Here is a 115,343-nt window from a genome sequence, read left to right on the forward strand (position 1 = left end):
CCGTGAAAAGATTTCCCTTTATTTTAAAATTCTTCTGGAGAAAAAATGATATTTCCAGAAGAGGTCAGCGAAATTCAGAAACGGCCATCACAATGGTGCTGCGCTGACGCTGGCGTTCTGCCTTGCGCTGCCTGCGGCGATAGATCTGTTTTGCGCTGACGTAAGGGCAGTCCTCACGGGTATACCAGCAGCAGCCGCAAGGTTCGGGCCGGGGTTTTCCGGCAAGTCCAAATGGTTTCATCAAGTCACCTTTTTAATGTTTTTAATGGAAAGATACTTACCTAACCCATTGTTTTATAGGAAATAACGTTGTTGCATAAACAGATACAGATAACCCTCAGGAGAAAACATGCAAAGGTTATCAGTGATAACCGCGTCCAGATACCGAGTGTCAGTCTGTAAACGTTTTATCACCAGAAAATGTGCTGCCGCAGCCTTAATGCCAGAACTACCGTTTACAACATTATGTATACCCGCTTTGAATAACGAACGAGCATGAATTACCTTTTCCCGGGCCGCTTCGATCTCAGCATTAATAACGCATTGCCGCGCCTGGATGACTGCCTCTCCGGTTAAATCGCGGAAATTCATTAGAGATGTGATCATGATTGACTCTCCAGATTATGTGGAATCATTATAACAACTGGCACCACGCCACAAATAACCTGAGATAAATTCTTTGAAATATTCCTATATATAAGGAATTACAGTCGGAAAAGAAACAATGAAATAGCGCCGACCGCTTAAAATCGATAAATTAAAATGGACGGCACTGGAATGAAAAACTGAAAGTAGTAAGACCGTAATTATCCTTCACGGATGTAAGCTTTAAAAGAGGAGTACTGGCAAAGCTTTGCCAAGTACTTCGGCGGTTGTGTCTACGATTTTACGGATGTCATCGATCTGCGAAGGCTTATTCAACACCACCGTAAAAAGCTCTCCTTCGTTATCAGCCTGCTCGCAGTTTCCGTATCGGCTCCCGTCGTACAGCTGCACAATACGTGACATAGAAGACTTTGTTTGTTTCATGGCTTTGCACCTGCTTTTAGGCAGTTTGGTTACTGGTTATCAGAAGCTGGTTTCATGCGCTTCCGGCTGGGACACGAACTGGTATTTGACGCCGCCAGGCACACCTACTGCTTCGGCAATAGAGTCGCAAAGCCGCGATAAATCATTTAGTGTCATCGGATATTCAATATCTACTGAATATAAAGCACCTGCATTTTCAGCATCTTCGATGTTTTTATACTGGGCACTAAATATAGCAATGGTCTGAATTTCGTGGTTATGCATGAACCGGTCCTTATTAAATTATAAAAGCCACCCGAGAGTGGCCTGAGTGGAAACTTAAATCTGTGAAGTATATTTGAGAGATTTTTTGCGATCCAGATGCCGGGCAACAATGGTTCCGATAACAAGTAGCGTGATGACCGCACTGAAGAAGGTGCTGTCAGGGACGCCCTGGAAAAAATCACTGAAACTGTAAACAATAAAAATCAATGCGCAAAAATAGAAAACGATACGAACATAAGGGGTAAAAAACATTTTCATCGGTTGCCTTCCATTCAGGGAGAATTCTCAGTAATTACATCACACCTGAAGAGAAACTATTTTCGTATAAATGAGCATTTTCGACATATCAGAGGGGGGTTTTACTCATAAATGAGGTAGTAAGGGTCACACTTGAGATGAAAGTTACTTTCCTGGCTGCGAACGAACTATCTCAAATGTTAGAGGTGTGCGTTCGCCTTAAGAGCTTCATGCCCTGAGGAGCTCAACTTGAGCCGATAGTATAAACCTGGCTCCAGATGCCTTACTGGCTGGCATAACTCCACGAGGCCCAGCCGGAACAGGACCGGAGAGCTTCTGCACGTCACATCATCAGGATTCCCCATAAACGTACGCCGTTCTCTGGCCCGTCTGAAATTGCCAGAGATATCATAGATCGTGCCGGATGCCATCCGTCTTAACACGTAAATCTGCGCCCTTGTAAGCTTCTGGGCGGAACTGCTTAAACCTGACATACCTTCCCGGCCTTATATAAAACAATCCGCCAGCAGCTCGACTGGCGGACAATGTTTGACTGGATACAGCAAGGACATACTATTTGCTGACAAGTTTGATATTGGTTTCACTCATTCGAAGTCGAAACTCCTGAAAACCCTGCTCTACCGCTAACTCCAGCCACTCAACGGGAATGGTATAGCTACAATCAGACCCACCCAAAGCGGCATCACAAGCGTAATCCCAGTCCTCATCCAGTTTTGGATTCATCCCCTGGGCGTAAGCCACAGTATCGCGGGATGCGGGAGAGCCCTCAAGCTCAGCATTAGTGATCAGGTATACACCATGACTGTGCGCGAGAAGCACTTTTGGCACCAGATGTGTGCTGGCAATTTTTGAGGATGAGGGAAAGAAAACCCTACCAGCTTTACGCGCCTCTTCTTCAGTCTGTCCCTCAGCGTTAAGGAGGGCTCCCCCCGGATAGCATGCCGGGTCATAGATCTGATCTGGGGTGACCGAAAACGTTTTTGCGGTGCGAATTTCTTCGATCAGTTTATTGATATCTGCCATTTCAAATACGAGAGTGGTCACAGGCTTACTCTCCCTCTTCAGTGGACAACATCAGATACTTTGTTGCCAGCAGAAGCTCTCCCACATCCTTGAGGGACAATTCAGCTTTGCCTTCTACGGCAAGCTGCAAGCGCTGTCGAATTGCATGAACAGAATCTGAAGATAAAGATGCCATTTTGCGCAAAACGGCATTAGCCTTTTCTACAGCAGGATACAGAATTTCTGAGTTGGTATTATCTTCGTCATTATCAAAGATAATTTCAGAATCCATATTGATGTTATCTTCAAGCCAGCTTGAAAGCACTTCAAGTAATGACATCACCTTTTCAATTTGCATATCGCCTCCTCTGTTAACATGAAACAAATATAACAAAGTGGCTTACCCGGCTAATAACCTGAGCAGAAAGTTTTCGAACTTAGTTTGAAAACAAGTTTTCTGCTCAGGTTAATGTTAAAGTCGCTGGGTAAAAGATAAAAGGCACTGAAGATGATTTAAGCATCAAACAGACTAAATAGGATTCCGTCTTTTATAACGCTTTTAAAATAGAATGAATGAAATATAAATTTTGCGTTTAAGAATGAACGCTGTAGAGGATGATTTATCCAGTGATATGCAGTTTGTGGCCTTTAAAAAGGCTTTATTATGGACTTGAATTGCAAAGAGAGCACCGACATTTTTCTGGGGGCTCCCGCAGAGAAAAAGCTGTGAGGTTATGAAGACGTATAGGAGGTATTCGGCGAAATACTGTATGGCCACAGGAGAGCTTCAGCACCCATATCCTGCCGCCTCGCTCGCCTGTGGTGATTTCAATATGTTCTACGTCATACCACGTAGTTGTATTTCTCACTTTGTTTATGCTTCCTGACACCGCGTGAACGCAATCTTCGTCTGGATGCGTTCATAGATGGAAAACTGCCTTTCAATGGAATCGGCATTAGACAGTAATTCATGAAGCTCAGCAGAATCTGTATCAGGAACGATAGCGACAGAAACTCCATATTTACGCCCAGTTCTGATCAGGTGCGCAAGTTTTTCCTTCTCTGATTCTGTGAGCATTGCCAGATCCCTTCCGGATACCTGCTCGATAAATGGACCAAGGTTTTTCGGAAAAAAGGGTTCGGCATCAGAATTATGTACCGGGAGCGTTTGCGGCTTATCGAAGCTATTGGACATGAAAAGAACCTTTATAGTTAGAGAGGTGGAGACTGAATGCGTAGCCCATTAAAATTAGTAGTGCCACACTCGAATGCTAATCATACTTTATGATGGCTATGGTAGGAATGGCCGTCAACTTAAACCGCCAGAAGCGAGCCATTCACCGTTAAAGTAACTTTCCCGTATGATGTTCTTTTTATGGAATGAGTTGTTCACACTCCTCTTTAAGAGCCGCCCTGGAACGAGATCGACAGACTTTGCTTAATGAAGAGCGTAATTGATGTTCATCAACCCCATCAGCGACAAACTGACCAATTTTCTTTTCAAGACGCTGCATTGCCTCATAAAGCTTGGCATCAGTATTATTTTTAAGAAACCTCAGTATATAATCAGCAATAATTTGAACAGGAGTAAAGTTACACATCATGTATCCTTAATAAGTTGTGTAAAAATAAAACCATAAAAAACATAATCAGAAGTAGATTATTATACTTGAGTAAGCTTTTCAGCTAACAAGCTGGAGAAGCAGATTCCGGTAAATTACTACATATTTGATAAAAGTTACTGAATAAAAAAGCCCAGCGTACCGGGCTTTCATTCAATTTGATTCTAAGAATCTGACTCGCCGCCTGATTTTTATACCAAGAAGAGCGAACAAAACGCCAACGAATGCGACGGGACTACCTACTTTAAGACAATTAACCGACGCTTTTGAAAAGGTATGTGATTTAGACATACGTTTTTGCTCATAACGAATCGCAAGTGGTGAGACGGATTTATCTAAAGCTGTCTTTTCCAATGCATAACGAACTTTCACGGGAATATTTGACTGTAATACACCAGACATATACGCCCTAACAACATTCTGTGTTAACTTCACATCTGGCTTGCCGAGTTTTATATGTAGTTGCGCCTTTAAATAGTTTACAGATACCTCTTCGCCTGAGGGCCAATTACTATCATTTAAATATGCGACAAGTTTATCGTATTTTTCATGTTTTACATATTTCTTGATAACCTTTACAGTCGAAGCTGAAGTGGCATCAGTCTCTTCCGAACCTAAAGCAGATGTAAAAACTGACAAGCCGATAAGAAAAGCGCCAGCAATTAGAAGCATCGGGAATATCTCACCTATTTCCTCCCCCTTTAAAATTTTAAAGGCAGTTGAAGAAACTACTAATAGCCCCATAATCCCTAATAGCAACTTAGAATATGTAGTTAGGAAGCCTCCAAATGCATCGCCAAAATCCGAAACCACTAACTTATCTTCACCTTCAGATGAATTGAAGAATGACAAGGGCACATCAATATCAAAGTCCAGAACTGAAGGTGAGAGGTGTAATGACAGCAACCACAAGCAAAGACCAAAAATCATTATCAGCAGGCCCGCACCAAATATCGCGAAACCTGAATTTCTAATCTTTATAGACCGGTGAAAAAGAAATGACAGTTCACGGGAAAAATCGTCACTACTCTTAAGGTTACGCACCATGATCTACCCCTTTTTGTGTCAGTCGGGTGCGCAAATTCTCACGCATGGCAAGAACCTGTTTTTCTGTTTCCCTGAGCTTAATAGCCCCTTCTCTCTGGATTTTAACAACATCGCCAACCGTCTGGATAAGCGTATCCTGCACCTCTTTAAGGGTGCTTATATCAATAACCAGCCGTTGGTTTGCTTTCATAGTTTCTACTGCATTGCGATGCAGTAATTTTGCATTACTACGGAGTAACTCATTGTTGGCATTATCGATATCATTGGCAAGATTTACAGCGTTACGCTGTCCATTTAGAGAAATGGCTAACAGAAACTGACGCTTGAAATTAGGGACAGTAACCTCTTTGACGCTATGAAACTTGTCGATAAGACTTTGGTTATTTGCCTGTATAATCCGTACCATTGGCAATACTTGCATAGCAGACTGCTGAGAAACAACTAAATCGCCAATACGTTTTTCTAAATTAGCAATTAGCGTATCCAGATCAGATACTTCCTGGAACTTAGCAGGATTGTTACCAACATTAGCTCTGAGATTTTCTGCTTTTAATTGTAATTCTCCCAGCCTTAATTTACCGGCAGCAATATGTACACCTGTTAAGTGGTGTTCTTTAACGACTTCATCAAACATTTGCTGGAGCGAAATATTATTAGAACCGAGGCTATTCTGTGTAACTGAAACCTCTGAAACCAGAGCATCGATTTGTTCACGAGTTGATTCAAACTGTGCGGCGAAATTCTTCCCACGGGTGCGGATTTTATCCAACAAAGGGCCAATAACTGGCAGATTTGAACGACTTTCAGTTAAGTTCGAGATGTTTACATTTCTTGCAAGGTTGATAATTTCAGTTAATTTGCTCCCGGCTTCGTCTAAATCTTTATTGCGAATTTGCTCAAGCAGGCTATCCGCATAATTAGCAGTGTTTTCCCCCATTGCCCGGCCAAAACGATAAACTGTTCCTGGATCATCGGCATTAATGCATTCCGCGACGGCTTTAATCTCTTGTTCATCTTGCTCATTCAGCCCGAACTTTTCCAGTTCAGCGGAAGTCAAAGTAAAAGCAACAACCTCAGTTTTGGTGGTCAAATTATTAATCATTTTTGGAATCCCTCTAAATTTTGTCGCAGGCTTTTTAGAAGAGCCTCGTGGGCCTGATTAGCTTTTCTAACAATCGTAGGGTCAGTGTTATTTACTGATAACAGCGAAAGTGTGTGTTGCCGCCATACTGGAACCAGGACTTTTATAGTTTCGTTAAAGCGGTCAGCAATATCTATACAAGTCCCGCGAGTGATTTCCATCTGCATGGCGGCCATTTCATGAGACGCAAGCAGTGTTGCCAGGTTAGCTAAACGTCTGGCAAATCTTTCCCTCGGTTTATCGAAGACAAGGCTTAGATCGTCACTATTTTTTTCTTCGGTAGAATCCCTAAGGAACTCATGGCCTGCCTGGATAAAAATTTTAAGGCGTTTGATTTCTGACACATATGTTTCAAGCAGCTCTTCTAAAGCCAGTAGCGTCTCATTCACATGTGTCAGATATCCGTTCCCCTCATTAATAAGATTTTCCACCTTCTCACGTGCGTGTTGGTAACGAACGCGCTTTTCAAGGTGTTTGCCCGTAAAGCGGGAAAACCAGGATGGATTGCTACTGATAGAACGTGGATCTGCCTCCGCTAAGGCACTTACGATACGGTTCAAGGCTCCTGATAAAGCGGTAACTGCGTCTTTCTCCAGAAGATTTGAATACTTATCCATAGCCTTCGAAGATAAAGCCGAGTCGCCGTAATGGCTTATTGCCCCAGCATTAAGCAGAAGACCGGGTATAAATTCTTCTTTGAGTTCTGCTATCGATATGTTGCTGCTGTCAGTTGAAACGTTCATTTTTGCCTCAAAATGGTTATCCATGACAGCCTATCATTTACCGTTCTGCTGATTTTTCGGTTAAAGCGCCAAAACCTGGGTTTATCCGTTTTCGAGGCAAAAAAATAGAATCTGATCCTCACGTAACCCTTTGCCATTCTGATTAAAGGAGAAGTCCCCTACTGTCTGTGCACTGAATTCAGCACTGGATGAAGTTAGGACATGAAGTGCACATAGATCCCCTGCTTGACCTACCAATCACCGCCTTCAATGTTTAGATCTGGTGACCTTACAGCGACCATTTCTCTAACCGGATGGTCATTGTTGTCGTGGCTGCTCCCCAACAGCAGGCTTACCGTTCCGCTGGCAGAGTAATACATCGCGTCAGGAAAGTGCTCCCTGACCTCCTAAAGCAATTTGTTCATGCTGTTAGTTAAACGATAAAAGCGTCGGGCTGCGTTCGGCATAGCTTCTTCCAGGAGGTCAGAAGCATCAATCTCACGGCCGTTTATAACGCGGAGAATATCTTGCTCATCCATAGGTTACTCCCAGGCAATAAATCAAAGTGGCCAGGCAAAAGGAGACTCGCCTGGCATCAAAAAGAATAAAAGGTCGTTACGAACTGATAATGATGGCCTGGTCAGTTTGAGGAAGTCGGTTTCCTCTGATGAATGCTGGATGGCTTAAACGAGCAGATGACATGGTCATCGCCAGAAATGTCTCTTCACGCGAACGCAGCAATTCCCCCCATGAATAGGTTTCCCATACGTCGTGGGAAAGATCGGATTCCTTTATGTACCTTGACTGCATTGTTGGTTCAAAATCGACGGGAGCTAGACTGTCATAGGATGGATGTACACGGTACCCCAATTCTTCCTCCCTCTGATGGTATGCATGTGCCAAAAGGACATCATGGGAGACCAAGTCATAGTCTTTGTCCTGAACGAGCGTTTTTACGGTATGACTAATTTTTCCAAAGCCTTCAATTTCCCAGATTGTTATCATTGTGAACTCAGTTAAAGTCCGTGGGCTTTTTACCAGAAAGCCATTTAATGCACGTCGCCCCTTCAACATGACAACGTGGTAGGACTTGTTGGGATAAGGTTTCATTGCCACCAGCGAATCAGCTTTAAGCTCAAGTGACAATTCAGGTACAGAAACTGACACGAGAGTACACTTGTTTTTCATATGGTGAAGAATACGGGGCACAAGATGCAGATACATCATTTTCTCCTTTGAAGGATATACCAGGCAGCTCCTCAGCAGCATCAAAATATTTAAATCACTCTTTAATTAGTAAACCACTGCTGATTAACTTCTTTTATGTTTCACAGAAATTATTCGTTTTGTTTCTGTTCGTTATACTGCTCAAACCAGAAGACGACCGGTTTTTCTACAATATGAAGCAACCCAAAACGTTCTGCGGTACGGAAATTCACGCTATATGCGCGAGCCCGTTCAACCTGTTTGGTAATTTCTTTTCTCATTCCTTCAACACTAAAAGCTCCTTTAAAAAGGTTGCAGGGGGCGCATGATGGAAATAAGTTTTCTATAGCATGCAGTTCAGGGTGCATAACCTTACCCGTACTTCGGGCAACATGAGTTACGCCGCTGCCGACAGGGGCTCTCACCAGTTCAAAGTCGCGTCGAACAGGCTCAACATGATCGGCATGCCACCCTTTTTCAGGAAGCTTGCAACCACAATAGGCACAACGCCCCCCAAATTTCATTCGCAGCTCAGCTCGCTGTATTTTAGAGATCTTATTTTTAGGTTTTGAGAACCTACCATCAGGTGATTCAGCTTTGGATAACTTTGCTGAGGGCTCAGGTAATTCAACTAAATTCCCGTTGATATTTATCACCTTGACCATATCATTTTCCGCCTTTACTAAGCTCACGGGCACAGGAACTGGCTTAAGTAACCGCTAAAGATAACAGCCACTGACTGCATCTACCCAGACCTTCTGTTTATACTCAATAGGCCACCCCTCTTTATCTGCCCGGATGACGCAATCATTTACCGTGGTGCGTGACCGGATACGAACATCAAGCGGAAGCGAATCGTTATCCACACGAGCCTGTGCCTCATTTAAAATGCGTAAAAACATCTCTTTGGTCATTCAGATACCCCCTCAACTTTGCGAATTTTGATCAGATGAGGGCGACTCAGTTTACAAAGTTGTTCTGTCGCTTCATCAATCGAATTGAACCGATGAGCCTCTTCGATATTTAAAGTCCAGTATTTCGCTTTCCCTTCTCCCAGATCGGACTCAAAATAATTTCGCTTTACATCCATTTTTTTAGGCCTGCCATTTATCTTGACGACATTATGTCTGTCATCAAAAAGAAATTCGTCCCCCTCAAAAGTGATTAATACAAATGGCCCCTCAGGCTTGGAAGTCCGGGAACTTTCCATTTTCAAAGTCATACTTCAGCCTCTCGATAGAACTCATGAAACGTCAAATTAAAATGGACTCACACCACACTGATTCAGTATTCCTCCTGAACCCCATTAGGCTCTGTTGTGATTTCATATTTAATTCCGCCAGGTGCTCCCACAGCGTCCGCGACCGACTCACACAGCAGCGAGAGATCGTTGAGGGTCATTGGGTGTTCAATGTCCAGCGTGAAGAGTTTCCCGGCTTGCTTGGCGGCTGTCTTGTCAGCATGTTCGGCATTAAAAAGGTATACGGTGTGTTTTTCCTGAGCGGGTGTATTTTGATTTTGCATTGATGATCCTTTTGTTTAGTTCCCCGATTCCGGGGGTGAGTGAATTAATTTAAATTTATATTCGTCTGGTTTAATTAGAACGTTTCCACGCTATGCGTAAACAGGTAATGCAAGGGCTGTATCAACAGGATTAAAGTTACTTTTCTGGATGCAGCAACGCTTGGACATGATGTCCACATTACATCACGATCAAAGCTAAGTTTTTTTTGTATAACCCCTCCATTTTCGTGTGTTTCGCGTTTCAGACGCTTATACGACCTGCTTGACCATCCTCATCAGAAGGCGGTTTAACAGTCCTTTCGCTGTCGGGCGATTGCTATCGACATAGTAAAAACCTGTTTTGGTCGTACCGTGAGCACTGCTCAGCACCCTCAGTTCCCAGATAACGTCACGGATAACGCCGCCATTTTCTGGCTTAAGGCATTCAGATAAATGGCGCATGAAACGAGCTCTTACGGCACGGTAATAGCGGAACTCCTCTGGCTGGTTAGTATTTTCTTTCACCCGGAGTCGCTGGTTACACAGAGTTAGAACTGCATCCATCATTCCCGCCTTCAGCTTCGCCTGGATCGCACCTTGTTGCTGTTCCCTCTCACCTTCGAGTAACGTTAAAATTCTTTCTCCGAGTGCCGTCTTGTTGTGTACGTGCAACTGAACACAGGCAGCTACGCATGCCCAGAATCTGAACTTTTTTATCTGTCCACGCAATTTCCGGGCTACAACCTGACGGTATGCAGAATCACTGAGTATTTTAAAACGCCGACTGGCAACCAGCTCTGGAAGCGACACTCTGTCGCCTATCCCCAGGCGGGAAAAGGTTTGTCCCCGTTGTGCGAGACGATGATAGACAGCGCCCTTGCCTTTTGAAATTCGGACCGCGCCATAACGAAGAAGATACTGAGCAGCAGTCGTTGGAGTAAACTCACCGTCAGCGATGCGCTGGCGTAACCCGTCGTATTCATGCCAGATAATCCAGGACGCCGTATCTTCTTCAACAGTCAGCTCATCCTCTTCCTCGAATGCCACGACGACAGAACTGCTCTCTCCGGTCTTTAGGCTACGTGAAGCCCTGGGGTCAGCCTGCCCGTCAAAATAGGTCATCAGCGGCAACGTATCAGTCAGTCCATCATAAGCTGTACCGAACCGGCCTCCGGGCAGTTTCATCCAGAGTGGAGCTGGCATTGGTGTACGGGGCACAGGCTGCATGTCAGGCTCATCCTCAAGAAGGTCCAGATCGGCCTCTTCCCAGACCCTGCGATAGATCTCAATTGCCCGAAACGGGCGAGGGTTGAAACAGTGCAACGACCAGAGGAAATCAACGTGGATCACGTTTGCTTCCTGTACAAGCCGAAATTGTGGCTCAGCCATACGACGGTTATAAGCCGTATCGTCAACCTCGCCGGAAAGTAGCTTTCTGCGATGCTCTGCCGCACGTCTTGCTTCAACATAATCAAGGCTGCAACAGGCATGAAAAAGACGTTCAGTCAGGGACGAAGAAAAGATATTGGGTTGAAGACGCACATATCCGCCTTCGAACACTTTACGACCGATATAATCCCGCAGGCTCCAGTCGTACTGGATCTTAGAAAGAAATCGCTGAAGACGACTCAGGCCAGCCTGATAACCGTATTTCTCCGGGTCAGTTCGAAGGAGCGTTTCCATTGAATGGTCAACCCCTACTGCTGTGCAAAAGGAGCACCCTATAATTCTGATCATTTAGAAATTTTTTTGCGTTTAAAATCAATGAATTGAAAGATTTCATTTTTCTAAGTCTGATAAAACAGATGAAAACCCAACTGACTATACTCATAAAACTCAATCTTTGCGCTGCTGTACGATACCAGTAATTACAGGTGCCGAGTTTAACATCATGAAAAGTAGCCCAATAATGAATGACGCAACGCCAGCTGCGGTGCCTAACTTCTGACTGAACACCATTGAAACAAAGTACATATTTGGGATAAAAACGGACATAGCAATCACGAAAAGTAACTTATTCAGATAATTATTTATTCGGGTCTTAACCTCAACTCTATCATAAAAAGCCATCGAAACGTAAGCAGTTATCAGTGAATAAAAAGACCATGTCATATAGTTAACCGATTCATTAAATGCCTCTCGCAAAAGCAAAGCACTTTCTGTCATTCCCTACCTCATTAAATCAATAGAAAATAAATCTGAATAATTTATTTTTAAAAGAAAAGAACACAACATAACTTCAGTAGTTATGATTAATCCCTGAATGATTATTTCTTAGCAAGATATAACATGCTTAATGTATATCAGGCAATAAAAAAACTCCCAAAGACCACCGCTGTGGTCTTCAGGTATAGGATTTAAAGAACGAACTCAGTCCGGAAACGTATCACTATCTTCTGTAACGTCCGCTTTCTCTGGTAACATTCTGTTTTTAATATACTGTGAATTCCTGCAGATGAGAGGAAAAATCTCCGAGTTATTCATTATACAACTCGTTGCCGTACGGGCGTCCTCCGGAGACCATGATGAAAATGAAAACGTCTGACGGTCAAGCCATTGAGACAATAATACATTATCAACAGAAGCGCTAAACAGCGCCGCAATAGCCCTGCGTTCAACGGCCTTCTCAGGTTCAATAAACGACAACTCATTATGAAAACGGGTAATAATCGCAATACGGCTGTCAATACGAATATGTCTTTCAAGTAAGACATCGTGCAACTCATCAAGTACAGTCTCTCTCTGGGTATCGTCGAGGCAAGACCACAGAAAATGAATGTTCTCGGCATTTGTGACAACGTCTGGCTCTGCATCACGGAACCATGATGCAAAGATACCCACACTACCTTCCATCCGGATATGCTGCCCCTGAAGTTGCATTTGTTCAAGGATAAAGCGCATGTTCACAGGAAGAACCGTAAAACACTCAATAAGCCTTTCAGAAGAACTAAATACTCCACATGCCAGGGCGTTCAGCTTTTTCTTCAAAATATCAAACTGCTCACCTGACTGATATACGTCATGGAGAAATACTGGACCCATAGCATTCACATCAGACTCAATTATTTTCTCTGACAGTGCTTTTTGACGCTCTCGCACAAATATTAAAAGAGAGGTTGCATTTGTAGCTTCTTTGATGACGTCATACTGACCTTTAACAAAGCTCAGGACAGGTATATTCACCAGAAGACCTAAATCAACAATCCTGCCAACAGCATTTTTGATGTACGGCAGAACATTTTTATCCTTAAGTGCTATAAAGATACTCTCGGCAGTACGTAGATAACGAAGATATGCAGCCAAAGCCAGGTCAAACCGTTCCTCACCAATATGTTCACTGTACGACTCGATACCGGCATAGTTACCATGGAGCACCATGTGAGCAACAGCCTGTGCAGCAAATTCCGCAGGGAAGAGATTCCTCGTCGCCGTATTATTAAGATAATATTGATTTAAAACATTATTATTCCAGTCCGGGCTCAGAACAATTTTTCTGAAATGGATAACGTCCTCAACAACCTGACGATTTTTAAGCGTCATTATTGCAGAGCTAACCTGAGCCCCACCTGTACCATCATTCTTTCCAATTACGTTCTGTACCGCCTTCGATGCAATATTGATATGCCGGATAATTCCCGGATTAAAAAGGTCTATCTGAGGTTGCTCAGCTCCATAGCGTAACATCTCCTCCCGACCGTGATTTCCGATATCTAGTGTGCCAATTTTCAGGTTTGACAAGGTCTCTTCATTATTGACAAGGTATTCCACATAAAATACGCCATCTACAAAATTCTCCATTTTATTCAGTAGTGATTCACCGGCCAGAACAGAGTATGAATCAGCTTCCTGCAGCAACGTCTTCGTGGATTCAGCCTCCAATTTTTCTGAATCCTGAATTTCATCAAGTTTACTCACAATAAACGATATTTGCCTTTCGACGAAAGGCTCTAGGCTTATCCGCCCGTCAGCCATCAGTTTCTGCAGACTCAATACGAAACCTTCATCATTCTTTTCTCTGAGTGAAACAGCATAACTCTGATTCAGCATTTGCACTGCGACTTTGAGTTGCGGTTCGGCGAGAGCCTGACACTTCTCATCCATCCGGCTATAAGAAACCAGCCAGTCTCGCATCTGAATATGTGGTGCCACTCGCTGCCATGCTTCAGCGAAACCCCACAAGGCCGTCAGTTCTTCAAGCCGTGGGATATTTATAGCACCAATCGCGTCTTTAAGAGGCGTATCAAGCAACTCGCTCCTGGCAAGCTCCACCGTGGACTGATAGTGGATGCTCATCAGAAATTCGCTCCATCTTTCTGTATCGTTATTAAAAATTCGGGATATTTGTTGATAAGTTAGCGAGAGCATCTCGTCAAAATCATCCGGAGCAATACCGGGTTCGGTCTGACTAGCTTTGGGATCGCGAAGTAATACTTTAATATCTCGCTCCCCGTATCTGACCACCAGTAAGTAGAGAGCAATAAGAATATGGCGATGATCTTCTGTTGCAGGAACGGTAAGGTTCAGAATATGAATATCATTAACAAACTTCTTCATTAATCGCGGTGTGATACGAGGATACTCAGAGGGTTTCCAGCGCTCAAGCAACACCGTTGCTTCCCGGCACGCTATCCCTGCATCCTCATTTACTGTTTCTTTCCAGTACTGCCTTAACGCTTCCTGCCATCCTGCCGAAATAAGAGGAGGAACCTGAAAACTTACAGGAATCCGCTTTGCAATAAACTCACGCCCGCTGAAACCCGCCACAGAAAGTGAGGCTGAAACCTGTCTTGCCGAATAGGGCACCACTATCCTGAAGTGTTCATGAGTGGCTCCGGCAATAAGCTCCATATCACTCCAGAGCTCTTTCACTTTGTCTGCACTGATTCGGTCCAGATTATCAATGATAAGGATGAAGCGATCTCCATGGGAAATGACCTCTTTGGAGGTAAATCCCTGCAGAGCTTCAGCCAGCTCAATAGCTCCGACCTCCTTATTAACTAGCCAAGTCTCTTCAATCCTGTCAGTACTGTTGCGTTTGAACAAATCACCAATACTCGAATACCCTTTCTTTCTGTACCATTCCATGTTCTGCAGGCATGCCAGTCCTGCGACCATAATGGCAGGAGAAAGAAACGCGGCCACCTCAACATAAAAAAGCCACCCTAATAATGACTCCTTGTTAGTAAAATATTGATTAAGGTCTGTTAGCACATAACGAAGCATCTGCACGGAAAGCAATGACAGTAAAATAAAAACGACGGTCAACCAGCTTAGCCTGCTGCTGACCCTCTTGTCGTATTCAACGATGTTACCCAGAGCCAGATTTTTATACTTATCCAACACATCCCGGGAGCCCGGACATTGTAGGCTGACCCCGTGGTGGATGACATCGATAAGCGCTTTTTTAGTTGAGCCATGATGGTAACGTTCTGCATCAAAGTTAATGAACGTAAAATCATCTTTAAGCTTTTTCTGCAGGAACTTCAATATTGTTGACTTACCTGAACCCAGCTCACCTTCCAGACCAATAATATTGACATCAGGTGTCCTGATGATCTGAGCCACATTCTCTGCAACTTTTTCATGACTGCTGCCTCTAAACATATCCTGGTCAGCGGGTGATTCCGTCTGCAATCGTAGAGTCATTCAGCAATTTCCTTCGTTATAACGTAAGATTCTTTCACTATTAGACACAGTACAGAGCCCACAGCAACCAAATGACTGCAGCCGGGGCAGTTTAGTTTTAAGCATGCATAAGCCGATTTCGATGGAATCCCTTTCACACAATAATATTGAATTGAAGCAATGAAAACATTAATGTGTTTGTTGTGACTAGCTGCAGGGGCCTGGAAGAAATTCCAAAGCCTGACAAACCGGAACAGGGCTTGCTCTGCTCCGGTTTTATCCAGTTCATCTTGAAGCCCTTGTTTTTGTTACATATCCCTGCTCACTCTTTCAGCCATTGTTAAGCTTCTTGTGTGTAATCTGCGAATAATACGGATGCAAAATTGATGCAATGGATTATACATACCTACAGCGCACGTTACGCTGAGCTGAATCGAATTTCAGAGAACGTTCTTCGCTATTACCCTGCCCAGCCAGTTGAACACATTTTATCATCCGGCCCCGAGAGTGACATGTTCTCTGCCTGGTACAGCCTTCATCAGAGTCAAACTAGACGTTATTTACAGGCAAAAGAAGACAGCTACAGAGCTTAAGTCTGACATTATTCGTGGCTGTGTCTGCCTTCGGAGTTTTCAGCTTATCCCGATAACAGCGGTTTTGAAAAATTGACGTTTTTTACACCGGTACATTGCCCGAACGCAATCTCCCCCGTAGCGAAATACCGCCCCGCAGAAAATCGTCCATGCTCGGCATGCCCCTGGAACATCAGCATCTTTTCAATAAAGGTTTTACAGCCTATAGTCTGTATAACACAAAATACACCTTACCTGCTGTATTACAGGGCGGTACTCCCTACTCAGTCTGCGAGGCAGGTCACTTATGAATAATCAGTTCCCGATAAAAACGCTGAACCAGCTCAGACCTGTGCTAATCGGGTTTCGCAAAATCAAGGGCTTCACGCAAAAAGATGTGTCTGAGAGGCTTGGCGTAACGCAGCAAACCTATGCCCGCCTGGAAGCAAACCCTGCTAGCGCCAGTATTGATCGTCTGTACAAGGTATTCAGTATTCTGGGCGTAGAAATAACGCTGTCATCTATTTCCCCTTCACCCTTCATTTCCCACACAGAGATGAGGGGGGCATTTGACAGCACTCCCGCCAGACGGGAGAAATGGTGACTATTAGAAGTTTGCTAGTTTTGTCGAATGACGCCAACTACATGTCCGCATCCATCGAGTAGTGGCTTCAAGCCACGATTGTCACTGCCTCCGCTGCCTTTTTCCAGTAACTCTCTCCTTTTAATTCTAATATTTAGGGGTGTCAACGCAAAGCAGAAACGGCACCTTCTTTGCGAGACAGAAATGACCTGTGATTGCCTGGCCGATTTATGGCAGCTAAGTGCGAGAAGCGGATATAGCGAATTCGCCATTGTACGGGATTAGCAGGTTTACTGAAGCAACCTGCGATGGCGTTATGGCAATAGTCAGTCCCCTGTCCAGTCGGCATAGGTGGCCACCTCGTCACCGCCGGGGATAAACTGATTGAAGCCTCCGCGCAAAATCACTTATTCTTTTCCGTTAATAAAATGCAGGAGCAAAGTCATGACTGGCGAAATTCGTGGGCGAGGCAGGCCACGAAAAACAGAGAGTACCTATACAGGGTAAGGGTGCCAACTTACTGACGCCCTTCTAAGAGTCAAGCTGTTATCGGGATACTGTTGATCCGCCTGTTTTGATTGCGCAGTAACGTGTAAACTTCGCGGGAGATATATCGCTTTAGACAGCGTATCGCTTCCATTTTTGTATGTCCTTCGGCTACACGCCTGGCGACATATTCCTTTGTTTTTGCGTCAGTTCGTAAGCGTCCGATGGCGATGATGTGAAGTGCACTATTTGCAGCACGATCTCCACCACGATTAAGTCGGTAACGGTTCGTTTTTCCAGAAGAAACGGGGACCGGGCTGACACCACACAGTGCCGCAAATCCTGATTCTGATCTTAACCGTTGAGGATTGTCTCCGGCAGTGATCAGCAACTGTGAAGCGCTTTCGTATCCGATAGCATTACGTTTAATCAGCTCAGGTGCCAACTCGTCGACAATTGCCGCAATCATGACATCCAGATCAGCGATTTCGTCATGTAACTCGAGATAGCGTCGGGCAAGGGACTTTAATGAAATGCGATAAACGTTGGTTACATTGCGGTATTCACTGGCATCAGGTCTCCAGGAACCCAGGGTCCTGATGAGCTGCATGCGCGTCATATTTCTGAGCTGTTCACGTAATTCATCCGGGGCAGAGATAATATTTGAATGGATAATCTAGAGAGCGACTCTGCGGGCTGATATTGCTGTTTTTCGGCAAGTTTTTAATACCCGCAGGGACTCAATCATGCCATCACGCGTTTTGGGAGTAACTGTCCTGATGCCTGAGAATGCTGCATGAGCGGCACATTCAGCATCAATTGTGTCACTTTTACCCCGTTTGCGTCGCTCCATCCGGTCTGGAGCAGTCACCTCAAGAACTTCTAACCCGGCGTTCTGAAAATAACGAAGCAAACCGGAACCATAGGTACCTGTGCACTCAACACCAATTCGCTTTAATGTCCCAAACGAGGTCATCCATGCCAGCATCTGCCGGTAACCTTGTCGTGTTGTGGAGAAATACTGAGTCCCAAGGACTTTATTGTTCTGATCTACGACAGCGGCAACGTGCAAATCTTTATGTGTATCCACGCCACCCACAACGGCAGCTTCGGTAACTTTATCAACCATGACAGAGCTCCTGTGAGGAAACAGAGTTGAATCTCCAGACAGATAACCCGGACAGGACAGTAACGAGACAAGCCGTCAGGCCCTTCTTGAGTCACGCGCATCGGTGAGGAGATGCCTCGCATGAAGGCGCTTCCGGCAACCGACGGGTCCAGGGCAGGACACAAAAGGTCGATCGCTGTGTGAGTCAGGATGCGGGAAGGTCTTCACTGCATCAGTAATCACACCAATCTGGTTAAACGGCAAACTAAGTGGTGGTAAAGACTGACATCGGCATTATTACTATCGCTGTGGAACATCACCCCGACGGGCTTACCACGGGTTTCCCATGCCATTTCCAGTGCTTTCATGGTGAGCCTGCTGTCCGGCGAGAACGACATGGCCCAGCCCACTGGTTTTCTTGCGAACAGGTCGAGAACAACGGCGAGGTACGCCCAGCGCTTACCCGTCCAGATATAGGTCACATCACCGCACCACACCTGATTTGGTTCCGTTACGGCGAACTGTCGCTCAAGATGATTCGGGATAGCAACGTGCTCATGACCGCCACGCTTATACCGGTGAGTCGGCTGCTGGCAACTGACCAGCCCCAGCTCTTTCATGAGTCTGCCAGCAAGCCAGCGCCCCATCTGGTAACCTCTCTGGGTTGCCATTGTGGCGATGCTTCTTGCTCCGGCAGAGCCGTGGCTGATGCCATGCAGTTCAAGTACCTGACTGCGTAATACAGCCCGTCTGCCGTCTGGCTTTTCAGGACGGTTTTTCCAGTATTTGTAGCTGCTGCGATGAACCCCGAACACATGGCAGAGAGTGGCCACAGGATAACGCGCCCTGAGTTTCCCGATTATCGAGAACTGTTCAGGGAGTCTGACATCAAGAGCGCGGTAGCCTTTTTTAATATTTCATTTTCCATTTCAATACGTTGTAGCTTTTTCCTGAGCTCACGGATTTCAATTTGTTCCGGGGTAATGGGGGAGGCTTTTGGTGTTTTGCCCTGCCGTTCATCACGTAATTGTTTCACCCATCGCGTCATTGTGGAAAGGCCGACATCCATAGCGCTGGCTGCATCTGCCACGGTGTAGTTCTGGTCAACGACCAGTTGAGCGGATTCGCGTTTAAACTCTGCGCTGAAATTTCTTTTTTTCATTATGACACCTGTGTTGTTCTGAGGTGAGCATATCACCTCTGTTCAGGTGGCCAAATTCAGTAAACCACTTCATATCAGCCTGGAGCCTGTGTTGCCCGGTTGGCGCGGGATAATGGAATTAATGACAATCTGCTGTTTACCTGGCGCCAGCGTTACAGACATCTTCTGCCCGATGAAATACAACGGTCAATCAGAGAGCAAGACTCTGTTATCCCCGTTGTCCTGCCTGATATGGTCCTGTCACACCATGCTGAGCCGCACTATGAACCCGCCGCTCCAGCCTGCCGCGAGGCCATGACATGCGAGGTGACTGTCGGCGGTGCCAGCCTGCGTCTGTCCGGGGATTTATCACCTGCACTTCTGAAAACGCTGATCCGCGAGCTGAGCGGGAGGAGCCGATGATACCCTTACCGTCAGGCACTCGTATCTGGCTGGTTGCCGGGGTCACCGATATGCGTAAGTCCTTCAATGGTCTGGGCGAACTGGTCCAGCATGTTCTTGATGACAATCCGTTCTCCGGCCACCTGTTTATCTTCCGTGGTCGTAAAGGTGACACCGTGAGGATCCTCTGGGCTGATGCTGACGGTCTGTGTCTGTTTACCAAACGTCTGGAAGAGGGACAGTTCGTCTGGCCTGCTGTACGCGACGGCAAAATCGCCATCACCCGCTCACAACTCGCCATGCTCCTCGATAAGCTGGACTGGCGGAAACCTAAAACTGCACGCCTTAACTCACTGACGATGTTGTAAAAAGCGCATGACCGCATTATAAATGGGGTCATGAGTCAGGACTATCTCGCCCGTATCGCTGCGCTGGAAGACGCGCTTCGCCAGAAAGACAGCCAGCTCAGTCTCGTTGCTGAGACTGAGTCGTTCCTGCGTTCAGCGCTGGCCCGCGCAGAAGAGAAAATAGAGAACGAAGAGCGTGAAATAGAACATCTGCGGGCTCAGATAGAAAAACTGCGCCGAATGCTGTTCGGTACCCGTTCAGAAAAGCTACGCCGGCAGGTCGAAGAAGCCGAAGCCCTGCTGAAACAGCAGGAGCAGCAAAGCGATCGTTACAACGGCCGGGACAATGATCAGCAGGTTCCGCGTCAGTTGCGCCAGTCCCGTCATCGTCGCCCGTTACCGGAACATCTTCCCCGCGAAATAAACAGACTGGAGCCAGCTGAAACCAGCTGTCCTGGTTGCGGTAGTGATATGGCCTATCTCAGCGAAGTCAGCGCGGAGCAACTGGAGCTGGTCTCCAGCGCCCTGAAAGTGATCCGCACGGTCAGGGTGAAAAAGGCCTGTACCCGATGCGACTGCGTCGTTGAAGCGCCAGCGCCCTCACGTCCTATCGACCGGGGCATCGCCGGGCCGGGTCTGCTGGCCCGCGTGTTAACGGCCAAATACTGTGAACACCTGCCGCTGTATCGCCAGTGCGAAATCTTTGCCCGTCAGGGTGTGGATCTGAGTCGTGCGCTGCTCTCCAACTGGGTGGATGCGTGCTGCCGGTTAATGGCCCCGCTGGATGAAGCCCTCTACCACTACGTGATGGACTGCCGCAAACTGCATACGGATGACACTCCGGTGCCCGTGCTGGCGCCGGGCAGAAAGAAGACGAAAACCGGGCGTATCTGGACATATGTCCGTGATAACAGAAGCGCGGGTTCATCAGATCCGCCAGCGGCATGGTTCGCCTTCTCACCGGACCGACAGGGGAAACACCCTCAGCAACATCTTCGGCACTATCATGGCGTGCTGCAGGCAGATGCCTTCGCAGGGTACGACAGGTTGTTCAGCGCAGAGCGTGAAGGTGGCCCGTTGACAGAAGCGGCATGCTGGGCTCATGCGCGGCGCAAAATCCATGACGTCTATATCAGCACCCGGACGGCCACAGCAGAGGAGGCTCTGAAGCGCATCAGTGAGTTATACGCGATAGAAGAGGAAATACGCGGCCTTCCGGCATCTCAGCGGCTGGCCGCCAGACGGTCCCGAAGTTAACCGTTGCTGATATCCCTGCATGACTGGTTGGTGGAGAAAAGTGCCACTCTGTCGAAAAAATCCCGGTTAGGCGAGGCGTTCGCTTATGCACTGAACCAGTGGGATGCCCTGTGTTACTACTGCGATGATGGTCTGGCAGAGCCGGATAATAACGCTGCTGAGCGCGCGCTACGAGCGGTCTGTCTGGGCAAGAAAAACTACATCTTCTTCGGCAGTGATCATGGTGGTGAACGTGGTGCCCTGCTGTATGGTCTGATCGGAACGTGCAGGCTGAACGGTATCGATCCAGAGGGTTACCTTCGCCATATCCTGAGCGTATTGCCGGAGTGGCCCATCAACAAAGTGGTCGAACTGCTGCCATGGAACGTAGATCTCACCAATAAATAGCCGTCAATACGGCGCTCACTTAACGCTTACGTTCACCTGAGGTGTTTTTGTAGTTATCTGGCGTTACGTGACAGTGTTGGTCAGATACTTCCACCTCTTCAGAGTTAAAGTTTGATATATGGGAAAAAAACGCTCCCGGACGGGAGCGTAAGCCAGTGACTTCGGCGTCAAATGAGGGTCTGACAAGTGGAGCTGCGGGTTAATTCTGGGTGATCTGGCTGCGATGCTTTTCAGCCTGCTGCTGATGAATAACGGAAGATAGACCATTATTCGCCTTCTCATGCACAACAGCGGCTTTCTCATGCTCGTTCATTTCGGAAAATGGCTTAGCAGTTTCTTGGGTGTTCTCAGGTTTGGATTTCATCATTTTTTTATGCATTTCAGCCATGTCCTGATGGGCAGCAGAATTGCCGTTTTGCATCATTTCATGGGACATTGCGGCCTGATCGTGACCGCTCATATCCATCATTTTCATGCTCTCCCCCTGAACTGCACTTTTTTCAGCGGATGATTGCATCTGATGGGCAGGCGCCTGGGCATTATTTACCTGGTCATGCATGTTCATTGTCTCTGCAGCCCAGGCAGATGAAGCGACAGCCATCATGGCAATAAAGGATACAAGGATCTTTTTCATGGTTGGGTCTCCGGTGTTTTCATACCCGAACAATCAATGCTTATAACAGAGAAAGCATTTGATCTCAGGGCTGGTTGATCATCACGCCAGGAACCGGGCGATTGAATTATCACGCTGCCCTGATTTATGGCTGATTATAAAAAACCGCCTCTGTTTATCGCGTGACTGAACGATGACATTTTTGTCACCTTCCGGGTTTCTCCTGAATAACGGTATTAATCCATTAACAGACGCACACTGAACACAATTTCCCGCCCCTGCTGTTCTGCTGACAGCTCGCCGCCGTGAGCATGAATGATCGACCTTGTAATTGATAATCCCAGCCCCGCGCCTTCCGTGTTGTAGAACCTTGATGAGTCTGCGCGATAGAACCGGTCAAACAAACGTTCCAGATTAGCGGGAACCTGGCCGGACATCGTATTCGTAATCATCACGTTCACACAGTCACTGTCACGCTCAAGGTGTATCGCTGTACAGGTGTTATCGGGAGAATACTTGATTGCATTGGAAAGCAGGTTACTGAAAGCACGTCGGAGCATATCGCTGTCTCCGGCAACAACGCCCTCTCCTTCAACCGTGATTGTCTTTCCTGTTTCGTCTGCCAGGGGCTCGAACAACTCACGTAATTCATTCAGTTCGGCTGCCAGATCCACATCATGTTTATCCAGCCGCAGCAGACCATGCTCTGAACGTGCCAGAAAAAGCATGTCACTGGTCATTCGTGACAACCTTTTCAGTTCTTCCAGGTTAGCGTATAAAATTTCGCGGTAATGCGAAACATCCCTTTCCTTAGCCAGTGCAAACTGCGTCTGCATCATCAGATTACTGACTGGTGTGCGCAGCTCATGCGCGATGTCAGACGAGAAATCTGACAGTTTCCGGAATGCCCCCTCCAGGCGATCAAACATATTATTGAACTCCTGCATGGTCTCAGAGATTTCCGGCGGAGCCAGATCGGGATTTAGACGCTGATCCAGGCTGTGTACGGTCATGGAGGAAGCCAGACTGGTCATTTCCCGTAGCGGTTTCAGACCAATACGTGTGGTCAGCCAGCCCAGAAAAACAGAAATAAAGACCAGACCGATATTGAACCAGAACAGCCAGGTACTGAGTTTGTCCATAAACAGGGTGTGATACCCAGTATCCGTGGCAACCGTAATGATGACATGTTTGCTTTTACCCTGTTCCGGCGTCACGGCAACCCGCCGCGAGATACTGCGGTACACGGTGTTATTTTCTTCCGTCTGGATCATATAGTCGAGAATATCACCCGACTTATTAAGCAGGACCGCTGGAACAACAGAATTTTTGGCATAGAGTTCAACAATTTTTTCATTTTCCATGTTTTTTATAGAAATGAATAAGCCATTGTGCCCCACCATCGCATCGTTTATTTTTTCTGATAATGACTTAATATCCGTTTTGTTCCTGAACGTCTCTGTTTTAAGAAACTCTTCGGTGAGCTGAAGTTTACCTGTCAGAAAATCGCGGTCCTGATTATCGAAATAGCCATTCAGGGTGCTAATCAGGATAAAACTTGATAACCACCATACCGTAAGCATCACCGCAGAAAAAATCAGGCTCAGGCGTGTGGTCAGGGAAATTTTGAACCTCACTCTTCTCTGATCTCCAGGACATATCCGGCACCGCGAACGGTATGGATCAGTTTTGGCTCAAAGTCATCATCAATTTTACTTCTCAGACGTCTCACGGCGACATCAATCACATTCGTATCACTGTCAAAATTCATGTTCCAGACCAGGGACGAGATAAGACTCCTGGGTAACACTTCTCCGGTGCGTTGCAGCAGCAACTCAAGCAGAACGTATTCTTTACCGGTGAGATGGATCTTCTTCCCCGAACGGATCACGGTCCGGCGCACCATATCAACGGTCATATCGGCGATGGTGCAGACTGTTGCGGCCTGCGAGCGTGCCCGGCGCAGTAGGGTTCTTACACGTGCAACCAGCTCCGTAAAATCAAAGGGCTTAATCAGGTAGTCATCTGCGCCAAGCTCCAGTCCTTTCACTTTGTCCCGCACGTTGTCCTTTGCGGTTAAAAACAGGACCGGTTCTTCGTGCCCGGACTCCCTCAGTGCGCTGATGATTTGCCACCCGTCGAGGAAAGGCAGCATCACGTCCAGTATTATCAAATCATACTGTCCCTTCGACGCGGCCCCGAGACCATCGCGGCCATTATTAAAGAGATCGGCCTGATAGCCTTCCTCAACCAGTCCCTGCTGCAGGTAACGACCTGTTTTTTGTTCGTCTTCAACGATTAAAATACGCTGCATGGTCAACTCGCTGATATGAAAGTAAAAATCTCACGCATAAGCTTTGGCTGTCCCCTAGCTGATCTGAGACGGAGCAAGCATTCCAAGCCACGCTACGGCGCCCAGAATGATAATCGCAACAACGAATTCTGTCAGGATGCTGTTTCGCATCAGGGCAACGCTGCGATCATAATTCCCTTCCCTGACCATAACTTCAAGCCGGGGACCCAGGTGAAACCGGTTTGCTGCAGCCAGAAGAAGCATCAGAACAAACAGAGCCGTCTTGGCAAGCAATATCCTCCCCCAGGAACTGTTGAATAAGGGAGTTAAGTTACCCTCAGCAATATACAGATAGTTGACCAGCGCACTCAGGATCAGGGCTACAACAATCACCGTTCCTGCCGTGGCAAATTTTGCCAGGGAGTCAGATATCACAATGACGCTCTGTGCATTATGCTCGTTTCTGCGCATCAGCAGGATAGCAAATGCAACCAGAGCACCTGTCCAGGCACCTGCAGCGCCGAGATGGGTCAGATCGCTCAGTAAATGGAGATAGTAATGCAGACCGTCATGCATAACGGCGTGTCCTCCCCAGGCAAGTGTAGCCAGCGCCACGCCCCCACTCATCGTCATCAGCAGGCAGGACAATACTCTCTTATTAGTGTAAAGGAACAAAGCACCGAGTGTGGTAAACAGGGCACAGAGCCTGACAATCCAGCTAATACCCACATCAGTTTCTTCTATCACCATCTCGATAACATGGATGGATAATTCTCTGAGGTCAGTTACTCCACTCATGGCATTAGATACCAGGAGCATATTAATGCCAGTAAGAATGATGCCTGTAACAACAGCAAAGGTTATAAACGACCTGAAATTAGTCAGGTTATAGGTTTCATGTCTGACACCGCTTATTCCATATATCTGAAAAAATGGCAATCCAAATATTACCATCAAATCCAGATAAAGAAGAAAACGAATAACAATCATAATCAGGTCGTTCATAATATTACTTCACTGTAAAGGTGTAATTACCGGTAATAGGGTGCGTATCTGAAGAAACCGCGCGCCAGTCAACACGATAAGTGCCAGCGGGTAAAGGCTCTCGCGGAATAATGACCATCGATTTAGGGTCAGCGCCTGGCGCCACTTTTGCCGCGACCGGCATCGGAGAATGTGATGACATGCCTTTCATACCCGTCATCGTTAATTTTGCACCTGAGAATTTCACGGTCAGATTTTCCGAGAAATTAAGCTGAATCTTTTCCGGGGCCGCTACGGCTGAATCAGCCTGTGGCACAGAGCTTTTTAATTCCGGATGGGCCATAGCAGAGAAAGCAACGCCCATAACGAGGCCACCTGTAAGAATGGCTTTATTTAAAATCGACATTTTATTTACCTGTTTAGTTGAGTGTTTTATATCAGTGCGTTAAAACCAGATTCTGGCTCCCGCCAGGAATACTACCTGATGGTCTTTCTCACCTTCTCTTTTCGCCATATCGGATGTTTTCCCGTAAAGTTGATTCCAGGAAACGCCTATATAGGGTGCAAACTCACGGCGTATTTCATAGCGCAGCCGGAGCCCCAGCTCTGTGTCAGTCAGTCCCCTGCCGCGACCCCGCGATTCATCATCCTGACTGTAGAAATTCACCTCATAGGATGGCTGGAGTATGAGCCGGTTAGTCAGTAAAACGTCGTATTCTCCTCCCAGACGAAGGGCTGCTTTTCCGCCATTACTGACAAAACCCGTAATTTCAGACTCAAAATTATAGAGTGCCAGCCCCTGAAAACCGACAGCAGCCCAGGTCCGGGCAGAAGCAGGTCTGAAATCCTGCCTGACACCCGCAACCAAATCCCACCATGGGCCAACCGCATGTCCCCAGAGTAACTGCGCTTCAGCCGCCTCCGTTTCCCCATTGCTTCGTTCACCTTCACTCTTTAGCCAAATCCGATCTGTGTCGCCTCCAATCCAGCTGTTAACACTCCAGCTGAAATTGTTGGTGTTATCCGACCGTTGCCATTCCAGTTGATCCAGCAGAACCAGATAATTAATCGCACTGTCGTGAATCGCATGCCCCTGTAAATTGCCGAATGCAGCCTTCCGGTCGGCATCGGTAACAGGCGGAATTGGCGTTCTGCTCTCAGTTACAATGGGCTCCATTGACGTCATCTCAGTGAAATTCTCATCTGCTGGCATCTGCATGGCAGACATGTCGTGCCCGGCGTGGGGATCTGCAGAGACGGAGCCCGCCGCAATAGAAAGCTGTGAGGTAAACAAACCGGCGACCAGAACAGGTATGGCCTTCAAATTTCTCTTCATTCGCATCATTCCTCCACCCGGACTTCACGAAACATTCCCATTTCCATGTGATAGAGCAAATGGCAGTGATACGCCCAGCGGCCAAGCGCATCTGCTGTCACTCTGTAACTGCGTTTTGTACCAGGGGGAACATCTATTGTGTGTTTACGAACCATGAAATTACCGTTTTCATCTTCCAGATCGCTCCACATACCATGCAGGTGAATGGGGTGAGTCATCATGGTATCGTTGATCAGCGTGATCCTGAGCCGCTCACCGTATTTCAGCAGCACCGGTGCGGCATCTGAAAACTTGATTCCGTTAAATGACCAGGCAAACTTTTCCATGTGGCCGGTTAAATGCAGTTCTATGGTACGGCCAGGTTCACGTCCGTCAGGATCCTCAAAGCGGCTTTTCAAATCCGCGTACGTGAGAACCTTTCTTCCGTTATTTCGAAGACCAATACCCGGATCATTTAATTTCGGAGAGACGCTCATCGCCTGCATATCAACCAGTGGGTTATCCGTTTCTGACGCAGGATGACTTTGCATACCCGGCATTCCGGCCATCCGGGAATGATCCATACCGGCCATGCTGCTGTGATCCATGGGCGCGGAGGATGTCCCGCTATCCGGAAGGTCAGCACCGTCCATAGACATCATCTCTCCGCTGTTATCCATGCCTCCCATCTGGCTGTGGTCCATTCCTGCCATATCATGTCCCATTCCCCCCATACCCATATCTTCCATGGTCAACAGAGGACGGGGATCGAGGGGGGGAACGGCAGCACTTAACCCCTCTCTCGTGGCCAGTGTCCCTCGAGCGTAACCGGTCCTGTCCATGGATTGTGCGAAGATGGTATAGGCCTCACCCTGAGGCTCCACAATGACATCATAGGTTTCGGCAACGGCAATCCTGAATTCGTCAACGGTAACCGGGTTTACATACTGGCCATCTGCAGCCACGACCGTCATTTTCAGCCCGGGGATACGGATATCGAAATAGGTCATTGCCGAGCCGTTGATAAACCGTAAGCGTATCTTTTCACCGGGACGGAACAGTCCGGTCCAGTTTTTCAGCGGGGCCTGCCCGTTCATGAGATAGGTGTAGGTGTAGCCACTGACATCCGCGAGGTCAGTCGGATTCATTTTCATTTCAGCCCACATTTTCCGATCGGCAATGGTGGCTGACAGCCCCCTGGTATTCACGTCGCGGAAAAAAGAGCCAACGGTTGGTTTATTGAAATTGTAGTAATCCGACTGTTTTTTTAATTTTTTCAGCAGGCTGTGAGGATTTTCATCGGTCCAGTCAGACAACATGACCACATGCTCACGATCGTAAGCAAACGGTTCTGGCTCCCTGGCATCGATGATAATGGCACCGTATACCCCCTCCTGTTCCTGCAGACCGGAATGGCTGTGGTACCAGTAAGTCCCGTTCTGCTTAACCTTAAAGGTGTAAACGTAGGTATCATCAGGCTCTATGCCCATAAAACTCAGCCCCGGAACACCATCCATATTGGCCGGAAGAATAATGCCGTGCCAGTGAATGGACGTCTGTTCATTAAGACGGTTTTTGACCTTCAGGGTAATGGTGTCACCTTCTTTCCAGCGAAGAACGGGCCCCGGCAGGCCTCCATTGATTGTTTTGGCCTGACGCTCACTGCCCGTGATATTGACGGCCGTTTCACCAATGGTCAGGTCAAACTGAGTACCCTGCAGGGATGCGGCAACTGGCAGGCTCAGACTGGAACGCGCATTGAAACTCCATACGCCAAGACTTCCGGCTACGCCAGAGAGGGTTAACCCCTTCAGGAAAGTTCGTCGAGACGTTTTCAACAGCATGCGCATTCCCTTATTTAAAGTATGGTTACTGACAGAATTCGAGAACCGATTTAAATTAAATTACTGGTTCATCCACTTACAATGAAATGAATCTAGCACACCTTAAGAAACAAATTCATTACAATCGTGTAATGTACGTGGCTGTATTACATTTACGTCATCTTCCCCACAGGTTGATTTTTTTATATATGATCATAAGGACATCTTTTATGTACCTCAGAAGGTAATTACACATGAATATATTAATCACGACCACTGCGTTTACAGCTTTATTTTGTGGGGCAGCTTTTGCTCAGTCCAGTGATATTGCCCATGAAGCACATCGATTTGTTAATAATGCCTCAGCCGTCAGTCATGTGAACTCCTCGACGCATGAAAACTTACCGGACAGGGTTAATAAAAACAACACGCCCTCATTCTCTGAAATGAATGAACATGAAAGGGCCATTGTTGCTCATTCATTTATGAACAACAGCGCGTCCTATGTGCATCAGAAAATGATTGAGGAACATAAAAAAATGCTGTCCGGCAGTGATGCAAATTCAAAGACCTCGTCTTCTTCTTTTAACGAACTGAATGCCGGAGAAAAAGCCGCTCTCGTGCATGAGCAGGTCAATAATGCCGGTGCGGAAGCACATCAGACGCAGGCAAGAAAGCTTCGCGGGCTGTATTCGACCAGGTAACTGCAGGCGGGTTAGTGCTTAGCGTCAGGTGCGCAGCAGGGCTTTACTGACGGGTTACGTAGCAGGACATGAGCCCCATATTGCTCTGCCGTAACCTGTTTCAGTCCCGTTAATCATCACCGTCGGGCTGGTCATACAGTTCCCAGAGCTTCAGGAGCAAACGGGAAACAAGATATGTTACAAAAATGACGACCATCAACGGTGCTCCCGATTAACTGACAGATGACACGCCTCCTGAAAACCCCTAGCATACGCCGCAGTGTTCATGCTAACGGCGAATTCCAGTAAATGTATTCTACCGATGTCGTAAAAGAAAATGCCTACCTTTCAGCCACCCGCTCGGGGCTGGAATCGAACGAGATCGCTACTCTTCAGCGCTCCTTGCCTTCCCGGTTTAATCTGCGGCATTTGAAAAAAAATGAATCATTAAAACTCGTACTGCAAAAGAAAGCGGGAAAATCACGTGTCGTGGCCTATAAATTTACGTCCGGTTCATTTAATTACACGGCGTATCGTATATCAGATAAAAAGTTCTATAACCTTTCCGATACTTCCGGGAAAGGCAGTCTCGATTATCCGTTACCGGCCACAGCAAGACTCAGTTCGCCTTTCAATCCTGCAAGACTTAACCCGGTATCGGGAAAAGTGAGTCCCCATAATGGCATTGATTATTCCATGCCCATGAACACGAAAATAGTCAGCGTCATCGACGGAAAAATCACCCGGGCCGAATACAACAGCACCATGGGATATTTTGTTGAAGTAACAGGAAAAGCCGGTGTTAAAACTCGCTATCTCCACCTCAATAAAATACTCGTTACTAAAGGGGCCAGGGTTACCCGGGGAGGCGCTATTGCGTTATCCGGTAACAGCGGACGTTCATCCGGTCCTCATCTGCATTACGAGCTGGTCATCAATAACAATCCTGTTAACTCACTGGCGTTCCGGGCAGCGGCACCCGCTGATAACAAACTTGAACAGCATGCCTTTGCGCATGCCAGAGACTACGAACGATACCTGGACTGATAACGGGGCCGCGACGCGGCCCCGTCTGCCGGATTAATTTTTTTTATCGTTTTCACTTCCTTGATGTTGATGATCTCCATGCCCTCCGTGGCCGTGGAAAAGATGCATTAGCGGGCAGACCAGCAATAACAGATATGGCCAGTAACCTGCCACATGTGACCAGTGTTCGCGCAGGAGGGCAAATGCCGCGATCGCGGCGACAGCAATAAGCGCATAGGTGGTACTTTTCATACTGGACTCCTTCTGTTCGTAACAGCCCCTTCACTCAGTGTTATTTCCCGAGCCTGACACTTTTCAGACGCAACGCATTCACAATGACGCTGACGGAGGAAAGAGCCATGGCCGCCGCCGCAATAACTGGCGACAGCAGTATTCCATACACAGGATAAAGCAGGCCTGCAGCCACAGGCACGCCAAGTGCGTTGTAGATAAATGCAAAAAACAGATTCTGTCGGATATTTTTCATGGTGATTTCTGACAGATGACGGGCCCTGTTCAGTATCATCAAGTCGCCTTTGAGAAGGGTGACTCCGGCACTTTCAATTGCCACATCTGTACCCGTTCCCATGGCTATTCCCACGTCAGCCGCTGCCAGCGCCGGGGCATCATTCACACCGTCTCCGGCCATCGCAACCACATGGCCAGACGCTTTCAGTCGGGTTATCGCTGCTTTTTTGCCATCCGGCAGAATCCCGGCTTCAACCTCATCTATTCCCAGTTTCCGTGCGACTGCTTCAGCGGTAAGCTGGTTATCCCCGGTGAGCATAACGATGCGGATCCCCGCCTGACGCAAAGCTTTAAGCGCATCCGGCGTGGTTGCTTTCACGGGATCCGAGATAGCTATCAGGCCTGCAAGGTGCCCGTCTGTGGCCACATAGATAACGGTAGCACCTTCCATCCGCAACGTATCCGCAACGGCCTTTTGATTATCAATAACGATACTGTTTTCCTGCATAGCCAGTTCATTACCAATAACAACCCGTTGACCTTCGACATCGCCTGAGACACCTTTACCCGACGGCGCATTGAAATGAGTGACTGCGGGTATTGCGATCCCCTTTTCCTGTGCTGCTTTAACTACTGCCATACCCAGCGGATGCTGCGAGCCTTTTTCCACTGCGGCCGTTACACGCAAAAGAGATGTTTCCCCACCCGGATTGAGACTGATAATCCCTGTCACCGTCGGCGAACCTTCCGTGAGCGTGCCTGTTTTGTCGACAACCAGCGTGTCCACTTTTTCAAGACGCTCAAGGGCTTCGGCATTCTTGATTAACACCCCGGCCTGGGCTCCTTTGCCCACCCCCACCATTATCGACATCGGCGTGGCCAGCCCCAGCGCGCAGGGACAGGCAATAATCAGGACCGACACAGCCGCAATGAGACCGTGCGCCATCCTGGGCTCGGGCCCCCAGACAGACCAGATCATGAAAGCAACAACCGCGATAAGTATCACCAGAGGAACAAACCAGCCTGAAACGCTGTCAGCCATTCTCTGGATGGGGGCCCGCGAACGCTGTGCATCAGCGACCATCTGAACAATTCGTGAGAGCATCGTTTCATCACCGACTTTCTCTGCACGGATGATAAGACTACCTGTCTGATTAATGGTCCCCCCGATGACAGGGTCACCCTCCGTTTTGGTAACAGGCATAGATTCCCCGGTCACCATCGATTCATCAACGGTTGTTTTGCCTTCGACCACGATACCGTCGACCGGAATACTCTCTCCAGGTCTGATGCGGAGCTTATCGCCAGGCAGGACATCTTCCGCATTAATATCCGTTTCATGACCGTCATGATCCAGCCGTCTGGCGGTTTTGGGGGCAAGGTTCAGAAGCGCAGTAATGGCGCCTGAGGTTTGTTCCCGTGCCCGCAGCTCAAGAACCTGTCCCAGCAGAACAAGCACCGTAATAACTGCTGCGGCTTCAAAATAAACGGCCACCAGGCCATCCATGTTTCTGAACGATGCAGGAAACCAGGAGGGGAAGACGGTTGCAATGACGCTGTAAACCCAGGCTACGCCGGTCCCCATTGCAACAAGGGTAAACATATTCAGGGAGCGGTTACGTAACGACATTCCGGCCCGGGCGAAGAATGGCCAGCCACACCACAACACGACAGGGGAGGCCAGAAGCAACTGCAGCCATGTGTTGTACTGTGGCGGTACTGTATTCCTCAAGTCGGGAAACAGATGAGATCCCATTTCGAGTACCAGAACCGGAAACGCCAGCAACAACCCCAGCCAGAAGCGTCTTGTCATGTCGTGAAGTTCATCACTCGGCCCCGTGGATGCCGTAGCTACGAGCGGCTCCAGTGCCATTCCACAGACAGGACAGCTTCCGGGACCACTGCGGCGTATCTCCGGGTGCATCGGACATGTCCACACACCTTCAGAATTCTCTTTTTCCGCCTGGTTGTGAGGCTGTTTTATCTGATCAGGGCTGACTTCGTGATGATCGTGGTGATGGTGATGGGAATGTTCACTGGCATCTTCGGTAAGATAACGATCGGGATGGGCTTTAAATTTACTCTCACAGCTGGCGGAGCAGAAATAAAGTTGGTGGTCCTGGTATCGAATGCTGCTGTGCGCCCTGTCGGGCAGGATGGCCATCCCGCACACGGGATCTCTCACCTTATGCAATACGTGGCCCTCGTCCGGGGATAATGTCTGCTCAGAAGCAGTCTGGTTGTTGTGTTGCACTGCATTGTCATTTTTCACAGTAACTCTCCTTATGCATACCGAAGCATCTTCTGTCTTCAGGGTATGTCATGGATGCGATTACCACGAATATCGCCGGCACAGGAGTGCCTGCTACCGGCGTCCCGTTATCAGCCGTTCCGCTGACTATTCGATTCGCTGGAAGACTTTTTTACTTCCATCCGGTGAGAATGCGATAACATCGTAAGCCTCTTTTCGGGCTCCCATCTCCATTCCAGGACTTCCTGCTGGCATACCGGGGGTGGCGAGACCGTATATACCCGAACCAGACTGCATTGCCTTATGTATCGTTGTCGCAGGCACATGGCCTTCAATGATCAAATTACCGGCAACCGCGGTATGACAACTTCGTAGTCCTGCAGGAATAGCATGCTTTTCTTTCAGGGCTGACAGCGCCTGATCATTCATGACGTGAGTTCGTACTTCAAACCCGTCTTTTTCCATCGCTTTGCCCCACAGGGAACAACAGCCACAGTTTTCAGATTTGTACATATCAATCACTTTTTCACTCGCCATCGCGGGTAGTGAAAGGCCGAGAGCCAGCGCCATTAGAACCACTTTTTTCATACTCACCTCTGTATATTATCGATATAAACCCTGACGTCAGGGTGAATCAGTAAAGAAGGACACCCACAGGGGGTGCCCTTTCAGGTTCAGGACACGCTTTTTTTATGTCTGCGCAGCCAGATTAATTTGTAGGCGGCAGGAATAATGAACAGGGACAGCAGCGGAGCCGTGATCATCCCACCAATCATGGGTGCCGCAATACGGCTCATGACTTCTGAACCTGCGCCGGTTCCCCAGAGTATTGGCAGCAGACCCGCAATGATCACCGCCACGGTCATGGCTTTCGGCCGGACACGCAGTACGGCACCATGATAGAGGGCTTCATCAAGACCTTCCGGTGTGAACGTCTCTTTACGGGACAATTCCGGGTGCGCTTCAATGGCATGACGCAGATACATCAGCATGACCACGCCAAACTCTGCTGCCACCCCGGCCAGGGCGATAAACCCGGTTCCGGTCGCCACTGACATATGGAAGCCCTGCCAGTACAGGAACCATATTCCGCCAACCAGGGCGAACGGCAGGCTCATCAGGATCAGCAGGGCTTCGTCAACCCGGCGGAATGCCAGATACAACAGGATGAAAATGATCATCACCGTCATCGGCACCATCAGCTTCAGTTTCTTGTTGGCATGCTCAAGCAGTTCAAACTGTCCGGAGAATGCCACACTGGTTCCCGGTCTCAGTTTCACTTTCTCGCTGATGGCCGTCTTAATGTCGTTAACCACCGACACCATGTCCCTGCCGCGGGCATCAACATAAATCCAGCTGGCTGGCCGGGCATTTTCGGTTTTCAGCATGGTTGGTCCAGAAACGACGTTAATATCCGCGACATCGCCCAGCGTGATCTGCTGCTTCATCGGGGTCAGGATCGGCATCTGTTTCAGCGCCTGCGGACTGTTCCGGTAATCCTGCGGGTAGCGAATGTTAATAGGGTACCGGGCCACCCCTTCAACCGTCTCACCCACCATAGCACCTCCGATTGCTGAAGAGACGAACAGCTGGACATCACCTACCGTCATCCCGTAGCGGGAGGCTTTCTCCCGGTTGATATCGATATCGATGTAGCGCCCGCCCTCAAGTCGCTCAGCCAGGACAGACACCACGCCAGGCACGGTTTTGGCTACCGCCTCGATACTCTGCGCCGTCGCGTCGATATCGGACAGAACAGTCCCGGACACTTTGATACCTATCGGGCTTTTGATCCCGGTTGAGAGCATATCAATACGGTTACGGATAGGCGGCACCCAGAGGTTTGCCAGACCCGGTAAACGGACTGTCCTGTCGAGTTCATCAATAATCTTGTCAATTGTCATGCCGGGACGCCACTGATCCTCAGGTTTGAGCTGGATCGTGGTTTCCACCATTTCGAGCGGCGCGGAATCCGTTGCGGTCTCTGCTTTACCGGTCTTGCCAAATACAGAAGCCACTTCAGGAACGCTTTTGATTAACTTGTCTGTTGTCTGCAGGAGCGCTGCAGCTTCTGCCGGAGAGACGCCAGGCAAGGTCGACGGCATATACAGCAGATCGCCCTCGTTAATCTTCGGCAGAAATTCACCGCCCACCTGACTCAGTGGCCAGATAACCGTGAAAATGGACAAGGCCGCAACCAGCAGGGTTGTTTTTGGCCAGTGGAGGACCCGCAGCAGCAAAGGATGATACGCTTTGATCAGCACCCGGTTCAGGGGGTTACTGGTCTCGGCAGGAATTTTCCCCCGGATCCAGAATCCCATCAGAATAGGAATGACGATGATGGCCAGTGCGGCCGCTCCCGCCATGGAGTACGTTTTCGTGAATGCCAGCGGGCCAAACAGACGACCTTCCTGCCCTTCCAGGGTAAAGATAGGAATAAAGGACAGGGTGATGATCAGCAGGCTAATGAACAACGCGGGTCCCACTTCCACGGAGGCGTCGGTAATCACCTTCCAGCGGGTGGCGTTGTCAATCTGCTCACCCGGATGCTGATGATCCCACTCCTCAAGCCGTTTGTGCGCATTTTCAATCATCACAATGGCGGCATCCACCATCGCACCGACGGCAATCGCTATCCCTCCCAGCGACATGATATTGGCGTTCAGTCCCTGGAAGTGCATGACGATAAAGGCGATACACAGGCCAAGCGGCAGAGAGATAATCGCCACCAGGGCAGAACGTACGTGCCACAGGAACAGAGCACAGACGATGGCCACCACGATAAACTCTTCCAGAAGTTTGGAACTGAGGTTATCAATCGCCCGGTCGATTAACTGGCTGCGATCGTAGGTGGTCACGATTTCAACGCCTTCCGGCAGGCTGGCCTTCAGCGTCTCCAGTTTATCCCTCACTGCCGTGATAACGTCGCGCGCATTTTTACCCGACCGCAGGATCACCACGCCGCCAGCGACTTCTCCCTGGCCGTTCAGCTCGGCAATACCACGCCTCATTTCGGGCCCGGTCTGCACGCGGGCAACATCCCGCAGATAAACCGGCACGCCGTTCTCACCTGTTTTCAGGACGATGTTATTAAAATCATCAATGCTCTGAAGATAACCGCTGGCACGGACCATATACTCCGCTTCGGCCATTTCAACGGATGAGCCACCGGCCTCCTGGTTAGACGATTCAAGTGCCTGTTTCACTTCGGGCAGGCTGATACCGTACTGGGACAGTTTTACCGGATTGACCTGAATCTGGTACTGTTTCACCACGCCGCCAACCGAAGCGACCTCAGCCACGTTCGGGATGGTTTTCAGCTCAAATTTCAGGAACCAGTCCTGCAGAGAGCGCAGTTCTGAAAGGTCGTGTTTTCCGTTGCGATCGACAAGGGCATATTCAAAAATCCAGCCCACACCCGTGGCATCAGGACCGATTTCAGAACTCACACCGGCAGGCAGTTTTCCCTGAACCTGATTCAGATATTCCAGCACGCGGGAACGGGCCCAGTACAGATCGGTGCCGTCTTCAAAAATGACATACACATACGAATCCCCGAACTGTGAAAAACCACGCACGGTTTTTGCGCCAGGTACGGACAGCATGGTGGTGGTAAGTGGATAGGTGACCTGGTTTTCTACAATCTGCGGGGCCTGGCCGGGATAGCTGGTTTTGATAATGACCTGCACATCTGACAGGTCAGGCAAGGCATCGACCGGCGTGTTAATAATCGTCCATGTACCCCAGATGCTGAGAAACAGGGCCCCCATCATGACCAGGAAACGGTTGGCGACAGAGCGCCGGATAATCCATTCAATCATCGTCGTCTCCTCAGTGCCCTGAATGCATATTTACAGGCTGGTCAGACATTGCTGGCATACTGCTTTCTGTTTTTTCAGGGTGGCGCATACGTTCCAGCGCGCCCGTAATATTGGCTTCGGAGTCAATGAGGAACAGGCCACTGACCACCACGGTATCGCCTTCATTCAGGCCGGAACCGATGCCGGACTGTTGCTGTGATTCATGCAGAACGTGGATCTGTTTCGGCACAAACTTGCCTTCATCATCAACAGTAATCACGCGCTGTTCTTTGCCGGTATCGATAACGGCCTGGCTTGGTATCAGCAGCATCTCCTGGCTCTTGGTATTCAGTTTCAGATAGGCATTCATGCCCGGCTTGAGAAACTCATCCTTATTAGAAACCTGGAGACGGACCTGAAGCGTACGGGTTGTCTGATCCACGCTGGGAAGAATGTTCCATTTTTCGACATGGAATGTTTTATCCGGATAAGCCGGTACCGAAATTTCAAACTGCGACGTATCTTTCAGCAGATATGCGATAGATTCTGGCACTGCAGCGCTGATCCAGACCGGGTCCATCCCCTGAATCTGAGCCACTACTTTATCTTTCGAAATATTCATGCCGGTGCGCAGGTCAAACGCAGTAATGACACCATCAATAGGTGCTTTAATGGTAAAACGGGTCTGGATTGTGCGGGTTGAACGCAGCCTTTGAATATCCTCTTCCGGCATACCAGCCAGACGAAGTCGCTCCAGAACCCCTTTTATCTGGGTTGACGTACCGCCTGTACCGGATAACAGCAGGAACTCACTTTGTGCCTCAACCCATTCAGGAATGGTGATATCGATAAGCGGAGTGCCTTTCTTCACATGATCGCCAATCGTCAGGGGATACACTTTTTCGACGAAACCGTCAGAGCGCGCCTGCACAATGACAAACTGATACTCGTTGTAACTGACATTAGCCGGGATTGTCTGAGAATAATTCAGCATTCCTCGCGTGACTTTTTGCGTTTTTAATCCCAGATTCTGAACCTGCGTTGGATCGATACGGATCCCGCCACTGCTTTTATCGCCGCTTTCATCAGCATATTTTGGCACCAGGTCCATATCCATAAAGGGAGATTTTCCGGGTTTATCAAATTTGGTATCCGGTTTCATCGGGTCATACCAGAAAAGTACCTTTCGCTCGGGTGCCTTTTGTTCGGTTTGTACTGTTTTTTGTGATGAGTTTACATACTGCCAGGCAGTAACCGATATCAGCCCTCCTGCTATGAGGCTGCTGATAATTATTGCAGCATATTTTATCTTTAAAGAAGCCATACAATTTCTCGCTGAAAAATCAAAACACCTGGCATATGCGGCCGATCATTCATTCACAGTAATCCCTTAATGAATGTTCAGACGCACTGGATGTATTCGCTCCGGACAGTCAATCAGGATTGCGTAACGTTAATGCTTTTGAGTAAGGATATATTGCCCTGCTGAATAAACGAGAAATCGACATGGTTGCCGGTTTTCAGGGCATTGATAGCGTCGTCTGCATTAACAAAAGTGAAGCGCATGGTCATTGCAGGCCAGCCCACCGCAGGGATTGCTTCGTGCGAAATGGTGATCTTTTTACTATTCATATCAATTTCTTTAACGATACCGGTGCCCTTGATAACCTGCTGTACCGAAGCATCACTGGCAGCATTCATATCGCCATGCTGATGTGTTTCAGCATGAAGACCGGCAGAAAACATGACAGAGAAGGCACCAAATAAAACGGCTTTAAGTGAATTACGCATTTTTAATTTCCTGATTAATTGAATAAATTTACTCTACCCAACCGCCACCCAGCGCGGTAAACAGATTAATTTCGTTAACCTGTCGGGAATAGGTAAGATCGAGAATGGTTTGCTGCGTCGCGAAGAGGGAACGTTCTGCATCCAGCACTTCGATGTAACTGACAGCACCACTTGCATACAATCCTCTGGCACGCTGTAGAGTTATCTGTAGTGAATCAAGATAACGCTGCTGTGACTCAAGTTGCTGGCTAAGGCTGTCGCGCAGCGCAAGCGTGTCGGAAACATCCTTAAAGGCTGACTGAATTTTTTGTTCGTAATTAACCACCGACTGTTGCTGGCGAATTTCAGCCAGCTTCAGATTGGCTTTGTTCCTGCCAGCATTAAATATAGGAATTTCAATTTTAGGAATAAAATTCCACATTCCACTTCCTGACGTAAAGAGGCTGGACAGCTCCGTACTGCTTGAGGAGAGACCACTGGTCAGGGTAATGGACGGGAAAAAAGCCGCTCGCGCTGCGCCAATATTGGCATCAGCCGCTTTCAACTGGTATTCCGCTTCCATAATATCCGGACGCTGCAGCAATATTTGTGACGACAGATTTGGTGGCAATTTTACTGGTGCGATCTCCCCACCTTTCATCCCTTTTTCTGACGGAACTGCGCGGTACGTTCCAAGCACCAGTTGCAGGGCATTGTTTGCCTGAGCCAGATCGCCTTCTCGTTTGGCTATTTCGGCGCGGGTACTTTCGATTTGTCCTCTCGCCTGTTCAAGTGCCAGAACGTTCGTACTCCCGGTCACGAGCTGTTGCTCAACGAAAGCATAGGACTGTTCATAATTTTTCAGCGTTTCCCGCGCAATACGGAGTTGTTCGTACGCCAGTTGCTGGCTGAAATAGCTCTGTGAAACGTTGGAGACCAGCAGGATGTGTACGGCCCGACGGGCTTCTTCGCTGGCAAAGTAGTTCTGGCGGTCAGCATCACTCATGTTCTTAAGTTTGCCGAAAAAATCGAGCTCATAGCTGAGCTCCAGTCTCGCGTCGTACTCCTGTGTGGTCGGCTTGTCACCTTTCAGACCACCGCTGTATGTTATCCCGGATGAGGCATTCAGCTGGGGATAACGATCTGCATCCGTGACGTTGAACTGGGCTCGGGCCTCTTCAACCTTCAGGGCAGCCATTCTCAAATCACGGTTATTAGTCAGAGCTTCACCGATCAACCGGGTAACCTGGGGATCGACAAAAAAGTTACGCCAGCCCGTATCCTGATAGCCATTTACCGCTGGCGTCAGGCTGTTATGGGACAGTGAAAACTGCTGGGGTACCGGTGCTGCGGGCCGCTGATATTCAGGCGCAAGCGACACGCAGCCTGCCAGGATGAATATCGTGCTAATGCTGAGTAATTTTAATTTGAACATAACGCTTCTCGTCCAGGCAGACCTGGTAAATGGTTCAAATGAAGTCCAGAGTATTGATAGGGGTACTTTACCTAACGCTCTCTGTTTGCCGGGTGACAGGATAATGACAATGTTGTCATTTTTGCTGTAATCCGTTGATAACGATCGTGGGCGCAATAGAATGACATTAGCAGCCAGCCGGGGAGCAAGATGAAAATATTGATCGTCGAAGACGAAATTAAAACAGGTGAATATCTCAGCAAAGGGCTTACAGAGGCAGGGTTCGTAGTGGATCACGCTGATAATGGTCTTACCGGATATCATCTCGCCATGACAGCCGAGTATGATTTAGTCATTCTGGATATCATGCTACCTGATGTGAACGGCTGGGATATCATCCGCATGCTGCGCACTGCCGGAAAGGGTATGCCGGTCTTACTGCTGACAGCCCTCGGCACGATCGAACATAGGGTCAAAGGACTGGAACTGGGTGCGGACGATTATCTGGTTAAACCCTTTGCGTTTGCTGAACTGCTCGCCCGGGTGAGAACCCTTCTGAGGCGGGGAAACACGATGATCACGGAAAGCCAGTTTAAGGTGGCTGACCTCTCGATTGATCTCGTATCCAGAAAAGTCAGTCGCGCCGGAAACCGCATTGTGCTCACCAGTAAAGAGTTCAGCCTGCTGGAATTCTTCATTCGCCATCAGGGAGAGGTTCTTCCCCGCTCCCTGATTGCCTCTCAGGTCTGGGACATGAATTTTGACAGCGACACTAATGCGATCGATGTCGCAGTAAAGCGACTCCGCGCTAAAATAGACAACGATTACGGGACAAAGCTGATCCAGACAGTCCGGGGCGTGGGCTACATGCTGGAGGTCCCGGATGCATAGCAAACCTTCCAGACGCCCTTTCTCACTCGCTCTGCGGCTGACCTTTTTTATCAGCCTGTCCACGATACTGGCTTTTATCGCCTTCACCTGGTTTATGCTGCATTCTGTTGAAAATCATTTTGCCGAGCAGGATGTCAGCGATCTTCAACAAATCAGCACCACACTGAACCGTATACTGCAGTCCCCGGTGGATCCGGATGATAAAAAAATAAGCAAAATAAAGGAATCAATTGCCAGCTACCGCAACGTTGCCCTTTTGCTCCTCAATCCCAGGGGGGAAGTGCTCTTTAGCTCAGCTCAGGGGGCGGCACTACGCCCGGCAGTGAATTCAGCAGATTTTAGCGAGCACAGCCGCGCACGGGATGTCTTTCTCTGGACGGTGGAGGATCCTGCGGGACCGATGGATACCGGGTCCGAAATGAAGATGGAAACATACAGGATTATCGCCTCCTCTGGTCAGGCGATATTTCAGGGCAAACAGCAGAACTATGTCATGCTGACTGGCCTATCCATTAATTTCCATCTCCATTACCTCGATGCGCTGAAAAAGAACCTGATTGCGATTGCCGTCGTGATAAGCCTGTTGATTGTTCTGATCATTCGAATCGCTGTCCGTCAGGGGCACCTGCCCCTTCGTAATGTCAGCAATGCCATTAAAAACATCACCTCCGAGAATCTTGATGCGCGACTGGAACCGACACGCGTTCCCATTGAGCTGGAGCAACTGGTTATCTCGTTCAATCATATGATTGGAAAGATTGAGGATGTCTTTACCCGCCAGGCCAATTTCTCTGCCGATATCGCGCATGAGATCAGAACGCCCATCACCAATCTGGTGACGCAGACTGAAATCGCACTGAGTCAGGATCGAACACAGAGGGAACTTGAGGATGTCCTCTATTCCAGTCTTGAAGAGTATAACCGGATGACCAAAATGGTCAGCGATATGCTGTTCCTGGCACAGGCAGATAATAATCAGCTGATACCTGACAGGGTCATGTTTGACCTCAGAGCGGAAGTCATGAAAGTCTTCGAGTTTTTCGAAGCCTGGGCCGAAGAACGCAATATCACGCTCAAATTTAACGGGATGCCCTGCCTGGTTGAGGGAGATCCACAAATGTTCAGAAGGGCGATCAATAATCTGTTATCCAATGCCCTGCGTTATACCCCGGAGGGACAGGCAATCACCGTCTCAATAAGAGAGCAGGAGAGCTTTTTTGACCTTGTGATTGAAAATCCGGGGAAACCGATCCCTGAAGAACATTTATCAAGGCTGTTTGACCGTTTTTATCGGGTGGATCCATCCAGACAACGAAAAGGAGAAGGCAGCGGCATCGGCCTTGCGATTGTGAAGTCAATCGTGGAAGCACATCACGGAAGAGTGCAGGTGGAATCAGACGTACGCTCCACGCGTTTTATCTTATCCGTGCCCAGACTGGAGAAAATGATCCCGGAAACCCAATGCTGAAAATAAAGATGTAAATGACAAAGATGTCATTAGCCTGTCATGCAGCAAACAGAAGCCATTCGATATAATTAGTGCAACTTATCAGGAAGGCTGGATTGCTTCATCAATACCCGGCGTCAGAGTACGCCAGGAAATGAATATCCAGCCCTCTTCCGGAGAAATAAACGCTGCCGAACTTGTTTCAGTTATGGAACTGAAAACACCGGTTGTACTTCCCCGGACATCACTAATTCAGAAATGGAGAGTTATCATGAAAAATATCGTATTAGCATCTTTGCTGGGCTTTGGTTTAATTTCATCGGCCTGGGCCACTGAAACCGTGAATATCCATGATCGCGTCAACAATGCACAGGCTCCTGCTCACCAGATGCAGTCTGCTGCGGCTCCTGTCGGGATCCAGGGGACTGCTCCTCGTATGACCGGTATGGACCAGCATGAACAGGCCATTATTGCTCATGAGACCATGACGAACGGCTCGGCGGATGCGCACCAGAAAATGGTGGAAAGTCATCAGAAGATGATGGGAAATAACACGGTATCCACGACCGTCCCGTCAACGTCTTACGCGGCGATGAATGAGCATGAAAGAGCAGCGGTTGCCCATGAATTCATGAATAACGGGCAATCCGGCCCACATCAGGCCATGGCCGAAGCGCACCGCCGCATGATCAATGCAGGCTGAATGCGACGGTAGTATCCGTGCTGTTACCTTTTCCCTGATAGATTTTCCTGAAACAACGTTGCTACATTTTTGCCCCCCGTCAGAGGGCTTTTTTGTCTGACTCAGCTACACTTAACCGGTACCTGTCTGAAAGGAATTATTATATGAAAATCAAAAACACCCTTTTTGTAATATTAATGTTATCCCTGCCAGCCATTTCTGCTGAACATTCGGAAATGAAAATGTCAGATATGCACTCATCGGCATCATCACAGGAATATATGGCTGGCATGAAAAATATGCATGAAAAAATGATGGCCGCCGTTAATGAATCCAATCCCGATAAGGCCTTTGCAAAAGGTATGATCGCACACCATGAAGGGGCAATCGCAATGGCTGAGACCGAGCTCAAATACGGAAAAGATCCCGAAATGAGAAAGCTTGCGCAGGACATCATTAAAGCTCAAAAAGGTGAAATTGAGCAGATGAATAAATGGCTTGACAGTCATAAATAATGAACACTGGAGTGTTGTCTTGCGCACCCTCTTAGGGTACCCCCGGACACGAAAATATATAGCACTTAACTAATTAAAAACCCGAATAATTTCGGGTTTTTAATGTAACTTTCTTTTCTGAACGGAAATAATAGTCATACAATTTAATTTTCTTGTAATTACTCCTACTTTTAATCAGGTACTGGACGATGGATAACGACTCCCGCCTGAGAGGGAAAATCCGTCTGGTTACCTGGCGCTATACTTAACCGATTGATCGACATGCCATGCTGGTAAAATATTAAAATCCTCCCCCATAAATCTGAACCACATGACAGGATTGATAGTCAGGCAGTATTTCACATTCATTGCTAAAAAATAAAAATAAGCATGCATCTTCTCGAAGATTAATTACCTTCCATCTTGTAAAAAAGAATCAAATCCTCTAATAATATCTCGATTCCCGCTTTTTTTAATACATCTTTCCGCTCGGCATATATTTTCCTCAACATATCTTCAAACCCCTTGCCAAGATGAATTTGTTTATGGCAGTTGCAACATAGTGATATGATATTCTCTTCCACATCCAGTGAATGGCTTTGTTGAATAAATCAGATTTCGGGTAAGTCTCCCCCGTAGCGGGTTGTGTTTTCAGGCAATACGCACGCTTTCAGGCATACCTGCTTTCGTCATTTTGTTCAGCGCTCGTACCAGGGCCATAGCCTCCGCAACCTGACCATCGTAGTCACGCAGCGTCAGTGAACCCCCGAACAGCTGTTTTACCCGGTACATCGCCGTTTCCGCTATCGAGCGACGGTTGTAATCTGTTGTCCATTTCCACCGCGCATTACTCCCGGTCATTCGCTGATTAGCCACTGCACGGTTACGGTCTGCATATTCACCGGGACAGTAACCCGCACCTTTTCGGGGAGGGATAAGCGCGCTGATTTTCTTACGCCGCAGTTCATCGTGACATAGCCGGGTATCGTAAGCGCCATCGGCGGCGGCTGACCTGATTTTCCGGTGGGTTTGCCGGATTAACCCGGGGAAGGCCTCTGAGTCCGTAACGTTGTTCAGCGACAGGTCAGCGCAGATGATTTCATGTGTTTTACTGTCAACGGCGAGATGCAGCTTACGCCAGATACGGCGGCGTTCCTGGCCATGCTTTTTGACTTTCCACTCGCCTTCACCGAAGACCTTCAGCCCGGTGGAATCAATTACCAGGTGTGCGATTTCACCCCGGGTGGGCGTTTTGAAACTGACATTAACCGACTTTGCCCGCCTGCTGACACAGCTGTAATCCGGGCAGCGTAGCGGAACGTTCATCAGAGAAAAAATGGAATCAATAAAGCCCTGCGCAGCGCGCAGGGTCAGCCTGAATACGCGTTTAATGACCAGCACAGTCGTGATGGCAAGGTTAGAATAGCGCTGAGGTCTGCCTCGTGAAGAAGGCGCTGCCGACTCATACCAGGCCTGAATAGCTTCATCATCCAGCCAGAAAGTTATGGAGCCACGGTTGATGAGGGCTTTATTGTAGGTGGGCCAGTTGGTGATTTTGAACTTTTGCTTTGCCACGGAACGGTCTGCGTTGTCGGGAAGATGCGTGATCTGATCCTTCAACTCAGCAAAAGTTCGATTTATTCAACAAAGCCGTGATGAGTTACTGGGTGAAGGCAAACGTAGTACTGATGATCGGAAAAATGTGCCTTATTCCGTATTTATGACACCGCCCCTGTCCAGGGTTGGTATGACAGAAGAACAAGCCAGAGAGAGTGGTGCTGATATTCAGGTGGTGACATTGCCTGTAGCTGCAATTCCGCGCGCCAGAGTGATGAACGATACCCGTGGGGTATTAAAAGCGATTGTTGATAATAAAACCCAACGTATATTAGGGGCATCACTGCTGTGTATTGACTCCCACGAGATGATCAATATAGTGAAAATGGTGATGGATGCCGGGCTGCCTTATAGCATATTACGCGATCAGATATTTACTCATCCGTCGATGAGCGAATCACTCAATGATCTATTTTCATTAGTCAAATAAACTCAAAATCAGACGCCAGAACAAATATTCTGGCGTCTCAGAGAAAAGAATCTTATTAATTCTCTGTTACTCTATAACTTCTTAATCACTTCATTGATGGTATTTTATATGTTTAAAAAATCGGTGATGCTGCCAACTTAATGATTTAGTGTATGATGGTGTTTTTGAGGTGCTCCAGTGGCTTCTGTTTCTATCAGCTGTCCCTCCTGTTCAGCTACTGACGGGGTGGTGCGTAACGGCAAAAGCACCGCCGGACATCAGCGCTATCTCTGCTCTCACTGCCGTAAAACATGGCAACTGCAGTTCACTTACACCGCTTCTCAACCCGGTACGCACCAGAAAATCATTGATATGGCCATGAATGGCGTTGGATGCCGGGCAACCGCCCGCATTATGGGCGTTGGCCTCAACACGATTTTACGTCACTTAAAAAACTCAGGCCGCAGTCGGTAACCTCGCGCATACAGCCGGGCAGTGACGTCATCGTCTGCGCGGAAATGGACGAACAGTGGGGATACGTCGGGGCTAAATCGCGCCAGCGCTGGCTGTTTTACGCGTATGACAGGCTCCGGAAGACGGTTTGCGCACGTATTCGGTGAACGCACTATGGCGACGCTGGGGCGTCTTATGAGCCTGCTGTCACCCTTTGACGTGGTGATATGGATGACGGATGGCTGGCCGCTGTATGAATCCCGCCTGAAGGGAAAGCTGCACGTAATCAGCAAGCGATATACGCAGCGAATTGAGCGGCATAACCTGAATCTGAGGCAGCACCTGGCACGGCTGGGACGGAAGTCGCTGTCGCTCACAAAATCGGTGGAGCTGCATGACAAAGTCATCGGGCATTATCTGAACATAAAACACTATCAATAATTTTGAGTCATTACCCAGTTAGCAATAACCCCCGCTTGCGGGGGCCATACCCACCAGGAGCAAACGCAGAAAGCCCGAGATACTTCTGCTGTACCGGGGGCTGGCGACATTTCAGGCAACACTCATAGTTGACATCCTCCCCGCCCTAAAGGGCGGGGAGGATGTCAATAATAGCAGACCACATCATGATGTCATTCTGACCGACAGATGCCAGAAGCAGAGGATCCATCCCATTTTATACCTACCTTATAACACTTAGAAAAACAACATGTTAAAAATGTTTATTGGAAACAATTTTATTTCCAATTGTAATGATAACCATTCTCATATTAATATGGCTACGTGATAATTAACTTTTGATGCACTCCGCATGTCTGACCGTGCCACTTCCACAGCTTCCTTAACGTTCGAGTCGCTTTATGGCACCCATCACGGCTGGTTGAAAAGTTGGCTGACGCGCAAACTCCAGTCTGCCTTTGATGCAGATGACATTGCCCAGGACACTTTTTTGCGGGTAATGAGCAGCGAAACGCTCTCGACGATCCGCGATCCTCGCTCTTTCCTGTGCACTATCGCCAAACGCGTGATGGTGGACCTGTTTCGCCGAAACGCGCTGGAAAAAGCGTATCTGGAGATGCTGGCGCTTATGCCGGAGGGGGTAGCGCCTTCACCTGAGGAACGCGAAAGCCAGCTCGAGACCCTACAACTCGTCGACAGCATGCTGGACGGGCTAAACGGAAAAACACGTGAAGCGTTTCTGCTTTCGCAACTGGATGGCCTGACATACAGCGAGATTGCGCACAAACTCGGTGTTTCCGTCAGCTCCGTGAAAAAATACGTGGCGAAAGCCGTCGAGCACTGCCTGCTGTTTCGTCTGGAGCATGGGTTATGAATCCTTCGTTAACCGATTCCCGCCGTCAGGCGCTGCGTTCAGCTTCCCACTGGTATGCCGTGCTAAGCGGCGAGCGCGTCAGCCCACAACAGGAAGCGCGCTGGCAACAGTGGTATGAACAGGATCAGGATAACCAGTGGGCCTGGCAGCAGGTTGAAAACCTGCGCAACCAGCTTGGCGGTGTGCCTGGCGACGTTGCCAGCCGGGCGCTGCACGATACCCGCCTCACCCGCCGTCACGTGATGAAAGGATTACTGCTGTTGCTCGGCGCTGGCGGAGGCTGGCAACTCTGGCAGTCGGAAACCGGCGAAGGTCTGCGGGCAGATTACCGCACCGCCAAAGGCGCAGTCAGCCGTCAGCAACTGGAAGATGGCTCCCTGCTCACGCTGAATACCCAAAGCGCGGCGGATGTGCGTTTTGATGCGCATCAGCGCACCGTCCGGCTCTGGTACGGTGAAATCGCCATTACTACCGCGAAAGATGCGCAGCAACGCCCCTTCCGCGTCCTGACCCGTCAGGGCCAACTCACCGCTTTAGGGACAGAATTTACCGTCCGCCAGCAGGATAATTTCACGCAGCTTGACGTGCAGCAGCACGCCGTGGAAGTGCTTCTCGCCAGTGCCCCCGCGCAAAAACGCATCGTGAACGCTGGTGAAAGCCTGCAGTTCAGCGCCTCTGAGTTTGGCGCAGTGAAACCGCTGGATGACGAGAGTACAAGCTGGACGAAGGGCATCCTGAGCTTCAGCGATAAACCGCTGGGTGAGGTGATAGCCACGCTAAGCCGTTACCGCAACGGCGTGCTGCGCTGCGATCCCGCCGTTGCCGGGCTGCGCCTGAGCGGGACGTTCCCGCTGAAAAATACCGATGCGATCCTGAACGTTATCGCTCAAACGCTTCCCGTTAAAATTCAGTCTATTACGCGGTACTGGATAAACATTTCACCGCTGTAAGAAAAATAATTCTCATTTCGATTGTCCTTTTTACCCTTCTCGTTCGACTCATAGCTGAACACAACAAAAATGATGATGGAGAAGGTATGACGCCGTTACGCGTTTTTCGTAAAACAACACCTTTGGTTAACGCCATTCGCCTGAGCCTGCTGCCGCTGGCCGGTCTCTCGTTTTCCGCTTTTGCTGCACAGGTTGATATCGCACCGGGATCGCTCGACAAAGCGCTCAATCAGTATGCCGCACACAGCGGAATTACCCTCTCGGTTGACGCCAGCCTGACGCGCGGCAAGCAGAGCAACGGCCTGCACGGAGATTACGACGTCGAGAGCGGCCTGCAACAACTGCTGGACGGCAGCGGACTGCAGGTAAAACCGCTGAGAAATAACAGCTGGACGCTGGAGACCGCGCCCGCGCCAAAAGAAGATGCCCTGACCGTGGTCGGCGACTGGCTGGGCGATGCGCGTGAAAACGACGTATTTGAACATGCTGGCGCGCGTGACGTGATCCGCCGTGAGGATTTCGCCAAAACCGGCGCAACCACCATGCGTGAGGTGCTTAACCGCATCCCTGGCGTCAGCGCGCCGGAAAACAACGGCACCGGCAGCCACGACCTGGCGATGAACTTTGGCATCCGGGGCCTGAACCCACGCCTCGCCAGCCGCTCGACCGTCCTGATGGACGGCATCCCCGTCCCCTTTGCCCCTTACGGTCAGCCGCAGCTTTCACTGGCTCCCGTTTCGCTCGGCAACATGGATGCCATTGACGTGGTGCGCGGTGGTGGTGCGGTGCGTTACGGACCGCAGAGCGTGGGCGGCGTGGTGAACTTTGTTACCCGCGCCATTCCGCAGGACTTTGGTATCGAGGCGGGGGTGGAAGGTCAGCTCAGCCCAACCTCTTCACAAAACAACCCGAAAGAGACGCACAACCTGATGGTGGGCGGCACAGCGGACAACGGTTTTGGCACCGCGCTGCTCTACTCCGGCACGCGCGGCAGTGACTGGCGCGAGCACAGCGCCACCCGCATCGACGACCTGATGCTGAAAAGCAAATATGCGCCGAATGAGGTGCACACCTTCAACAGCCTGCTGCAATATTACGATGGTGAAGCCGACATGCCCGGCGGCCTGTCCCGCGCGGATTACGACGCCGATCGCTGGCAATCCACCCGCCCGTATGACCGCTTCTGGGGCCGTCGCAAGCTGGCGAGCCTGGGCTACCAGTTCCAGCCGGACAGCCAGCATAAATTCAACATTCAGGGGTTCTACACCCAAACCCTGCGCAGCGGCTACCTGGAGCAAGGCAAACGCATCACCCTCTCGCCGCGTAACTACTGGGTGCGCGGTATTGAGCCACGCTACAGCCAGAGCTTTATGATCGGCCCTTCCGCGCACGAAGTGGGCGTGGGCTATCGCTATGTGAATGAATCAACGCATGAAATGCGTTACTACACCGCCACCAGCAGCGGGCAGTTGCCGTCCGGCTCAAGCCCTTACGACCGCGACACGCGTTCCGGCACCGAGGCGCACGCCTGGTATCTGGATGACAAAATCGACATCGGCAACTGGACCATCACGCCGGGTATGCGTTTCGAACATATCGAGTCATACCAGAACAACGCCATCAAAGGCACGCACGAAGAGGTGAGCTATAACGCACCGCTTCCGGCGTTGAACGTGCTCTATCACCTGACTGATAGCTGGAATCTTTATGCAAACACTGAAGGCTCGTTCGGCACCGTACAGTACAGCCAGATTGGCAAGGCTGTGCAAAGCGGCAATGTGGAACCGGAAAAAGCGCGAACCTGGGAACTCGGTACCCGCTACGATGACGGCGCGCTGACGGCGGAAATGGGGCTGTTCCTGATTAACTTTAACAATCAGTACGACTCCAACCAGACCAACGACACCGTCACTGCACGTGGCAAAACGCGCCATACCGGGCTGGAAACGCAGGCACGTTACGACCTGGGTACGCTAACGCCAACGCTTGATAACGTTTCCGTCTACGCCAGCTATGCGTATGTGAACGCGGAAATCCGCGAGAAAGGCGACACCTATGGCAATCAGGTGCCATTCTCCCCGAAACATAAAGGCACGCTGGGCGTGGACTACAAGCCGGGCAACTGGACGTTCAATCTGAACAGCGATTTCCAGTCCAGCCAGTTTGCGGATAACGCCAATACGGTGAAAGAGAGCGCCGACGGCAGTACCGGCCGCATTCCCGGCTTCATGCTCTGGGGCGCACGCGTGGCGTATGACTTTGGCCCGCAGATGGCAGATCTGAACCTGGCGTTCGGTGTGAAAAACATCTTCGACCAGGACTACTTCATCCGCTCTTATGACGACAACAACAAAGGCATCTACGCAGGCCAGCCGCGCACGCTGTATATGCAGGGGTCGTTGAAGTTCTGATGTGTTAACGCCCGGCTTGCCGGGCTTTTAGCTGGAATGTGACTATGTTGGCATTTATCCGTTTTCTTTTTGCAGGCCTGCTGCTGGTGATCGGCCACGCCTTTGCCGCCACGGTTCAGGACGAACACGGCACGTTTACACTCGATAAAACGCCACAACGGATTGTGGTGCTGGAACTCTCGTTCGCCGATGCGCTGGCCGCCGTGGACGTCAGCCCGATCGGTATTGCCGACGATAACGATGCAAAACGCATCCTGCCCGAAGTGCGTGCGCACCTGAAACCGTGGCAGTCCGTCGGAACGCGCGCGCAGCCGAGCCTGGAAGCCATTGCTGCCCTGAAACCAGACCTGATCATTGCCGACAGCAGTCGCCATGCGGGGATTTACACTGCCTTGCAGCAAATCGCGCCGGTACTGCTGCTTAAGTCCCGCAACGAAACCTACGCTGAAAATTTGCACTCAGCGGCTATCATCGGCGAAGTGGTAGGTAAAAAACGAGAGATGCAGGCGCGTCTGGAACAACATAAAGAGAAGATGGCGCAGTGGTCCAGCCAGCTTCCCACAGGGACACGCGTGGCCTTTGGCACATCACGCGAACAGCTATTCAACCTGCATACCCAGGAGACCTGGACCGGCAGCGTGCTGGCTTCTCTGGGGCTGAACGTTCCCGCTGCGATGGCGGGCGCGTCCATGCCGTCCATCGGCCTGGAGCAACTGCTGGCGGTCAATCCTGCCTGGCTGCTGGTTGCCCACTATCGCGAAGAGAGCATTGTTAAACGCTGGCAACAAGATCCGCTCTGGCAGATATTAACCGCCGCGCAGAAGCAGCAGGTTGCTTCAGTCGACAGTAACGCCTGGGCGCGGATGCGCGGTATTTTTGCCGCAGAGCGTATTGCCGCTGACACGGTAAAAATCTTCCACCATCAGCCGCTTACCGATGTGAAATGACCGCGCTAAAACACCCGGTGCTGCTGTGGGGGCTTCCCGTTGCAGTACTTATTATTATTTTCTGGCTGAGTCTGTTTTGCTACTCGGCCATTCCTGTTTCCGGAGCAGACGCAATCCGCGCCCTGCTGCCTGGACACACGCCAACGCTACCAGAAGCGCTGGTGCAAAACCTTCGTTTGCCGCGAAGCCTGGTCGCCGTTCTGATCGGCGCAAGCCTGGCGCTCGCGGGCACGCTGCTGCAAACCCTGACCCACAACCCAATGGCCTCTCCTTCACTGCTCGGCATTAACAGCGGCGCGGCGCTGGCTATGGCGCTTACCAGCGCGCTGAGTCCGACGCCGGTTGCAGGCTATTCCCTGTCGTTCATCGCGGCATGCGGGGGCGGCGTGAGCTGGCTGCTGGTCATGACCGCAGGAGGCGGGTTTCGTCATACCCAGGACAGAAACAAACTGATCCTCGCGGGTATCGCGCTGTCGGCCTTTTGTATGGCCCTGACCCGCATCACCCTGCTGCTGGCCGAAGATCATGCTTACGGCATCTTTTACTGGCTGGCAGGCGGAGTGTCCCACGCCCACTGGCAGGATGTCTGGCAGCTCTTGCCGGTGGTGGTCACTGCAGTCCCTGTCGTGTTGCTGCTGGCGAATCAACTGAACCTGCTCAACGTCAGCGACAGTACCGCCCATACGCTGGGAGTGAACCTGCCGAGACTACGTTTGATCATCAATATGTTAGTGCTGCTTCTGGTTGGCGCGTGCGTCAGTGTGGCAGGTCCGGTGGCGTTTATCGGCCTGCTGGTGCCACATCTGGCGCGCTTCTGGGCAGGCTTCGATCAGCGCAACGTACTGCCGGTGAGCATGCTGCTGGGGGCCACGCTGATGCTGATGGCAGATGTACTCGCACGCGCGCTGGCCTTCCCCGGCGATCTGCCCGCAGGCGCAGTGCTGGCGCTGATTGGCAGTCCTTGCTTTGTCTGGCTGGTGAGGAGGCGAGGATGAAAATTGCGCTGGTCATTTTCATCACCCTTGCCCTGGCAGGTTGTGCGCTGTTATCACTCCATATGGGGGTGATCCCCGTGCCGTGGCGCGCGCTGCTGACCGACTGGCAGGACGGACGCGAGCATTATTATGTATTGATGGAGTACCGACTGCCGCGCTTGCTGCTGGCACTGTTTGTCGGTGCAGCCCTCGCCGTGGCGGGCGTGCTGGTACAGGGGATTGTGCGTAACCCGCTAGCATCACCGGATATTCTCGGCATTAACCATGCTGCCAGCCTTGCCTCTGTGGGAGCACTGCTTCTTATGCCATCACTATCCGTGATGGTGCTGCCGCTGCTGGCCTTTGCGGGCGGTATGGCGGGGTTGATCTTGCTGAAGATGCTGGCAAAGACCCACCAGCCGATGAAGCTGGCGCTCACCGGCGTGGCGCTTTCCGCCTGCTGGGCGAGCCTGACGGATTACCTGATGCTCCTGCACCCGCAGGATGTAAACAGTGCCCTGCTGTGGCTGACGGGTAGCTTATGGGGGCGCGACTGGCACTTTGTGAAGATTGCCGTGCCGTTGCTCATTCTGTTTTTGCCGCTGAGCCTGCGCTTTTGTCGCGATCTCGACCTGCTGGCGCTGGGCGATGCACGAGCAGCCACGCTCGGCGTGTCGGTTCAGCGCACCCGGTTCCAGGGGCTGATGCTGGCTGTCGCGATGACAGCAACCGGCGTGGCCGTCTGTGGCCCGATAAGTTTTATTGGTCTCGTCGTGCCGCACATGGTGCGCAGGATCGCCGGCGGGCGTCACCGCTGGCTGATGCCCGTTTCGGCCCTGACGGGCGCGTTGTTGCTGGTCATTGCCGATCTGCTGGCACGAATCATTCATCCGCCGCTGGAGCTTCCGGCAGGCGTGCTGACCGCCATTATCGGCGCACCGTGGTTTGTCTGGCTGCTTGTGAGAATGCGATAAATGAGATTACGTACTGAAAATCTGACCGTCAGCTATGGCGCACAAACCGTGCTGGATGGACTTTCTCTCGCCCTGCCTGCCGGAAAAATCACGGCCCTGCTCGGCCCTAACGGTTGCGGGAAATCGACGCTGTTGAACTGTTTTTCTCGCCTGTTAACACCAGACTCTGGCGAGATATTGCTTGATGAAAAACCCATAGCCGGTTTTTCCGCCCGCCAGCTGGCTCGCCGCCTGGCTTTACTGCCGCAACACCATTTATCCCCCGAGGGGATCACTGTACGGGAACTGGTTTCCTACGGCCGCAGCCCGTGGCTGTCGTTGTGGGGGCGACTCTCCGCGGAAGACAACGAGCGGGTCAACGTGGCAATGAGTCAGACCCGGACGCGCAATCTGGCTGACCGCAGGTTAACCCAGCTTTCCGGCGGCCAGCGCCAGCGTGCGTTTCTGGCGATGGTGCTGGCACAGGATACCCCACTCATTCTTCTTGATGAGCCTACGACCTACCTCGATATCAATCATCAGGTTGAACTGATGCGCCTGATGGTTGAACTCAAAAGGCAGGGGAAAACCGTAGTGACGGTACTCCACGATCTGAATCAGGCCAGCCGCTATTGCGATCATCTGGTGGTACTGGCAAGCGGTCGCGTGATGGCGCAAGGTGCTCCGGAAGCAGTGATGAAACCAGAGCTTCTAAAGACGGTGTTCAGCGTAGAAGCGGAAATCCATCCCGAACCGGTATCTGGCAGACCCATGTGTGTGGTGAAGTAGTCTGGCGAAGTCATAAGGATCATCACAGGACAGATAAAGGAAGTGATAACCACCTGCCAACAGGCACCAAAATCTGGCTGGTTGCCGGTATCACCGACATGCGCAACGGCTTCAATGGTCTCGCCGCAAAGGTGCAGACGATGCTGAAAGATGACCCGATATCCGGCCATGTCTTCATCTTCCGGGGCCGCAGCGGCAGTAAGGTCAAACTGCTGTGGTCCACCGGCGACGGGCTGTGCCTGCTGACCAAACGGCTGGAACGCGGCCGCTTCGCCTGGCCCTCTGCCCGCGATGGCAAAGTGTTCCTGACCCCGGCGCAGCTGGCAATGCTTCTGGAAGGCATCGACTGGCGGCAGCCTAAAAGACTGCTTACGTCCCTGACCATGTTGTAGGCCTCTTTATCCTGGTTGTCGTTGAATAAGCCTGGTAAAATGCGGGCTTATGAACAACACCTCCCCCTGACGACATCCTTCTGCTGAAACAGCGCCTGTCCGAACAGGAAGCGCTGAACCGCGCCCTGCTGGAAAAGCAGGCCGACCGGGAGCGCGAAATAGACCATCTGCAGGCGCAGCTGGATAAGCTTCGCCGGATGAACTTCGGCAGTCGTTCTGAATAAATCTCCCGCCGCATCGCGCAGATAGAAGCCGACCTGAACCGGCTTCAGACAGAAAGCGATACGCTGACGGGTCGGGTTGCCGATACGGGCCGGGCCCCGTATCGTTTTAACCCTGAATATTCCTCGCAGATATTGTTTCGGGTTTTCCGGTATACCAGCCCTGAACTAGGTAACCGGGGCCAAGAGAACGGACGAATTCAAACTGTCCTGGCGTTTCCACCCCTTCAAACACCAGTGGTTTGCCAGTACCACGTAACCCTTTCACCACAGAAACAAGTAGCGCTCGCTTCACCGGGTCATCAATATTGGCAATAAAAATACGGTCTATTTTTATCTCATCGAAATCCAGTACCGTCAGCCATTCAATATGGGGGCCGCTTGGCAAACGGAATCTATGGTCACTCCCGTTTTTGCAACACCGATTTTGACGATAAATTGGCTTGCTTGAATCTATCCGGCGTCTGAATGGGATTTTATTCCCGCGCCTCGATGAGTTCCGCGCCTGATGAACCTCCAGAAAATATACGGCTTCAATGAGCCTTTCCGTTTTACAGGTTCCTCAACAGGCCGGTGGGCCGTTAGTATCATCAATATCAGTATTCGCAAAACCAGATCAGTGATTCTTTAAACCGGTGTATTTCTGCCGTTATGCTACATAAGTTTGCTGTCGTGCCGTTAGGGCCCAGGCTATTCTGGCCAGCTTGTTTGCCAGAGCACAAGTGACGACAAAGTTGCTTTTCCTACACAGTAGATCCCTGACCCAATCGGCCAATTTGCCAGACTGGTGTTCCAGTTTTTGTATGAATACCCTGGCACATTGAACCAACAAAGTTCGGATCTTTTTGTTACCTCGCTTACTAATTCCCAGCAATGTCGTCCGACCTCCCGTGCTGTACTGTCGAGGCACTAGCCCTGTTGCCGCCGCAAAGTCACGACTGCTGGCGTACTGCTTCCCGTCGCCAATCTCAGTTGAAATAGTACTCGCTGTCAGTGTTCCGACGCAGGGAATGCTCAGCAAGCGCTGTCCAATCTCATCTTCGTCCAACTTTCGTTTCAACTGGGATTCCAAATCTTTAATCTGCTCAACAAGATAGTGATAATGCTGTTGTAATTTCAGCAATAACTGGCTGAGGTATAGAGGCAAACTATTGTCCTCAAGAAGGGTACTCAGTCGGCTAATAACGGCAGCTCCTCGTGGAACGCTGATGCCAAATTCCAGCAGAAAAGCATGCATCTGATTGGTTGTTTTTACCTTATCCTGAACCAGGGATTCACGGACACGATGCAGCGCACGCATTGCCTGCTGAGATTCAGTTCTGGGCTGTACAAAACGCATAGACGGACGCGATGCAGCTTCACAAATAGCTTCGGCGTCGACAAAGTCGTTTTTGTTACTTTTAACGAATGGACGGACAAATTGTGGTGATATCAGCTTAGGAAAATGCCCCAACTCTTCCAACTTGCGTGCCATAAAGTGAGAGCCACCACAGGCTTCCATTGCGATGGTTGTAGCGGGGCATGTCGCCAAAAATTCGATTAACTTTGGCCGTGTAAATTTTTTACGGTAAACAGCCTTGCCGCGACGATCCTGGCAATGAATATGGAAAGAGTTTTTACCCAGATCGATACCAATGAGCGCAATGTTTTCCATGATAGTTCTCCGAATGAAAGCCTGTCCTCAGCATAGTACCGGGAAGGAGGGAGTGACCATCTCATTAAATATCCTACGTTAAGCCTGTTTTTTGAGCTGGCATGGCGGGCAGCTATGAGCGAAGTATAGTCATTCGCCCTATCTCTTTTGTCGCACTTTCAACAAGGGGGTCGCTTGGAAAGCGGAACGAGGTCAGTCTCCGCCCGGACTGCTCAGCTCTTTAAACAGCAAAAGAGAGGCATCTTATGAGAAGGGATTGTTCAGTATGTCAGGGCAGACTGCTTTTTCATCCGCAGGTACTGAGGGTAAATGCTCAATTCCGGTACGATTCTTACTCTATAGCCAGACAGAATTCAGCATTGTGCTGAACCCGAATCTTTTTTTACTCTGACAGGCCTGTTCATCAGAACCCTGAAAAAACAATTTTCCCGTTCACATTTTTATTTTCCATGTCCTCATGAGCCCGGCGAAGTGCTTTAGCATTCAGCCTGCCATACTCTGCCAGCAACGGAGGTTTGAGCTTACCGGAATCCAGCATGCATGAGAGTTTGTTAAGAATATCATGCTGTTTAGACATGTCCGCAGTAGCATGCATGGGGCGGGTAAACATTGCCTCCCAGTGAACAGAAACGCTCTTAAATTTGATCAAACGCAGATCCAGTGGTTCAGGGTCGTCGATGAGTCCGATACGGCCTTGTGGGGCAATAATTTCGGCCATATTTTCCCAGGCAGATGGCGTGGTGTACGTTGAGAAAATCCGGGTAATGGGAGGGAGTCCAGCAAGGCTGGCAACCTGTGGCGCAAGCGCACATGAATGATCCAGGACATAATGCGCACCAAACCCGCGAACCGCTCTGACACTCTCCTGCCGGGAGGCAGTCCCGATGATGTTCACCCGACTCAGAGTGCGGGCAAGCTGTATAGCCATACAAGGGACTCCGCCCGCACCGCCAAGCATCAACAGGGTCTGATCAGCATCTCCGTTCACTGACAACTGCAGACGATCAAATAACATTTCCCAGGCTGTCAGACCGGTCAGAGGAACCGACGCTGCAGCTTCAAAACTTAGTGCTGCCGGCTTTATCCCCGTAATGCGTTCGTCAACCAGCTGAAACTCTGCGTTGGCTCCCTGGCGATCGAGCACACCGGCATAGAAAACGTGGTCACCTGGCCTGAACAGCGTCACCTCTGGTCCGGTTGCTTCAACAACACCGGAAGCGTCGTATCCCATAACTACCGGATTGCCTGCAGAGGGACTGATGTTTCGCCGGCTTTTCAGGTCCCGTGGGTTAACCGCGACCGCCCTGACTCTGATCAAAAGATCACGCCCCTTGGGCATGGATGGGTGGGGAAGCGACAAATCTTCAATAACGGATGTACTTTCCCGGGTTGCCAGAAACCAACGGCTTTCATTCTGTCTCCTTAAAAAGGTCAGTCACCAGATAAATAAATGTAAAAGTGTGCGGAACGCGATACCCGCCAGTGCCCCCGGCAGTGCAAATCGAAAAATACGCGGAAAGCGGGCGCTGGGTAATGCTGTCAACCTGTTGATGACTATTTTAATCTGTAGTCATTCAATCCTTGTAACATCAGGATGATCCTGGTGTCAGTGAAAATACGAAATCAACACGTTGGTATCATTACCCACCTGTGAACTGACGTCGGCATTTTGAATCTCACTTCGGCGTGCCCCCTCCGAATGGCGCAAAACATTTCGTGGTATGGCATGATAGCACCCGAAGAGAGTCAATTCAGGGTGGTAAATGTGAAACCAGTAACGCTATACGATGTCGCAGAGTATGCCGGTGTCTCTTATCAGACCGTTTCCCGCGTGGTGAACCAGGCCAGCCACGTCTCTGCGAAAACGCGGGAAAAGGTGGAAGCGGCGATGGCGCAGCTGAACTACATTCCCAACCGCGTGGCACAACAACTGGCGGGGAAACAGTCGTTGCTGATTGGCGTTGCTACCTCCAGTCTGGCCCTGCACGCGCCGTCGCAAATTGTCGCGGCGATTAAATCTCGCGCCGATCAACTGGGTGCCAGCGTGGTGGTGTCGATGGTAGAACGAAGCGGCGTCGAAGCCTGTAAAGCGGCGGTGCACAATCTTCTCGCGCAACGCGTCAGTGGGCTGATCATTAACTATCCGCTGGATGACCAGGATGCCATTGCTGTGGAAGCTGCCTGCGCTAATGTTCCGGCGTTATTTCTTGATGTCTCTGACCAGACTCCCATCAACAGTATTATTTTCTCCCATGAAGACGGTACGCGACTGGGCGTGGAGCATCTGGTCGCATTGGGTCACCAGCAAATCGCGCTGTTAGCGGGCCCATTAAGTTCTGTCTCGGCGCGTCTGCGTCTGGCGGGCTGGCATAAATATCTCACTCGCAATCAAATTCATCCGATAGCGGAACGGGAAGGCGACTGGAGTGCCATGTCCGGTTTTCAACAAACCATGCAAATGCTAAATGAGGGCATCGTTCCCACTGCGATGCTGGTTGCCAACGATCAGATGGCGCTGGGCGCAATGCGCGCCATTACCGAGTCCGGGTTGCGCGTTGGTGCGGATATCTCGGTAGTGGGATACGACGATACCGAAGACAGCTCGTGTTATATCCCGCCGTTAACCACCATCAAACAGGATTTTCGCCTGCTGGGGCAAACCAGCGTGGACCGCTTGCTGAAACTCTCTCAGGGCCAGGCGGTGAAGAGCAATCAGCTGTTGCCCGTCTCACTGGTGAAAAGAAAAACCACCCTGGCGCCCAATACGCAAACCACCTCTCCCCGCACGTTGGCAGATTCCTTAATGCAGCTGGCACGACAAGTTTCCCGACTTGAAAGCGGGCAGTGAGCGCAACGCAATTAATGTGAGTCAGCTCACTCATTAGGCACCCCAGGCTTTACACTCTATGTGTCCGGCTCGTATGTTATGCGAAAATGTGAGCGGATAACAATTCACGCAGGATACAACTATGACAATGATTACGGATTCACTGGCCGTCGTATTACAACGTCGTGACTGGGAAAACCCTGGCGTTACCCAACTTAATCGCCTTGCGGCACATCCCCCTTTCGCCAGCTGGCGTAATAGCGAAGAGGCTCGCACCGATCGCCCTTCCCAAGAGTCGCGCAGCCTGAATGGTGAATGGCGCTTTGCCTGGTTTCCGGCACCAGAAGCGGTACCAGAAAGCTGGCTGGAGCGCGATCTTCCTGACGCCGATACTGTCATCGTCCCCTCAAACTGGCAGATGCACGGTTACGATGCGCCTATCTACACCAACGTGACCTATCCCATTGCGGTCAATCCGCCGTATGTTCCCACGGAGAATCCGACGGGTTGTTACTCGCTCACATTTAATGTTGATGAAAGCTGGCTACAGGAAGGCCAGACGCGAATTATTTTTGATGGTGTTAACTCGGCGTTTCATTTGTGGTGCAACGGGCGCTGGGTCGGTTACGGACAGGACAGTCGTTTGCCGTCTGAATTTGACCTGAGCGCATTTTTACACGCCGGAGAAAACCGCCTCGCGGTGATGGTGCTGCGCTGGAGTGACGGCAGTTATCTGGAAGATCAGGATATGTGGCGGATGAGCGGCATTTTCCGTGACGTCTCGTTGCTGCATAAACCGAGCACGCAAATCAGCGATTTCCATGTAGCCACTCACTTTAATGATGATTTCAGCCGCGCTGTACTGGAGGCAGACGTTCAGATGTACGGCGAGCTGCGCGATGAGCTGCGGGTGACGGTTTCTTTGTGGCAGGGTGAAACGCAGGTCGCCAGCGGCACCGCGCCTTTCGGCGGTGAAATTATCGATGAGCGTGGTGGTTATGCCGATCACGTCACCCTACGTCTGAACGTCGAAAACCCGAAACTGTGGAGCGCCGAAATCCCGAATCTCTATCGTGCGGTGGTTGAACTGCACACCGCCGACGGCACGCTGATTGAAGCAGAAGCCTGCGATGTCGGTTTCCGCGAGGTGCGGATTGAAAATGGTCTGCTGCTGCTGAACGGCAAGCCGTTGCTGATTCGCGGCGTTAACCGTCACGAGCATCATCCTCTGCATGGTCAGGTCATGGATGAGCAGACGATGGTGCAGGATATCCTGCTGATGAAGCAGAACAACTTTAACGCCGTGCGCTGTTCGCATTATCCGAACCATCCGCTGTGGTACACGCTGTGCGACCACTACGGCCTGTATGTGGTGGATGAAGCCAACATTGAAACCCACGGCATGGTGCCAATGAATCGTCTGACCGATGATCCGCGCTGGCTACCCGCGATGAGCGAACGCGTAACGCGAATGGTGCAGCGCGATCGTAATCACCCGAGTGTGATCATCTGGTCGCTGGGGAATGAATCAGGCCACGGCGCTAATCACGACGCACTCTATCGCTGGATCAAATCTGTCGATCCTTCCCGCCCGGTACAGTATGAAGGCGGCGGAGCCGACACCTTCGCAACCGATATTATTTGCCCGATGTACGCGCGCGTGGATGAAGACCAGCCCTTCCCGGCTGTGCCGAAATGGTCCATCAAAAAATGGCTTTCGTTGCCTGGAGAGACGCGCCCGCTGATCCTTTGCGAATACGCCCACGCGATGGGTAACAGTCTTGGCGGCTTCGCTAAATACTGGCAGGCGTTTCGTCAGTACCCCCGTTTACAGGGCGGCTTCGTCTGGGACTGGGTGGATCAGTCGCTGATTAAATATGATGAAAATGGCAATCCGTGGTCGGCTTACGGCGGTGATTTTGGCGATACGCCGAATGATCGCCAGTTCTGCATGAACGGTCTGGTCTTTGCAGACCGCACGCCGCATCCGGCGCTGACGGAAGCAAAACACCAGCAGCAGTTTTTCCAGTTCAGTTTATCCGGGCGAACCATCGAAGTGACCAGCGAATACCTGTTCCGTCATAGCGATAACGAGCTCCTGCACTGGATGGTGGCGCTGGATGGCAAGCCGCTGGCAAGCGGTGAAGTGCCTCTGGATGTCGCTCCACAAGGTAAACAGTTGATTGAACTGCCTGAACTACCGCAGCCGGAGAGCGCCGGACAACTCTGGCTAACGGTTCACGTAGTGCAACCGAACGCGACCACATGGTCAGCAGCCGGACACATCAGCGCCTGGCAGCAGTGGCGTCTGGCGGAAAACCTCAGCGTGACACTCCCCTCCGCGCCCCACGCCATCCCGCAACTGACCACCAGCGAAACGGATTTTTGCATCGAGCTGGATAATAAGCGTTGGCAATTTAACCGCCAGTCAGGCTTTCTTTCACAGATGTGGATTGGCGATAAAAAACAACTGCTGACGCCGCTGCGCGATCAGTTCACCCGCGCACCGCTGGATAACGACATTGGCGTAAGTGAAGCGACCCGCATTGACCCTAACGCCTGGGTCGAACGCTGGAAGGCGGCGGGCCATTACCAGGCCGAAGCAGCGTTGTTGCAGTGCACGGCAGATACGCTTGCCGACGCGGTGCTGATTACCACGGTCCACGCGTGGCAGCATCAGGGGAAAACCTTATTTATCAGCCGGAAAACCTACCGGATTGATGGAAGTGGTCAAATGGCGATTACCGTTGATGTTGAAGTGGCGAGCAATACGCCACATCCGGCGCGGATTGGCCTGACCTGCCAGCTGGCGCAGGTAGCAGAGCGGGTAAACTGGCTCGGATTAGGGCCGCAAGAAAACTATCCCGACCGCCTTACTGCGGCCTGTTTTGACCGCTGGGATCTGCCATTGTCAGACATGTATACCCCGTACGTCTTCCCGAGCGAAAACGGTCTGCGCTGCGGGACGCGCGAATTGAATTATGGCCCACACCAGTGGCGCGGCGACTTCCAGTTCAACATCAGCCGCTACAGTCAACAGCAACTGATGGAAACCAGCCATCGCCATCTGCTGCACGCGGAAGAAGGCACATGGCTGAATATCGACGGTTTCCATATGGGGATTGGTGGCGACGACTCCTGGAGCCCGTCAGTGTCGGCGGAATTCCACCTTAGCGCCGGTAGCTACCATTACCAGTTGCTCTGGTGTCAAAAATAATAATAACCGGGCAGGCCATGTCTGCCCGTATTTCGCGTAAGGAAATCCATTATGTACTATTTAAAAAACACAAACTTTTGGATGTTCGGTTTATTCTTTTTCTTTTACTTTTTTATCATGGGAGCCTACTTCCCGTTTTTCCCGATTTGGCTACATGACATCAACCATATCAGCAAAAGTGATACGGGTATTATTTTTGCCGCTATTTCTCTGTTCTCGCTATTATTCCAACCGCTGTTTGGTCTGCTTTCTGACAAACTCGGGCTGCGCAAATACCTGCTGTGGATTATTACCGGCATGTTAGTGATGTTTGCGCCGTTCTTTATTTTTATCTTCGGGCCACTGTTACAATACAACATTTTAGTAGGATCGATTGTTGGTGGTATTTATCTAGGCTTTTGTTTTAACGCCGGTGCGCCAGCAGTAGAGGCATTTATCGAGAAAGTCAGCCGTCGCAGTAATTTCGAATATGGTCGCGCGCGGATGTTTGGCTGTGTTGGCTGGGCGCTGTGTGCCTCGATTGTCGGCATCATGTTCACCATCAATAATCAGTTTGTTTTCTGGCTGGGTTCTGGCTGTGCATTCATCCTCGCCGTTTTACTCTTTTTCGCCAAAACGGATGCGCCCTCTTCTGCCACGGTTGCCAATGCGGTAGGTGCCAACCATTCGGCATTTAGCCTTAAGCTGGCGCTGGAACTGTTCAGACAGCCAAAACTGTGGTTTTTGTCACTGTATGTTATTGGCGTTTCCTGCACCTACGATGTTTTTGACCAACAGTTTGCTAATTTCTTTACTTCGTTCTTTGCTACCGGTGAACAGGGTACGCGGGTATTTGGCTACGTAACGACAATGGGCGAATTACTTAACGCCTCGATTATGTTTTTTGCGCCACTGATCATTAATCGCATCGGTGGGAAAAACGCCCTGCTGCTGGCTGGCACTATTATGTCAGTACGTATTATTGGCTCATCGTTCGCTACCTCAGCACTGGAAGTGGTTATTCTGAAAACGCTGCATATGTTTGAAGTACCGTTCCTGCTGGTGGGCTGCTTTAAATATATTACCAGCCAGTTTGAAGTGCGTTTTTCAGCGACGATTTATCTGGTCTGTTTCTGCTTCTTTAAGCAACTGGCGATGATTTTTATGTCTATTCTGGCGGGCAATATGTATGAAAGCATCGGTTTCCAGGGCGCTTACCTGGTGCTGGGTCTGGTGGCGCTGGGCTTCACCTTAATTTCCGTGTTCACGCTTAGCGGCCCCGGCCCACTTTCTCTGCTGCGTCGCCAGGTGAATGAAGTCGCTTAAGAAATTAATGTCGGATACGGCGCGAGCGCCTTATCCGACCAACTTATCAGGACGGAATGTTAAAAATGAACATGTCGATGACAGAAAAAATAAAAGCAGGCAAGCTATTTACCGATATGTGCGAAGGCTTACCTGAAAAAAGACTTCGTGGGAAAACATTAATGTATGAGTTCAATCACTCGCATCCATCAGAAGTTGAAAAAAGGGTAATGACTCCAACTTATTGATAGTGTTTTATGTTCAGATAATGCCCGATGACTTTGTCATGCAGCTCCACCGATTTTGTGAGCGACAGCGACTTCCGTCCCAGCCGTGCCAGGTGCTGCCTCAGATTCAGGTTATGCCGCTCAATTCGCTGCGTATATCGCTTGCTGATTACGTGCAGCTTTCCCTTCAGGCGGGATTCATACAGCGGCCAGCCATCCGTCATCCATATCACCACGTCAAAGGGTGACAGCAGGCTCATAAGACGCCCCAGCGTCGCCATAGTGCGTTCACCGAATACGTGCGCAAACCGTCTTCCGGAGCCTGTCATACGCGTAAAACAGCCAGCGCTGGCGCGATTTAGCCCCGACGTATCCCCACTGTTCGTCCATTTCCGCGCAGACGATGACGTCACTGCCCGGCTGTATGCGCGAGGTTACCGACTGCGGCCTGAGTTTTTTAAGTGACGTAAAATCGTGTTGAGGCCAACGCCCATAATGCGGGCGGTTGCCCGGCATCCAACGCCATTCATGGCCATATCAATGATTTTCTGGTGCGTACCGGGTTGAGAAGCGGTGTAAGTGAACTGCAGTTGCCATGTTTTACGGCAGTGAGAGCAGAGATAGCGCTGATGTCCGGCGGTGCTTTTGCCGTTACGCACCACCCCGTCAGTAGCTGAACAGGAGGGACAGCTGATAGAAACAGAAGCCACTGGAGCACCTCAAAAACACCATCATACACTAAATCAGTAAGTTGGCAGCATCACCTGGCAGCTGAAAGTATGAATAATAACGCCCTGACAGGATATTTTATTGCACCCTGTCAAAAGTCATACATTCTTTCCCGGTTTTTGCTTTCTCATACCGGATAACTCTATTTAAGGCTTAAGGATAACCTTCGTCCATCCTTCATCCCGCTCATCGAAGTGCTTATATCCGGCAGGAGCCTCTTCAAGCGAAAGACGATGAGAAATTATTTTGCCCGGACTGGCTTTATCGTGATGGATGAGGCGAGACAGCTGACGGTTATAGGCCTTAACGTTCGCCTGGCCGGTACGGATTGCCTGTCCTTTAAACCAGAAACTCCCAAAATCAAATGGCATCTTACCCTCTCTGGCAAGCTCCGATTCAGCCCCCGGATCCTGAGGAATAAAGACGCCAACCACACCAATTCCCCCGGTTGCTTTCGTCGACGCAACAAGACTGTTCATGGTGACAGAGTTATCTTCATGGCCATGTTTGTTACAGCACTGATAGCCAACACATTCGCAGCCACAATCCGTACCGCGTCCATCCGTCAGGTCGAGAATTTTTTGTACAGCTTCATCGCCAGTAGCATTGATGCCCGTCGCCCCCATTTTTTCAGCCAGAGCCAACCGGTCTGTGTGCGTATCAACCACAAACACCTGTGAAGCACCTTTAATGATCGCCGAATGAGCTGCCATCAAACCGACCGGCCCCGCGCCATAAATGGCCACGCTTTCACCAGGCTTCAATCCGGCAAGTTCTGTTGCATGCCAGCCGGTAGGAAAAATGTCAGAGAGCATCACATAATCATCTTCTTTTTCTGCCGCATCAGGGGGAAGAACAAGGCAGTTAAAGTCGGCAAATGGCACCCGAAGCAGTTCCGCCTGCCCCCCCTCCCAGGGACCCATTTCAGCAAAACCATAAGCTGCGCCTGCCGAACCCGGATTGGTAGTGAGACAAAAGCCGGTCAGACCTTTTTCACAGTTTTCGCAAAAACCACATCCCACGTTAAACGGCAGACAAACATAGTCGCCCACCTTAATACGTTCAACGCCTGAGCCAATTTCGACCACTTCACCCAGGTTTTCGTGACCCAGAATCCGTCCCTGTTCAAAGCTGGTCCGGCCCTCATACATGTGCAAGTCCGACCCACAAATGTTGGTGGTGGTGATGCGGACGAGTACATCCGTGGGGCGGACAATTTTCGCATCCGGTACGTCTTTTACTTTTACATCATAAGGACCGTTGTAAATTACTGCTTTCATGATCTTCTCCTTCTTGCGTGCGGAAAGGAAATGCTGCCCGGCGGATTGGGGTATCAATCGAGTTTAGCTGCCATAACAGATCTCGCGATCGGCGAAAGGACGATTAGGATGTTTCTTAACTAAGTGCATTGAAGTCTGTAAGACAGGTACTTACCGATGAAGGCTGCCTGGAAAACGTAAAAACATCACACGTTAATCCGGTTTTTTTAAGCAGGCAGGGGATTACGGACAGCTTTGAGCGAGAATCGGATAAAGTAAATCTATCTCATTTCTGCATTGTGCCAGAAGTAGACATAGGTGAATTAGGTAACCCTAGAGATGCACTTTGAATCAATGATATGAAATGCTGAAAAGGTTATTAACTAATTCAAAATTTGAATAATCAGTTATCTCTTCCATGCTTAATACGTAACCTTAGCTAAGGAGAAATTATGTTAGACGAATACAAAAAATGCATCGAAGCCTGTTATCTATGTGCAACGGCATGTGATAACTGTGCGGCTTCGTGTCTCGACGAAGAGAATCTGGAGATGATGCGCGAGTGCATAAAACTGGATATGCAGTGTGCAAATATCTGCCGTCTTGCAGCTCAATTCATGACACTAAATAGCGGGTCTGCCCAGGATCTTTGCCGTCTTTGCGCTGATGTTTGTCAGAAGTGCGGTGACGAGTGTGGAAAGCATGAACATGACCATTGTCAGGATTGCTCAAGCGCTTGTCATCACTGCGCCGAACAATGCAGAAAGATGGCCGCCTGAGAAAAACTCAAATTACCAAACCCGCTTCGGCGGGGTTTTATATTCCCGGTAATAAGTCGTAGAAGGATGAGATAGATGAGTTTAAGAGTACGGGCGGGAAATAGATCTACTCGAAAGTACTAGCCTCAATGACAAATTCTGGCACAGATTATTTGATTGGCTCAATGTCCGTTTTCGCTGACAGCGGACTGCACCCCGCCGGGGTGACCGCTTCGTGCCAGAATTGGACGTTTCCAAAATCTGCATGCACTAATCGGTGGAGAGCAGATCTCACTGCATAGCCATGCAGACGCGCAGAAATCATCAGGGGCGTTTTTCAGGGGTTGGGGCAGGAAAGGTGCCGGAAACAGGCGGGAGGCCGCAGAAACGTGCTGAGGGCGCCTGCGGCGGCGCGCCCAAGGGTTGTTATGTTTAATATGGCAGAACTTTCCTGTCGCTATCATTTTGACGTCCGCTATTCGCTCATAGATATGCCTGTCGCGTTTGCGGCTTTACTTGTTATACCCAACCTGCCTGATTTTTATCGCCAGCATCCCGGAATTGAAATTATCCTGAGCAGCTCAGACCGCCGACGGAATATGCTGCATGATGGCCTGGACTGCATACTGAGGGTAGGGGAGCTGGACGATGGCGACTATATCGCAAAGAAGGTGGGAACCGTTAAAATGACGACCTGCGCCAGTCCTGCGTATCTTGATCAACACGGCACCCCGGAAACAATGGACGAGTTGCAGCAGCATCAGGCCGTCAACTGGATTTACAGCAGCAACAGACAAGTTATGCCCTGGACATTCGGGACGTCAGAGGGCTCCACCGAAATTGAACTTCCAGGCAGGCTTGTCGTGGATAACTCAGAAGCCTACATTGCAGCAGGCCTGGCGGGGCTGGGAATACTACAGGGCATGAATATTTTTTTGCAGCCTTATCTCGATCGCGGGCTGTTGGTAGAGGTTCTGCCAGATAATCCGTCCCCGAATCGCAAACTGTAACTTCTGTATCCGCACCGCCATCTCTCCCGAAAAGTACGGGCGTTTACCGACTGGCTGGAAAGTTTATTGTAAACGCCTGGGGGCCTGCAGCCTGCTGGTACGTGCGCTGCCTTTTATCGGCCCGCCAGCTTCTGTATGGCTTCACGGACAGGAGCATCGCCAGACGTCAGCTCAATGATGACGCGGCTGACGGCAGGTTGCTCAATGAGTTCAGCCAGCGTAGCCGCCACGTCATCACGGGGCACGTTACCATACGGGATGGCCAGGCCGGCACGTACATAACCCGTACCAGTCTTATCCTGCAGCGCGCCGGGGCGCAGGATCACCCAGTCAAGCTCGCTTTGTGCTAGTTCCACATCGGCCATTTTTTTAACACGCATATAATTTTCGAATGATTCAGAAGTGGTTTCTCCCCGTGCGGACTCCGGGAATGCAGAAACGAGCAGAAAGCGAGACACACCGGCACTGAGGGCGGCAGCTACCGACTTTTTCAGCCCTTCGCCGTCGACCGCATTGGTCATCTCCTGCCCCCCCTTACCGCCGGCACCGGCAGTAAACACCACTGTATCACTACCTGCAAAGTGCATCGCCAGCGCAGCTGCATCCAGCTCTGTCAGGCTCCCACTGACGGGCTCAGCACCCAGCTCGCCTAGCAATGCCTGCTGCTCTGGCTTACGGTAGAGGGCACGAACAGCATGCCCCCTTCCTGAAAGGATCCTGCACAGACGCTGGCCGATTTTGCCTGCACCACCGATAATGAAAACATGAACCACAGTTGTCTCCTTCTGGGGTTATGATGTGTCCGAAATTATAACCTGACATCAGGTCAGTTCCTTTGAGCCTGACCGATTGCACTGCATGCTGCTGCCAGCACCAGACAGCTGGTCAGATACTCAGTTGTTCTTATAGCTGAGAACAACAGCCGTACCGATTTAGCTCTCCCGTCACGATGAGAACTCCTGAACCGGTTACACGCAATGCCGGCCAATATCTTCCGTTATATTCGAAAGATCCACGCAAGTTACTGAAGTGCGAGGGACGCAATGTGTACCTTGAACGAACTGAAGTCAGCGGAACCCTGAAGGTTCGATTCCATAGCGTTCAGAAAACTGCCTGCTGAAGCTCGATACTGAATTGTAACCCACCCGCCCCGCGACCGTTTTTACCGGCAGCGTCGATGTCATCAGCAGGCGGAGAGCCTCCGCGATACGTGCATCGGCGATAACTGAGCGTAAGCTGGTTGACTCACTGGCCAGGTGGCGCCGAAGCGTGGGGCCACTGAGTCCCGTCAGATCTTCAATTTCAGCAGCACTCCAGGGATGAGCCGGTTTGTCCGCTACCATCTGACGGATTTTCATGGCCAGACTTGGCTGCCGGGCTCGCAGCAAAGCATGGTATCCCATGCCATAAAGCCAGAGCACCACTTCAACCATGGCGTGCAGGGAAAGCGGACGCTTCCCTTCCCGCATTGCGGCTGTCCAGCGGTTAAGGGGTGAAAGAAGAGCTGATACGGAAATGGCTGCGATGCTGCCGGTGTCCTGTGGTGGTGGTGCGGCAAGTAACAGCCTGGCTGCTTCAAGCTGTTCCTCCGCGAGCACCACGCTCAGGGCGACAAACTCACCACTTTGTTCTGAAGGGGCATATTCTATATCGATGCTACGGGCATTCGGGACGACCATAATCTCGCCCGGGATCACCCGGTGCCATTTCTCATTTTCACGATACCGGAATTCTCCTTCCAGCGGGAAGGAAAGGGTCGCACCTTCCACCTCGAACTTCTTTACCTGATGCGTCTGTTCTGCGCGAAGGCAATCGCAGGGAAGTGGAAAACGGGAGCGTGCCAGGGTAAGAAGCTCAGCGAGGAGATCATCAACGGGAGAATCGGAAAAGCTGACTGTTTGCATATTCATCCGGAATTTGACTTTGACCGCTATTATACGTCGCCATATACAAAAGCATACAGCGACGCGTGCGGTTGTCTATTCCCGGATGACAAAAATCAGGCCGATTATAGTTACTGCCATACCCACAAGCATAGGCAATGTAATGGCCTCTCCAAACAGCAACCACGCTTCAGCTGCCGTGAGAATGGGAACCAGGTAAAAGTAAGTAGCGACTTTGGTTGCTTCACCGCTTCGTATCATAAAAATCAGCAACATAATCGCCAGAACCGATACGCCAATAACCAGCCAGCCCAGACCCAGCGCAAATGATAAGCTCCACTGCGTCGGAGCAGATTCGAACATCAGGCTAATTGCACCCATCGATATTGTCAAAGTGACGTACTGTAAAAACGTGTTCGCAAAGATATGTCCATCTCCCTGAGCACGGCGCTGATAAAGCGCTCCGATCGTTACGCCAAATAACCCCAGCATGACCGACCCAAAAGCCACAGGATCCAGTGCAAAACTATGCTGCCCTGGCGATAGCACCAAGAAAACGCCCGCAAAGCCAATCGCAATACCCAGCCATTTCCGGGGATGCAGGGACTGACGGTGCATGAGTGAAACCAGTATTGCAGTCAGTACCGGCTGCAGGCCGGTGATGAGCGCCGCAATGCCTGACGGCATGCCACGATGGATGGCATAAAAGCATCCGCCCAGAAAGAAGCTCTGCAGGAAAAGTCCGACAATCAGGTTGCGAACCATTCCTCTGCCGGACGGAAAACGGGCCCTGAACCCCAGTGTAAGCAGCAGAAGGACCAGACAGGAAAATGCGCCACGCAGGAATAAAAGATGAAACGGCGCGCTGTACTGCACGGTAAATTTGGCTGCGACAAACCCTGACTCCAGAGGAATACAAAAAGCCAGGGCGCAAGAGTAATGAGCCATTTTTTTTGTGAGGCAGTGATATTCATAGTATTGCAGGTGGGTTCTTGTCGGGCGATATGAAAGGGGATCTCTTCCCGGTCACTATTGTGTGCACCGGGAAGGAAGGTGATCAGACTGCGGGTGACCACAGGTCGTAATTCAGTGCGAAGCTGTTACCTTCACGGATAACCTTACCGGTAGTAGGCAGGTTGAAGTGCATACCACTGACAGCCAGGTTATCGCTCGCTGCGCGGTCAAGCACTTTGCTACGGATGGCCGCCGCCGCCGCAGGATCGCTGTCGAACGCGATAGTAACGTCAGGCTGAGCAACCTGAATGTGTGGGAAGTGAACAATATCACCCCAGATGAGCAGCGACTCTTTTTCATCACCCAGCAGATAACCGGTATGTCCTGGCGTATGGCCGAACAGCGGTACAGTCTGAATACCTGGTAAAATCGCTTCCTCGCGGAATGGCACCAGTTTGTCGTCATAAGCGCTGAAGGCGTTCCTTGCTACTTCAAAGAACGGCTTGAATGCGTCAGGCGCGCCAGCGGAAATGGTTTCATCACGCCAGAAAGCGAGTTCTTTCTCATGCACAAACAACTGCTGAACATTGCGGAAAACGGGAGTCTGCAGGGGGCCTGCAAGCCCGCCGATATGGTCAGGATGCGCGTGAGTCAGGAGAAGGGTATCAATCTGAAGCGGGTCAATGCCTGCCGCGGCCAGGGCTACCTGAAGCCGACCGCCCCAGCCATTAATACCTCCGGCACCACTGTCAATCAGGATGGTTCGCTCAGGCGTCTGGATAACGTAGACGTTGATATTAATACGGGGTACTGCTGGCACACCGCGCTTCTGCAGTAAATCCTCGGCACGTGAGCCGTCAATACCAGACAGCAGCTCAAAAGATACGTCCAGATAGCCATCACTCAGCATGGTCACAGTCATGTCACCTACTTTTTTGCGATTGATAGCCGGGGCCTGCCAGTTCAGTTGTGAAGTCATATTGGTCTCCGTTACGATTAGAGGTCATCAGGTTTTACTTTAGCAATAGTAACGAAATTTCTGGTTCGAACTGCTCATCCTGCTACGTAAACCGCTCATTCTTAAAATCCGGAGCACAGCAGGTTATATTGCTTTTGCCTTTCTCATGTAAGGTGTCGGTATTATCTTTACCGGAGCCTGTAATGGACATTATTGGAATTATCATGTCGGCGGGAAAAGCCTCTGACCAGTCCTCAAGCACCCGACAATAGTGTCCCGCCTCAATCCCCGCCAGGGCAGAAGACTCCGGCAGGTAGGCCAGGCCGTAGCCATCTTTTACTGCATGAAGCATTGGATAAATGCTTGAAAAAGTAAGCTGCCCGTCCACTTTTTTCACAATATTCTCCCCCTGCCTGACAAATTCCCAGCCATACAGCGGGCCTGTGGGTGACAGACGTATATTGATGCAGTCATGTTTTTCCAGCTGAGAGGGATGTAGCGGCAGACCTCTTTCTGCAAGATAGGTGGACGATCCAATGACGACAAACCGTATGTCCGGTGCGATTCGGACGGCCACCATATCCTTTAATATGTCATCACCAATTCGGACTCCGGCATCAAAATTGCCCTCAACAATGTCGACAAAACCGTTCTGCTGCGACATTTCCACCTTGATATCCGAATATTTTTTTTAGTAACGGTGACAATCGTGGCCAGAGACATTCATGAATCATGTGATCTGATACCGTAAGTCTGACCAGCCCAGCCGGTGTATGGCGCAGTCTCTGAAGAGCTGTCACGCCCGCTTCAATGCGCGCAAGACCGGGTTCAAGCGTCAGTAATAATTGTTTACCGGCTTCGGTGACAGCCACCCGCCTGGTTGTACGCATAAGTAACGGCATGCCAACGCGCTCCTCGAGACGACGTATCGTGTGTGAAAGCGTGGATGCCGAAATCCCGAGGCGGACAGCAGCCCGTGAAAAACTGCACTCCTGTGCTACTGCCATGAATGCAACATAGTCATTAAAATCGTGACGCATACCGTTCCCGTTCAGGATCTCCGATAACATTATCAGAACCATTTAGGTTCATGATGCCGATTCTGTGAGCCATCAGGCAACCCCCCGTTCCGCTCATCCGATCATAATTTTTATAAATCTAGATATTGGTAAATCTCAATATGTGGAATAAAGTGTCGTGGTTCTGCGGCTACATCGGCCGAACGACGACATGCCAGGTCGTAAATGCTGAGACATGGCGTTTCAGTGATATTGAAAATTCGCTATATCAGGATATGTAATGAAGACGAAAAACCTGTTCTCTCCCACCAGACTAGGTCCCTACACCCTGAAGAATCGTGTTGTACTTCCGCCTTTAACCCGCTCACGGAGCTCACAACCGGGTGATATTCCGAACGAACTGATGGCTGAATATTACGCACAGCGCAGCAGTGCCGGGTTTATGGTGACCGAAGGAACACAAATCGAACCTCGTGGGCAGGGTTATGCGTGGACCCCGGGGATCTACAGCTCACGGCAAGTGGAAGGCTGGAAGAAAGTGACGCGGGCAGTGCATGAAAAAGAAGGCATCATTTTTGCCCAGCTCTGGCATGTCGGAAGAGTATCCCATAACTCCCTGCAGCCAGGTAACGCCTCGCCTGTCGCTCCGTCGGCGATACCGGCAGGGGAAAACGTTAAGGTATTCATCGAAACCGGGCCGGGAGAGGGGGCGCTGGCTACCGCTTCCTGCCCCCGCGCACTGGAAAAAGAGGAAATTAGTGAGATTGTCAGGATGTACGCCGGGGCAGCTCAGAACGCCCTTGATGCCGGTTTTGACGGTGTGGAAATTCACTGTGCAAATGGATACCTGGTTAACCAGTTCATGTCATCCCATAGCAACAAAAGAGAGGATGAATATGGTGGCTCATTACATAACCGGCTGCGGTTTCTGCGCGAAGTGACGCAGGCTGTCGCTGATGTGGTCGGTAAAGACCGTGTGGGAGTCCGTTTTGCTCCGCTCTTTCAGACCACGGATGAAGTAAGGGTCTATCTTGGCCTGGTGGAAGATGATCCCCATGAAACCTATACCGAAGCCGTTAAAATTCTTGAAGAAATCGGAATAGCCTATATTTCTCTTGCTGAAGCCGACTGGGATGATGCTCCCGAATTGCCTGAAGCATTCAGAGCTGAAGTCCGTAAATTATTCAGCGGTGTAATTATGTATGCCGGGCGATATACGCAAGAAAAAGCCGAACGGATTATCGGTGCTGGCTGGGGAGACATTATCGGATTTGGCCGCCCGTTCATAGCTAATCCGGATTTACCGCAGCGCCTTTATCATGAATGGCCACTGAATCCGGTCGATCCAACAACCATGTATGGTGGAACGGCAAAAGGCTACACAGATTATCCCGCCTTTGGCTAACCATTCTTATGAGCATCAGCTTTTCAAAAGCTGATGCTTAACGTAGAGAAGTATCGTAACATTGCAATTCCTCAATGCGACAAGTGACAGAGTTTATGCCTGATATTGATTTGAATGACGTGATTAAGGCGCTGGGAAACCCTGTTAGAAGAAAAATTCTGTATATGCTCAAGGAACCGAAAATACACTTCCATCAGCCTTATGCTGATGCGGACGAGTTCGGTGTGTGTGTCAGTATCATTCAGGAAAAGGTCGGGCTCTCACAGTCTACCGTTTCTCTTTACCTCTCAGCTCTTCAACGGGCACAACTTGTTACTTCTCAGCGCATCGGTCCCTGGACGTACTACAAACGTGACAATGATAAAATAAGGGTTGTTCTTGAGTTGCTGAAAAATACAATCTGATACAGGACTGAGCACATTCAGTGTAACAGTACCGGGGGTTCGTACTTGCGATCCCGGCAGGCATTCCATGAAAGCGCACTAATTCCTCAATATCAGGCTGCAGACCGGTCATAAGAGGCTAATAGTTTTGCAAAATATCCACCAGTTTGGGTCAAATCACTCTGTCGGTTGGTGTGCATACTCGGTGAAAGGACCTGCAGATATTTAAGATGGCGGATAGCTTGTTACAGTGCCGCTGATGACATTCCGACCCTGTTGCCGTCCGGGTAAGATAATACCTCTGACAGCGGTCATAAAAGCCCAACATAATTGTCTTTCGAGCCATATATTAATCGCTCATCGCGCTCTCTTTTTCGAAGAGGTGTCACTTAATCATGATCGGTCAGTACAAAAAGACAGTGCTTTTCCAAATCCCGGACGGTTGTATGCGAAAACGGTGAAGCTCAACAAATGGTGTCATCGCTGTGCAATGCTCTGCGGGCTCATTGTTTCAGTTAACTGTTTGGTTACAGCTTCAATGAAGTATTTCAGTTAATTCACAGCGAGGGTTTGAGGAAACCACGCTGTGATTACCCAACGCTCATCCGGAGCATCCGGATTGAACTGTCGCTGGAGCTTGTTGGGCGACACGATACTGGCCTCGCCTTTACATGCCCTCGGGCTCCGGTATCCGACCTGAGCCTTTATCCCGACACGTTTCATCAGTCGCCAGACTCTGTTCACTCCGCACTGTTGCCCGCTGTCCCGCAGATCCAGATGGATTTTGCGATAACCATAGACGCATCCCGATTCCAGCCAGAACTGTTTAATCTGTCCTGTCAGTCTCAGGTCTGCCTGATGGCGTTGTGAATGCGGCTGCTGAAGCCAGGCGTAAAAACCACTGGGATGTTCATCCAGCACCCGACAGAGCAGGCGAACAGGCCAGCAACAGGTGTTGTCACGAATAAAGGCGTACCTCAGTCGGACAGCTTTGCGAAGTACGCCGCGGCTTTTTTTAATATGTCCCGTTCGTCGGTAACCCGCTTCAGCTCTTTCTGAAGACGGCGGATCTCGGCCTGAGCATCTGACTGTTCTTTATTAGTGGAAGAATCCGGACCGTAGTTCTTTATCCAGGCGTAAAGGCTGTGGGTGGTGATATCGAGACGCGTTGCAACGCTGGCAACAGAATAACCGCGATCAACAACCTGTTTGACTGCTTCAATTTTAAACTCTTCGGGATAACGCTTACCGCTCATGGGCACCTCTCTTTAAGCCATCTTAAATGACTCTGAGGTGTCTGTTAAACCCGTGGCGATTCACCTCGCGTCCTTCCGTTCAGTATAGCCTCAGTCCCTGACACCACCCGAGAACGGAATGACGTCCCCTTTCTCCCTCCCGGTGTTGCGTTCAAGCTCCCTGACATACTGCTGTAAAAGTATAAGGTTATGTAACAGCTCTACATTTTCAGCCATCATCTTTTTGATTTCTTCCCTCAGCTCATTTCTCTGACGGCGATACTTTTCTTTCAGCTTGATCTGCTGCTCAATGCCCTGCTCATCAACCGGCGCGGTGCCCTGGCACGTTTTTTTCAGACTGCGGATAGCCTCCCTGACCTGCCTGTACTCAGGACAGTTATAATTCAGGGTGCCGTTTGCCAGCCCCGCTCGTTTTTCCACAGCATACTGGCTGATACGCTCCCCTGATAACATCAGTTCCCTCAGGGCCTGCTCTGCTCTTGCCTGTGTTTTTTTAACCCCCGACTGTTCGTTCGTCATGCTCTATTCATCCTTTTCAAAAAAGCGGACAGCATCTGCATAAAAATCTCTCTCAAGCATCAGAAAATCCCTGTCAGCCTGAGGAGCATTATTTCGCACGGCAATCTCCAGAAGGTTGTCATAATGAGCCATCCTGCGTTTCCACACGGGAACAGAATCAGCTCCGGCCAGCATGTTCTCACATCCCGGATTGCAGGACGCTGACTGAACAACCGCCTTAAACTCGCAGTCATGGCCATTCATGCAATAAAAACCGTTTCCAAGAGATACCAGTTTTTGCCCGCCTCGTTTAGCCATGCTCATCGCTTTTTTCAGTGTAGGAAACGTCATCTGATGTAAGTGCCCACCTCTCTGGGACATCAGTAACTTCCCGCCTTCGCCATAAAGCAGGCCTTCATGCTGATAAGAAACAGCCCTGGAAGCTGAGAGTTCGGTATCAACCCTTTCAATCTCGGCAGCGAATGCCTGAGGGATCGCCCGGCTAAAATGCGAAGCGTTGAGTGCACCGGACATATACCACTCCGTCATGCCTCTGATTAAGTGCTTAAACTGCCGGATAAGATCATTAGTAGAAATCAGATCAAGACGCCTGAGGTGTACAGCAAGTGAACGGCGAAACTGATGGGTTCGCAATGGCCAGAAAGCCCCCTCCCGAATCTCCATCGCAACGCGTTCATCATCACGTATGTTTGGATTTAAAAGCCTGAACTCATCAATATGGTCACGTCGGATGAACAGATGGTGTCTTTTCACAAATTTCTTTGCCCACTCAGTCTGGCGCTGCGTCCCCATAAAAGAGAGTTTTTGCTCCGAGAACCACGACCTGATATTTAAAGACAATGGAACATTGTCCAGCGTCTTCCCGTCCAGGCCTGTCATGATTTGATTAATTCTGCGTAAATGCTGAAAAGGCTTTTCCACATAGCGACAAACAACCCAGTCTTCGTGACTTCCACCTTCCGGGGCGAACTTATGCAACACCGAACGAAGTCCCAGGATATCACCATCATAAATCAGTGAACCGTGCATCACGCCAAGCACTTCGCTGTGTCTCATCCCCGACATGGCCTGTATCACATTCATGACTTTTAACGTCAGCTCAAAATGCCAGGTGTTCAGCTTTATGTGATCAACGCCAATAAAATCAGATCTCCAGCGCTTATTTTTATGTACCGAGAACCAGCCCTGCATCCCGGGGCCAAGTGTCGCGAAAAGCGCCCGAATTTCCCCGGCAACAATATTGTAGTAATACGCGGCCCGGTAATCCGGTATGCTTTTTGCTGTCCCTCTTTTACGGGCTTCCAGCATCGACGTATAGTAAGGCGAATCATAAAAACCGTTTATGATAGCGCACAGCCGGGAAAACCCGTCAAAATCGAAATCACTGATTTCAGCATCCAGTTCAGTAATCAGCCCTTCCCAGACAGACATCATAAGACTGAAAGGCATACAATATGTCTGGTTTGAATCATCCACACTGTTGTAACTGTCGAAGCTAATATCAGGAAAGTAACCGTATTTTCGAAGACGGGTATGACCTGTCAGCGAGATATCCGCCAGGTCCATAAAGTAATTACGTAATGTTCTTTCAGAACGCTTCCTGCCGTGCTCATCCTCCTCCTTCATCTTTACAATGAAAGCATTCCGGACAAGCGGAAAACGAAGCTGAAACAGACTGCGATACCCCATAGACTCAATAATACGGGCTCCCGCCACAATGTTTGCACATTTCCGGATCAGTGACTGCGTCTTCGCGGTCCTGCCGACAATCCAGAGCAGGCTGGCTGAGATGATTTTGGCTTCAAGACGCAGTTCAGGATCCCGTATGCCTGAAAAATTAACGGTTCTTAACGTTTCACCAATATGGGTTCTGACATAGCGATTGGTCCAGACATCATCCCTGAAATAAATATTCAGCGTCTCCTCATTGATAAAACGCATATCATGTTCATCTGAGCTGGCGATAACCAGGCAGTTATTCAGACGTTCAAAGCTTTTGTTTTCTAGTGCCTCACAGATGATATCCTCAGTCGGAAACTCATCCCCTGAACGAAGCGGCGTTCCGGCAGGAAACTCCGCCATTCGACTACGGCTTACCTCTTTTTTCTTCAAATCTGCCATACCGGAGCCACACCTTCTCGCTGAAGTTTAACGCGCGCTTTTTTCAGGGTCGCCTCATCTACCAGCCCAAGCCGTAAATCAATCTTCAGGAGTAACGTTTCATAACGCTCCACAGCATTGACCGAACCGATGTACAACGGTTTTCCATACTCGATAGCATGCCTGAATGACAGCAGGAGCCATACAGACTCCAGCGTTTCCACAACGCAACTTTTTGAACATTCGACACAATGAGAAAAATCCGCACAAGCCTTTGGTGTCCGGCCAAATCGTTTTTGCTTTTTTATAAAGCGCAATTCAATATCTGTAGGCGGCTCCTGCGATCGACATCCCAGGCCATTCAATAAAAGATCCACACCCTCATCGCTTCCACGCAGATCGATCCCCAGCTCATCAGCAACTTTTACCCGCTCGGATAACGCACGTGTCGCAATCCCCTGATTCATAAGCGTATCAAGTGCAGCACTGAAGTTTTCCTTCGCCCCCTGTGGGTTACCTGCAGCATAATTCCGCCTGTAAGTGCCCCAGTTATGCTGTGCTTTTTCCGCCGTAATCAGACCATTCTTTAATGTTCTGTCCGTATACTGCTCAGACGTTTTGCGCAAGCCAGAAACGGTAATTGATGGAAGCGAGGGATTAAGCTGCCGCATCGTGGCCCACGCCCCCTCAGAGTTAGAAAATTTAGTCAGATGACTGGGATTAAGAGAATAAAGCTTACGGAATTTCACCTGCGGCTCACTCAGAAACAGCGCCTGTACCGGAGGGAAGTTATCTGCGGAAACCAGATAGTTAACGATGTCGTCCCTGAGCCTGATAAAAGACAGAAACCAGTAATAGCCCGCACGTTTGGTCACATACTCCGATTTACCTATCGTCAGACGTATATACTTATTCGCTCTCCCCTTATAAACATAATCAGTGCTGATACCCTTTTCATCCAGATGTATATCATCCCGCGTCAGACCCAGAACCTGAGAGGTGTTTCCCCATGTGTGGTAACAGAACAGAAAAAAAGAAGTAAGAAAGTAATTTTCCAGAACGTCCCTGATGATGATCTCTGCCCTGCTGACCCCGTTCTCTCCCGGATACCGGAAATACGCTTCATAAACAGGTGCCAGCAAAGACGGTGAGAAATGCCGCACCCCTTTTTCCGATTTAGCGATATGCTCCCGGATACATCCCGCAAGGAACTCATTCATGGATGACAACTGCCTCAGGATCTCGGAAAGTTCATTCCTGGTATAGCTATCCCTTCCCTGCTGCTGATACGTTCCTTTCGGTAAGAATTCATATTCATACCGCCTCTGAATCTGCCCGCCCGTAAGCAAAAACCGGTTGACCACGGACAAGTAGTGTCTTGCCATCCTGACTGAAATTTTTCGCCGACGAATATCGTTCATGAGATGTTTAATATACATTTCAACGCCTTCAGCCGTGCCATAGTCATACTGATTGACTGACTGCCATATAAAAAACATATTGAGATAACGGAAAATGGTTAACCTTCCGGCGGGACGGTAAGACAGAAGAAATCGTTTCAGAGAGGCAATAAAATCGCGTTTTTCAGGGCGGGCAAGATGCGAATGTTCACTAAACCATCCGGGGAGCAACACATAATCTGAAAAATGAGCCTGAAGATAAACGTCAAGTAAATAATATCGGTTCAGATCCCGCTGAGTGATGTGTCCGCTGACCGTCTCCCATGACAGCACATTTTCGGCCATCCACGTTATCTGCGTTTCACTCCGGCTCATATATGGCTCCATCGCGACCTGCAGCACCGTCAATCAATGCGTCCATGACCCCGGCGACTGCATCAGAAATCTGGTTTTGCTGAAGAAAGACGATGTATTTCATCGTCGTATTTTCGCTTTTATGGCCCATCCAGTATTTTACTGTACCCAGCGCATTTGCGGCCTGATCGGGATAGCAACTCAGTGCCGAGCGTAAAAAATGGGTCGCAAACGTTGCCCGCAAATCATGGGGTTTATGTCTGAACACATTTCCCGGAGCAGACCGGGCCAGGCGATGGCGAAAACTGTACCAGCGGGAGTAAAAGGCTTTTTCAGACATCCGTTTCCCGTTTGCCATTAAAAATAAAGGCTCGTGCCGCCCTTCCCCACCCTGTCGTGCACGCCATTTTTGGATCTTCTTTTCATACTCCTCATCCGCCAGATAATCCAGAACCTGCTCGTACAATCGTCTGGTGATGAAGAGTTCTCGCGTCATCCCAAACTTCGTATGAACTCCGCATCTCGGACCAATATGAAGCCCCCTGATGGTCAACTCAGATACAGGGACACTGGCAAGGTACTCTTCAGTAAAGAGTGACGACGGCAGGGTCAGCATTTCATCCAGCCGTAGCCCACAATTTTTCATCAGCACAATCATTAAACTGAACAACCCGGACTCAGATTTCAGTGCCTCATCCAGGATATGAACCTCTGCATCATTCAGTGGGTTGATTGTCCTTTTTGTTGTGCTGGTTATCCTGATGGCAAGATCCGAACTTATCACCTTGCGTCGCCCGTCAACGACTTTTTCGACCAACGTAAAAAATGAGCTGGCAGCCAGCTCACCACACTTGCCCAGAAATACGTAAAACCGTCGGATAACGCTGATGTACACCGCCGCGGTGGATGAGGCGATGCGCCCCTGCCTTACGGCCCCCAGAAGATACTCCCTGAAGCCATATGTAGGGCTTTGGTATTTCAACGTTCCCGGGGTGAAAGGGTCAAGTCCGTTATCCTCCAGCCACCTTATCCAGCGTAAAAATGCCCGGGCTAAAGGCTTTAAATCCCTGGCCTGCAGGATAGCTTTATCCATAAGATAAAAGTGTACATATCGGCTCAGTTTTCGATTCTGGATGCCGCTAATATAAGGTATTTCAGCATACAGAAATCCGGGTTCAAATTTCAGTTTCGGCTCTGTTGCATCCAGTTTGCTGACACGCCCATAACGCGCATGAATGTTAGTGATTATCCTCACAGTCTGTCGCCCTGAAACGCCACCTCATGCCTACACTATAAATCCGGAAGAAGAAAAAACAAACAACCAGGTTGCCGGGAGTGAATATGCAAATCAGGAGGAAAGTAAAAGATGTAACGACACCATCACGATGCAATACATTGACCTCAACACGTTACCCGGACCATACGTGATAAACATCACAAATCCTTTGAGTGAAGAACTTAAGATGTGATTTTCATTTCCCGGCACAAACCGTGCCCTTAAAAAACAGGCAACGGATACATCTTAATGCCAGAAGTAAACCTTAATTGATTGAATACAGCCTGAGTCCATTGCAAAAATAACACACAGGGTAAATTCGCATATACAGAACCCAACGAAAAGCAAAAGAAACCTGTAACACATTTCGTTTACCTGTCACTTTCAATTGTAAAAGCCAGCAGAAAAAGCGCATATAACTATATTTATCCCTGCGGGGACTTTTGTTTGTGCTATATATTTTTTACAGAGAACCGCAACGCGTCCAAACACAAGAATATATTTACCTCTGGAAAATGGTCTGACTCCCTTTCACGTGGTTGTAGTGACCTGTTCTGTGATTCATGTAATGTCTTTTCTGGATGAGGAAAATATGTCATCACTGATATTTTATACAGACGAAGCACAAGCACTGATTGTAACAGATACCCTTGCCGTCACCGATAATGGGGAGCCGTTATCTTTTGTTTCCAAAGCAGGTTACATCCCCCAGCTAAGAACCATCATAGCAGGAACGGGGGCAGGTGGATTTTCTAACACCTGGTTGCTTGAAGCATCAACCAGAATGGTCGTATCAGGTATACAAAATCTCAATTATCATACATCGGCCTGTCTAAGGAGGCTGTGGAAACAATACAAGCATGACCATGCAATTCCCTCTTCTTCAACGGTGACAACCAGTGTTTATCAGTTCGCAATTTGCGAGGAAACAGGAAATATCGTTTCGTTCGCCTATCGCTCAGTCCATGATTTCGAATCAGAGCAATTACAATACGGAACAGGAGTAAAACCTGAGTGCCAAATCTTGGATGGGGATTTGTTGCAGACAATTCCTGTAATGATGAATGAACAAAGGGCTATACAGGCGACATACCCACACCCGGAACGGATCCATATTGGCGGTGAGATGATTGCGCATTATCTGACATCATCTATGTATCAATGCTTTAAGATTGGGGAATTTGAGGATTTCAGAACTCAGGGAGAGTATATATTGAGCAGGATTTAGGCAAAACGCGGTTCAGATAAAGTGCTTTTAACAGGCTTGCTGAACATTAAAAGGATATCTCTCAATTACGATGAATAGCTTGAATTCTAAAAATAGAAAAGTAGAGTTTAACTCTAAATACATAAAAACAAGAGTAAAGGAGCACCCGCCGAAGCAGCCGCGCATGATGTTGACCGAGAAGCGGATCATCTCGTACGCCGGAATACGGCTGTTGCCATATGACGGATGCGGCACACGCTTGTACGGCAGGGCAAAAACGCTGTCAATCTCTTCGGTAGAGAGAGGGATCGCCGGCGGGTTAACCCAGATATAACGCTCGCCGTGCTTTTGCATCAACGCGCGGGCACAGCCCGGGTTGGTTTCATGGTGCAGAATACGGGAGGCGTGTGCGTAGAGCACCTTGTCAGCTTTGACCTTCTCATATGACGGCAGTAGCACATAGGTCTTTTCCCACGGCTTCGGACGCGGCGGCTGCACCACCACGGCCTTTGCTTCCGCTTTCTTCGGCTCAACTGGTTTGTTATCCGCGCACGGCAGATCGTCACCGTACGGGTGCGGGATAGGGTCGATTTTGCCCGGCATATCGATAATGCGGGAATCCACCCCGCTCCAGCCCGGCAGCGCCTCTTTCACCATGATCGCGGTGTTGCGCACGTCGCGGATCTCGCTGACCGCTTCACCCTGCGCCAGGCGATGCGCCACTTCCACCAGCGGACGCTCGCCGTTGCCGAAGATCAGCATGTCGGCTTTCGAATCCACCAGCACCGAACGGCGCACGGTGTCAGACCAGTAGTCGTAGTGCGCGGTGCGGCGCAGGCTCGCCTCGATGCCGCCCAGGATCACCGGCACGTCTTTCCATGCTTCTTTGCATCGCTGGGTGTAGACGAGGGTCGCGCGATCGGGACGTTTACCCGCCACGTTATCTGCCGTATAAGCGTCGTCATGACGCAGCTTACGGTCCGCGGTATAGCGGTTGATCATCGAGTCCATGTTGCCCGCGGTCACGCCAAAGAACAGGTTAGGTTTACCCAGACGCATAAAGTCGTCTTTGCTGTTCCAGTCAGGCTGAGAAATAATCCCCACGCGGAAACCCTGAGCTTCCAGCATACGGCCGCAGATCGCCATGCCAAAGCTCGGGTGATCGACATACGCATCACCCGTCACCAGAATGATATCGCAGCTGTCCCAGCCCAGTTGATCCATCTCTTCCCGGGACATCGGCAGGAACGGCGCCGGTCCAAAGCAGGCAGCCCAGTACTGGGGCCAGGAGAAGAGGTCGCGATCCGGCTGGATCAGGGAAATTGCGCTCATAATGCTTCCGAAGAAAAAATAGACAAAAGGAGCGGGATTATACGCTGGTTTATCGGGGGAAATGAAGGGGTATTTATTGCCCGGTGACGCTACGCTTACCGGGCCTACGGGCCTGTAGGTCGGGTAAGGCGAAGCCGCCACCCGACTCGTTTTACGGTGCCGGATTCACCAGCATCTGCCCTACCGACCCCCTGTCCATCATCTCCAGCGTCTGGCTGTGGAACAGGAACGGGAAGTGCGGCCATGACGGCTGTCCATAGTAGACGAGCAGTTCTACCTGCCCATCCACCCAGACGGTGTCTTTCCAGCCCCTGTCTTCCGGGAACGGCATCGCCCCGTTGACGTTGCGGATCAGGAATGACACCCCTTCAATATGGAACGACTGCGGCATCCCCGAGCGGACGGTCCAGCGCTCCCAGGTTCCCTGCTGGGCGGTGATATCAATACGGTTTACGTCCCACAGCGCACCGTTGATGCCCGGATCGTCGCCAAGGCTGATATCGCGACTGCGTACTGCCGGGCCGGTCACAATTTCCTGCGGCAGCAGGCGCATCGGCAGACTGTCGGTCACCAGCGGCAACAGGCCGGTCGGGCGCAGCGTCAGCACCAGCGTGGAGACCAGAACGCTCGACGGTTCAAAGAAGCCGCGAATGCGGTCAACAATGCTTGCCGCTTCGCCGCAGGTCACGGACACTTCATCCCCGTTGGTCATATCCACGAGGATTTCACGACGTTCGCCCGGCGCCAGCGCCAGCTGTTTCACCGACACCGGCGCAGGTAATAACCCCTGATCGCCTGAAATCACATGCAGGGCGCGGCCGTCGCTCATTTGCAGCAGGTAGCGGCGCGAGTTAGAGGCATTCAACAGACGCAGGCGCACCCAGCCACGAGACACTTCGACATACGGGCTTTGCGCGCCGTTAACCAGCAGCGTATCGCCCACAAAGCCACCGCTGCCCGGCTCGCTGTACTCCGGCGTACCGAAGTTATCCAGACGCTTGTCCTGAATAATGATCGGGAAATCATCAACACCGTAGTGATTCGGGATCGGCAGCGTTTTACTGACCTCATCTTCAATCAGCCACATCCCGGCCAGGCCGTTATAGACCTGCTGGGCGGTGCGGTTCGGGGTGTTGGCGTGATACCACAATGTCGCCGCGCTCTGACGAATCGGGAGGACGGGCGCCCAGTCGGCATTCGGCGACATCATGCGCGCCGCGCCGCCCATCAGCGGCCCCGGCACCTGCAACCCACTGACGGTCATTGCGACATTTTCCGTCGTCCGGTTACTGTAGATGAGCTTGACGTCATCCCCATTCCACACGCGAATGGTCGGCCCGAGGTAGCGTCCGTTAATGCCCCATACCTGCGCGCGCGTTCCCTGGGTAAAGGACCAGTGGCTACGCTGAAGCGTGAGGAATAGCGGCTGTCCGCGACGGGATTCAATCAACGGCGGAATAGGCAGCGGCTGTTGCTGCCCGGCGGCGCTGGCTGTCCGCGGCATCGCACCCGCACAAAGGGCGATACCCGAAGCCTGAATAAACTGACGCCGACTGAGTGACATATAAGCTCCATCTGAAACGACTAACAACGCGGGAATTCGTTTTCCCTTGAACGAAACCGGGTTAAATCTTACCGGCGGCTTCTCGCTCTGCAACTTCTTTATCGAGCTGTGCAATGTGCTGAGCCATCAGCTCGCGGCAGTGCGTGGCCAGCTCGCGCACCTGGTCTTTACCGTATTTGGAGGTATCCACCGGCGGTAGCATTTCGACAATGACCAGTCCGTTTTTCAGACGGTTAAGATTAATCTTATTCGATGTATTGGAAACGCACACGGGAATAATTGGAACGCCTGCCGCAATTGCAGCATGAAACGCGCCGGTCTTGAACGGCAGCAGGCCGCGACCGCGGCTGCGCGTCCCTTCCGGGAACATCCAGATTGAGATCCGGCGCTTTTTAAACTGATCCACCACTTCCGCAATGGTGCCATGCGCTTTCGCACGGTTGTTGCGGTCAATCAGCAAGTTACCGGTGAGCCAGTACAGTTGGCCGAAAAGCGGGATCCACAACAGGCTCTTTTTCCCGACGGTTACGGTCGGCGGAATAACAATATTTGAGGCCGTCACCATATCGTAGTTGTTCTGATGGTTAGCGATATAGATGGCGTTACCGAAATTCTCCGCCCCTTCAGGCAGACGCTTTTCAACCTTCAGGCCGAACAATGGCGCAAGGCGACCAAACATGTGCCCGAACGTCGCGACATGTTTTGGGTTACGCGGGCTGAACAGGCAATAAATCGATCCGAAAATACAGACCAGAATGCAGTAAATAACGGTAAGAATAAGACGAACAATGTATAGCATAGCGACCTCTGAAGCCCTGACAGCTGACAATTATACTTCACCTGTGGCCAGGTAAGGACTTTATTACGAGCGCGTATTGTTAATCGCAACGCACGAATTAACAACGTTTTTACGGGAAATTTTATGGTAATCCCCCTCCGGAAAGAGGGGGGGATGAAACAGGTTACTCTTCGCTGTCGTCCGCTTTGCTGCGCGCCGGCGAGTCGATCTCCACGCGGTCGATGCGCTGCAGGCCACGCATCAGTGAGCCGCGACGTCCGCGCTCGCCAACCACCTTCTGCAGCTCTTCCGGACGCAGTTTGATCTTACGTTTGCCGACATGAATGGTCAGCGTGCTCTGCGGCGGCAGCAGGAAGAGATGCGCCAGGCTATCTTCGCCTTTTGCCGCTTCCGCTGACGGGATACTGATGATCTTGTTGCCCTTCCCTTTCGACAGCTCCGGGAGATCGCTGACCGGGAACATCAGCATGCGTCCGGCAGCGGTGATCGCCAGCAGCATATCGCTTTCGTTCTCGATGATCAGCGGCGGCATGACGTGGGCGTTATCCGGCAGGCTGATCAGCGCTTTACCGGCGCGGTTACGCGACACCAGATCGTTAAAGGTGCAGATAAAGCCGTAGCCAGCATCAGACGCCATCAGCAGTTTTTGATCGTCGGCTTCCATCAGCATATGGTCAACCGTGGCGCCCGGCGGCAGCGTCAGCTTGCCCGTCAGCGGTTCGCCCTGCCCGCGCGCGGATGGCAGCGTGATCGGATCAATAGCGTAGCTGCGGCCCGTGGAGTCGATAAACGCCACCGGCTGGTTGCTCTTGCCCTTCACCGCCGCCTTGAAGCTGTCACCGGACTTGTAGCTCAGACCCGGCGCGTCGATATCGTGGCCTTTGGCGCTACGCACCCAGCCGCTCTGGGAAAGCACGATGGTCACCGGCTCGGACGGCAGCATGTCGTGCTCGTTCATCGCCTTCGCTTCTTCGCGCTCATGCAGCGGAGAACGACGGTCGTCGCCAAAGGCGTCGGCATCGGCCTGCAACTCTTTCTTCAGCAGGGTGTTCATCTTGCGCTCGGACGCCAGAATCGCCTGAAGCTGATCGCGCTCTTTTTCCAGCTCGTTCTGCTCCCCGCGGATCTTCATCTCTTCCAGCTTAGCGAGATGGCGTAGCTTCAGTTCGAGGATCGCTTCGGCCTGGGTTTCGCTGATGCCAAAGCGCGACATCAGGGCAGGCTTAGGTTCGTCCTCGGTACGAATGATCTCAATCACTTCGTCAATGTTGAGGAACGCCACCAGCAAACCTTCGAGGATATGCAGGCGCTTAAGCACTTTCTCCAGGCGATGGTTCAGACGGCGGCGCACCGTATCGCGGCGGAAGGCCAGCCATTCGGTGAGGATCTCCAGCAGGTTTTTCACCGCCGGACGACCGTCCAGACCAATCATGTTCAGGTTGATGCGGTAGCTTTTTTCCAGATCGGTAGTGGCGAACAGGTGGTTCATCACCTGCTCCATATCCACGCGGTTAGAGCGCGGCACGATCACCAGACGGGTCGGGTTTTCGTGGTCCGATTCGTCGCGCAGGTCGTCCACCATCGGCAGCTTTTTATTGCGCATCTGGGAGGCAATCTGCTCCAGCACCTTCGCGCCGGAGACCTGGTGCGGCAGCGCGGTGATCACCACGGCGCCATCCTCTTTGGTCCATACCGCGCGCATGCGCACGGAGCCGCGGCCGTTCTGGTAGATTTTACGGATTTCCGCACGCGAGGTGATGATCTCGGCTTCGGTCGGATAGTCCGGCCCCTGCACGATATCCAGCAGATCGTCCAGCGAGGTTTTTGGCTGCTCAATCAGGGTGATGGCGGCTTTCGCCACTTCACGCAGGTTGTGCGGCGGAATGTCCGTCGCCATGCCCACGGCGATACCGGTCGTGCCGTTCAGCAGGATGTTCGGCAGACGCGCAGGCAGCATTTTCGGCTCCTGCATCGTACCGTCGAAGTTTGGCACCCAGTCGACCGTACCCTGCCCCAGCTCGCCCAACAGCACTTCGGCATATTTAGACAGGCGGGATTCGGTATAACGCATCGCCGCGAAGGATTTCGGATCGTCCGGCGCCCCCCAGTTCCCCTGGCCATCCACCAGCGGATAGCGGTAAGAGAACGGCTGGGCCATCAGCACCATCGCTTCATAGCAGGCGCTGTCACCGTGCGGATGGTATTTCCCCAGCACGTCACCGACGGTACGGGCGGATTTCTTGAACTTGGCGGTCGCATTCAGCCCCAGTTCGGACATCGCATAGACGATGCGGCGCTGAACGGGCTTCAGGCCATCCCCGATAAACGGCAACGCCCTGTCCATGATGACGTACATGGAGTAGTTCAGGTAGGCGTTTTCCGTGAATTCATGTAGCGCGAGGCGCTCTGCCATATCGCTCATTACGTGTGATTCCTCAACTCAGAAACCGATGGGTTTCAGGCAATATTGCCGCAGATACTACCTCATCTGGCGAGTTGAGTCACAAAGAAAAAGGGCCGCTCATGCGGCCCTTTCCGGGTTATTTGTTCAGCTTGATAACCTGCTTCACGTCGATTTCAAACTCGTTCCAGTCTTTATCGATTTTACCCTGGAGTTCGACTTTATCCTGTGGCGTCACCGTCACGCCGTTCCAGCGCTTGTGGTCGATCTCCACCACCACCGTGCCGCTTTCATCGCGGAAGGTGTAACGGTCATCGGACAGGCGCTCGGTAATATTACCGCGCAGCTTCACCCAGCTGTCGTCCTTCATATCTTTGACTTTAGCCGCGGTAGTGAGGTTGGCGTTATTATCGACAAAGCCACCCTGCTGGGTTTGCGTCTGGGTCTGTGTCGCAGATGGGCCAGAGAAGCCACCCTGTGCAGCAAAAACAGGGGCAGTGGTCATCATCATAATGGCAGCAATTGCAGCGTATTTTTTCATCTTAATCTCTCCCTTTAATGTCGTTTCACAATCCATTAAACAGGGTAAACCTTAACAACTTCTTAAGGGGAAAATTTATTTATTTTTACTGTACAGCAGGCGCTTGCAGAAGGTTTACTGACGGCATCAAGGAGGAAATATGCGCATTTTACTGGTAGAAGACGACAAGCTCATCGGCGATGGCATCAAAGCGGGCTTAAGCAAAATGGGCTTTAACGTGGACTGGTTTACCGACGGTAAAACCGGGCAGGCGGCCCTGTACACCGCGCCGTACGATGCCGTGGTGCTGGACCTGACGCTGCCGGAAATCGACGGGCTTGAGATCCTGCGCGCCTGGCGCGAAAGCGGTAAGAGCGAACCGGTGCTGATCCTCACCGCGCGGGATGCGCTGAATCAGCGCGTCGAAGGGTTACGCCTGGGGGCGGATGATTACCTGTGTAAGCCGTTCGCGCTGATTGAAGTGGCAGCCCGCCTCGAAGCGCTGGTGCGCCGCAGCCACGGGCAGGCGCGCAGCGAGCTGCGTCACGGCAAGGTCACGCTCGATCCGGCAAGTCTCGTCGCCACGCTGGAGGGCGAAACGCTGGTGCTCAAACCCAAAGAGTTCGCCCTGCTGGAACTGCTGATGCGCAACGCGGGCCGCGTGCTGCCGCGCAAGGCCATCGAAGAGAAACTCTACAACTGGGATGATGACGTCTCCAGCAACGCCGTCGAAGTCCACGTTCATCATTTACGCCGCAAGCTCGGCAGCGAATTTATCCGCACCGTGCACGGCATCGGTTATACCCTGGGTGACGCATGAAACTGACCCAACGCCTGAGCCTGAAGCTGCGCCTGACGCTCCTCTTTTTGCTGCTGTCCCTGGCGGCCTGGTTTGCCGCAAGCGTGGTGGCCTGGCAACAGACGACCGACAAGCTCGATAAGCTGTTCGATACCCAGCAGATGCTGTTTGCCAAACGGCTGCTGACGATGGACGTGGACGAACTTCGCGCCCCGGAACGCATGCGCGAGGTGCCGAAAAAAGCCAAACACGGCCATCTTGACGACGATGCGCTGGCCTTCGCAATCTTCACCGCCGACGGCAGCATGGTGCTTAACGACGGTGAGAACGGGCGCGACATACCTTATCACTACCGCCGGGACGGATTTGATGACGGTCGGTTGCAGGATGACAACGACGAATGGCGTTTCCTGTGGCTGACCTCCCCGGACGGGAAATACCGCGTGGTGGTTGGCCAGGAGTGGGAGTACCGACAAGATATGGCGCTGGACGTGGTCAGCTCGCAGCTGACGCCGTGGCTGGTGGCGCTGCCCGTAATGCTTCTGTTGCTGATTGTCCTGCTGAGCCGGGAACTGAAACCGCTGAAAAACCTGGCGCAAACCCTGCGTTCACGCTCGCCGGATGCGACCGATACGCTGCCCACCCACGGCGTGCCGACGGAGGTTCGCCCGCTGCTTGATGCGCTTAACCATCTTTTCGCCCGTACGCAGGAGATGATGGCCCGCGAGCGCCGCTTCACCTCGGATGCCGCTCATGAGTTGCGCAGCCCGCTGGCCGCGCTGAAGGTGCAAACCGACGTGGCGCAGCTTTCCCTTGACGATCCCGGGGCGCAGTCTAAAGCGCTGGGGCAATTGCATGCGGGCATCGACCGCGCCTCCCGACTGGTGGACCAGCTTCTCACCCTGTCGCGCCTGGATTCACTGGATAATCTTGATGACGTCGAACCCGTGATGATGGCCGATTTGCTGCAATCCGCGGTGCTGGATATCTGGCATCCGGCGCAGCAGGCGGGCATTGATATTCGGCTCAACGTCAACGCGCCCGAGGTGATGCGTCACGGACAGCCGTTATTGCTGAGCCTGCTGGCGCGTAACCTGCTGGATAACGCCGTTCGTTACAGCCCGCGCGGCAGCGTGGTGGACGTGACGCTGAACACCCAAAGCTTTACCGTGCGCGACAACGGCCCGGGCATTTCAACCGATGCGCTGGCGCGTCTCGGCGAGCGCTTTTATCGTCCACCGGGCCAGGACGCCACCGGCAGCGGTCTGGGGTTGTCTATTGTGAAGCGCATCGCGGCGTTACACGGGATGCGCGTCTCGCTGGGCAATGCGCCTGAAGGGGGCTTTGAGGTGACCGTCAGCTGGTAGCCATTATTGCGCTGAGCGCAAAAGACTTTGCACATTTTGCTTATTTTTCCGCTCCGTCCTCGCGCGTAGAATACCTGGCATACTCTCAGCATCGAGGACAAATAATGAGCAACATTCTGATTATCAACGGCGCGAAAGAATTTGCGCACTCTAAAGGCCAGCTCAATGACACCCTGACCGAGGTCGCGGATGGTTTCCTGCGCGACGCCGGACATGATGTTAAGGTTGTGCGCGCGGACAGCGATTACGACGTGAAGGCCGAAGTGCAGAACTTCCTGTGGGCCGACGTGGTTATCTGGCAGATGCCGGGCTGGTGGATGGGCGCACCGTGGACCGTGAAAAAATACATGGACGATGTGTTTACCGAAGGTCACGGTTCGCTGTATGCCAGCGACGGCCGCACCCGCTCAGACGCGTCTAAAAAATACGGTTCCGGCGGCCTGTTGCAGGGCAAGAAATACATGCTCTCCCTGACCTGGAATGCCCCACTTGAAGCGTTCACCGAGCAAGATCAGTTCTTTGAAGGCGTAGGCGTAGACGGCGCGTATCTGCCATTCCACAAGGCGAATCAGTTCCTGGCTATGGAGCCGCTGCCGACCTTTATCGTCAATGACGTAATTAAAATGCCGGACGTCCCACGCTATATCGCAGAATATCGCAAGCATCTCGCGGAAATTTTTGCTTAACTGGTAGCCTGGAATTAGAAGGAGTTAATTATGCTTACCGTTATTGCTGAAATCCGTACGCGTCCTGGCCAACATCACCGCCAGGCGGTGCTGGATGAGTTCGCAAAGATCATCCCGACCGTACTGAAAGAAGAAGGCTGCCACGGCTACGCGCCAATGGTGGACGCCGCCACCAGCGCAAGCTTCCAGGCGACCGCGCCAGACTCGATCATCATGGTTGAGCAGTGGGAAACCGTCGCGCACCTTGAAGCGCATTTGCAGACCGCGCATATGAAAGCGTGGAGCGACGCGGTGAAAGGGGACGTTCTGGAAACCCATATTCGTATTCTGGAGCAAGGGGTCTAAGTTCTGTGAAATTTGCCGGGTGGCACTGCGTTTACCCGGCCTACAACTTCCCTCCCAGGCCCGGTAAGCGTTAACGCCACCGGGCTTTTTTTATCACCTTAACACTCAACTGCTATGCTTATTCTGACTTCATGTTAAACAGGAGGATGGAATGGGTCTTTTTAATTTCGTAAAAGAAGCAGGCGAAAAGCTGTGGGACAATCTGACCGATCATAAGGGTCAGAGCGACAAAATCACCGAGCACCTCAAGAAACTCAACATTCCCGGTTCCGATAAGGTTCAGGTTGACGTCACCGACGGCAAAGCCAGCGTGACGGGCGACGGGCTGACGCAGGAGCAGAAAGAAAAAATCCAGGTCGCCGTGGGCAACATCGCAGGCGTCAGCGAGGTGGAGAACAACATCACCGCGACAGATGCCAAAGATGAAGCTACTTACTATACGGTGAAATCCGGCGATACCCTGAGCGCGATCTCTAAAACCGTGTACGGCGATGCTAACCAGTACAACAAGATTTTTGAGGCTAACCGCCCTATGCTCTCCAGCCCCGATAAAATCTATCCCGGCCAGACGCTGCGTATTCCTAAAGCATAACGTCTAAAACAGTCGGTTCACGTCGCGCAGAGGAACAGAATGAAAATAGCTTGTCTTGGCTGGGGTTCGTTAATCTGGAAAAGCGGCGCGTTACCGGTAGCCGGTGAGTGGCAGACCGACGGGCCTTCTTTGCCCGTCGAGTTCTGTCGGGTCAGCGATGGCGGTGAACTGGCGACCGCCATCTGTATGAATGCCCCTGCCGTGCCGGTGCTTTGGGCATGGCTGGAGGCCACAACGTTGAGCGTGGCCTGCCGCGCTTTGCGTGAGCGCGAAGCCATTCCCGAGGATCGCTGCGATGGCATTGGCTCGCTGCTAATCACCGGACGCGACACGGGTATCCTGACAACATGGGCCAGGGAGAAAGGTATTGAAGCGATCATCTGGACCGGGCTCCCGCCGAGAAGCGCGTCACAGGAAGGCAGGGTTCCTGCCGTGGACGAAGCCATCGCTTATCTCGACGGCCTCAGCGGAGAGACCCGTAGCCATGCGCAGGACTATATTTGCCGCGTGCCTGCCCAGCTTGATACGCCCTACCGGCGCGTCATTAAAGACGTGCTTGGATGGTAATCCCCCGGCCAGTTACCAGTACAGTTTCCAGCTCCGGGTGAAACGCACCAGCGCCTCAACGTAGAAGTAATCTCCCCAGCTTGCGCACTCATCCACGCCTTTGTTGCTCCCGAGGTGGTAAACCGAGTGTTTAAGCAGCCCGTTGCCCTTTTCTTCTCTCCCCATCAGATAGTGTTTCGTCAGTGACGACATAATGCCTTTAGCCCATTCCATATAGCGCTCGCGATCCGGATCCGTGACCGGCAGGTGTTTCACCAGCTCCAGCAGCCCACATACCGCAATCGCCGCCGAGGAAGAATCACGCAGCGCGTCGGTGCCCACCAGCGCCAGATCCCAGTGGCAGACGTAGTCGTCGGGCAGGCGATTGAGGAAGTAGTTCGCCAGCCGTTTTGACAGGGCGATCATCGTCTCGTCGCCGGTATAGATATAGCTCAGCAGGAAGCCGTAAATTCCCCACGCCTGCCCGCGTGACCAGCAGGAGTCGTCGGCGTAGCCCTGCTGGGTGTTGCCGTAGCGCGGTGCGCCGGTTGTCACATCCATATAGTAGGTGTGGAAGGTGGAGGCATCGTCACGAATGAGGTACGTCGCCGCCTGCATGACGTGCGCTTTTGCGGCGTCGGCAAAACGCGGATCGCCCGTCTGCTCCGTTGCCCAGTAGAGCAGCGGCAGGTTCATGTTGCAGTCGATGATCATCCGCCCGGCCTGGTCCGGATCGGAGAGATCGCCCCACGCCTGGATGATCTTCGCCTTCTCGTGGAAGCGTTCCAGCAGAGCTTCCGCCGCCAGCAGCGAGAAGCCGCGCGCCTCGCGGTTTCCGGTCAGTCGCCACGCGGCTACGCAGGAGAGCGTGTAAAGGAAGCCTAAATCGTGGGTGTTGGTGTCGTTGCGCCCGGCGATGCGCAGGCCAAACGAGCGCACGTGTTTTTCCGCCATCGCGCGGAATTTTTCCTCGCCGCTCATCTCCCATGCCAGCCATAGCTGCCCGGTCCAGAAGCTGGTGGTCCACTCCACGTTGTCAGTCAGCGGATAAAAACCGTTCTGGCAGGTTTCCGCCGGGAATTTGTCGCCGAACTCCGTTAAATGACGGCTAATCAGGTCCAGAACGTGGCTGCGCGCCGAATTCAGTTCATCGCTGAATGCGCGGGAGTCAACGGGCGCAGCGATAACAGGCAGACGTTCTTCTTTGATACGACTTAACATATTTCGGTTCCTTCTTTGACGGCGTAATTTATCGTGTTGACGTTTCTGCTACGTTCAGCGCACGAGCCCCGCGCCATTTGCTCTGACAGGCAGATAACGTAAAAGCAGAAATAAGGGTAAAGGTCAGCGCCGTTGCGCCCATGATGATATAGGTGTGCTCAAAGCCAATACGGTCATACATATAGCCGGCAGGGGAAGAGACCACCACGTTGCCAACGTAGAGCATTGCCTGATAGCCGAGTAAATACATGGTGGCATTGACGCGCTTGTCGAAATGCTCGGCGATATATTTAAATACCGACACCAGCAGGAGACAAATTTCCAGACCGTACAGCGGCTTAAGCACTGAAATTAACAGGTGAGAATCACACATGCCGGAAATAATCAGACGCGCCCCGACCACCAGCCCGACAATTAATAGCCCGCGTTTGGCGCCAATAAAGTTCACAAACAGCGGGACCACCATATACATGACAAATTCCATGCCCGACTGCACGGTCCCGAGATAACCGAATACCGCGTTGCCCTCATGAATATCATCGAAGAAGGTGACGAAATAGCGCGAGAACTGCTGCTCGGCGATAAACATCATCCACGCCACGCCCGCCACGTACAGGCAGAAGGCCCAGAATTTGCGGTTTCGCAGCAGGGCGTAAACGTCTGACGGGGCGATTTTCTCTTTCGTCAGCACCTCGCCCGCGTGAATGGAGTTAGTGTTCACTTTCAGGCTCAGCAGGACGATCAGCATCACCACCGACGCCACGCTGCCGAGGATAAAGTTATACGCCGGTGAGAGGTTAAACAGCAGGCCGGAGAAGGACGATGCCACCGCCCAGCCGAGCGAACCCCACATGCGAATTTGCCCGAACTCCATGCCGTTTAAGCGGCTAAAGCGGTCGGAATACGATTCGCACGCCGCCACACCCGCGTACCAGGCAAAGCTTAAATAGAGCGCGCCGATAATAATCCCCAGCAGGGTATTAGACATTAACAGCGGCTGGTATACGTAAATAAAGAACGGCGCCATCAGGGCCGACATGATCACCACAAAATAGAGCAGGTATTTGCTCATGCCGATCTTATCGAGAATATAGCCGTAGATCGGTTTAAGAATAACGGAGAATATCCCGTTCACCGCAAAAACGGTTCCAATCACCGAGCCGCTGAGATTGGCTTTCTGGCCAAGCCAGATCGCCAGCAGTCCAATACTGGCAGACCAGGTAAAGAAATAGAGAAAGATAAAGCTACTGATTTTGTAATATTCAGTTCTGTTAGTTATCGATGTGCTTTTCATATCATCCTCGCCGACGTGTAGGGCCAGATTTTTATAATGTGAACGACAGCTTACGTTCGCTTCCGGGTTCGCTAATGACGACCCGGCTATGGGTTATATTCAGCTGCGGCGTCGCCGCAACGGGCTGTTTTCCGCCAGCCAGAACGGCGCAACAGAGCCAGCTTTCCCCTTGCGGGAGGTCGGCCTTTAACAACGGAATGGAAGCGCACTCCGCAAACATAATGCTGCTGTTCGGCGGCGTGACGATGCTGTCTGGCTGGCGGTGAATGACCGGCGAAAGATCGACAATGACGCTGCTGCCGTTTTCAGCCATCAGATAACAACCGCGATCGCGCACCTGGTGGGCGGTTTTCATCACCGCAAAGCCGCCCTCGACGGTTTGCAGAGTGCGCGCGCTGTTGATACGGTGCAGGCGCAGGTGCCACTCCCCGAACGGGATCTGCCAGGTCGCAATCTGCACGTCGCGCCACGGCGACCAGCGCGAGAAAATGTTATGTTCATCTACCCGAACCTCTTCGCACTCGCGACGACCACGGAAATAGTCATCTCCATCCGTCAGCAGCAGCATCGAATCGCAGGCGGCATGCTTCAGGCCAAAACGCCCGCGCTCAATGGTGAATCCGAAGCGGCTGGAGTAGGCAAATTTGGTGTATTTCGCTTCGGTGTTGACGTAGTTATTCAGCTCCAGCTGACCAGCGGTGAGCATGACGACGTGCTGCGAATCTTTCGAATGCATCAGGATCTGCTGCGCATGCGGGATCACATGTTTTTCAACAAGCGCGGGCAGCGGCTGCTCGTCGGCCTGCCAGAACGGATGCGCCTCCGGCAGCGCCAGGATCAGGTAGGTTTTCAGCGCCCAGTACGGTGAACCGGGGGAGTTGTAATCCTCGCACATCGCCAGGTTCGGATACGCAAACCCCAGGGTAAGAATACCGTCGCGATCGACAATCGACTGCTGCTGCCACCAGCGCAGATGCCGCAGCACAATGCCCTTCACGATACCCGGGGTGAAGACGTCCAGCTGAGAAAAAGCCACCGCGCTCCAGAAGGCAACCATGGCAAAGCGGTAGGTCAGGCTGCGGCCAAACGGCACCGAGGCACCATCGGCGGCGGACCAGTAGATAAAGTCTTCCGCGAACAGATGCGAGCGCTCGCGCAGCACCTTCGCCCTCGCCTCGTCGTCACTCAGGGTGGCGTAAATCAGGCCGTAAAAATGGAAAGCCATGGAGATGTAATAGTCTTTCGGGCGGCCGGGACCATCGGAGTACCAGCCGTCGCCGAGATAGTAGGCGTCCATCAGCGCAAAGCGGTGGTCAATGGCGGCTTGATCGTACGGCAGGCCGGCGCGCTTAAAGCCGAGCTGGACCATAATGGCAAAATAGTTCCAGTTGCTGTCCGGCATCTGCGCGTCGGTGATTTGGTTGAGCCACGCGTGCAGGTTCATCACCTCGCGCCCGGTAAAGTGCGCGGTGAGTTTATCTCCCAGCAGAGCGAGCCCCAGACCGTAGGCCGCCATCTCCACCAGACGCTGATCGTACGGGCCGGTTTCACCCCAGTAGCCGGTGCTTTGCGGGTCGGTACCAAGCTTAATGGCAGTAAGGTACTTCTCGCTGAACGGCGTGCTTTCGCCGGATGCCATCAGCGGAAACAGCCCCCACAGCGCGCGGGAAAGTCCCTCCATCTGCGCAATATCCGCTGTGTAATGGGCGCAGGTATCACCCAGCGAGAATCGTGAACGGTTCGCCGGAAATTGCGTGTCCAGCGCCTGTAAAAGTGCATTCAACGACGCCACTACATCCTGGCGTGAAGACAACGGATTTGATTTTTCTTTGTTTGCCGCCCACATCGGTTCGCCCTCGTAATCAACTGCGGCAAAGCATAGTGAATCCGCAAGGGGCAGAAATGTTAGCCGTGTCACAGGCATGAACGATGAATAAACCTCCAGTTGAGAAAATTTAAAAAGGTGGTTTATAAAGACGGTCAGACGGGAAAAAGTTGAGTTTTATTGCACTATGCGCGACACGCCGACATCCGATCTTCTGGAACTGATCGCCCTGAACGATACCGTGGCCTCGTTCAGCCGCCTGTTTGCCAATACCGTGCGCTACCATCACTGGCACCAGTGTCTGGAGATCCTCTATGTGGAAGAGGGCTTTGGCGTGGCGATTGTCGATAATCGTCACTACACCATGCGCCCCGGACGGCTGTTTTTCTTCCCGCCTTTTACGCTGCACAAGGTCATGGTGGACGAACAGGCGGAGGCAATTTACCGCCGCACCATTATTCATCTCGACCAGCACGCGGTGCTGAAGATCCTGCGGGATTTTCCCCAGACCCGGCAGCGTCTGGAGCGGCTGTCACGCCGTGGCGGCGAAGCGTGGGTCGCCGATTTAGCCCACTTCCATCATCATATCGACCATCTGTTTAGCTGCTATAAACCGCCGATGAACGGCGAGAGCATCGCCAGCCTGCTGATCGGCCTGTTCGCGATGCTGCCCGACGATCGCGACGGCGAGCCGGGAAACAGCCAGGGGATCGCCAGCCAGGTGATGTTTTGGCTCGACGAGCATTATCAGGAGAAATTTCGTCTGGATGCGCTGGCCAATGAGCTGGGAAAATCCCGCAGCTACGTATCGCGAAAATTCCATGCGGAAACGGGCGAAAAAATTCACGACTACCTGAATACGCTAAGGTTGCGTAAGGCGTGTGAGTGTTTACTCCACACTGATTCGAGCGTGCGTGACATTGCCGCACAGACGGGTTTTTCCGACGTGACGTGGTTTATCAGCGCGTTTAAAAAAGGGATTGGCGAGACGCCGCTGCAGTACAGGAAGAACCATCGTGCGGTTTGACGCCCTCACCCACGGGGCTGAGGGTTCCCCACAAATTAATGCGAGCACTGAGCAATCCCCTCGCCCCTCCGGGGAGAGGGTTAGGGTGAGGGGAACATACGGCGGTGGTGGTCATTCCGTTCACTTTATGTTCCTTGCTACTCTGTAACGACATGACCGGTGAACGTGCCAGGGTGGCTCAGTCGCCACCACCCTGGCGACCCGGGCTCCCGGCGGTAAATCGCCGCTTCGCGGTGCCCTCGGCTTATTCCTTCCGGCTTATCGGGTACGGGCGGAGGCAACGTCCCTGTAAAGCCGCCCTCTCGGCGCATCCCTGCGCCTCGCCCCGGCCTGCAGGAAACGCCTCAGCGATTTACAGCCGGACCAGGGCATCGCTGACAGCCCTCAGTCATTTAGAAAGCAACTTTATTGCTTCTGCATAAAAAAATTACTGGGGATCCCTCAGCCCACGGGGAGAGGGGGAAAATCAACCGCTCTTCTTGCCCGGCTTTAATCCGCGGTGTAACTCGTTGATGCGCTTCATCGACTTGATGGTGCGCTGCGGCTCGGTGGAGGCGACGGACAGAATAATCATCTCCAGGCACAGCAGCACCGTGCCGTGCAGCGGGATTTTGCCCTTCTCGCCGCCGCGCGGGACGTGGATCACTACGCTTGCCTCTTTGCTAAAGCGCGAGTCAGTGGCGTTGGTCAGCAAAATGGTGGGAATACCCAGGCGCTTCGCTTCGCGCAGCGTGGTCTGTCCCTCCCGGTGCGCGGATTTTTGCGCCATCATTACCAGCACGTCACCGCGCTGTAGGGCAATCAGCTGTTCGGCGAGGCCAATACCGGTGCGGTTGAGCGGGATCGCAGGCAGGCCTATACGGCTAAATAGTCGCGAGGTGTACTCAGCCAGAATGCCGGATGCGCCAATGCCAAAAATAGCGACCTGTCTCGCCTGCGCCAGCAGCGACACCGCCTGCGCCATCGCGTAGCGGTTGCCCGGTTCGGACAACACCGCGCAGGTGTGTTGATGGCCTTCCAGCACAAAATCGATGCTCGCGTCGACGTCGCTGGTAAGCGTGTTTACCGTCGTGGACATCTTCTCGCTGGAGGTGACCACCGGGCCAAACCACTGCTCCAGGGTCTGCTTGAGATCCCGCAGCCCGCCAAACCCAAGCGCCTGAATGGCACGCACCACGGTGGCGTCCGAGGTGTGTAGCACAGCGGCAATCTCCATTGCCGTCTGCTCCATAACCGCTTCACGATTTTCATTGATATAGCTCGCCACCTGCAGCAGGCGCGGCGTCAGCTGGTGCGCCCGCGAGCGGAGGCGGTCGCCGTAGACATCAATTTTTCGGATCATCGAGCGGCCTCCGGCAGCGGACGGCCCGCTATCTGCGACTGCACCTGCGCGGCCATCAGCCCCAGCGAGGCAAATGAATTTGAGATCGCTTCCTCGCGGGAGATGAGCACGTAATGCCCGGTTCGGCAGGCGTTGAGAAACTGACACCAGCCCGGCATCACCGCATCCATCGCCGCCAGCTCGTCCTGCGGTTTTCCGCCGGTGTCCCCGCGCCAGGTTGCAAAGACAAAATCAGCATCCAGCTCCGGCAGACGCTCGGCGCTGACGTCGATGCGCCCGCCCTCCGGGATGCTCTCAATCAGCGGCGGGAACCTGAACCCTGCGTCGCGCAGCACGCGCCCAAGCGAGTGGTAGCTGTGCATGGCGTTGATTTTGCCCTGATTGGCCTGAATCACCGAGACGGTCAGTTTGCTCGTATCGATGGTCGCCTTTAGCGCCTCGATCTGCTCCTGATAGCGACGCTCCAGAATTTTCAGCCGCGCCTCTGTCCCGGTAAGCTGCGCCAGCTTGCGGTAGATCTCCGGCGCGCCGCCGTCGAGGTGATCGATACTCACCGTCGGGGCAATTTTTTCCAGCTGTTCGACCGGCGTGTTGCGGGTCGGCTCGGTGATGATAAGATCCGGCTTCGCCGCGGCGATGGCTTCAATATCGATATCGGCGGTGCCGATGAATGTGATGTCGGAATTATCAAAGTCGATGCCCGTCAGCATGCCGCTGGAGCGCAGAAAATGGCTGCCGTCCGGTCGGGTGCGGCCATGGCTGGCAACCGGCGGTACGCCAAGCTCGATCAGCGGAATGGTGATATCCAGGTCGTGCAGGGACACAATCCGCTTCGGGTTAACCGGCACCACCACTTTGCGGTTCAGGTCGTCAGTAAACGTCTGCGTTGGCTCTGCGGCTCCTGCAGCAAAACCCACCAGCACCAGCATTGCAAAAAATACGCGCATTTCTATCCCCTAAAATCGATCCCGACGCTGCCAGAGCAGCAGCAGGAAAAACGGTCCGCCAATCAGTGAAATGACAATTCCCGCCGGCAGCTGCAACGGGAGAAATGCCAGCCGCCCGACGTTATCCGCCAGCAGCACCAGCAGCGCGCCCAGTACGGCACTTCCCGTCAGCAGTGCCGTTTGCCCTCCGCGCAGCAGCAGGCGCGCCATGTGCGGGGCAATCAGCCCGACAAAGCCGATACTCCCCACGCAGGAGACGCAGGCCGCGGTGAGCACCACGGGGGCAAACACGCGCAGCAGCGCGAGGCGTGAAGTCCGCACGCCCAGCCCCGTCGCAGTGTGGTTGCCGAGCAAGGCTACGTCTGCGGCGCGCGCGGTAAAGAGCAGCAGCGCAAACGCCGGCACTGTCCAGGCAGCAGCGATGCTGACCAGCGTCCAGCTTGCCGCATGCAGACTCCCCGCCAGCCACAGCATCGCCGTCTGGACGTCGCGCACGTCGGCGGTCGTCATAAAGACCCCCATCGCGGCGGCAAACGCCCATGACACGCCGATGCCGATCAGGATGAATCGCGGGCGCGAGATATCACGCGCCAGCGCCACTACCAGCAGCGCGGTCAGCAGCCCACCGGCCATGCCGATAAGTGGACGCCAGTACGGCCCCAATCCCGGAAACTGAAAAATCAGCAGCAGCACCGCCGCGCTACAGCCCTCTTTCACGCCGATAAGTCCGGGGTCAGCAAGGCCGTTGCGGGTAATGGACTGCATGGCCGCCCCCGCCATGCCGAGCATCGCGCCGCACAGCACCGCCATCAGCAGGCGCGGCAGGCGGATATCCATCACAATGTAATGCGCATCCGCCGTCAGACGTTCAGGATAAAACAGCGCACGTCCGATGGCGGAAGCAGGAATGGGCAGCGAGCCGTGCGTCAGGCCAAAACTTAGCAGCAGTAAAACGGCAAGGGTTAAAACGGTCAGATACAGCAGCGCCCTCGGGCGAACCAGCGCCGAGAAGGAGGAAAATCGTACTGCCCTCAATCCAGCCCGGTTCATTTGAACATCCTTGACGCCATAAGGATAAAGACCGGCGCGCCGACCAGCGCAGTCATCACGCCGGTTGCCAGCTCATACGGCGTAAACAGCGTGCGGGCGGCGATATCCGCCATCAGCAGAACCAGCGCCCCGCAGAGGGCTGAGAGCGGCACCATCACGCGCAGGTCCACCGATACCAGACGGCGAATCAGCTGCGGCACAACGAGTCCGATAAACCCGATCGGTCCGGCAACTGAAACCGCCGCGCCGCACAGCAGGGCGATGGCCAGCAGCGCGAGCAGGCGCGTTTTCAGCAGCGACACGCCAAGCCCCTGCGCCATTCTGTCCCCCAGCGCCAGCATGTTCAGCGACGGCGACAGCCAGAGCGCCAGCGCAAAACCCACGGCAGCGGCTCCCGCGGCGCTAGCGGTCGTCTCGCCGATGACTCCCGCCACATCCCCCGCAAGCCAGGTCCGCATGGCCAGCAGCGTCTGTTCATCCAGAATCAACACCGTGGCGGTTATCGATGAGGCAAATGCCGACATCGCCACGCCGCACAGCGTGACCTTCATCGGCGTGAGACCGGTACGCCCGGATGAGGAGAACGTTAGCACCAGCAAAAAGAGCGCGGCGGCGCCAGCTGCGGCTATCAGAGGGCGGCCAAACGGCAGCGACAGCCCGAGAGCACTCGTCAGCACCACCGCCAGCGCCGCCCCTGCATTAAGCCCCAGGATATGCGGCTCGCCGAGCGGGTTGCGGATCACTGACTGCAGCAGCACGCCCGCGACGCCGAGCGCCGCGCCCGTCACCAGGGCGGCGCACAGTCGCATCAAGCGCAGCCTGACGATCACGCTATGCTCAAAATTGCGCGGGTCGAAGTGGAAAAATGCGTCTACTACCGTCCGGGGGGCGATAACGCGCGCCCCGATGCTCAGGTGCGCAATCGCGCCTGCCAGAAGCAGCAGCGTAAAGAGAATAAAGGCCACAGACGTGCGCATCATGGTTTGTCGACAGCCTGACGGAACGGCATAAAGAACGGCTTGCCGGTCAGCGGGTTAACCGACATATGCACGTCGACATCAAACACCGCTTTGATCAGCTCCGGCGTGCAGGCATCGCCCTCATGCAGTACCCCCTCAACCTTTCCCTGACGTAAAAAGACCAGCGAATCACCGTAGTTCACGGCGAAGTTGAGATCGTGCAGAACCACCACCACGGTGCGCCCGTGCCGGCGCGTCAGCGTGTGCAGCAGTTCGAGGATCTCCACCTGGTAGCGAAGATCGAGGTACGTCGTGGGTTCATCCAGCAGGATGTAGGGCGTTTGCTGCGCCAGCACCATGGCGATCCAGCAGCGCTGGCGCTGGCCGCCGGACAGGCTTTCAACCAGATGATGGGCAAACTCTGCCGTTCCGGTCAGGCGTAACGCCTCCTCCACGGCCCGCTCGTCTTCTTCGCTCCACTGGCGCATCACGTTCTGCCAGGGGAAACGTCCGCGCGAGACCAGCTCAAATACGGTTAACCCTTCTGGAAGCAGCGGAGACTGCGGCAGGATCCCGAGCTGGCGGGCGACCGCTTTGGTTGGCTGCGAGTGGATGGCTTTGCCGTCCAGCACCGCGCTGCCGCCGAGCGGCTGAAGCAGTCGCGCGAGGGTACTTAACAGCGTCGATTTTCCACAGCCGTTTGCGCCCACCAGAACAGTCATTTTCTGCTGGGGGATCGCAAGGGAGATATCATCAACGATGATTTTTTTCTGGTAACCCGCGGAGAGGTTCTCAAGAACCAGTCCCGGCTTTTTGATGTAGTGAGCCACGTGAACGCCAACGTAAGAAAAAAAACCAACAAATAAAAATAAAACTCATTCTCTTTTGTGAGTTTGCCGCCGCGCCATGTAGTAGTCAAGCGAAGATATACCCTGTAAACCCCAGGGATAACTGAGCATCGCTTCACAAATCAAAATTCCTTTTTATCAATTATTTTCAATGCCTTAAACAGGAAATCAACGCGTATTAGCCAGAGAGAAACCTCTGTAGCGAAATTTTTATTTATTCCATTTACTACTACATTCCCTCATGCTTGAATGATTCTCAATTACAAGTCCGATGCCGTAGAGGCTAACGGACAGACCGTAAGGGCAATGACTCACACATTCTTCCGCGAGCATTTCATCGCAGGATATTTTGGGAAAACAGATGTAATGGCTAAGTTCACACCTTCATTCGCCGGGGTAAAAGGGCGCGCGCTCTTTTCACTCCTGTTCATGGCACCTCTGGTGCACGCAGCAGCAAAAGACGGTGAGACGCTTACCGTCACTGCCGACCCTTACGCTTCCACCGACGCCACCAGCGGCTATCAGCCCCTGAACACCTCCACCGCCACGCTGACCAACATGCCGATGCTGGACATCCCGCAGGTGGTCAATACCGTCAGCGATAAAGTGCTGGAAGACCAAAACGCGACCACGCTCGACGAGGCGCTGTATAACGTCAGCAACGTGGTGCAGACCAACACCCTGGGCGGCACGCAGGATGCCTTCGTGCGCCGTGGCTTCGGCGCAAACCGCGATGGCTCGATCATGACCAACGGCCTGCGCACCGTGCTGCCGCGCAGCTTCAATGCCGCAACCGAGCGCGTGGAGGTGCTAAAAGGCCCGGCCTCGACCCTTTACGGTATTCTCGACCCCGGCGGCCTGATTAACGTGGTGACCAAACGCCCGGAGAAAACCTTCGGCGGCTCGATTTCTGCCACATCAACCAGCTTTGGCGGCGGTACCGGACAGTTTGACGTCACCGGTCCGATTGAAGGTACGCGTCTGGCCTATCGCCTGACGGGGGAGTATCAGGACGAGGATTACTGGCGTAATTTCGGCACCGAACGCAGCACCTTTATCGCCCCGTCTTTGACCTGGTTCGGCGATGATGCCACCGTGACCGTGCTCTATTCGCATCGCGACTATAAAACGCCGTTCGATCGCGGAACGATCTTCGATCTCAACACCAAAAAGGCCGTCGACGTCGATCGCAAAACCCGCTTTGATGAGCCATTTAACGTGACCGACGGTCAGTCCGACCTCGCTCAGCTTAATGCGGAGTATCGCCTTAACAGCCAGTGGACCGCGAAGTTCGACTACAGCTACAGCCAGGATAAGTACAGCGATAACCAGGCTCGCGTGATGGCCTACGATTCAAAAACCGGCAACCTGACCCGCCGCGTGGATGCGACCCAGGGTTCGACCCAGCGTATGCACACAACGCGGGCAGATTTGCAGGGGAACGTGGACATCGCGGGCTTTTACAATGAGATCCTGACCGGCGTGTCGTATGAGAATTACGATCTGCTGCGTACGGACATGATCCGTTGTAAGAACGTTAAGGGTTTCAATATTTACAACCCGAGCTACGGCAGCCTCGGCAAGTGCACCACTGTCTCGGCATCCGACAGCGATCAAACCATCAAGCAGGAGAGCTACTCCGCTTACGCGCAGGACGCGCTGTACCTGACCGATAAATGGATCGCCGTTGCCGGACTGCGCTACCAGTATTACACCCAGTACGCGGGCAAAGGCCGTCCGTTTAACGTCAACACCGACAGCCGCGACGACCAGTGGACGCCGAAGCTGGGCCTGGTATACAAGCTCACGCCGGCAGTCTCCCTGTTTGCTAACTATTCCCAGACGTTTATGCCGCAGTCGTCCATTGCGAGCTACATCGGCGACCTGCCGCCGGAAACGTCGAACGCGTATGAAATAGGCGCTAAATTCGACCTGTTCGACGGCATTACTGCCAACATCGCGCTGTTTGATATCCACAAGCGCAACGTGCTGTACACCGAGAGCATCGGTGATGAAACCGTCGCCAAAACCGCGGGCCGCGTGCGCTCGCAGGGTGTCGAAGTGGATCTCGCCGGATCGCTGACCGAGAACACCAACATTATCGCCAGTTACGGCTATACCGATGCGAAGGTGCTGGAAGACCCGGACTACGCGGGCAAACCGCTGCCGAACGTGCCGCGCCATACCGGCTCCCTGTTCCTGACGTACGATATTCACAATGCGTTTGCCGGGAATACGCTGACAATTGGCGGCGGCGGGCACGGCGTGAGCCGTCGTTCAGCGACTAACGGTGCGGATTATTATCTGCCGGGCTATTTCGTAGCGGATGCATTTGCGGCGTACAAAATGAAGCTGCAATATCCGGTGACGCTACAGGTGAACGTGAAAAACCTGTTTGATAAGACCTACTACACGTCGTCGATTGCGACCAATAACCTGGGCAACCAGATTGGCGACCCGCGTGAAGTGCAGTTTACGGTGAAGATGGAGTTTTGACGTCAGTGCTAACCCTCTCCCCAGAGGGGCGAGGGGATCGATCGTAGGCCCGGTAAGCGCAGCGCCACCGGGCAAAAAAAAGCCCTGCATCGCAGGGCTTTTTCAGCATCAGGCCTCAATATCCGCCATATCGCCTTTCTCCTGCAGCCAGTTACGTCGGTCTTCCGAACGTTTCTTGGCAAGGAGCATATCCATCATGGCGTTGGTTTGCTGTTCGTCTTCGTCGCTGATCGTCAGCTGCACCAGACGGCGCGTGTTCGGATCCAACGTCGTTTCGCGAAGCTGCATCGGGTTCATCTCGCCCAGCCCTTTAAAGCGCTGCACGTTCGGTTTGCCCTTCTTGCGCTTCAGCTGTTCCAGCACGCCCGCTTTCTCTTCTTCCGTCAGCGCATAGTAGACTTCTTTGCCAAGGTCGATACGGTACAGCGGCGGCAGCGCCACGTGGACGTGACCGTTTTTCACCAGCGCGCGGAAGTGCTTCACGAACAGCGCGCACAGCAGCGTGGCGATGTGCAGACCATCGGAGTCCGCATCCGCGAGGATACAGATCTTGCCGTAGCGCAGCTGGCTCAGATCGTCGCTGTCCGGATCGATGCCGATCGCCACGGAGATGTCGTGTACTTCCTGCGAGGCCAGCACTTCATCAGACGAGACTTCCCAGGTGTTGAGGATCTTACCCTTGAGCGGCATGATCGCCTGATACTCACGATCGCGCGCCTGCTTGGCCGATCCGCCCGCCGAGTCCCCTTCCACCAGGAAAAGCTCGGTGCGGTTGAGATCCTGCGCGGTACAATCCGCCAGCTTGCCCGGCAGCGCGGGGCCGCTGGTCAGTTTTTTACGCACCACTTTCTTCGCCGCGCGCAGACGACGCTGGGCGCTGGAGATCGCCATTTCAGCCAGCATTTCTGCGGCCTGAACGTTCTGGTTCAGCCACAGGGTAAACGCATCTTTCACCACGCCGGAAACAAACGCCGCACACTGGCGTGACGACAGGCGCTCTTTAGTCTGACCGGCAAACTGCGGATCCTGCATTTTCACGGAAAGCACGTAGGCGCAGCGGTCCCAGATATCTTCTGCGGAAAGCTTCACGCCGCGCGGCAGAATGTTGCGGTATTCGCAGAACTCGCGCATCGCATCCAGCAGACCCTGACGCAGGCCGTTGACGTGCGTCCCACCGAGCAGCGTTGGGATCAGGTTGACGTAGCTTTCCGTCAGCAGCTCACCGCCTTCAGGTAGCCACAGCAGCGCCCAGTCCACCGCCTCGGTATCACCTTCGAAATTCCCGACGAACGGTTTTTCCGGCAGGGTCGGCAGGCCGTTAACCGCTTCGCACAGGTAGTCGTTCAGACCCTTTTCGTAGCGCCAGCTCTGTTCGGTGTTGTTAACGTGATCTTTAAAGGTGATTTCTACGCCTGGGCACAGCACCGCTTTGGCTTTCAGCAGGTGCGTCAGGCGGGAAACAGAAAAGCGTGGGCTGTCGAAGAAGCTTTCGTCAGGCCAGAAATGGACGCTGGTGCCGGTGTTGCGTTTACCGCACGTCCCGACGACCTGCAAATCCTGCACTTTTTCGCCGTTTTCAAACGCGATGTTATACACCTGGCCGTCGCGACGGACGTTCACTTCCACGCGCTTTGACAGGGCGTTAACCACAGAGATCCCCACGCCGTGCAAGCCGCCAGAGAACTGGTAGTTTTTGTTGGAGAACTTACCGCCCGCATGCAGACGGCAGAGGATCAGCTCAACGGCAGGAACCCCCTCTTCCGGGTGAATATCCACCGGCATGCCGCGGCCATCGTCGATGACTTCCAGCGACTGATCGGCGTGCAGGATAACGTCCACGCGTTTGGCATGACCTGCCAGCGCTTCGTCCACACTGTTATCAATTACTTCCTGGCCCAGGTGGTTTGGGCGCGTCGTATCGGTGTACATCCCCGGGCGGCGGCGAACCGGCTCAAGCCCGGTGAGTACCTCAATGGCATCAGCGTTATAGGTTTGCGTCATGATTTAAGCTAGCAATTCGCATTGATTGTCAGTGGCTGTGCAGTCCAAGAAAATCGACAATCTGGGTGAAATGATCTTCAAAGCCCGTGAAAGCATGGTTTCCGCCCTCTTCTACAGTCTGGCGGCAGGATGCGTAATACGCCACTGCCTGGCGGTAATCCAGCACTTCATCTCCCGTCTGTTGCAGCAGCCAGATAAGATCGGGCGCTTCAAGCGGGTCGACCTGCATAACTTTGAGATCGTAAATATGGCGTGACTCTAGCACATATTGTTGGCCGGTGTAGGGGTTCTCGTTTTCGCCAAGAAAGTCCCTTAACAGCTCAAATGGCCGGACCGCCGGGTTAACGACGACAGCGGGCAACATAAAGCATTGCGACAGCCAGGTGGCGTAGTAGCCGCCGAGGGACGAGCCGACAACGCCAAACGATTCGCCGCCGTGTTCAAGCACAATCGATTCCAGCATTTCTGCCGCGTCCGCCGGATAAGGGGGCAGCTGCGGAATAATCATCTCCACGTGCGGATGATGTTCGCTCAGCCACTGGCGAAACTGCGTCGCCTTTGCGGAACGCGGAGAACTGTTGAACCCGTGCAGATAGAGGAGCGTCGACATCAATAGCCTTCTGAAGCGGTATCCGGGCGGAACTGCGCGCCAGCCAGACGGCACACTTCGGTGGTCAGCGAGCCGTCGGCATGCAGGTCCAGCCAGCGCCAGCCCGGTCCGATGGTGTCCAGCGTGAAGTTAGCGCAATGGGGCTTGAACTGCACGCAGGTGGACGGCGTCGCGAGCAGGCGGCGACCGTTCCAGTCGAGATCCTGTTCCTGGTGAATGTGCCCACACAGCAAATTTTTCACGCGCGGGAATTTCGCCAGCACGCTATCCAGCGCCGCAGAGTTGCGTAAGCTGTGCTGATCAAGCCAGCTACAGCCCGCCGGCAGCGGATGATGATGCAGTAACAGCAGCGTATTACGATTCGGTTCGGCGGCCAGTTTTGTCTCCAGCCAGTCAAGCTGATAGTCGCTCAACTCACCGTGCGGAACGCCAAACACCTGACTGTCGAGGAGCAGAATTTGCCACTGGTCCCCCGTAAAGACACATTTTGCCGGCGAAATCCCCGCCTCCTGAAGCGAACTGTACATGGCGGGCTGAAAATCGTGATTGCCCGGTAGCCAGACGCAAGGCACACTAAAGCTCGCAATTCCTTCGGCGAAATGCTGATAGGCTGCGGAGGATTGATCCTGCGCCAGATCGCCTGTCGCGACGATCAGATCGCATGGCCGCTTTTCAGCATGGATCGCGTCAAGAACCGCCTGATAACTCTCCCAGGTGTTCACGCCCAGAAGCGTCTCATGCTTTTCGGCAAAAAGGTGGGTGTCGGTGATTTGTAATATCCTGACTGGCGCCCCACCAGCAACAGTCAGGTTCAACAGGCTTTCCAAATGGTGTCCTTAGGTAGGTTTATGACGCTAACAAACCGGAATCGCCATTGCTCCATGTGCTAAACAATATCTTAGCCAGTCGGCTAAAAACTGGTTAATTTGATGCTTTTCGTCGCGTTGATGCAACTTTTTATTCGGATAATCATACCGCGCTTTGAAGCGAAAGATCTGCTGGCTTGAACACACTTCAGCGACCATCGCATCATGATAAAGACGTACCGTCATTGACGGCAGGCTCCAGTAGCTGATGCTCGGCGCCGTTTGCTCAATCTCCACCAGCGTAGTGTAGCGCGTTGATTCTGTTATCGTTAACCGATACTGCGCGTTGCTCACCTGATAGCTTACCGTTTCGCCGGGCGCGTCGTTTCGCGGCAGCAGGCGGCGCAGCTGGGCGAAATTGGTTTCGCACAGGCGCATCATTTCTGGGAAGTCAGGTGTATAGCGCTTCATTTTTTCCACTCGTTTCGTAAATTCTGATGATGCAGTTGCAGCCATTGCAAGGCGATGACAGACGCTGCGTTGTCGATTAAACCCTCTTCTACCCATTGGTAAGCCTGCTCCCGACTCACCACATGAACCCGAATATCTTCGTTTTCATCTGCCAGACCGTGGATCCCTTTCGCTGTCGTGGCGTCCACTTCGCCCACCATAATAGATGAGCGTTCCGTTGTTCCCCCCGGACTTGCCAGGTAGCTCAACACCGGTTTCGTCCGACCGATCGCCAGGCCTGCCTCTTCCAGCGCCTCGCGGCGAGCGACGTCTTCGACCGACTCACCCTCCTCGATCATCCCGGCCACCATCTCCAGCAACCACGGCGTTTCGCTGGTATCATACGCCGCAATACGGACCTGCTCGACCAGCACGACTTCATCACGCACTGGGTCAAAGGGTAGCAAGACTGCCGCATGCCCGCGCTCAAAAATTTCGCGTTTGATTTCACCGCTCATTTCACCGTTAAACAGGCGATGCCTGAAACGGTAAAGTTCCATTGAAAAAAAACCGCTATAAAGCGTTTCTCGTGCAATAATTTCTACATCGTTTTTGGCGAAGGTGACAGGCACGTTTTCTGGTTTTTGCATCGGTCGAGTCCTGGTAGCAATGGTGATGAAATTGTGAATTTCAAGGCTGTTTGGCTGCCGTTTGTATGGCTATATGGTAGATTGGAGCAAATTACCGCCAGATGGCACGTTACGCCAACCTTTTGGTGTGGATGATTCTGTTAGAATCGGCAATTATTTTTAATTAGATCAGCGCTAATACTGCTTCACAACAAGGAATGCAAATGAAGAAATTGCTCCCCATCCTTATCGGCCTGAGCCTGACGGGCTTCAGTGCAATGAGCCAGGCAGAGAACCTGTTACAGGTCTACCAGCAGGCACGTCTGGGCAACCCTGATTTACGTAAATCAGCGGCCGATCGTGATGCTGCGTTTGAAAAGATTAACGAAGCACGTAGTCCACTGCTGCCGCAGTTAGGCTTAGGTGCAGATTATACCTACACTAACGGTTTTCGCGATAACAATGGCATCGACTCGAATGCCACCAGCGCCTCTTTACAGCTTACACAGACCCTGTTCGACATGTCCAAATGGCGTGAACTGAGTTTGCAGGAAAAGAGCGCAGGCATTCAGGATGTCACCTATCAGACCGATCAGCAAACGCTGATCCTGAATACCGCGACCGCCTATTTCCAGGTGCTGAGCGCGATTGACGCGCTCTCCTATACCGAAGCGCAGAAACAGGCGATTTACCGCCAGTTAGATCAAACCACCCAGCGTTTTAACGTAGGCCTGGTCGCGATCACGGACGTGCAGAACGCCCGTTCACAGTACGATACCGTACTGGCTAACGAAGTGACCGCACGTAACAACCTCGACAACGCACTGGAAGCACTGCGTCAGGTCACCGGTAACTACTATCCTGAGCTGGCCTCTCTGAACGTGGACAGTTTCAAAACGGACAAACCGCAGGCGGTTAATGCTCTGCTGAAAGAAGCGGAAAACCGTAACCTGACCTTATTGCAGGCGCGCCTGAGCCAGGATCTGGCACGCGAGCAGATCCGCCTTGCACAGGATGGTCACCTGCCAACCCTGAGCCTGAGCGCCTCTACCGGCGTATCGGATACCAGCTACAGCGGGTCTAAAACGACGTCTCAGGCCTATGACGACAGCAACGTTGGCCAGAACAAAGTGGGCCTCAGCTTCTCTCTGCCGCTGTACCAGGGCGGGATGGTTAACTCTCAGGTGAAACAGGCGCAGTACAACTTTGTGGGCGCCAGCGAGCAACTGGAAAGCGCGCACCGCAACGTGGTGCAGACCGTGCGTTCTTCCTTTAACAACGTCAATGCCTCTATCAGTAGCATCAACGCTTACAAACAGGCCGTTGTCTCTGCGCAAAGCTCTCTGGACGCGATGGAAGCAGGCTACTCCGTCGGTACGCGTACCATCGTTGACGTGTTAGACGCAACGACCACGCTGTATAACGCGAAACAGCAGCTCTCCAGCGCACGTTACCAGTACCTGATTAACCAGCTGAACATCAAGCAGGCGCTGGGTACGCTGAACGAGCAGGATCTGCAAATGCTGAACAGTACGCTGGGTAAACCGGTATCCACGTCGCCTGACAGCGTGGCGCCGGAAAATCCAGAGCAGGATGCCGCGGTTGATAACTTCAACGCTAACGGCAGCGCCCCGGTTGCACAGCCAGCGGCAGCACGCAGCACCTCACCTGCCAGCAGCGGCACGAATCCGTTCCGCAACTAAGTGTGTCATCAGGCCCAGTGCGGCCTGATGCCCTCACCCCAGCCCTCTCCCACAGGGAGAGGGAGCACATTAATCCCCCCCGAACGTAAGCCAACGTAAAGATCCCCCGGATTTCGCCCCTCTTCGCTTCATTTTCAACCACTCATCCTCTATCCTGAGCGTTAATACCCCTGGGTCCTGGAAGACAAATATGAAACGGACAAAAACGATGAATCACGCGTCGTTCCGCAAAAGCTGGAACGCACGCCACCTGACACCTGTCGCGCTGGCGGTCACCGCCGTCTTTATGCTGGCAGGCTGTGAGCAAAGCGACGAAACGGTGTCGCTCTATCAAAACGCTGACGATTGTGCGAGCGCAACCGGTAAAGCCGCCGAGTGTACGACGGCCTATAACAACGCCCTGAAAGAGGCAGAACGTACCGCGCCGAAATATGCCTCACGCGAAGACTGTGTAGCCGAATTCGGCGAAGGCCAGTGCCAGCAGGCTCCTGCTCAGGCAGGTATGGCACCGGAAAACCAGGCGCAGGCACAGTCCAGCGGTAGCTTCTGGATGCCTCTGATGGCGGGTTATATGATGGGCCGTCTGATGAGCGGCGGCGCGGGCTACCAGCAGCAACCGCTGTTTAGTTCTAAAAACCCAAACAGCCCGGCGTACGGTAAATACACCGATGCCACCGGCAAGGGTTACGGTGCGGCAACGCCTGGCCGTACGATGACCGTACCGAAAACCGCGATGGCACCGAAACCAGCCACTACCAGCACCATTACCCGTGGCGGCTTCGGTGAGTCTGTGGCGAAACAAACCACCATGCAGCGTAGTGCGACCGGCTCTTCGACTCGCTCAATGGGCGGCTGATCATGGAACGAGTCAGTATTGTCGAGCGCCCGGACTGGCGCGAAAAAGCCACCGAATACGGTTTCAACTTTCACACCATGTACGGCGAGCCGTACTGGTGTGAAGACGCTTACTATAAGCTCACGCTCGCGCAGGTCGAAAAGCTTGAAGAGGTGACCGCAGAACTGCACCAGATGTGCCTGAAGGTGGTAGAGAAAGTCATCGACAGCGATGAGCTGATGACCAAATTCCGCATTCCGAAGCACACCTGGAGCTTTGTTCGTCAGACCTGGAAAACGAACCAGCCTTCGCTCTACTCTCGCCTCGATTTGGCATGGGATGGCGTGGGTGAACCGAAGCTTTTAGAAAACAACGCAGATACGCCAACCTCCCTGTACGAAGCCGCGTTCTTCCAGTGGATCTGGCTGGAAGATCAGGCGAATGCCGGAAACTTGCCGGAAGGCAGCGACCAGTTCAACAGCCTTCAGGAAAAACTGATTGAGCGTTTCGCCGAACTGCGTGAACAGCACGGTTTCAACCTGTTGCACCTCGCCTGCTGTCGCGATACCGAAGAAGATCGCGGTACGGTTCAGTATTTGCAGGACTGCGCAGCCGAAGCGGAAGTGGCGACGGAATTCCTCTATATCGAAGAGATCGGTTTAGGTGAAAAAGGTCAGTTTACGGACACGCAGGATCAGGTGATCAGCAACCTGTTCAAGCTCTACCCGTGGGAATACATGCTGCGCGAAATGTTTTCTACCAAGCTGGAAGACGCCGGTGTGCGCTGGCTGGAACCAGCCTGGAAGAGCATTATCTCCAATAAAGCCCTGCTGCCAATGCTGTGGGAGATGTTCCCGAACCACCCGAACCTGCTGCCTGCTTACTTTGCCGAAGATGATTTCCCGCCGATGGAGAAATACGTCGTTAAGCCAATCTTCTCCCGTGAAGGCGCGAACGTCTCGATTATCGAAAACGGTAAAACGCTGGAAGCGGTTGAAGGGCCGTACGGTGAGGAAGGGATGATCGTCCAGGCGTTTTATCAACTGCCGAAGTTTGGCGACAGCTATACGCTGATCGGCAGCTGGCTTATTAACGATCAGCCTGCCGGGATTGGTATTCGCGAAGATCGCGCGCTGATTACGCAGGATCTGTCGCGTTTCTACCCGCATATTTTTATTGAATAAGACTTGCCGGGTGGCGGCTTCGCCTTACCCGGCCTACATGTTGAGCGTAGGCCCGGTAAGCGCAGCGCCACCGGGCATGTTTTACCCCACCTGCACCGACAGCATACTTAAGCTCCCCATCTCAATACCGTCGACCGGTGTTGTGATAACCTCCTGACCATCCCATGCGCCTAATACATACAGCAATGGCAAGAAGTGTTCCGGCGTCGGGTTAGAGAGCGAACCGCCGTCGTGATCCAGATAGTTCACCAAAGGGTGCCGTTCGACCGGCCCTTGCCAGGTCAGGTTGTCTTTTACATAGTCATTAAAGGCTGTTGCCCAAGGGTACGGCGTATTTTCACCGTGCCAGCGTACCGTACGCAGGTTATGCACCACGTTGCC

The 115,343-nt window shown here is 52.0% G+C and carries 103 protein-coding genes and 14 pseudogenes (1 of these 117 only partly in view); 43 read left to right on the plus strand and 74 right to left on the minus strand.

Translation table 11 applies throughout. The features are described from left to right. Positions 1–64: 64 nt before the first annotated feature. From ACQG2Q_RS21335 to ACQG2Q_RS21430, 20 genes are all read right to left on the minus strand, one after another. Positions 65–241, minus strand: a complete 177-nt coding sequence (locus ACQG2Q_RS21335; RefSeq protein WP_000802040.1) for a hypothetical protein — start codon at positions 239–241, stop codon at positions 65–67. A 53-nt stretch (positions 242–294) separates the two neighbouring features. After that, entirely contained in the window at positions 295–606 is a 312-nt protein-coding gene (locus ACQG2Q_RS21340; RefSeq protein WP_000633161.1) for a hypothetical protein, read from the minus strand. A gap of 222 nt (positions 607–828) precedes the next feature. Further along, the gene (locus ACQG2Q_RS21345; RefSeq protein WP_000814953.1) at positions 829–1,029 is read right to left on the minus strand and encodes a hypothetical protein; all 201 of its coding nucleotides are present in this window, start codon (positions 1,027–1,029) and stop codon (positions 829–831) included. A gap of 39 nt (positions 1,030–1,068) precedes the next feature. Further along, a complete protein-coding gene (locus ACQG2Q_RS21350) occupies positions 1,069–1,293 on the minus strand; it encodes a hypothetical protein (protein WP_000551490.1) in 225 nt (74 codons plus the stop codon). Between the two features lie 54 nt (positions 1,294–1,347). Then, positions 1,348–1,551: a hypothetical protein gene (locus ACQG2Q_RS21355; RefSeq protein WP_000781547.1), complete on the minus strand. Its 204-nt coding sequence runs from the start codon at positions 1,549–1,551 to the stop codon at positions 1,348–1,350. A gap of 552 nt (positions 1,552–2,103) precedes the next feature. Then, positions 2,104–2,595 carry a DUF3085 domain-containing protein gene (locus ACQG2Q_RS21360; protein ID WP_001371932.1) on the minus strand — a complete coding sequence of 164 codons (492 nt, stop codon included), beginning with the start codon at positions 2,593–2,595 and terminating at the stop codon, positions 2,104–2,106. A 4-nt stretch (positions 2,596–2,599) separates the two neighbouring features. After that, positions 2,600–2,911 (minus strand): DUF957 domain-containing protein, encoded by a 312-nt coding sequence (locus ACQG2Q_RS21365; RefSeq protein WP_001165367.1) that lies wholly within the window; start codon positions 2,909–2,911, stop codon positions 2,600–2,602. 516 nt (positions 2,912–3,427) lie between these two features. Further along, positions 3,428–3,748, minus strand: a complete 321-nt coding sequence (locus ACQG2Q_RS21370; protein WP_000071366.1) for a hypothetical protein — start codon at positions 3,746–3,748, stop codon at positions 3,428–3,430. Positions 3,749–3,926: 178 nt separating this feature from the next. Next, positions 3,927–4,154 carry a hypothetical protein gene (locus tag ACQG2Q_RS21375; protein WP_000336109.1) on the minus strand — a complete coding sequence of 76 codons (228 nt, stop codon included), beginning with the start codon at positions 4,152–4,154 and terminating at the stop codon, positions 3,927–3,929. A gap of 174 nt (positions 4,155–4,328) precedes the next feature. Next, the gene (locus ACQG2Q_RS21380; RefSeq protein ID WP_000252081.1) at positions 4,329–5,222 is read right to left on the minus strand and encodes a hypothetical protein; all 894 of its coding nucleotides are present in this window, start codon (positions 5,220–5,222) and stop codon (positions 4,329–4,331) included. Beyond that, complete coding sequence (locus tag ACQG2Q_RS21385; RefSeq protein ID WP_000609386.1) at positions 5,212–6,324, minus strand: toxic anion resistance protein; 1,113 nt, start codon at positions 6,322–6,324, stop codon at positions 5,212–5,214. The genes ACQG2Q_RS21380 and ACQG2Q_RS21385 overlap by 11 nt, the downstream gene beginning before the upstream one ends. Next, a complete protein-coding gene (locus tag ACQG2Q_RS21390; protein WP_000368643.1) occupies positions 6,321–7,130 on the minus strand; it encodes a toxic anion resistance protein in 810 nt (269 codons plus the stop codon). The genes ACQG2Q_RS21385 and ACQG2Q_RS21390 overlap by 4 nt, the downstream gene beginning before the upstream one ends. Before the next feature lie 570 nt (positions 7,131–7,700). Then, positions 7,701–8,312, minus strand: a complete 612-nt coding sequence (locus ACQG2Q_RS21395; RefSeq protein ID WP_001371923.1) for a DUF6012 family protein — start codon at positions 8,310–8,312, stop codon at positions 7,701–7,703. A 110-nt stretch (positions 8,313–8,422) separates the two neighbouring features. Next, positions 8,423–8,956, minus strand: coding sequence for an HNH endonuclease (locus tag ACQG2Q_RS21400; protein ID WP_000241452.1), 534 nt, complete (start codon positions 8,954–8,956; stop codon positions 8,423–8,425). A gap of 54 nt (positions 8,957–9,010) precedes the next feature. Next, the gene (locus tag ACQG2Q_RS21405) at positions 9,011–9,205 is read right to left on the minus strand and encodes a hypothetical protein (RefSeq protein WP_000159617.1); all 195 of its coding nucleotides are present in this window, start codon (positions 9,203–9,205) and stop codon (positions 9,011–9,013) included. Beyond that, positions 9,202–9,513, minus strand: coding sequence for a hypothetical protein (locus ACQG2Q_RS21410; RefSeq protein WP_000172888.1), 312 nt, complete (start codon positions 9,511–9,513; stop codon positions 9,202–9,204). Before ACQG2Q_RS21410 ends, ACQG2Q_RS21405 begins: the two co-directional genes overlap by 4 nt. Positions 9,514–9,575: 62 nt before the next feature. Then, a complete protein-coding gene (locus ACQG2Q_RS21415) occupies positions 9,576–9,815 on the minus strand; it encodes a hypothetical protein (protein ID WP_001180999.1) in 240 nt (79 codons plus the stop codon). Between the two features lie 249 nt (positions 9,816–10,064). Next, a complete protein-coding gene (locus tag ACQG2Q_RS21420; RefSeq protein ID WP_022646499.1) occupies positions 10,065–11,477 on the minus strand; it encodes a hypothetical protein in 1,413 nt (470 codons plus the stop codon). Positions 11,478–11,630: 153 nt separating this feature from the next. Continuing rightward, on the minus strand, positions 11,631–11,960 hold the full coding sequence (locus tag ACQG2Q_RS21425; RefSeq protein ID WP_000140246.1) for a hypothetical protein: 330 nt from the start codon (positions 11,958–11,960) through the stop codon (positions 11,631–11,633). 204 nt (positions 11,961–12,164) lie between these two features. Continuing rightward, positions 12,165–15,440 (minus strand): P-loop NTPase fold protein, encoded by a 3,276-nt coding sequence (locus ACQG2Q_RS21430; RefSeq protein WP_021242119.1) that lies wholly within the window; start codon positions 15,438–15,440, stop codon positions 12,165–12,167. A gap of 858 nt (positions 15,441–16,298) precedes the next feature. Between ACQG2Q_RS21430 and ACQG2Q_RS21435 the strand changes: the two genes are divergently transcribed. Next, a complete protein-coding gene (locus ACQG2Q_RS21435; protein ID WP_017384073.1) occupies positions 16,299–16,595 on the plus strand; it encodes a helix-turn-helix transcriptional regulator in 297 nt (98 codons plus the stop codon). Between the two features lie 517 nt (positions 16,596–17,112). Here ACQG2Q_RS21435 and ACQG2Q_RS21440 read toward each other — a convergent pair. Further along, a pseudogene (locus tag ACQG2Q_RS21440) lies at positions 17,113–18,189 on the minus strand (IS110 family transposase). A 272-nt stretch (positions 18,190–18,461) separates the two neighbouring features. Further along, positions 18,462–19,330: pseudogene (locus ACQG2Q_RS21445) on the minus strand (IS3 family transposase); the annotation flags it as partial. Positions 19,331–19,411: 81 nt separating this feature from the next. On the opposite strand from ACQG2Q_RS21445, the pseudogene ACQG2Q_RS21450 reads away from it, so the two are divergent. The 3 genes and pseudogenes from ACQG2Q_RS21450 to tnpC form a co-directional block, all read left to right on the plus strand. Next, positions 19,412–19,732 (plus strand): annotated as a pseudogene (locus ACQG2Q_RS21450) (IS66-like element accessory protein TnpA); the annotation flags it as partial. Continuing rightward, entirely contained in the window at positions 19,729–20,079 is a 351-nt protein-coding gene (tnpB, locus tag ACQG2Q_RS21455) for an IS66 family insertion sequence element accessory protein TnpB (RefSeq protein WP_016151369.1), read from the plus strand. The pseudogene ACQG2Q_RS21450 and the gene tnpB (ACQG2Q_RS21455), both read left to right, overlap by 4 nt. A 30-nt stretch (positions 20,080–20,109) precedes the next feature. Then, positions 20,110–21,702, plus strand: a pseudogene (gene tnpC / locus ACQG2Q_RS21460) (IS66 family transposase). A 199-nt stretch (positions 21,703–21,901) separates the two neighbouring features. On the opposite strand, the gene ACQG2Q_RS21465 reads toward tnpC, so the two are convergent. The 7 genes from ACQG2Q_RS21465 to pcoA form a co-directional block, all read right to left on the minus strand. Next, entirely contained in the window at positions 21,902–22,336 is a 435-nt protein-coding gene (locus ACQG2Q_RS21465; protein ID WP_016151366.1) for a hypothetical protein, read from the minus strand. Between the two features lie 215 nt (positions 22,337–22,551). Next, the gene (pcoS, locus tag ACQG2Q_RS21470) at positions 22,552–23,952 is read right to left on the minus strand and encodes a copper resistance membrane spanning protein PcoS (protein ID WP_021242123.1); all 1,401 of its coding nucleotides are present in this window, start codon (positions 23,950–23,952) and stop codon (positions 22,552–22,554) included. Next, on the minus strand, positions 23,949–24,629 hold the full coding sequence (pcoR, locus tag ACQG2Q_RS21475; protein ID WP_001188930.1) for a copper response regulator transcription factor PcoR: 681 nt from the start codon (positions 24,627–24,629) through the stop codon (positions 23,949–23,951). Before pcoR ends, pcoS begins: the two co-directional genes overlap by 4 nt. 54 nt (positions 24,630–24,683) lie before the next feature. Next, entirely contained in the window at positions 24,684–25,562 is an 879-nt protein-coding gene (gene pcoD, locus ACQG2Q_RS21480) for a copper resistance inner membrane protein PcoD (RefSeq protein ID WP_080821469.1), read from the minus strand. A gap of 55 nt (positions 25,563–25,617) precedes the next feature. Then, entirely contained in the window at positions 25,618–25,998 is a 381-nt protein-coding gene (gene pcoC / locus ACQG2Q_RS21485; protein ID WP_000025662.1) for a copper resistance system metallochaperone PcoC, read from the minus strand. A gap of 39 nt (positions 25,999–26,037) precedes the next feature. After that, positions 26,038–26,928 carry a copper resistance outer membrane transporter PcoB gene (pcoB, locus tag ACQG2Q_RS21490; protein ID WP_001378118.1) on the minus strand — a complete coding sequence of 297 codons (891 nt, stop codon included), beginning with the start codon at positions 26,926–26,928 and terminating at the stop codon, positions 26,038–26,040. 5 nt (positions 26,929–26,933) lie between these two features. After that, the gene (gene pcoA, locus ACQG2Q_RS21495) at positions 26,934–28,751 is read right to left on the minus strand and encodes a multicopper oxidase PcoA (RefSeq protein WP_000925242.1); all 1,818 of its coding nucleotides are present in this window, start codon (positions 28,749–28,751) and stop codon (positions 26,934–26,936) included. Positions 28,752–28,984: 233 nt separating this feature from the next. On the opposite strand from pcoA, the gene ACQG2Q_RS21500 reads away from it, so the two are divergent. Further along, complete coding sequence (locus ACQG2Q_RS21500; protein ID WP_016151365.1) at positions 28,985–29,434, plus strand: hypothetical protein; 450 nt, start codon at positions 28,985–28,987, stop codon at positions 29,432–29,434. A gap of 288 nt (positions 29,435–29,722) precedes the next feature. Continuing rightward, a complete protein-coding gene (locus ACQG2Q_RS21505; protein ID WP_000287501.1) occupies positions 29,723–30,460 on the plus strand; it encodes a peptidoglycan DD-metalloendopeptidase family protein in 738 nt (245 codons plus the stop codon). Positions 30,461–30,493: 33 nt separating this feature from the next. Here ACQG2Q_RS21505 and ACQG2Q_RS21510 read toward each other — a convergent pair whose 3' ends face one another. From ACQG2Q_RS21510 to silC, 7 genes are all read right to left on the minus strand, one after another. Further along, positions 30,494–30,691, minus strand: a complete 198-nt coding sequence (locus tag ACQG2Q_RS21510; RefSeq protein ID WP_000843497.1) for a DUF2933 domain-containing protein — start codon at positions 30,689–30,691, stop codon at positions 30,494–30,496. Between the two features lie 40 nt (positions 30,692–30,731). Further along, entirely contained in the window at positions 30,732–33,179 is a 2,448-nt protein-coding gene (silP, locus tag ACQG2Q_RS21515) for an Ag(+)-translocating P-type ATPase SilP (protein WP_023295437.1), read from the minus strand. Between the two features lie 126 nt (positions 33,180–33,305). Next, positions 33,306–33,746, minus strand: a complete 441-nt coding sequence (locus ACQG2Q_RS21520) for a DUF411 domain-containing protein (RefSeq protein WP_000758228.1) — start codon at positions 33,744–33,746, stop codon at positions 33,306–33,308. A gap of 86 nt (positions 33,747–33,832) precedes the next feature. After that, positions 33,833–36,979: a Cu(+)/Ag(+) efflux RND transporter permease subunit SilA gene (gene silA / locus ACQG2Q_RS21525; protein WP_000574021.1), complete on the minus strand. Its 3,147-nt coding sequence runs from the start codon at positions 36,977–36,979 to the stop codon at positions 33,833–33,835. 10 nt (positions 36,980–36,989) lie between these two features. Then, positions 36,990–38,282: a Cu(+)/Ag(+) efflux RND transporter periplasmic adaptor subunit SilB gene (gene silB / locus ACQG2Q_RS21530; protein WP_004098959.1), complete on the minus strand. Its 1,293-nt coding sequence runs from the start codon at positions 38,280–38,282 to the stop codon at positions 36,990–36,992. A 113-nt stretch (positions 38,283–38,395) separates the two neighbouring features. Next, the gene (gene cusF, locus ACQG2Q_RS21535; protein WP_004098961.1) at positions 38,396–38,749 is read right to left on the minus strand and encodes a cation efflux system protein CusF; all 354 of its coding nucleotides are present in this window, start codon (positions 38,747–38,749) and stop codon (positions 38,396–38,398) included. A gap of 28 nt (positions 38,750–38,777) precedes the next feature. Further along, the gene (gene silC, locus ACQG2Q_RS21540; RefSeq protein WP_004098962.1) at positions 38,778–40,163 is read right to left on the minus strand and encodes a Cu(+)/Ag(+) efflux RND transporter outer membrane channel SilC; all 1,386 of its coding nucleotides are present in this window, start codon (positions 40,161–40,163) and stop codon (positions 38,778–38,780) included. Positions 40,164–40,352: 189 nt separating this feature from the next. Here silC and silR point away from each other — a divergent pair, with 189 nt between their 5' ends. The 4 genes from silR to copM all read left to right on the plus strand — a co-directional run bounded on the left by silR (position 40,353) and on the right by copM (position 43,677). Continuing rightward, positions 40,353–41,033 carry a copper/silver response regulator transcription factor SilR gene (silR, locus tag ACQG2Q_RS21545; protein WP_000697969.1) on the plus strand — a complete coding sequence of 227 codons (681 nt, stop codon included), beginning with the start codon at positions 40,353–40,355 and terminating at the stop codon, positions 41,031–41,033. Continuing rightward, positions 41,026–42,501, plus strand: a complete 1,476-nt coding sequence (gene silS, locus ACQG2Q_RS21550) for a copper/silver sensor histidine kinase SilS (protein WP_000555737.1) — start codon at positions 41,026–41,028, stop codon at positions 42,499–42,501. The genes silR and silS overlap by 8 nt, the downstream gene beginning before the upstream one ends. Before the next feature lie 250 nt (positions 42,502–42,751). Continuing rightward, positions 42,752–43,183, plus strand: a complete 432-nt coding sequence (gene silE / locus ACQG2Q_RS21555; RefSeq protein ID WP_000790483.1) for a silver-binding protein SilE — start codon at positions 42,752–42,754, stop codon at positions 43,181–43,183. Positions 43,184–43,326: 143 nt separating this feature from the next. Next, positions 43,327–43,677 (plus strand): CopM family metallochaperone, encoded by a 351-nt coding sequence (gene copM / locus ACQG2Q_RS21560; RefSeq protein WP_000694953.1) that lies wholly within the window; start codon positions 43,327–43,329, stop codon positions 43,675–43,677. Positions 43,678–44,063: 386 nt separating this feature from the next. On the opposite strand, the pseudogene ACQG2Q_RS21565 reads toward copM, so the two are convergent. Next, a pseudogene (locus tag ACQG2Q_RS21565) lies at positions 44,064–44,252 on the minus strand (HNH endonuclease); the annotation flags it as partial. A gap of 55 nt (positions 44,253–44,307) precedes the next feature. After that, complete coding sequence (locus ACQG2Q_RS21570) at positions 44,308–45,276, minus strand: IS5-like element IS903B family transposase (protein ID WP_021242128.1); 969 nt, start codon at positions 45,274–45,276, stop codon at positions 44,308–44,310. 31 nt (positions 45,277–45,307) lie between these two features. Here ACQG2Q_RS21570 and ACQG2Q_RS21575 point away from each other — a divergent pair. The 12 genes and pseudogenes from ACQG2Q_RS21575 to ACQG2Q_RS21630 all read left to right on the plus strand — a co-directional run. Further along, positions 45,308–45,703, plus strand: a pseudogene (locus ACQG2Q_RS21575) (pyridine nucleotide-disulfide oxidoreductase); the annotation flags it as partial. Positions 45,704–45,880: 177 nt separating this feature from the next. Beyond that, on the plus strand, positions 45,881–46,156 hold the full coding sequence (locus tag ACQG2Q_RS21580) for an IS1-like element transposase (protein WP_000179213.1): 276 nt from the start codon (positions 45,881–45,883) through the stop codon (positions 46,154–46,156). A 44-nt stretch (positions 46,157–46,200) separates the two neighbouring features. Next, a pseudogene (locus ACQG2Q_RS21585) lies at positions 46,201–46,576 on the plus strand (IS1 family transposase). 370 nt (positions 46,577–46,946) lie between these two features. Then, positions 46,947–47,468 carry an RNA polymerase sigma factor FecI gene (gene fecI, locus ACQG2Q_RS21590; RefSeq protein WP_016151347.1) on the plus strand — a complete coding sequence of 174 codons (522 nt, stop codon included), beginning with the start codon at positions 46,947–46,949 and terminating at the stop codon, positions 47,466–47,468. Continuing rightward, on the plus strand, positions 47,465–48,418 hold the full coding sequence (gene fecR, locus ACQG2Q_RS21595) for a ferric citrate uptake sigma factor regulator FecR (RefSeq protein WP_004118237.1): 954 nt from the start codon (positions 47,465–47,467) through the stop codon (positions 48,416–48,418). Before fecI ends, fecR begins: the two co-directional genes overlap by 4 nt. An 86-nt stretch (positions 48,419–48,504) precedes the next feature. After that, positions 48,505–50,829, plus strand: coding sequence for a TonB-dependent Fe(3+) dicitrate receptor FecA (gene fecA / locus ACQG2Q_RS21600; RefSeq protein ID WP_007898891.1), 2,325 nt, complete (start codon positions 48,505–48,507; stop codon positions 50,827–50,829). A gap of 44 nt (positions 50,830–50,873) precedes the next feature. Next, positions 50,874–51,776, plus strand: coding sequence for a Fe(3+) dicitrate ABC transporter substrate-binding protein FecB (gene fecB / locus ACQG2Q_RS21605; protein WP_007898890.1), 903 nt, complete (start codon positions 50,874–50,876; stop codon positions 51,774–51,776). Beyond that, positions 51,773–52,771: an iron-dicitrate ABC transporter permease FecC gene (gene fecC, locus ACQG2Q_RS21610; RefSeq protein WP_004118243.1), complete on the plus strand. Its 999-nt coding sequence runs from the start codon at positions 51,773–51,775 to the stop codon at positions 52,769–52,771. The genes fecB and fecC overlap by 4 nt, the downstream gene beginning before the upstream one ends. Next, positions 52,768–53,724, plus strand: a complete 957-nt coding sequence (gene fecD / locus ACQG2Q_RS21615) for a Fe(3+) dicitrate ABC transporter permease subunit FecD (protein WP_004118246.1) — start codon at positions 52,768–52,770, stop codon at positions 53,722–53,724. Before fecC ends, fecD begins: the two co-directional genes overlap by 4 nt. After that, positions 53,725–54,492: a Fe(3+) dicitrate ABC transporter ATP-binding protein FecE gene (gene fecE / locus ACQG2Q_RS21620; RefSeq protein ID WP_004152282.1), complete on the plus strand. Its 768-nt coding sequence runs from the start codon at positions 53,725–53,727 to the stop codon at positions 54,490–54,492. It begins immediately after the preceding gene. A gap of 53 nt (positions 54,493–54,545) precedes the next feature. After that, positions 54,546–54,884: an IS66 family insertion sequence element accessory protein TnpB gene (gene tnpB / locus ACQG2Q_RS21625; protein ID WP_028018554.1), complete on the plus strand. Its 339-nt coding sequence runs from the start codon at positions 54,546–54,548 to the stop codon at positions 54,882–54,884. A 49-nt stretch (positions 54,885–54,933) separates the two neighbouring features. Next, a pseudogene (locus ACQG2Q_RS21630) lies at positions 54,934–55,192 on the plus strand (IS66 family transposase); the annotation flags it as partial. 22 nt (positions 55,193–55,214) lie between these two features. Here the strand turns inward: ACQG2Q_RS21630 and ACQG2Q_RS21635 are convergent. From ACQG2Q_RS21635 to ACQG2Q_RS21645, 3 genes and pseudogenes are all read right to left on the minus strand, one after another. Next, positions 55,215–55,493 carry an EAL domain-containing protein gene (locus tag ACQG2Q_RS21635; protein ID WP_074133831.1) on the minus strand — a complete coding sequence of 93 codons (279 nt, stop codon included), beginning with the start codon at positions 55,491–55,493 and terminating at the stop codon, positions 55,215–55,217. A 261-nt stretch (positions 55,494–55,754) separates the two neighbouring features. Further along, positions 55,755–56,759: an IS110-like element IS4321 family transposase gene (locus ACQG2Q_RS21640; RefSeq protein ID WP_000427620.1), complete on the minus strand. Its 1,005-nt coding sequence runs from the start codon at positions 56,757–56,759 to the stop codon at positions 55,755–55,757. A gap of 403 nt (positions 56,760–57,162) precedes the next feature. Next, positions 57,163–58,172, minus strand: a pseudogene (locus tag ACQG2Q_RS21645) (zinc-binding alcohol dehydrogenase family protein). 352 nt (positions 58,173–58,524) lie between these two features. Between ACQG2Q_RS21645 and lacI the strand changes: the two are divergent. From lacI to ACQG2Q_RS21665, 4 genes and pseudogenes are all read left to right on the plus strand, one after another. Further along, complete coding sequence (gene lacI / locus ACQG2Q_RS21650; protein ID WP_007851507.1) at positions 58,525–59,607, plus strand: DNA-binding transcriptional repressor LacI; 1,083 nt, start codon at positions 58,525–58,527, stop codon at positions 59,605–59,607. 121 nt (positions 59,608–59,728) lie between these two features. Further along, positions 59,729–62,803: a beta-galactosidase gene (lacZ, locus tag ACQG2Q_RS21655; RefSeq protein ID WP_007894989.1), complete on the plus strand. Its 3,075-nt coding sequence runs from the start codon at positions 59,729–59,731 to the stop codon at positions 62,801–62,803. A gap of 51 nt (positions 62,804–62,854) precedes the next feature. Beyond that, entirely contained in the window at positions 62,855–64,108 is a 1,254-nt protein-coding gene (gene lacY, locus ACQG2Q_RS21660; protein WP_003846917.1) for a lactose permease, read from the plus strand. Between the two features lie 65 nt (positions 64,109–64,173). After that, a pseudogene (locus ACQG2Q_RS21665) lies at positions 64,174–64,314 on the plus strand (maltose acetyltransferase domain-containing protein); the annotation flags it as partial. Positions 64,315–64,328: 14 nt separating this feature from the next. Here the strand turns inward: ACQG2Q_RS21665 and ACQG2Q_RS21670 are convergent. The 3 genes and pseudogenes from ACQG2Q_RS21670 to ACQG2Q_RS21680 all read right to left on the minus strand — a co-directional run bounded on the left by ACQG2Q_RS21670 (position 64,329) and on the right by ACQG2Q_RS21680 (position 66,323). Continuing rightward, positions 64,329–64,830 (minus strand): annotated as a pseudogene (locus tag ACQG2Q_RS21670) (IS1 family transposase). Continuing rightward, positions 64,749–65,024: an IS1-like element transposase gene (locus ACQG2Q_RS21675; RefSeq protein WP_000179213.1), complete on the minus strand. Its 276-nt coding sequence runs from the start codon at positions 65,022–65,024 to the stop codon at positions 64,749–64,751. The pseudogene ACQG2Q_RS21670 and the gene ACQG2Q_RS21675 overlap by 82 nt, the downstream one beginning before the upstream one ends. A 165-nt stretch (positions 65,025–65,189) precedes the next feature. After that, positions 65,190–66,323: a glutathione-independent formaldehyde dehydrogenase gene (locus ACQG2Q_RS21680; RefSeq protein WP_017384068.1), complete on the minus strand. Its 1,134-nt coding sequence runs from the start codon at positions 66,321–66,323 to the stop codon at positions 65,190–65,192. 431 nt (positions 66,324–66,754) lie between these two features. Between ACQG2Q_RS21680 and ACQG2Q_RS21685 the strand changes: the two genes are divergently transcribed. Further along, positions 66,755–67,081, plus strand: a complete 327-nt coding sequence (locus ACQG2Q_RS21685) for a four-helix bundle copper-binding protein (protein WP_022649401.1) — start codon at positions 66,755–66,757, stop codon at positions 67,079–67,081. A 464-nt stretch (positions 67,082–67,545) separates the two neighbouring features. After that, positions 67,546–68,142: pseudogene (locus tag ACQG2Q_RS21690) on the plus strand (LysR substrate-binding domain-containing protein); the annotation flags it as partial. A gap of 41 nt (positions 68,143–68,183) precedes the next feature. Here ACQG2Q_RS21690 and ACQG2Q_RS21695 read toward each other — a convergent pair. From ACQG2Q_RS21695 to ACQG2Q_RS21720, 6 genes are all read right to left on the minus strand, one after another. Further along, positions 68,184–68,843 carry an SDR family oxidoreductase gene (locus ACQG2Q_RS21695; RefSeq protein WP_007897903.1) on the minus strand — a complete coding sequence of 220 codons (660 nt, stop codon included), beginning with the start codon at positions 68,841–68,843 and terminating at the stop codon, positions 68,184–68,186. Between the two features lie 294 nt (positions 68,844–69,137). Beyond that, a complete protein-coding gene (locus ACQG2Q_RS21700) occupies positions 69,138–69,974 on the minus strand; it encodes a helix-turn-helix transcriptional regulator (RefSeq protein WP_017384067.1) in 837 nt (278 codons plus the stop codon). Positions 69,975–70,049: 75 nt separating this feature from the next. After that, positions 70,050–70,901: a DMT family transporter gene (locus ACQG2Q_RS21705; RefSeq protein WP_007897905.1), complete on the minus strand. Its 852-nt coding sequence runs from the start codon at positions 70,899–70,901 to the stop codon at positions 70,050–70,052. Between the two features lie 109 nt (positions 70,902–71,010). After that, the gene (locus tag ACQG2Q_RS21710; protein WP_017384065.1) at positions 71,011–71,886 is read right to left on the minus strand and encodes an MBL fold metallo-hydrolase; all 876 of its coding nucleotides are present in this window, start codon (positions 71,884–71,886) and stop codon (positions 71,011–71,013) included. An 82-nt stretch (positions 71,887–71,968) separates the two neighbouring features. Next, positions 71,969–72,529 carry a LysR substrate-binding domain-containing protein gene (locus tag ACQG2Q_RS21715; RefSeq protein WP_022649403.1) on the minus strand — a complete coding sequence of 187 codons (561 nt, stop codon included), beginning with the start codon at positions 72,527–72,529 and terminating at the stop codon, positions 71,969–71,971. After that, the gene (locus tag ACQG2Q_RS21720) at positions 72,495–72,905 is read right to left on the minus strand and encodes a LysR family transcriptional regulator (RefSeq protein WP_157698488.1); all 411 of its coding nucleotides are present in this window, start codon (positions 72,903–72,905) and stop codon (positions 72,495–72,497) included. The genes ACQG2Q_RS21715 and ACQG2Q_RS21720 overlap by 35 nt, the downstream gene beginning before the upstream one ends. Positions 72,906–73,164: 259 nt before the next feature. Here ACQG2Q_RS21720 and ACQG2Q_RS21725 point away from each other — a divergent pair, with 259 nt between their 5' ends. Further along, on the plus strand, positions 73,165–74,289 hold the full coding sequence (locus tag ACQG2Q_RS21725) for an alkene reductase (RefSeq protein WP_017384063.1): 1,125 nt from the start codon (positions 73,165–73,167) through the stop codon (positions 74,287–74,289). Positions 74,290–74,384: 95 nt separating this feature from the next. Beyond that, a complete protein-coding gene (locus ACQG2Q_RS21730) occupies positions 74,385–74,693 on the plus strand; it encodes an ArsR/SmtB family transcription factor (protein WP_032622084.1) in 309 nt (102 codons plus the stop codon). 546 nt (positions 74,694–75,239) lie between these two features. On the opposite strand, the pseudogene ACQG2Q_RS21735 reads toward ACQG2Q_RS21730, so the two are convergent. The 5 genes and pseudogenes from ACQG2Q_RS21735 to ACQG2Q_RS21755 form a co-directional block, all read right to left on the minus strand. Continuing rightward, positions 75,240–75,928: pseudogene (locus ACQG2Q_RS21735) on the minus strand (IS3 family transposase); the annotation flags it as partial. Positions 75,929–76,018: 90 nt separating this feature from the next. Then, positions 76,019–76,447: a hypothetical protein gene (locus ACQG2Q_RS21740; RefSeq protein ID WP_017384060.1), complete on the minus strand. Its 429-nt coding sequence runs from the start codon at positions 76,445–76,447 to the stop codon at positions 76,019–76,021. Between the two features lie 3 nt (positions 76,448–76,450). Beyond that, entirely contained in the window at positions 76,451–78,568 is a 2,118-nt protein-coding gene (locus tag ACQG2Q_RS21745) for a hypothetical protein (protein ID WP_017384059.1), read from the minus strand. Beyond that, positions 78,556–80,322: a hypothetical protein gene (locus tag ACQG2Q_RS21750; protein WP_007897920.1), complete on the minus strand. Its 1,767-nt coding sequence runs from the start codon at positions 80,320–80,322 to the stop codon at positions 78,556–78,558. Before ACQG2Q_RS21750 ends, ACQG2Q_RS21745 begins: the two co-directional genes overlap by 13 nt. Then, positions 80,309–81,556, minus strand: a complete 1,248-nt coding sequence (locus tag ACQG2Q_RS21755) for a tyrosine-type recombinase/integrase (RefSeq protein WP_007897923.1) — start codon at positions 81,554–81,556, stop codon at positions 80,309–80,311. Before ACQG2Q_RS21755 ends, ACQG2Q_RS21750 begins: the two co-directional genes overlap by 14 nt. Between ACQG2Q_RS21755 and ACQG2Q_RS21760 the strand changes: the two genes are divergently transcribed. After that, a complete protein-coding gene (locus tag ACQG2Q_RS21760; RefSeq protein ID WP_012477417.1) occupies positions 81,537–81,770 on the plus strand; it encodes a hypothetical protein in 234 nt (77 codons plus the stop codon). The two genes, ACQG2Q_RS21755 and ACQG2Q_RS21760, sit on opposite strands and share 20 nt — an antisense overlap. Positions 81,771–82,145: 375 nt before the next feature. Beyond that, entirely contained in the window at positions 82,146–82,805 is a 660-nt protein-coding gene (locus ACQG2Q_RS21765) for a hypothetical protein (protein WP_223826471.1), read from the plus strand. 135 nt (positions 82,806–82,940) lie between these two features. On the opposite strand, the pseudogene ACQG2Q_RS21770 reads toward ACQG2Q_RS21765, so the two are convergent. From ACQG2Q_RS21770 to ACQG2Q_RS21790, 5 genes and pseudogenes are all read right to left on the minus strand, one after another. Next, positions 82,941–84,116: pseudogene (locus ACQG2Q_RS21770) on the minus strand (YgiQ family radical SAM protein); the annotation flags it as partial. A gap of 151 nt (positions 84,117–84,267) precedes the next feature. After that, positions 84,268–85,680 (minus strand): cell division protein FtsP, encoded by a 1,413-nt coding sequence (gene ftsP, locus ACQG2Q_RS21775; RefSeq protein WP_063850463.1) that lies wholly within the window; start codon positions 85,678–85,680, stop codon positions 84,268–84,270. A 61-nt stretch (positions 85,681–85,741) separates the two neighbouring features. Further along, entirely contained in the window at positions 85,742–86,479 is a 738-nt protein-coding gene (plsC, locus tag ACQG2Q_RS21780) for a 1-acylglycerol-3-phosphate O-acyltransferase (RefSeq protein WP_022649406.1), read from the minus strand. Between the two features lie 163 nt (positions 86,480–86,642). After that, positions 86,643–88,901, minus strand: coding sequence for a DNA topoisomerase IV subunit A (gene parC, locus ACQG2Q_RS21785; RefSeq protein WP_023298608.1), 2,259 nt, complete (start codon positions 88,899–88,901; stop codon positions 86,643–86,645). Between the two features lie 118 nt (positions 88,902–89,019). Continuing rightward, the gene (locus tag ACQG2Q_RS21790) at positions 89,020–89,421 is read right to left on the minus strand and encodes a YgiW/YdeI family stress tolerance OB fold protein (protein WP_022649408.1); all 402 of its coding nucleotides are present in this window, start codon (positions 89,419–89,421) and stop codon (positions 89,020–89,022) included. A 139-nt stretch (positions 89,422–89,560) separates the two neighbouring features. Between ACQG2Q_RS21790 and qseB the strand changes: the two genes are divergently transcribed. The 6 genes from qseB to ACQG2Q_RS21820 all read left to right on the plus strand — a co-directional run bounded on the left by qseB (position 89,561) and on the right by ACQG2Q_RS21820 (position 93,756). Next, positions 89,561–90,220: a quorum sensing response regulator transcription factor QseB gene (gene qseB, locus ACQG2Q_RS21795; RefSeq protein ID WP_022649409.1), complete on the plus strand. Its 660-nt coding sequence runs from the start codon at positions 89,561–89,563 to the stop codon at positions 90,218–90,220. Next, positions 90,217–91,566, plus strand: a complete 1,350-nt coding sequence (gene qseC / locus ACQG2Q_RS21800) for a quorum sensing histidine kinase QseC (RefSeq protein ID WP_063850465.1) — start codon at positions 90,217–90,219, stop codon at positions 91,564–91,566. Before qseB ends, qseC begins: the two co-directional genes overlap by 4 nt. 104 nt (positions 91,567–91,670) lie before the next feature. Then, positions 91,671–92,252 (plus strand): NAD(P)H-dependent oxidoreductase, encoded by a 582-nt coding sequence (locus tag ACQG2Q_RS21805; RefSeq protein ID WP_022649411.1) that lies wholly within the window; start codon positions 91,671–91,673, stop codon positions 92,250–92,252. A gap of 30 nt (positions 92,253–92,282) precedes the next feature. Then, positions 92,283–92,597 carry a putative quinol monooxygenase gene (locus tag ACQG2Q_RS21810; protein WP_003862506.1) on the plus strand — a complete coding sequence of 105 codons (315 nt, stop codon included), beginning with the start codon at positions 92,283–92,285 and terminating at the stop codon, positions 92,595–92,597. Positions 92,598–92,748: 151 nt separating this feature from the next. After that, the gene (lysM, locus tag ACQG2Q_RS21815) at positions 92,749–93,189 is read left to right on the plus strand and encodes a peptidoglycan-binding protein LysM (RefSeq protein ID WP_022649412.1); all 441 of its coding nucleotides are present in this window, start codon (positions 92,749–92,751) and stop codon (positions 93,187–93,189) included. Positions 93,190–93,228: 39 nt separating this feature from the next. Then, positions 93,229–93,756 carry a hypothetical protein gene (locus tag ACQG2Q_RS21820; protein ID WP_022649413.1) on the plus strand — a complete coding sequence of 176 codons (528 nt, stop codon included), beginning with the start codon at positions 93,229–93,231 and terminating at the stop codon, positions 93,754–93,756. Positions 93,757–93,768: 12 nt separating this feature from the next. Here the strand turns inward: ACQG2Q_RS21820 and ACQG2Q_RS21825 are convergent, their stop codons facing one another. Genes ACQG2Q_RS21825 through ACQG2Q_RS21835 form a run of 3 tightly spaced genes read right to left on the minus strand, consistent with a single transcriptional unit; the run spans position 93,769 to position 98,096 of the window. Then, the gene (locus ACQG2Q_RS21825; RefSeq protein WP_045622724.1) at positions 93,769–94,956 is read right to left on the minus strand and encodes a glycoside hydrolase family 88 protein; all 1,188 of its coding nucleotides are present in this window, start codon (positions 94,954–94,956) and stop codon (positions 93,769–93,771) included. Positions 94,957–94,984: 28 nt separating this feature from the next. Beyond that, positions 94,985–96,250 (minus strand): oligosaccharide MFS transporter, encoded by a 1,266-nt coding sequence (locus ACQG2Q_RS21830; protein ID WP_096217015.1) that lies wholly within the window; start codon positions 96,248–96,250, stop codon positions 94,985–94,987. Between the two features lie 31 nt (positions 96,251–96,281). Continuing rightward, entirely contained in the window at positions 96,282–98,096 is a 1,815-nt protein-coding gene (locus tag ACQG2Q_RS21835; RefSeq protein ID WP_058646091.1) for a DUF2264 domain-containing protein, read from the minus strand. 166 nt (positions 98,097–98,262) lie between these two features. Between ACQG2Q_RS21835 and ACQG2Q_RS21840 the strand changes: the two genes are divergently transcribed. Next, the gene (locus tag ACQG2Q_RS21840; RefSeq protein ID WP_022649417.1) at positions 98,263–99,102 is read left to right on the plus strand and encodes an AraC family transcriptional regulator; all 840 of its coding nucleotides are present in this window, start codon (positions 98,263–98,265) and stop codon (positions 99,100–99,102) included. A 466-nt stretch (positions 99,103–99,568) separates the two neighbouring features. On the opposite strand, the gene ACQG2Q_RS21845 is transcribed toward ACQG2Q_RS21840, so the two are convergent. From ACQG2Q_RS21845 to ACQG2Q_RS21865, 5 genes are read right to left on the minus strand one after another with little or no spacing between them, the layout of a single operon-like run. Beyond that, positions 99,569–100,444: a MurR/RpiR family transcriptional regulator gene (locus tag ACQG2Q_RS21845; RefSeq protein WP_015571883.1), complete on the minus strand. Its 876-nt coding sequence runs from the start codon at positions 100,442–100,444 to the stop codon at positions 99,569–99,571. Further along, positions 100,441–101,391, minus strand: a complete 951-nt coding sequence (locus ACQG2Q_RS21850; protein ID WP_023306962.1) for an iron-siderophore ABC transporter substrate-binding protein — start codon at positions 101,389–101,391, stop codon at positions 100,441–100,443. The genes ACQG2Q_RS21845 and ACQG2Q_RS21850 overlap by 4 nt, the downstream gene beginning before the upstream one ends. 9 nt (positions 101,392–101,400) lie before the next feature. Continuing rightward, positions 101,401–102,441, minus strand: a complete 1,041-nt coding sequence (locus ACQG2Q_RS21855; protein ID WP_038416737.1) for a FecCD family ABC transporter permease — start codon at positions 102,439–102,441, stop codon at positions 101,401–101,403. Next, positions 102,438–103,421 carry a FecCD family ABC transporter permease gene (locus ACQG2Q_RS21860; protein ID WP_022649420.1) on the minus strand — a complete coding sequence of 328 codons (984 nt, stop codon included), beginning with the start codon at positions 103,419–103,421 and terminating at the stop codon, positions 102,438–102,440. Before ACQG2Q_RS21860 ends, ACQG2Q_RS21855 begins: the two co-directional genes overlap by 4 nt. Then, positions 103,418–104,230: an ABC transporter ATP-binding protein gene (locus tag ACQG2Q_RS21865; RefSeq protein ID WP_023306964.1), complete on the minus strand. Its 813-nt coding sequence runs from the start codon at positions 104,228–104,230 to the stop codon at positions 103,418–103,420. Before ACQG2Q_RS21865 ends, ACQG2Q_RS21860 begins: the two co-directional genes overlap by 4 nt. A 384-nt stretch (positions 104,231–104,614) precedes the next feature. On the opposite strand from ACQG2Q_RS21865, the gene ACQG2Q_RS21870 reads away from it, so the two are divergent. Beyond that, on the plus strand, positions 104,615–106,744 hold the full coding sequence (locus ACQG2Q_RS21870; RefSeq protein WP_063849813.1) for a TonB-dependent siderophore receptor: 2,130 nt from the start codon (positions 104,615–104,617) through the stop codon (positions 106,742–106,744). 108 nt (positions 106,745–106,852) lie between these two features. Here ACQG2Q_RS21870 and parE read toward each other — a convergent pair whose 3' ends face one another. Genes parE through nudF form a run of 5 tightly spaced genes read right to left on the minus strand, consistent with a single transcriptional unit; the run spans position 106,853 to position 111,261 of the window. After that, the gene (gene parE / locus ACQG2Q_RS21875) at positions 106,853–108,745 is read right to left on the minus strand and encodes a DNA topoisomerase IV subunit B (protein ID WP_022649422.1); all 1,893 of its coding nucleotides are present in this window, start codon (positions 108,743–108,745) and stop codon (positions 106,853–106,855) included. A 28-nt stretch (positions 108,746–108,773) separates the two neighbouring features. After that, positions 108,774–109,355 (minus strand): esterase YqiA, encoded by a 582-nt coding sequence (gene yqiA, locus ACQG2Q_RS21880; protein WP_023306967.1) that lies wholly within the window; start codon positions 109,353–109,355, stop codon positions 108,774–108,776. After that, positions 109,355–110,182, minus strand: a complete 828-nt coding sequence (gene cpdA / locus ACQG2Q_RS21885; RefSeq protein WP_022649424.1) for a 3',5'-cyclic-AMP phosphodiesterase — start codon at positions 110,180–110,182, stop codon at positions 109,355–109,357. Before cpdA ends, yqiA begins: the two co-directional genes overlap by 1 nt. 27 nt (positions 110,183–110,209) lie before the next feature. Continuing rightward, positions 110,210–110,632, minus strand: coding sequence for a DUF1249 family protein (locus ACQG2Q_RS21890; RefSeq protein ID WP_003862516.1), 423 nt, complete (start codon positions 110,630–110,632; stop codon positions 110,210–110,212). After that, entirely contained in the window at positions 110,629–111,261 is a 633-nt protein-coding gene (gene nudF, locus ACQG2Q_RS21895; protein WP_022649425.1) for an ADP-ribose diphosphatase, read from the minus strand. The genes ACQG2Q_RS21890 and nudF overlap by 4 nt, the downstream gene beginning before the upstream one ends. A gap of 203 nt (positions 111,262–111,464) precedes the next feature. Between nudF and tolC the strand changes: the two genes are divergently transcribed. The 3 genes from tolC to ACQG2Q_RS21910 all read left to right on the plus strand — a co-directional run bounded on the left by tolC (position 111,465) and on the right by ACQG2Q_RS21910 (position 114,962). Next, on the plus strand, positions 111,465–112,943 hold the full coding sequence (gene tolC, locus ACQG2Q_RS21900; protein WP_022649426.1) for an outer membrane channel protein TolC: 1,479 nt from the start codon (positions 111,465–111,467) through the stop codon (positions 112,941–112,943). A gap of 190 nt (positions 112,944–113,133) precedes the next feature. Then, positions 113,134–113,799, plus strand: coding sequence for a DUF1190 family protein (locus ACQG2Q_RS21905; protein WP_006811983.1), 666 nt, complete (start codon positions 113,134–113,136; stop codon positions 113,797–113,799). A 2-nt stretch (positions 113,800–113,801) separates the two neighbouring features. Continuing rightward, the gene (locus tag ACQG2Q_RS21910; RefSeq protein ID WP_063849812.1) at positions 113,802–114,962 is read left to right on the plus strand and encodes a glutathionylspermidine synthase family protein; all 1,161 of its coding nucleotides are present in this window, start codon (positions 113,802–113,804) and stop codon (positions 114,960–114,962) included. 81 nt (positions 114,963–115,043) lie between these two features. On the opposite strand, the gene ygiD is transcribed toward ACQG2Q_RS21910, so the two are convergent. Beyond that, positions 115,044–115,343, minus strand: the 3' end of a protein-coding gene (ygiD, locus tag ACQG2Q_RS21915) for a 4,5-DOPA dioxygenase extradiol (RefSeq protein WP_063849811.1). 489 nt of this gene lie beyond the right edge of the window; 300 of the gene's 789 nt are visible here — the last part of the coding sequence; its start codon lies beyond the right edge, outside the window; it ends in the stop codon at positions 115,044–115,046.

The sequence above is a fragment of the Enterobacter cloacae complex sp. 370H10 genome (assembly GCF_050031535.1).
In the GTDB taxonomy this organism is placed as follows: Bacteria; Pseudomonadota; Gammaproteobacteria; order Enterobacterales; family Enterobacteriaceae; genus Enterobacter; species Enterobacter intestinihominis.

Bases quoted from the DNA above. Each gene is read 5' to 3' on its own strand.
- ACQG2Q_RS21335 (WP_000802040.1), bottom strand. From the start codon at position 241: ATGAAACCATTTGGACTTGCCGGAAAACCCCGGCCCGAACCTTGCGGC.
- ACQG2Q_RS21340 (WP_000633161.1), bottom strand. From the start codon at position 606: ATGATCACATCTCTAATGAATTTCCGCGATTTAACCGGAGAGGCAGTC.
- ACQG2Q_RS21345 (WP_000814953.1), bottom strand. From the start codon at position 1,029: ATGAAACAAACAAAGTCTTCTATGTCACGTATTGTGCAGCTGTACGAC.
- ACQG2Q_RS21350 (WP_000551490.1), bottom strand. From the start codon at position 1,293: ATGCATAACCACGAAATTCAGACCATTGCTATATTTAGTGCCCAGTAT.
- ACQG2Q_RS21355 (WP_000781547.1), bottom strand. From the start codon at position 1,551: ATGAAAATGTTTTTTACCCCTTATGTTCGTATCGTTTTCTATTTTTGC.
- ACQG2Q_RS21365 (WP_001165367.1), bottom strand. From the start codon at position 2,911: ATGCAAATTGAAAAGGTGATGTCATTACTTGAAGTGCTTTCAAGCTGG.
- ACQG2Q_RS21370 (WP_000071366.1), bottom strand. From the start codon at position 3,748: ATGTCCAATAGCTTCGATAAGCCGCAAACGCTCCCGGTACATAATTCT.
- ACQG2Q_RS21375 (WP_000336109.1), bottom strand. From the start codon at position 4,154: ATGTGTAACTTTACTCCTGTTCAAATTATTGCTGATTATATACTGAGG.
- ACQG2Q_RS21380 (WP_000252081.1), bottom strand. From the start codon at position 5,222: ATGGTGCGTAACCTTAAGAGTAGTGACGATTTTTCCCGTGAACTGTCA.
- ACQG2Q_RS21385 (WP_000609386.1), bottom strand. From the start codon at position 6,324: ATGATTAATAATTTGACCACCAAAACTGAGGTTGTTGCTTTTACTTTG.
- ACQG2Q_RS21390 (WP_000368643.1), bottom strand. From the start codon at position 7,130: ATGGATAACCATTTTGAGGCAAAAATGAACGTTTCAACTGACAGCAGC.
- ACQG2Q_RS21395 (WP_001371923.1), bottom strand. From the start codon at position 8,312: ATGATGTATCTGCATCTTGTGCCCCGTATTCTTCACCATATGAAAAAC.
- ACQG2Q_RS21400 (WP_000241452.1), bottom strand. From the start codon at position 8,956: ATGGTCAAGGTGATAAATATCAACGGGAATTTAGTTGAATTACCTGAG.
- ACQG2Q_RS21405 (WP_000159617.1), bottom strand. From the start codon at position 9,205: ATGACCAAAGAGATGTTTTTACGCATTTTAAATGAGGCACAGGCTCGT.
- ACQG2Q_RS21410 (WP_000172888.1), bottom strand. From the start codon at position 9,513: ATGACTTTGAAAATGGAAAGTTCCCGGACTTCCAAGCCTGAGGGGCCA.
- ACQG2Q_RS21415 (WP_001180999.1), bottom strand. From the start codon at position 9,815: ATGCAAAATCAAAATACACCCGCTCAGGAAAAACACACCGTATACCTT.
- ACQG2Q_RS21420 (WP_022646499.1), bottom strand. From the start codon at position 11,477: ATGGAAACGCTCCTTCGAACTGACCCGGAGAAATACGGTTATCAGGCT.
- ACQG2Q_RS21425 (WP_000140246.1), bottom strand. From the start codon at position 11,960: ATGACAGAAAGTGCTTTGCTTTTGCGAGAGGCATTTAATGAATCGGTT.
- ACQG2Q_RS21430 (WP_021242119.1), bottom strand. From the start codon at position 15,440: ATGACTCTACGATTGCAGACGGAATCACCCGCTGACCAGGATATGTTT.
- ACQG2Q_RS21435 (WP_017384073.1), top strand. From the start codon at position 16,299: ATGAATAATCAGTTCCCGATAAAAACGCTGAACCAGCTCAGACCTGTG.
- tnpB (WP_016151369.1), top strand. From the start codon at position 19,729: ATGATACCCTTACCGTCAGGCACTCGTATCTGGCTGGTTGCCGGGGTC.
- ACQG2Q_RS21465 (WP_016151366.1), bottom strand. From the start codon at position 22,336: ATGAAAAAGATCCTTGTATCCTTTATTGCCATGATGGCTGTCGCTTCA.
- pcoR (WP_001188930.1), bottom strand. From the start codon at position 24,629: ATGCAGCGTATTTTAATCGTTGAAGACGAACAAAAAACAGGTCGTTAC.
- pcoD (WP_080821469.1), bottom strand. From the start codon at position 25,562: ATGGTAATATTTGGATTGCCATTTTTTCAGATATATGGAATAAGCGGT.
- pcoC (WP_000025662.1), bottom strand. From the start codon at position 25,998: ATGTCGATTTTAAATAAAGCCATTCTTACAGGTGGCCTCGTTATGGGC.
- pcoB (WP_001378118.1), bottom strand. From the start codon at position 26,928: ATGAAGAGAAATTTGAAGGCCATACCTGTTCTGGTCGCCGGTTTGTTT.
- pcoA (WP_000925242.1), bottom strand. From the start codon at position 28,751: ATGCTGTTGAAAACGTCTCGACGAACTTTCCTGAAGGGGTTAACCCTC.
- ACQG2Q_RS21500 (WP_016151365.1), top strand. From the start codon at position 28,985: ATGAATATATTAATCACGACCACTGCGTTTACAGCTTTATTTTGTGGG.
- ACQG2Q_RS21505 (WP_000287501.1), top strand. From the start codon at position 29,723: ATGTATTCTACCGATGTCGTAAAAGAAAATGCCTACCTTTCAGCCACC.
- ACQG2Q_RS21510 (WP_000843497.1), bottom strand. From the start codon at position 30,691: ATGAAAAGTACCACCTATGCGCTTATTGCTGTCGCCGCGATCGCGGCA.
- ACQG2Q_RS21520 (WP_000758228.1), bottom strand. From the start codon at position 33,746: ATGAAAAAAGTGGTTCTAATGGCGCTGGCTCTCGGCCTTTCACTACCC.
- silA (WP_000574021.1), bottom strand. From the start codon at position 36,979: ATGATTGAATGGATTATCCGGCGCTCTGTCGCCAACCGTTTCCTGGTC.
- silB (WP_004098959.1), bottom strand. From the start codon at position 38,282: ATGGCTTCTTTAAAGATAAAATATGCTGCAATAATTATCAGCAGCCTC.
- cusF (WP_004098961.1), bottom strand. From the start codon at position 38,749: ATGCGTAATTCACTTAAAGCCGTTTTATTTGGTGCCTTCTCTGTCATG.
- silC (WP_004098962.1), bottom strand. From the start codon at position 40,163: ATGTTCAAATTAAAATTACTCAGCATTAGCACGATATTCATCCTGGCA.
- silR (WP_000697969.1), top strand. From the start codon at position 40,353: ATGAAAATATTGATCGTCGAAGACGAAATTAAAACAGGTGAATATCTC.
- silS (WP_000555737.1), top strand. From the start codon at position 41,026: ATGCATAGCAAACCTTCCAGACGCCCTTTCTCACTCGCTCTGCGGCTG.
- silE (WP_000790483.1), top strand. From the start codon at position 42,752: ATGAAAAATATCGTATTAGCATCTTTGCTGGGCTTTGGTTTAATTTCA.
- copM (WP_000694953.1), top strand. From the start codon at position 43,327: ATGAAAATCAAAAACACCCTTTTTGTAATATTAATGTTATCCCTGCCA.
- fecI (WP_016151347.1), top strand. From the start codon at position 46,947: ATGTCTGACCGTGCCACTTCCACAGCTTCCTTAACGTTCGAGTCGCTT.
- fecR (WP_004118237.1), top strand. From the start codon at position 47,465: ATGAATCCTTCGTTAACCGATTCCCGCCGTCAGGCGCTGCGTTCAGCT.
- fecA (WP_007898891.1), top strand. From the start codon at position 48,505: ATGACGCCGTTACGCGTTTTTCGTAAAACAACACCTTTGGTTAACGCC.
- fecB (WP_007898890.1), top strand. From the start codon at position 50,874: ATGTTGGCATTTATCCGTTTTCTTTTTGCAGGCCTGCTGCTGGTGATC.
- fecC (WP_004118243.1), top strand. From the start codon at position 51,773: ATGACCGCGCTAAAACACCCGGTGCTGCTGTGGGGGCTTCCCGTTGCA.
- fecD (WP_004118246.1), top strand. From the start codon at position 52,768: ATGAAAATTGCGCTGGTCATTTTCATCACCCTTGCCCTGGCAGGTTGT.
- fecE (WP_004152282.1), top strand. From the start codon at position 53,725: ATGAGATTACGTACTGAAAATCTGACCGTCAGCTATGGCGCACAAACC.
- ACQG2Q_RS21640 (WP_000427620.1), bottom strand. From the start codon at position 56,759: ATGGAAAACATTGCGCTCATTGGTATCGATCTGGGTAAAAACTCTTTC.
- lacZ (WP_007894989.1), top strand. From the start codon at position 59,729: ATGACAATGATTACGGATTCACTGGCCGTCGTATTACAACGTCGTGAC.
- lacY (WP_003846917.1), top strand. From the start codon at position 62,855: ATGTACTATTTAAAAAACACAAACTTTTGGATGTTCGGTTTATTCTTT.
- ACQG2Q_RS21680 (WP_017384068.1), bottom strand. From the start codon at position 66,323: ATGAAAGCAGTAATTTACAACGGTCCTTATGATGTAAAAGTAAAAGAC.
- ACQG2Q_RS21685 (WP_022649401.1), top strand. From the start codon at position 66,755: ATGTTAGACGAATACAAAAAATGCATCGAAGCCTGTTATCTATGTGCA.
- ACQG2Q_RS21700 (WP_017384067.1), bottom strand. From the start codon at position 69,974: ATGCAAACAGTCAGCTTTTCCGATTCTCCCGTTGATGATCTCCTCGCT.
- ACQG2Q_RS21705 (WP_007897905.1), bottom strand. From the start codon at position 70,901: ATGGCTCATTACTCTTGCGCCCTGGCTTTTTGTATTCCTCTGGAGTCA.
- ACQG2Q_RS21710 (WP_017384065.1), bottom strand. From the start codon at position 71,886: ATGACTTCACAACTGAACTGGCAGGCCCCGGCTATCAATCGCAAAAAA.
- ACQG2Q_RS21715 (WP_022649403.1), bottom strand. From the start codon at position 72,529: ATGTCGCAGCAGAACGGTTTTGTCGACATTGTTGAGGGCAATTTTGAT.
- ACQG2Q_RS21720 (WP_157698488.1), bottom strand. From the start codon at position 72,905: ATGCGTCACGATTTTAATGACTATGTTGCATTCATGGCAGTAGCACAG.
- ACQG2Q_RS21725 (WP_017384063.1), top strand. From the start codon at position 73,165: ATGAAGACGAAAAACCTGTTCTCTCCCACCAGACTAGGTCCCTACACC.
- ACQG2Q_RS21730 (WP_032622084.1), top strand. From the start codon at position 74,385: ATGCCTGATATTGATTTGAATGACGTGATTAAGGCGCTGGGAAACCCT.
- ACQG2Q_RS21740 (WP_017384060.1), bottom strand. From the start codon at position 76,447: ATGACGAACGAACAGTCGGGGGTTAAAAAAACACAGGCAAGAGCAGAG.
- ACQG2Q_RS21745 (WP_017384059.1), bottom strand. From the start codon at position 78,568: ATGGCAGATTTGAAGAAAAAAGAGGTAAGCCGTAGTCGAATGGCGGAG.
- ACQG2Q_RS21750 (WP_007897920.1), bottom strand. From the start codon at position 80,322: ATGAGCCGGAGTGAAACGCAGATAACGTGGATGGCCGAAAATGTGCTG.
- ACQG2Q_RS21760 (WP_012477417.1), top strand. From the start codon at position 81,537: ATGTTAGTGATTATCCTCACAGTCTGTCGCCCTGAAACGCCACCTCAT.
- ACQG2Q_RS21765 (WP_223826471.1), top strand. From the start codon at position 82,146: ATGTCTTTTCTGGATGAGGAAAATATGTCATCACTGATATTTTATACA.
- ftsP (WP_063850463.1), bottom strand. From the start codon at position 85,680: ATGTCACTCAGTCGGCGTCAGTTTATTCAGGCTTCGGGTATCGCCCTT.
- plsC (WP_022649406.1), bottom strand. From the start codon at position 86,479: ATGCTATACATTGTTCGTCTTATTCTTACCGTTATTTACTGCATTCTG.
- parC (WP_023298608.1), bottom strand. From the start codon at position 88,901: ATGAGCGATATGGCAGAGCGCCTCGCGCTACATGAATTCACGGAAAAC.
- ACQG2Q_RS21790 (WP_022649408.1), bottom strand. From the start codon at position 89,421: ATGAAAAAATACGCTGCAATTGCTGCCATTATGATGATGACCACTGCC.
- qseB (WP_022649409.1), top strand. From the start codon at position 89,561: ATGCGCATTTTACTGGTAGAAGACGACAAGCTCATCGGCGATGGCATC.
- qseC (WP_063850465.1), top strand. From the start codon at position 90,217: ATGAAACTGACCCAACGCCTGAGCCTGAAGCTGCGCCTGACGCTCCTC.
- ACQG2Q_RS21805 (WP_022649411.1), top strand. From the start codon at position 91,671: ATGAGCAACATTCTGATTATCAACGGCGCGAAAGAATTTGCGCACTCT.
- ACQG2Q_RS21810 (WP_003862506.1), top strand. From the start codon at position 92,283: ATGCTTACCGTTATTGCTGAAATCCGTACGCGTCCTGGCCAACATCAC.
- lysM (WP_022649412.1), top strand. From the start codon at position 92,749: ATGGGTCTTTTTAATTTCGTAAAAGAAGCAGGCGAAAAGCTGTGGGAC.
- ACQG2Q_RS21820 (WP_022649413.1), top strand. From the start codon at position 93,229: ATGAAAATAGCTTGTCTTGGCTGGGGTTCGTTAATCTGGAAAAGCGGC.
- ACQG2Q_RS21825 (WP_045622724.1), bottom strand. From the start codon at position 94,956: ATGTTAAGTCGTATCAAAGAAGAACGTCTGCCTGTTATCGCTGCGCCC.
- ACQG2Q_RS21830 (WP_096217015.1), bottom strand. From the start codon at position 96,250: ATGAAAAGCACATCGATAACTAACAGAACTGAATATTACAAAATCAGT.
- ACQG2Q_RS21835 (WP_058646091.1), bottom strand. From the start codon at position 98,096: ATGTGGGCGGCAAACAAAGAAAAATCAAATCCGTTGTCTTCACGCCAG.
- ACQG2Q_RS21840 (WP_022649417.1), top strand. From the start codon at position 98,263: ATGCGCGACACGCCGACATCCGATCTTCTGGAACTGATCGCCCTGAAC.
- ACQG2Q_RS21845 (WP_015571883.1), bottom strand. From the start codon at position 100,444: ATGATCCGAAAAATTGATGTCTACGGCGACCGCCTCCGCTCGCGGGCG.
- ACQG2Q_RS21850 (WP_023306962.1), bottom strand. From the start codon at position 101,391: ATGCGCGTATTTTTTGCAATGCTGGTGCTGGTGGGTTTTGCTGCAGGA.
- ACQG2Q_RS21855 (WP_038416737.1), bottom strand. From the start codon at position 102,441: ATGAACCGGGCTGGATTGAGGGCAGTACGATTTTCCTCCTTCTCGGCG.
- ACQG2Q_RS21860 (WP_022649420.1), bottom strand. From the start codon at position 103,421: ATGATGCGCACGTCTGTGGCCTTTATTCTCTTTACGCTGCTGCTTCTG.
- ACQG2Q_RS21870 (WP_063849813.1), top strand. From the start codon at position 104,615: ATGGCTAAGTTCACACCTTCATTCGCCGGGGTAAAAGGGCGCGCGCTC.
- parE (WP_022649422.1), bottom strand. From the start codon at position 108,745: ATGACGCAAACCTATAACGCTGATGCCATTGAGGTACTCACCGGGCTT.
- yqiA (WP_023306967.1), bottom strand. From the start codon at position 109,355: ATGTCGACGCTCCTCTATCTGCACGGGTTCAACAGTTCTCCGCGTTCC.
- ACQG2Q_RS21890 (WP_003862516.1), bottom strand. From the start codon at position 110,632: ATGAAGCGCTATACACCTGACTTCCCAGAAATGATGCGCCTGTGCGAA.
- nudF (WP_022649425.1), bottom strand. From the start codon at position 111,261: ATGCAAAAACCAGAAAACGTGCCTGTCACCTTCGCCAAAAACGATGTA.
- tolC (WP_022649426.1), top strand. From the start codon at position 111,465: ATGAAGAAATTGCTCCCCATCCTTATCGGCCTGAGCCTGACGGGCTTC.
- ACQG2Q_RS21905 (WP_006811983.1), top strand. From the start codon at position 113,134: ATGAAACGGACAAAAACGATGAATCACGCGTCGTTCCGCAAAAGCTGG.
- ACQG2Q_RS21910 (WP_063849812.1), top strand. From the start codon at position 113,802: ATGGAACGAGTCAGTATTGTCGAGCGCCCGGACTGGCGCGAAAAAGCC.